The sequence below is a fragment of the Jingyaoa shaoxingensis genome (assembly GCF_014385005.1).
In the GTDB taxonomy this organism is placed as follows: domain Bacteria; phylum Bacillota; class Clostridia; order Lachnospirales; family Lachnospiraceae; genus Marvinbryantia; species Marvinbryantia shaoxingensis.
Map to the genome: position 1 here is coordinate 1 of NZ_JACRSZ010000006.1, position 115343 is coordinate 115343.

Sequence of the window (115343 nt, forward strand, 5' to 3'; positions counted from 1 at the left end):
CGTAAACTTTATGGAACAAAATCCGAGAAGACATCTACTCTCGAAATCGAGGGGCAGATGTCTCTTTTTAATGAAATCGAAACCTGTGCGGATCCTGATGCACACGAACCGGAGCTTGTTGAGATAGAGAAGCACCTACGTAAAAGGAAGTACACCGGTCAGCGGGAAGAACTGGTAAAAAATCTCCCTCACAGCAAAGTACTCCATACCATAGATGAAAGGGAACAGATATGCGATAACTGCGGGAGTACGATGGTGAAAGTAGGGGAAGAATTCGTCCGCACGGAAGTACAGTTTATCCCTGCAAAACTCAAGGTGATTGACCATTACCGGGAAACGTATGAATGCAGGTCATGCCGGAAAAACGGAACTCCTTATATGGAGAAGGCTCCGGTGCCATATCCTCCCGTCCTGCATTCTCTGGCATCTGCATCTACCATCACCTGGCTCATCCACCAGAAGTTTGAATTAAGCATCCCGCTGTACAGACAGGAAAAAGAATGGGAGGCTTTGGGATTACGTTTAAGCAGAGCGACTATGTCAAACTGGCTTCTGGTTGTCTATCGGGACTGGCTTGTACACATCGTCCACCGTCTGAAGCTGGAACTTCTGAAACAGAGATACCTTCATATCGATGAAACACATGTACAGGTGCTGAAAGAACCGGGACGGAAAAATACGTCCGATTCCTATATGTGGGTTTACTGCAACATCAGAGATGCCGTAAATCCCATCCGCTACTTCGAGTACCAGCCGGGACGAAGCGGGAAATATCCGGAAGCGTTTCTGAGGGAATATGAAGGTTATATCCATACAGACGCTTACTCCGGATACAATGCAGTTTCAGGAGTAAAAAGATGTCTTTGCTATACGCATCTGCGCCGGGCTTTCGTGGATGCGCTCCCAAAAGACATCCATAATTCGGAAGCATCAAAACCTGCGGAAGCAATCCTCCGTCTGAATCAACTCTTTAACATAGAGTCAGAGTTGGAGGCGCTCCCTCCTGATCAGAAGAAAAAAGAACGTCTTATCCGCGAGAAACCGCTTCTCGAGGCTTTTTGGTCATGGGCAGAAAAAAGTGCCATCGGAGAGCTGCCGAAATCCAAACTTTCAAAAGCTTTTCATTACGCCTTAAATAACCGTGAAGGTTTTTGGAATTATCTGGAAGACGGGAATTGTTCCATCAGTAATTCGCTTGCGGAAAACTGTATCCGTCCCTTTGTGATCGGCAGAAAGAACTGGCTGTTCTCCGGCAGTCCGAAAGGGGCGGAAGCCAGTGCAGGAATCTATACACTGGTAGAGACAGCGAAAGCGAATGGACTTGCCCCGATGAAATATATAAAATATATCCTGTCCGACATGCCGGGGAGTGCTTTTCTTGAACATCCTGAATATCTGGATGATTATCTGCCTTGGAATCCTCTTGTAAAAGAATTCTGTCGATAACCGTTGACCTTTTAGTATAAAAGGCTGACGGTTATTTTTCTATACACTGTTTTATTTGACGCTTACTTTATACCTTGGTGCAGTATCCGGATCCATTACTTTAATATAGCCTCCGTCAACAGCACTGGTAAGAAGTCGAGATGCTTTCGTTTTCTCTTTTTCTCCCAGTCCAAATATTTTTCGAATATCCAAATTAGAAATACCCTCAAAATTAACATATGCCAGAAATGAAATATCCGATACCATTTCCAGCCACAATAAAATGCCGGGCAGCCAATATTATACCAATAAGTATCAATGCAATTCCATATAATACTTTTATCCACTGTATATTTAATTTTATCCAAGCGCTCCTTTCATATCGAGGGTTTGGGACATTTCCCAACAAGCAATTTTACAGGGCAAAATACGGAAGTGGGTACTCGCTTCCTATGCTTGCTATGAAAGTTTTATCCCTTGTTATCTATTACAACGGGAAGCCCCTTTTTGCCAAAAGAGAGTAAAGAAAAACCCTGTAATTCCTCTCTATCTGTTTGTTTTCAGTATTATATTGACAATAATGTGCCTGTTGTTTATAATGTGTATGTAATTACATCACACTAAAAGAAAGGGGCGAGGGGATTTGTGAAAATACTAATTTCAAATACTTCTGACACTCCCTTATACCAACAGATAAAAGACCAGATTAAGGACGCCATATTAAAAGAAGAATTGGTTGAAGGGGACGCACTTCCCTCTATTCGGGCTTTTGCTAATGATTTGAAAGTGAGCGTCTTAACAATTCGACGGGTATATGAGGAGTTAGAACAGGAGGGATTTATTGTAAGTCAAGTAGGAATCGGGACATTTGTATCTACAAGCAATCTTGAATTACTCCGTGACTCCAAACGACGACTTGTAGAACAAAAAATGGCGGATATGATACAAACAGCAAAATCACTGAAAATCAGTAAGGAAGAACTTAATTCCATGATGGATATTCTTTACGAGGAGGATTGAAATGAACGATATTTTGACAGTCAGCGGTTTAAATAAGTCGTATGTCGATTTTTCTTTGAAAGATGTGACATTCTCTTTGCCAGAGGGGTGTATCACAGGTTTTATTGGTGTCAATGGAGCAGGTAAAACAACAACGTTGCGGACGCTTTTAGGTCTGACGAACAAGCTATCCGGCAAAATTCAGTTTTTCGGTCTTGACATGGATAAGAATGAAAGAGAAATCAAAGACCGTATTGGTATAGTTTTAGACGGCGGGGGATTTTACGAAGAACTTTCGCTAAGTGAAATGAAAGGAATTATTTCGTCTGCGTACACTTCATGGTCTGAACAGGATTTTAAGCGGTACATGGATATGTTTTCGCTTGACCCGAAGCAAAAAATCAATAGCCTTTCCAAAGGTATGAGAATGAAGTATGCTCTTGCTTTAGCTCTTTCTCATAATGCAGAACTTTTGATTATGGATGAGCCGACAAGCGGACTTGATCCTTTAGTTAGGGGGCAGCTTTTGAAAATCTTAACTGAGTACATGGAAAATGGCGGCAAAGGTGTTTTCTTTTCGACACATATCACCTCTGACCTTGATAAGATTGCCGATATGCTCATTATGATTGATAACGGGCGTATCGTCTTTCGAGAGGAAAAGGATACCTTGCTTGACACATATCGGATTGTCAAAGGTGATAGTGGAGCTTTAACACCTGATACTCGCAAGCTCTTTTTATCTATATCGGAAACTGATTTTGGATTTACAGGAATTACAAAGCAAATATCCGAAGTACGGTCTTATATTCCCAACATTATGGTTGAGCGTCCGACGATTGAGGATATTATGCTTGGAAATATCGGAGGTGAAAAGTGATGTTGTTCGCCCTACTAAAAAAGGATTTTCTGATTGTAAAAAAATATGTGCTGATTATGCTTGTAGTTATTGCACTTATCCCACCTGTCATGCGTTGGCGGACACCGGAGTTTACGGGAGTTTTTGGATTTATTCTTTCTGTCATTTTTGGCGTTTTCATGCTGTTGCAATATGTATCCCTAAAAGAGTATCAATTTCCAAAAGCTGCGACATTACTATGTGCCACACCATTTTCACGGAAAGCAATAGTTTCATCAAAATACATTTTTTGCATGGCTATATATGCAATCTGTTGTATCGTTTTTGAACTTGAAACCTTGTTTATGCCCGGATTAGGAACATCAGATACAAAGCTGTTTGCATTTATGTTTCTTATTGTATCTGTTTTTATTGGTATTTATTTGCCAATACAGTATAAGTTTGGATATGAAAAAACAAAGTTTGCCTTTGGGGTGATTATTATGGCTTCGCCATTTATTCTGCCACTGTTTATGAGAGCAGGAAGTCTAAACTTAAACTTCCTCTCTATGTTTTCCCCATACCTTGTTTATGGCGGTATTGTCCTTATTGGTTTTGCGATTTTAGCAATATCAGCATCTTTGTCTATAAAGATTTACGATAAAGCAGACTTGGCGTGATAAAGAAAGAAGGTGAGACTATGGATAGAGATACTATTTTTCTTTATGTCATTGCTGTGATAGCATCGTGTTTTGGATTGATAAACTGTATTCAATTTTTTTTTTAAAGGAAACAAAACGGCACAAACCGTCGGTACGATTATTTCTTTCAAAACAATAAATCCAGAAAACTCAAAATTTCGTAATTCAAAATGGGCGACCGTTTCGTATAAAGTGAATGGAAGAACGTATCAGTCCCAAAACTGCATACAAGTACCAATGGCGTCACAGATTGGAACAACCATTACCGTGCGTTATGACACGCAAAATCCAGAAAAATTGTATAGTTTTTCCATTTTACGAATTATTGTATCACTTATCGTTGCTGCTATCTGCATTGCAGCGGCTATATTCAATCTTGTATAAGATAAGGAGGATTGAGATTATGCCACATTTTCCAGATTGGTTTGTAGCTATATGTGTTTTACTTCCTGTTTCCAATGTTATATACAAAACATGGAAGAACAATAAGAAAAAATAGTTATCAAAGAGCCTGACACACAGTCACAGAGCCGATGAACTATGAGAAATTGTAGTCCATCCATTTACATTTGTATAAGTCAGTTTCATATTCATAAGACCTCTCTTTCGTTTAAACTTTTATCTGTAACAGAACCAGATGTTCATGTTACGTCATTGCTACAAATCTTTCTTTCCATATCATTTTAAATCAAACCCGGGCAGATTTTCTTCAAAATCATGGTGAAAGTGCTTCGTTTCTGTGTTGGGAAAATGAACGGAAACACTTGATTTTACTGACTTTCTTCAATGTAACCTTATTATAACGTCCTCCCCATACCCCACGATATTATTTGGCCATTGCCTATACCCTGGCAGTCTCTGTGCTCCTCTCTGCAGATACGCCCGCACTTTTTCACCATATAGATAGGGATCGTTTCTGTCTATGATCCCCCACTGCATCAGCATGGCTGCTGCACCGGATACGAAGGGCGTGGCAAAGGAAGTTCCTGTCACGGATGTGTAACCGCCTCCGACTGCCGCTGTCTGGATGTCAACGCCCGGTGCCACCAGATCCGGGCGTATCTGAGACAACGCCGGAAGGGGCGGACGCCCAGGCGGATTGCCTCTTCCTGAAAATGGCGCATAGATTCTGCTTCTGGAATCGTAAGCCCCTACTGCAATCACTTTTCCTGCGCTGGACGGTACTGTCAGGGTATTCTCTGCTGTCGGTCTGTAAAAACGGGTTGCAGGGTTCAATGTTCCTGCTGATGGCAGCCACAGATCGACATTGCCGTCTGTCAGGCGCCGTGGTTCCAGAATGATGCGCCATACGCCTGCCGTCACATAATCATTAACCGGTATAAAATCAAAAAAGATCTCCTGAGAGATCATAAATGGAGATGGCTTTCCATAGTAAATCAGCAGATTCGTCTGCCCTATGCGGTATCTCTGCGGTCCCATATTCTCATACAACGGTCCGATCTGTGTCCCATCCGGTGCACGCAGATATATGTCAAACTGATCCGTATAATTTTTCCAGAGCTGTACATTCAGCCCTGCCTCTCCTGCTGCCACTCCAAACTGAATTTCTGTCTGAACTCCTTCCTGCAGCGTCACTGCCGTATGCCCTGCCGCATTTCCCTCATTGCCTGTTCCTGCCACAATTACAGATTTCCAACGCCCCATCATCTCATCCAGATAAGTTTCCAGCAATCCTGTTCCATTGTGCGGACCGTATACTGTTCCGAAACTTAAATTAATCACCAATGGCATCTGTACTTCTAATGCTTTTCGATAAGCATACTCCACCGCCATCATCAGTTCTGTGGTCTTTGGAAAAGAATCCGGTGCCGGGTTTCCAAGTTTTACAATTAAAATCTGTGCCTGCGACGCCACGCCACTGTTTCCTGCAGCAATAGCAGCTACTGCTGTTCCATGTCCGCTGAGATCTCTGATCGAAAGTTGTGCCTCTGCATTGTCTATGTTCCTCAGCGCTTCATTCATTTCCTCACGACTGTATTCTGTCCCAAGTTCAAATCCTTCCGGTGGATTCCCGTTTCCGGTCTGATCCCAGACGGCCAGTATACGAGTACTGCCATCTGGGTTCCGAAATTCCGGATGCGTATAATCAATCCCTGAATCCAAGACTGCAATCAGGATTCCCTGACCAAATAAAGAAAAACTGAATCCGGACTGTAATGGTTCCATGCAGGAGGCAAGTTTCCCCTGTTCTGTGGCAAAATACAACCGTTTCGGTTTCTCAATATATTCTATAAATGGATTTTGGCTCAGTGCATCGATTGCTTCTTTCGTCCCCCGGACAATACCGTACCCACCGGATAACCAGGTTACAGATGCCTGTTCAAAACCTTCCGGCTCATCCCGGAGAGAAAGTGTATTTCCGATACCTCTCTCTGTGCGCCTCTTCTCTGTATCTCCGTTCTGTTCGGCTGTTCCTGCATACCGTACAATGGCCTCCCACTGTCTGGTTCGGCTGTCAAATCCAACATCCAGTTCCAGTGATTTTTCTAACTCCTCCGATGTGGCATTAAAAGCCAGATTCAACTGCGAATCCAATACCTGATTATTCATAATTCCCGATCTTAAAACATTTTTCGTAACTGTTCAGTACCTTCTCAGCTACAAAGCCAGCAGGTTCTGGACAGTTACCGTTTTTCTTATTATATGCTTCCTGTTCCAGAAAGCCAATGGGAACTCCGTCCCCACAGGATCACAGCAGTGCATCGATAATCATCGGTGAAAGCCACCATCCTTTTTCACTGATAGAATATGCCCCGTTAAAGATGCACCAGTCTGCTATCATGCCGGACAGAAAGGTCATGATAATTTCAGTACTGGCTTCTTTGTTTGTCTCAGGAGATAATTCTCCTTTTTCTACTGCTTCTGCCAGGATCTGCTGAATCAGTTTTCTGGTATGGATAGCAAATGTATTGCGGTTTTCCTGCTGGATATAGTGACCTCCTGTGGTCACAACGGTAAGCTGTCTTGTGACTTCTACACCGGATTTTTCTACTACATCAAGAATCGAACCCATAAGAATCAAAAGCTTTTCTTTAATAGATCCGTCGGATTCATGGATCTGTATATTTTCCAGCATGTCATTGATAAGGCTTTCTGATTCGGACATGATGTCCAGTTTGGATTTGAAATGATGATAGAAAGCTCCTTTGGATACACCACAGGCTGCACAGATGTCATCTACGCTTACCTTGTCAAATCCTTTTTCTTTGATAAGATTTAATGCAGTGTTGAAAATTTTCCTGCGTGTATCCAGAGCCTGTTGTTTACGTTGAGTTAGTTTTTCCTGTTCCATAATATCCTGCTTTCCAAGTATAATAATTTTATGCTACCAAGGAACAGCGGGATAGTCAACTTATCCGGTAAAAAAACTACTGTTATTTTACTTTCATGTCCGTTCCGGGAACCACAGATGCTGCCATATCTTCTGTTTTTTCTGCCAGTTCCTTCCTGAATTCTTCTACTGCCTGCTGATGCTCTTCATCCTTATGATAGAAGGTACGTCCATACATGAACGAGTGATCCAGAGCTTTCATGACATTCGGTGTGAGGGCAACTGCAAATGGAATATAGTATCCATCTGTAGAAAAGAGATCGATTTTTTCTTCTACTTCCTTCTGAATCTGCTCCTCTGTGACATCCTGTCGGTCGATGACATCCTGTGCGTTCAATCCGCCCATGAAGATTACTTTGTCTTTGAATTTTTCATGCCAGAGAACAAGATCATTTACTGGCTGTACCGGGTCAAGTACGTCCACACCCATTTCAATGATCTCATCTACGATGCGGTCAATCTTGCCACAACTGTGCATATCGAAGCAGACTCCTACTTCATGTGCCGCATCAATCACTCGTTTTACATGTGGCTTGATGAGTTCCCTCCAGATATCCGGTGAGAAGAAAAGATCCTTCTGGCTGCCCCAGTCATCCTGAAAATGAACCATATCAATATCATAATATTTTTTCAAATAACGGATCTGTTCAATCTTGAAATCACATAATTTCGAGAAAAATGCTTCACATTCTTCCGGATCTGTCAGAAGTGCACAGAGCGCACCTTCAAACCCCATAAGGTCATGGAGCCTTTCAAACGGACCAGAAACCATCATGGCACAGAGTATTCTGTTTGGATCCCTTACCGGAACATCTTTTTTATATCCTTCTTCCCAGTCTTCCTCACTGAGATCCGGCCACTGGATGTCATGCCAGTCTTCAATATCTTCCAGTACATGAGGCAGTCCTTCTGTCGGAAGCGGCATCATTGGCATATCCGGATCTTCTGTCCAGTGCACCCCAAACCAGTCTGTACCTGTACCAAATCCAGGTGCACGGTCATGTATCGGCGTCGGCAGAATCATCTGCAGAAGACCTGGCTGATGTGAAACATAGTCTAATGGTTTTTTGTCAAGCATTCGAAAAAAGTTTTCTCTTTCTGTGATCATTTATTTATCCTCCTTCTTTAAATTACAAACAGCATTGATAACAGCTATTACAATAATTCCAATACCCGGAACCACGTAGTAAGATGAAATATTTCCACCAGATATCTTCACCATGGCAGATACTACATAAGGAGTAGCAGACTGTCCGATACTGGAACCCGCCATGAAAAGTGCAATAGCAAAGGTTACTGCTCCCGGTGATGATTTTGCTCCCACTTTACCAATACAGGACGGCATTACCGTACACATGCCGATACCACAAACTGCTGCACCGATGATCATAACAGGTATGCTGGCTGCTGTCCCCATGATAATAAGTCCCAAACCGGAAAGTGCCAGTCCGAAGGCCAGAGTAAATCTCTGGAAAAGTCTGGCAACATAGGCAAAAACAAGACCGCCCAGAAATGCCAGCAATGAAAATGCACTTGTTACATATCCAGATTCAAGAGATGATCCGCCGGCATCCGTAACAAGATAAGATACATTTAATGAAAGTGTATTGAACATTGCCATGTACACAAAGATAAACAGTGTGTAAATGAGACCTGCTTTTTCAATGATGAATTTACCTGTATTTTCCTGCTTTATCGGTCCAAGATCAGGAAGAGCCATCGCTACAATAACGAAAAGTACAATCGGTGCAAGGTAAACCAGGTAGCACATTTTCCAGTCAGATACAGCAAGATAGCCACCAATCATGGTAAACAGTATGGCACTGCCACCACTGAAAGCAGACTGGATACCCAGCGCCTGATCTCTGTCTTTTCCCTCAGAGTAATGATCCATCGGAAGACTGGCTGCAACAGGATTCACAATACCTACACCGATGCCAAGAATTGCTCTGGTAATCAGTACTACTGTAAAGTCTGTGATAAAGTATGGTATTAGGCCACTGATGATCACAATCAGAATTCCAAGCAGTGCCAGCTTCTTTTTAGACAGATACTGGTTCAGTTTGGAAACAAAGAGTGATGCGATCATAACTGTGATAGTTGGTAATGTGAGCAAAAGTGCCATAGTATTCTGGCTGATGTCCGGGTATGCACCTGCGATTGAGGACAATGCCGGTGTAATACCAAGAGATGCCATGGCAAGCAGTGACATCGCTGCGATGGCAATTTTAGGTTTGTTGGAGACTTTTGTGTCCATAATGATCCTCCTTGTATTTTACATACTATTAGTCGGCGACTGTCGGTATGTATATAATAACAGAGGATTTTATTTGTGTAAATTGATAAAATAATGAATTATAAGATTAAGAATTGTTCAAAATGCACAATTTTTACGTTATTGCATTAAAAAAGTGCATGCCATGATAAACATGACACACACTTTTCAGGCAGGCGCCGCCCTGTTCTATGCAGATACCTTTATCCAATCCGTTTACGCTATTGAGGGCGTCAATTTTTCTTTCTTCATAACACTTTATTCTTTCTCACCTTCATTGGCTTCTTCCATCCAGATCTCTTCTTCCACCTGCGCCTCTTCATAGTGCAGCCGTATGACGGCCTGCGCCCAGTTTACCTGAAGAAGCGCCGTCTTATTTTTCTCTTTTCCGGCCTTTCGGATCAGTTCCAGCAATTCCTGGAAGACTTCTCTGGTAAAATATCCTCCACGCCAGTGAAAGGTCAGTATTTTTCCCTTTTTGGCAGCCTGAAGTGCCCGCTTATAGACATCTTCCTGTTTCGTAAAAGACAGCTTTTTCTCTTTATAATAGAAATGATCATGATCCGTACATGCAGGTGCCGGGGCAATCAGTGGTTCATGATCCCGGAAGATGTGCTGATCATCCAGATTAAAATAATCATACCGGATTTCTTTTCCATCTTTTCCCAGCGTATTATCAAACGTCGTATCCAGATGATAATACACTCCTCCTATCTTTACCACATTCCAGGTGTGACGGTACTTAATGCCTTTTTCCGGATTGTTGCCACAGATGGCAATGATACACCACACGCCCAGCGCATCCAGCAGCACTTTTACTGCTTTGGCAATTCCCTCACAGACACTTACCCCCTGCCCGAGAGGCCCAATGATCTCATGAGAATATGCTTTTTTCAGCTTATCATAACGCACATTTTCACAGATAAAATCATGCACGTATTTTTCCTTTTCAAAGTCAGACAGATTCACTGCCGGACGCACAAGTTTCTCCACTCTGGCCTTCATCGCCTTCTGGTGCTCCCGGACTTTTTCTTTCTCAAAAAGATATTCCGGCACAAAAATCAGATTGGGGGAATCCTTGTAATATTTGTACTTATATCCCGTCAGCCAGAACACCTCCGGGTGATCCAGCCGCATCCGGAAAAACACCTGGTACAGGCTTTCTCCGTCCATCTGCGGAAGCTGAATCTCTGTTTCCAGATCCTGCACTCCTTTTAACAGACTGTGATACGCCGCCTGCTGTGTCTTATTCATATGTTGGTAATAATATGCTTCCATATTCGCTGCTCTCTATTCTTTTTGCTGTTTATCCCGAATACTCTGAATTGCTTCCTTTACTGCCCGTTCTTCCTCTTCTTTTGCGATTTTACCTGCCAGCGAAATCGTACGGACCAGATTCGTAACCAGAATCACGGCAAGCGGAAGCAGGATCAGGGGAATAAATATCAGTGGATTGGCAGTCAGACGTGACAGTTTTCCAAAGGGAAGGGAGTCATATATCACCTTACCGATCAGATCACCGGATTTTACCTCATAGGGATCCGCCACATTATTGCCATCTCCTTTGGTCGTATAGATCCACTGGTTGTCTTCCTGTTTCACGTTGACGACACGATGTGTATTCACTGCACCATCCAGCGCCGGATCCGACGAATAAAAAGAGATCACATCTCCTTCCCGGATCTCTGCCGGATCTGTCTTCTTTACTACAATCAGGGTATCCACCGGATAGGTCGGTTCCATACTTCCGGTCATAACACGCAGGACGGAATATCCATATATCTCCGGTGCTTTTCCCGGCTTTGTCATTACAACCATACATAACACAAGCACCGCTGCCATTATAATCACAATGGAAACGGTGTTGATGATGCCATATATTACTTTTTTCAGCATATACTATTTATCCTCTTTTGCGTTCTTCTTCTCCTTACGTTCCTGAAGAACGTCCCGGATGTAATGGGAAAGGCTGTTCGCTTCTGCCTTTGCAAGTGCCTTTTCCTTTTCTTTTTCTGCCTTCTGACATCTGCTTTCTGCTTCTTCCCTTATGGCAGCAATTCTTTCTTCTGCAGCTTTGTCTGCTTCTGCCTGCTTCTGCCGTGCCGCTTTCCTTGCCTCAGACAGCTTCTGGTCTGCCGCTTTCTTTGTCTCTGCCAGCTTCTGATCGGCAGTACGCCTCGTCTCCGTCAGCTTCCGGTCAGCATTCTTCTGTACTTCAGCCAGCTTCTTCTCGGCTGCTTTCTTTTCTTCTTCCGCCGCCTTCTCAATCCGGATCCTTGCTTCTCTTTCTGCCTTCAGATCCCATTCAAGAGCTTCCAGCTGCTTCGCTGATTGCTTCTTCTCTTCTCTCAGCCGGTCTTCTGCCTGCTTCTTCTTTTCTGTCAGTTCTGTGACTTCCTTCTGCGCTGCATCTGCGATCTCTTTCGCCTCGCTTCTTGCAGTATCCACCAGCTTCTCTGCTTCCAGTCTCGCTGCTGCCATTGCACTTTCTGCCTCAGTCTTCGTCTTCTCAATAGTCTCTTCTGCCGTTATTCTTGCAGACTGCTCTGATTCAAACTGACTCTGCAGCTGCTCCATCTCTTCTTCCATCTGTGCTCTCATATCTTCCAGATACTGCATCTGCTGGTTCAGAGAATCCATCTGCCAGTTCAGATCGGAAATGGTCTGCTCCAGTTCCTCTCTTCTGGCTGTCTCTTCTTCCAGCTTTGCTTCCGCATCCAGCTGCGCCTGAGTGACTTCTTCGATAATCACCTTGCGCACCTCCACATCCGGAATATTATAATCATCAACGATCTCCTCTTTGATCTCCTTGATAAACTTCGGCTTTACCGGTTCCCGTTTCAGTTCCGCAATCTCATGCATCTTACGCGGATCCGATTCCAAAAGACTCTTAAATACGGTATAGTTGGTAATCAGGTTTGTATACATCTGGATCAGGTATTCTTCATCGAATTCCAGAGCCGTGTCACGTTCCTCAATCGTATATCCTGCTTCATCATAACTCTCAATAAACTGCCACAGCTGATAACACTTCCGGTAATCCGGATCCTTCATCATCAGGTTGGTTCTCTGAATCGGGCTTCGCACCATGGAACAGCCCGCCATCAGTTCACAGAAGGAGCTGGATCGCAGCGTACGTGCCATACGGCGCACACGATCGATTCTTTTGAAGACATCCATATTGTCACTGTCATTCTCAGCAAAACTCTGACGGTTCTTGATCGTCATCTCAATCTTATAGGAAATCTCTTCATAAGCATCATCTACTTTACTTTCCATGCTCATGGTATTGCAGATCTCATCTCCGGTGGACCAGAAGATTACATCCGTACGTTTATCTACGAAGGTAAACAGACGCTGAATCAGATGGTATACAAACCGATTCTCATACAGGTCGTAGCTCTCTTCTGTGGTCACATTCAGAATCCTTGTCGGCTGAATATCCCCATTTTCATCAGATGCTATAAACTGTGTATTCATGCTCAGATGCCGCACGCTGTCTGCGGTAATCTTCTTGGCCAGAGCCACCGGCACCACCTCTTCTGATGTGGTAACAAAACGGCGTGGTTTGTCTATAATATTAAAAATCGAATCCAGGCTGTCTTCCACCACTCCCAGCCAGCGCTCATCTACCACCTTATGGAGAATACGGTTCTTCTGCTGCAGGGTATTGTCTCCGGCCTGTACCATCTCATACAGATACTGAAAATACCTGTCTTCCTCCAGTGCCTGTCCTACCCCATCGGTATACTTCAGGTATAAATCATTAATCGTAGTCTCCATCGTTTCTTCCTCATTTCACTTCATTAATACAGATTCTGTATTCTGTGCAGATATGCCTTACTGTCCTCCATACCTGCTTTTCCAAATGTCTTTTCAATGTAATTAATCAGCCCTGTAATCTCATCACGCACAAAGCTGACATTCATACTTTCGAACTTCTTCAGTACTTTTCTTGCGATAATATAGTCCATGGCTCCCAGTTCCGTTCCACCGCATGCCACATAGACCGGAATAAAATCATACATCTGCTTCATGATACGGTTTCCGAAAGCCAGCTTGAAACGGGTCTGAAGATACTGATCCAGCTTCTGTAGATTATCCAGCATCTCATCACTGATCGGATGCTCCACTTTTGCCCTCTGGAACATATACTGAAGATGTTCCGCTGTCACATCACAGCCTGGCTGTGGATCACATTCAAAGGCATCCGCCCTTTCATTCAATTCAATCGGCATCGCACGGTCATATACCTTATCCGTGATGGTAAAGGTAGAGTCATCGTTATTTGCCGTTCCGATAAACCATGTGGAATCTGCCACATGAATTTTACCTGCATCCAGGAGCTTCGGATCACCGTCCCAGGCTGTAGGCACCAGATCCAGTACCCATTCATCCTTGCTCGGCATTTCCAGTACAGACAGCATCTCGGCGAAATAATACTCGATACGTGCCAGGTTCATCTCATCCAGTACAATCAGCGTCGGATCCGGACGGTAATTGGCCTCATATAACGCCCTTAAGAACTCAGTCTCATTGAATCTCTTTGAAAATTCATTAAAATAACCCAGAATCTCCGTACGGTCACGGTAAGACGGCTGTATCGACACAATGGTTGCCGGGTTGTTCAGATATCGGCTGAAAGAATATGGCAAACTGGTTTTACCGGTACCGGAGATACCTTCCAGAATCAAAAGCTTGCTGGATGCCATACCCGCCACGAATCTTCGTATAATCTCAGGAGTGTAATACAGTCCCAGCTGGCTTGCCGCATACAGGCGGTATCTGTTCACAAATTCTTCCAGTGTCACTTCATCATCGTATACCGGATACTGATAATCTGCATACTCCTGATCCACCAGTGTAAGTTTTGGAAAACGACTGGTAAGTACTTTGTCTTTCTGCTCTGTCACTACAGCCTTCACCACCGGTGCATGATCCAGAACTGCCTGTGAAACCGGTCCGGCTGACATTGCTTCACTTGATGCTCCTTCCACCGTAGCCGCCACACCTGATACTCCTGACGCTGCTCCTGCACCGCCGGTTACATTATCCAGCGTAGGAATCACATCATCTGTAAGGGCAGATGCTCCCACGTACGGAATCCGTTTCGTACCGCCCATAGCATTTACCTTCAGGGCAAGGATGCTGTTCTTTTCATCCATAAGAGACAGCACCTGCTTGTTCAGTCTGCCAATCTCTTTATAGAGAGCGGCATTATCCGTCTTGTCTGCCTTCAGCTGATGATGCATGATGGCCTTGCGCACCAGCAGTATGAGAATCGTAACCGGAATGGCAAACAGCAGAATCATCAACAGTATTGAGAGAATCTTCTGCGGTATACCAAAACTGAAAAAATACGTCTTAAAAATCAGAAAATACTGTACCCAGCCCGTGATAAACAGATTCAGGAACGCCACCAGCCAGGATACGATATTATATACAACCTGAGACAACAGCTCATAAGCAAATTTTAAAAAGCTACTCACTGTTTTTCATCCTCCCCGTTCTGCTTCTGCCCCTTCGCTTTTGCAAGTTCTGCTTCCGCCTGAGCACGAAGTGCCTCTGCCTCTTCCTTCATTCTACGGGCTTCTTCCAGTGCAGCCTGCGCTTCTTCTTTTTCCTTCTGAGCCTTCTCCTGCTCTGCCTGCTTCTCTTCTGCCTGTTTTTCCACCTGCTGTCTTGCCAGTTCCTGCTCCTGTGCAGTCTCTACGGCAATGGCCTTCTTCAGACGGATACTGATCATAATCAGATTATATACCTGATAGATAAAGAACAGCAGCATCGGCAGTACAATAACTACCAGGAATCCGGTGCTGCTGGACAGAAAGTCCATAACTTTGCCAGCTCCTGTCAGATGTCCCACATATTTACCGACAATATCCCCGTCAGAGATCACATGCTGATCGGCAATACCATCATTATTATCACCGATGGTAGTATAGCTTCTCGCATCTCCCACCGTCTCAATGCTCTGGATGCGGTGGGTATTCAGTGCATACTGGTTCTCGATGATTGTATGGAAACAGATAATGTCGCCCTCTTTCAGTTCTGCAGGATCACACTTACGAATAAAGATCAGATCGCCTGCTGAAAATGTAGGTGCCATAGAATCTGACTCTACTACCAGAGGGGTATACCCAAACAGGTTCGCCACATTGGTGTTATCCTTCGTTGCCATCGTCGTGAAGGCATAAAGTGCGGCAATCAATATGATGGCCCATAAGATTACACTGAGCACCACAGTTCCGATACGTTTTAAAGCTTTCATTTGTTTCTTTCTCCCTTGCTTTTTCTATCTTTTATTCTATCCTATTCTGTTCTTTCCGTAAACCTCTGCTGTCAAAATATATGTCATCCTTATCCGTTCTCCTGATCTGTACTGGTATCTTCTCCGGTAAATCGAAGCCGGATGGCATATTCTGCTTCTTTCAGTTCATCGGTACAGGCTTCATCTGTTCCTTCCAGCCATACATGTACCAGTACTGCCTTATCCACACCTTCTTTTAAAGAAAACATGACATTATTCTCTGTCAGCTTCATGGACGATGCCGCCGGCAGTCCAAATGTCTTCGTATCCCCCGACTGACTGACTGTATCTGTCATACCGGGATCATAGATCCAGGTCTGTCCGTCCGCCGTAAAACTGATCCGCATCGCCTGTGGAAGTGCGGTATTCTGTGAAACAATAGCCGTACCGTCATCTGCTCCGTCACTGCTGTCGGCGCTGGTCAGATGTACCAGCATATCTTTTTCTGCCATAAAATGCAATGTGAATTCCAGATAGGATCCACTGGTATCAGACGCTGTACTTCCATTTTCAAATGTAAATGTCTTTGCATCGGATGTGGTCACCGGATCCAGCGGCACTTCTTTCATGGAAAATCCTTTTTCCTGCTGAATTCTCGCTGCAATGTCTGTAAATGACAATGTCTTCTTATACTGGTCTATGGTGCTGTGCGCATCCAGATCCATCTTCAGATCCAGATCACCTATGATATCCAGGCTCATGGTCTTGACCTTCGCCTTATCTGCAATCGAGAACCAGGCCACTGTTGCTGCCGTAATGGCCACCAGTGCCAGCAAAACCAGCAGTATCGACGTCAACAGACGGCTGCGGACTACTTTTTCATTCTGCGGTATCTCACTCATCCTGTTACCTCCTCAACCATTCCATAAAAGGCCAGATGAAGGTCTGCCTGTTGAAAATCAATGGCATCTGAGCAGTCAGGATCGCAGCCTTCCAGATAAAAATACACGTCCACCGTATAGACCTTATTCAGTTCCATAGACAACAGTGCTTTTTCCGGAATCTGTATATCCTCACTGCCAAACGATACCGTATAGTCCGCTACTGATACACTGGGATCTGTCACAGCCTGCACCGTATGGTTTTTTGATGAAAGCACCTGATTCTTCCCCAGCGTCTTCCCATTGATCACGGTATTATACACCTGCTTACTGCCGAGTTCTTCTTCTGTCAGCCTGAGGATCGCAGCTGTTGATGCATCCCCGTCAAACATCAGTCCCAGACGTGCTGCGCTGAGCATCTTTCCGTCCGTGTTCCTTCCCAGAAATCCGTCTGTCTGGTCCAGATATAGGTTCATCCTGGTTCCCTGTGGCCAGCCCGTTCCCTGGGCACGCAGATATACACGTCCGTGATAATAATATTTTTCCTCTTTTACTTCCTCGAATGTGGACGCATTGCCGTTCACGGTCATTGGCACATAGACAAAATTCACCAGATCCGCTGTAGAGACTGGCATCAGGTACGTTGCGCTGGTCTGATTCACCTGCTGGATCGCCGCAGTATCCATACTCTGAAAACCGCTTCCTCCACGGCTGCTGATCTGAAGCTCCAGAGTCTCCTCACCGGATCTCGCAGTCGCCACACTGGTAGACACTGCACGGTTGGATGTAAACCAGGCATAGGTCGCCGCCAGTGCCAGTAACGCCGCAATGGACGTCACACTCAGGAACCAGGTCCTGAACATATGCTTCATGTTTTTCTCCTTCTCTATTCCCTGCCACTCACAGCCTGATTACTTTTTCTCTGCCTGCAGCACCTATTTTCCTGCCGTTTCAGCATATCCGGCAATTTTCTTACTGTTGCTTTTCCTCTGCATCCACCCCTGCAAATGCCAGCCGGATCTCAGTTGCTTTATTCTGTACCGGATTGGAACACTGCTCATCACAACCTTCCAAATACAGCCAATATTCCACCGTTGCCACCTCGTCTTTGTCTAATGCGCAAAGGCTTGTGCTTCCCGGATCATATTCATTCTCGTAGGCTCCTGCCTGAGCCATATACGCTCCGATCTTAAGGGCCGGATCATCCACATAACTGGCTTTGCCTGATGAAGCTATGGATGATACGACTGCTGAAGCTCGTGAAATCGTTCTCACTGACTGTGCATTCCCGGTTGCTCCCAAATCGTCTAACTGAAAAATAAGATTCTGTGTACCTGTATGAGATGTAATCTTCAGACCCAGCCGCATAGCCGCCAGAACTTGAACGTCATTTCCCAAATTCAATTCTTCTTTATTAAAGTATACCTCACATGGGGCATTGAGACACTGAAGATATACCGTTCCATGAAGCGCACTCTGGTCAACCTCGCTGTCTGCACTACGGTATAGCACCGTAATCCCCTGGTTGTCCTGTGCTTTTGCTGTAAAAAACTGATTCAAGTCCGCTGTAGAGAGCGGTTTTAAGGTATCCGGATTACCGGTTAACTGCAGTTCACAGGTCTTGTCAAAAGTCCCGCTCTGATGATTGGAAATCAGCAGGGAACTTTTTCCGCTGCCGATACTTCCCCCCATAGGGGTGACATTGGTAGAAGCTCTGCCCGCAAATGTAAACCACGCATAGGTGGATCCGGTGATGATCAGCAGGATCAGCAGAATCCACACCATGGACATTCCAAGAGAATGCTTTAATTTCTGAACTTCCTTACTCACAGGCAGTGCCTTCCTTTCTGTCTTACTTTATCCCTGGTCTTTGGTAACTCCGGCAAATGATACTGCCAGATTCTTTAATGTCTGGCTGCACAGATTGCTGGTGCAGTCCTCGTCGCACCCTTCCAGCCAGATATAGATCTCAATCTCTATCGGTGTTCCGGTTTTCCCGTCTCCTGAACCGGATATAGTGCAGAGTTTCTGAGACTTCTTTTTTAATGTAACCACTCCTGTATTCTGATTGTAGATACAGTAGGCATCCGAAGTGTACGGTGTAAAGTCGACCGTACTGCCGTCCTTCCTGACGGAATCAAGTACATAGCCTTCCTTACCGGTTGCTGTGTTGTACTCTGCCTCCGGATTCTTCTTGTCACTGATGGCAAAAATGTATTCTTCCTGAGGCACCTGATTCTCTCCTGGCTTATGTACCACCAGCCCCACTCGGATAGCAGATGAGATCGGACTGTTTTCGTTGCTATCTTCAAATCCAATATCCGACACATAAATATCGGTATCCGATCCGTTGGTCCGCAGAAAAAGACTGGTCCGATAATATTCGTTCTTCTCCACATCTCCGAAGATATTGGCCACCAGCTCCGGCTGATCCTGCGCACCGCCAGTGAATGCCAGGACCTTCTGAAAACCATTGATGATCCGGTTTGTCGATACCGGCTCCAGCTGACCGGAAAAATCTTTCAGGACGGCCGCTGATCCATAAGTTCCATTATAAGCATTGCTGATCTGCAGATTGGCACCTGCACCGGCTGCCATACGCACATTGGTGGTATGGCGTCCGGTATTGTACACATACCAGGCATAGGTAGCCGCAAGCATCGCCATAAAGGCAATCAGCAATGCGATCATAGCTGCCGTAAGCCTGCGCTTCAATTGTTTTGCATGATTCATATGTTCCGGCTACCCCTCCTTTCCTGAAACGTGTGTGGGGACGGGGTATGGCATAAGCCATAAAACTCCGTCCCCAATAGTTCATTTTAATTCAATTAAAAACTGATATGTTACGCCTTCCTGAAGCTGAAATGCATCTTCTGCATGAACAGCTTCACCTTCTTCTGAAATATAATAGATATTTTTGATCAGCTTATCACTATTCATCGCATAACGCCCGGTAACAGCCGGAGTGGACTGAACTACAATCCATTTTTTCTTTCCCTCCAGAATGACGGATGTCATTTCTTCTGTCTTGATCTCCACCGGTTCTTCTTTTCCCAATTCTGCGTACTGGGTATCTTCGAACTGCTTTCCTGTTGAATGTTCCTCGACTGCTGCGTAATAGATTCTATGAATCGTTCCTTCGTCTTCTTTCACATCCTCATAATGAACAGATAATATATAACGTTTGTCCGCCTTATCCAGTATACTCTCTGATCCATCAGAATAGACAAGAGTCACAGTGTAAGTATCCAGATTATCCAAATACTCTGAAAATACCGTCGGAACGGTCTTCAGATCCTGATCCAGATTGAGTCTCACAGATACCAGTGTTGCTTCCTGTGTTTCTGACTCGGATGTAGTCTCACTTTCTGTCTCTGGCTCTGACTCGGATGCAGTCTCACTTTCTGTCTCGGTTTCTGACTCAGATGCTGTCTCACTTTCCGCCTCTGTTTCTGGCTCAGATGTAACTTCACTTTCCGGCTCTGTTTCCGGCTCCGTCATATCTTCTGTCTCATCTGGCTGTACAGCCTCGTTCTTTAACGTATACGCAAGGTTCTCATAATTATTTCCATTGCTAATTACAAGCACATATTCTGATGCATCTTCCAGATTTAATGAAAGCACGCTTCCATCTTCCAACAGGCTTATGTCATTCTGCCCAGATACCCCATCTGTTGCTGTATTGTTTTCTGAATTAAAATGATATAAAACAATATCACTGTCATTCAGCGGCTGGTTAAAATAGAACGTATTTACTTTCCCCTGTTCGCTTTTTATATGAAGAAGATATACATCCTCATAAAGATTCAGTACAATGCCTGTCTCTTCTTCCTGAACAGGAAGAAAATCTGAGATCCGAACCTGCACACTTTTCTGAGGAAGCTGAATCTCCATCATATCTTCCAATGGAAGTTCTGTTTCTTCTTCCTGTGAAGTCTCGCTCTCCTCTTCGAAAAGAACTTCTGTCTCTTCTTCCTGTGAAGTCTCAGTCTCCTCTTCTAAATGAACTTCCGTCTCTTCGATCACCATGTCCGTTTCCGGTTCTTCAGCATCCTGGTTGTCTGACTCCTCACCCAGATTCTGAAGTTCTGTCACTTCCTGTTCTTCCAGATTCTCTGCCTCTGTATCAGTCAAATTCTCTTCATCTTCCAATATCGTTAATTCCTCAGCCAAAGCAATCCTGCCGGTACTTCCATTTACTGTGCTTATCACAATACCAGCTGATAATAAAGCTACGCTAATTCGAAGGGCTGTCTTTCTCTTCACTCTTCTTCATCTCCTAAACACTGAATACTCAGGATGATAATAACATTTTTTATATTTTTTTACAAGAACCATTCAATATTGTCCCTTTCCTACCGGTCTAATCCAAACTCTTTCAGCAATTTTTTCCGATATTCCTTGTCTTCAGCAGATCGTTGGAGATCGGCTACACGTTTTTCCTTTAACAGATTCGCAATCAAGGCGGAATTTCTCATTTCTTCTTGCTCTATTCCCTGTTCTATTCCTTGTTCTATTCCTTGTTCTATTCCTTTTTTTATTCCATCATCATAAATCATTTGTCCCAATCTTGTCACTGTCAGCACCTCCTTTATTTCCTCCAGTTCATCTGTATTCAGGAACTTATCAGCTAATGTATACAACATTGCCATGGTTTTCTCGGCCGTTGGCTGTTTTTCCTGACGAACGATCTGAATTGCTTCTTTTATAATATCTTTTCGACTCATGGTACTTGCCATTAATGGGGTAAGTGTCAGATTTGCAAAGTCTTCTTCATTTAATGTGAATCCCGATTCTATCTTACTTTTTACATTTTTTAGTATTTTATCCGCCTGAAGACCGGTGAGATAAATTGGATGCACACGGTATGTATTTATTACACAGTCCATATACAGATTTTCTATATCAATTTCTATCAGCTCTGTCGGTCTACTGTCCACAAACTGATAATGTATGTTCAACATTTTCAGAATAGTATCCCGAAAATAATCAAACCCCATCTTCATCACTGCGTCTTCATGTTTCACTGCTGTCATAAGATTTTCCTTTCTGTTTATTTTTCTGCCATCTTCTGTATTTCAGAAAGGTTCTCTTATGTATCTTCTCTTTTTATCCTTTGTACGTTTTGACGCATCCTCCCTTGTCTTTACAGTGTAACATATGTTTACACAAAATAGTATATCGAATGTCTGCTGAAAAGAAATTACCCGGTCACTACTGTGACCGGGTAGTTTCAAATGCCAACAGGGACAGGAAATAAGCCGGAAAACACCGTCCCTGCTGGTTACCCCGCCATAAGATATACCATATCTGTTTCTTTATTATTCTGAACCGTTTCATCCCATGAAATATGTAAAATATAATAATTTACATAATAACCTGTCGCATCTGTGGCTGTTGGAAGGCTTTCCTGACTGTCTGTAATCCAGTACAACGGTTCTGCAGATGCCTGAACCCCAGCATATGATCCATACGTCATCTGATGATACGCCTTAGTTGCATATTTGCTGACCTTATCTTGATTCAGATATTTACCAGCCAGCAATTCATCCTGTTGATACTGCCTGCCAAGATAATTTATCTTTCCTGCATCTGATATGGAAGCCTTATATATCGTATACTGAAATCCAATATTGGTCGTATGTGCCAGTTCCAGATGATATACTTTACTCTCCTCGCTATATACACAGAAAACGACATCTTTTGATTTCTGTTCTCCTGAAACATCAATATTGCTGAGTTCCAGCTGCTGAACTGGTTTCACATTTCCTGCTCCGATGCGCAGTGCATATGGCATATTGATCTGAGTCATGGTCTCCATGCTTCTCTGAATGAATAACCATGCCAGAACCGGTATGGCAATAAGCGCTGCTGCCGCAATTATTACTGCCTGCACTCCCCGCTTTTTCCGCTGAGATAATGATTTTGTATTATTTTCTTCCATCCTGTCCTGCTGTTCATCTGTTGGCCGGTTCATGTAGCCAATGCCTCCTTTTTCAAATAGCTGTTACTGCGCATCCAGTTTCAGTTTCAGAAACCGTACATTTTCTCCCAGAGTCTGGTCTGCCATATTATAATAGACCGACATATTTCCATAAATAGCTGGATTAAAATTCATTCTCATCTGCCGAAGTCTGTCCGCTGTAACTACAGTGCTAAATTCATTCGGATCTGTCACAAGAAAATACCGATTGCTCCCAGTTCTACACATTTTCTCATACAAATCATCTGGCAGATCTGATTCTGTTTTAAATAATATCGGCCTGTTTCCTGTATACTGCTGATCTGTTACCAGATAAGAACTCAGTATCTCAGGCCAGATCCAATAAAGTGTCACAGGATAAGCAGTATCCTTTGCAGCATTCTCTGCACTCCATATGATATTTCCTTGCTCATCTCTGGACAAAGAAATATTGTTATTTTCTGTTCCAAGATTCACATTCCACTTTCCTGCATCATCTGAGATCCAGTTTTGGTAAGAATTCGTTTTTGCATCATATCCCGCAAACAGAAGAATGTGTCCTTCCAGTAATTGCTGTATGTCTTTTTTCACCTCAGTTAAGTCTTCTGGCTTCTGGGCATTTTCAGTTCCACTATAACCAGTAAGTGTCAAATTCAGCGTTACACTCAGTTTCCCATCCTTATGAGAAATAATATAAAATGTCAGACTTCCACTGGAACCTGGATTAATTCCCGTTTTTGTCTTATTATTCACATTACTGTTCTCTGTAATTGCCCAGGTAATAGAAGTATGCTCGCCATCTGTGGATGCATAGTCTACCTCACTAAGTTTTATATCTGTTCCCGGCTGCGCATTCAGCAGACCATCATGAACACCCTTATTCTCACTTGTCCCAGCAGCAGCGAGATCAAACTCGCTGCCTACTGCCTGAATAGTTCCGGTAGATCCAGTCACTCTGTTGTTGCTGACGAACCATGCAATACAGGCAATGATAATAGCAACCAATGCTACAAGTACAAAGATCCCAGTTCGCAAAAAAACTTTCCACTGCTGCTTATAGTGTTCTATCTGATCCTGAACTTTCTTCCGATATTCCTCAGGAGTCAGTTCCTCCTTTTTCTTGTTCTCCATTGCCTGTACTCACCCCGCTTTTGTTTCGCTGTCCACATTATTCGCTGCCGCACCTTGAAGTACTGCTATCATCTCCTGATAAATACGTGCATTCGTATAGATAATATAATCTGATGTCTTCGTATCAGCAAGTTCCTCACCATTTGAATTAAGCAATACCGCTGTCAGCCTTACCTTATAATTGGCATAAGTATAACCGGCTTTTTCAAATGCATCACCAGTAAGTGGCACAAAACTAATATTCGTAAATACATGTTTCGTCTCGTTTGCGGTAAACTCTTCCGTCCATTGACAGGATTCTGTTTTTGAGTCTGTAACTTCATGATTCTGTATATAGAGATTCTGAAGGTAATCTTTCATGGACAATGAAGTAGTTTCATCATACACTCCATTGTCGTTTTTCCGGAATAATTCCAGTGAATAACGAATACTTTTCGCAGTTGTAAGCGTATCTGCATCTACATTAGAATAGTCATAATCTCCCCTTGTATAAATCATATCAGAGGAGTTTTCCTCATCACTTGGATTAATTCCCAGCTGCTGTGTCGTATCTCCCACTCCGGTTCTGTCTACTGCCGAATAGGTCAGACTTGCCTGGGATCGATTCGTAATATAATACCGTTTTTCGCCCTCTTGGGATCTCTTTGTGGAAGTGATCGGAAGCTGGCTCTCAGTATTGGCTATCCGTGATGCAGCAATTGCGGAAATACCACTGTTATCATTGCTGTTAGATGTATTTCTCTCCGGAAAATAATCTGCTGTCGCATAGGTAAGTGTAATCACCGCTGTAACCTTCACTGCAGTTTCATCATTTTCTGCTGATTCTAATGCCTTTTTCAGATCACTGCCTCCATAACGAATCGTTACCATCTCCTGGCCGGCGGCATCCTGAATTCTGCCGCTCAGTGTTTTTGTCCATTCCTGACCAGACAGTGTGTATGTATAGTCTACCATCTCTGTGCCAATCACACTATAGTCTCCGTTGATATCAGTCAGATATTTTTTCAGACTGATATCAAACTGATGGTACACTTCTGCAGGTCCAACCTTGCTAAACTGATCTTTTCCTGCTTCTGTCAGTTTCAATTTACTTTCCAGCGTTATTTTTATGCTGTCCCCATTTTCCATAACTGTATCGCTGCCCATATCACTTCCATTATGGATACGGCTGGTAGAAACTGTCAGAGTCTGTTCAACCCCTTGATATATCGGATAACCGGAACTCGAAGTACTTATACCATTCACTGTTTTTGTCTTAACAGAAGCCGGAAGTGTACCTTCTTTCCGTGATAACGGTGCATAATTCAAACGATTATTCACCATTGCTACACCAGCTGTTGCCGGAATCTGAACAGTCAGATAATATCCTTCGATTCGTGCTTCCCGGTTCTCGGCAGCCGTTATTCTGTATTTCGGTTCATTTGTATCCGCTTCCGTTGCCTTGCGGAAATACTCCGTTCCAACTCTGACTGTAGCATTCTCTTTATCTGTTTCTCTGACATAATAAGCTGCTCCTTCTGTCTCGTCTGTCACTGGACCAGAAACAGTCAGCCCTAACAGATCGCAGATATCAACCGGGGTAAATAATTTTCCATCTGGTGTCTGCATCTGTGAAAGATTAAAGTTATGCACATCTTCGTTTCCGCTCATTGTATACGTATAATACTGCTTCGTCTGTCTGTCCACCAGTGTCAGCTGGGTTCCCTTTGGAAGAGTACCGGTGCTGTTATATGCAAGATCCAGAATCTTATCATAAGACCACAGCAGATTCTCTCCATTGTCCAGCATAGACTGCCAGTCTGTATCCTGATCATAGGTATATTCTATGTAGGCAGTCAATGGCTCATCAAAGCCTGCTGTTGCATAATGGTTAGTCTTATCGTCGTCCATCGGATAATCCGATGCACAATAATCTGTCCCGGCAATGAACCTCGTCTTAAACCATATGTAGAGAACCTTTTTCACCAAAACCGGAATATACAGATGAAATGGTTCTGCTTCCCCATTTGTCGGATTGGCGTAAGTCACATCCAGTAAAGTAAACTGGCTACTCATGTTATCGTATGCATTTGGCACAATAGAGATCTTTTTTGTTGTGCTTACATTCAAACTTCCTGTCGTCTGAGCAGCAAAATTATTCGCTTTACTGTCCCACTTATAGGTAGTTGCTGTAATACTCTTTACTTGCGTTTTCGCTTTCGTACCGCTTTCAACATTTGTCATAGCTGCAATATAGTTCCACAGCATTGTGTCTACCTCTGCACTGTTGTTTACTACCAGGACAGGGAAATCAATATCTGCACTTATTTCTGTGGTTGACGATTCCTCTGTTCTGTAAGTCGTTATGTAGGCTTCATTGGAAGTATCCAAAAACTGTGAAAATCTTCTATACGTCACATCTGTTGCATTATCTGATTCTGTTAAATTCCAATACCGGTCAGCATCTGTACTGCTAAATCGCTGTAAGATACTTTTTGCAACCGGCACGTCCGTTGACATCCCGATACCGTTACCGGTCATAACAGTACCATCTGCAAATGGTACATCACCTTTTGGATTTACATCCACCCACGGAGCCTCAGATGGGGACGGCTTCGCTGTAGATTCTGTCGGCCGGTAAGTCTGATCCGCTGTTTTATCGGCGTAAATGATCGTGGCAACTCCACTTTGCGTACCGATATCCTTTTGTGGGAAGACATCACCGCCGGCTGACACAGCCGTAAGATTCGTCTTTGTTGTTTTGCCATTGTTTCCAAGCCACAGCCCGGTAGTATCCGATGACTGAATCGTTGCTGCTGCCAATTTGTTAAAATCACTTACGTTGCTATAGCCAGCCTTGCAATCTTTCGCTAAAATATTATATCCCAAAACTTTATTTGTAGATTTGCCATTATTCGCAGAGTTTCCGGTAAGCAAGCCGGCATAATAGGACGAAGCATTTCCATTGGTAATTACCATTACACGCTCAAGTGTCATGTTCGATGCTGTTATAGACCCATCAACGGCTCCGACAAGACCACCTGTATACCGACCAAGAATATTCACATTTTCTTCCAGACAATTTTGGAATGTAGCTGTTCTGTTCGGGTTGACATATCCAATAAATCCACCGATCCAGTTCATAGCTGTCTTAATATTGATATTTTCTTCTCTACAGTCACGAATTGTCACATCTACAGCTGAATAGCCTACGAAACCACCGGTAAATTGCTGACCATTGATGGTCGAATCCGACACAATCATTACTTCTGAAATTGTCAGTGGTCTTTCGTGAAATCCAATGATACCTCCCGCACAGGCACTTAAAGATCTCTGGCTAGAATTGATCTCTAACGTAATCTTCATAGAAGCAAGGGAACATTTCTTCACTTCGAGCATACCACCTTTTCTGCCTGCTGCCAGCAAACCACCAAGATCTCGCAGATTCTTGCCTGAAACACTCAAATTCTGTGCGTTTACATTCTCTACTTTTACAGAACTGTAATCATTCGCGCCCACAAGACCACCGGCGGCAGCTGTATTAAAGCTCTCTGCATGTGTAGTAACAGATAATTGATCTACATCTTTTACAGAACTATCTTCATTTCCGGTAATTGACAAAGTACCATAACCAATATTCCATCCAACTAATCCACCTGTACTTCCATCGTCATAAACCCATTTTGTTACCTTTTCGTTCTGGATCGTCCAGTTGGTAAAGGATACATTCCTTCCTGCTCCACTATATCCGTCGATATAACCAATGGCTCCACCTGTCATAGTGCCACCATACACGTTGATATCTTTCAAGTTAAAGTGATTAAAGGTTACCGTACCACTAGAATTGGCAGTTCTTGCAGCAAAACCTCCTACCCCTATATGCACTTCCGGATTCGTTCTTTTTGTCACATATGTTAACTTACTATATGCACCAAATAATCCAAGCTTAATGTTTCCGGATATCTGAAGATGATTCACCTCACACCCATTTGTAAAGTGAAAATCCACAAACAGTCCGGCTCCCTGATTGCGCCATACACCAGTGCTGTATTCTGTATGATAATCATTCTGATTCATATTTAAGGTAATCACCGTGTCTTCTGTCCTGTCGGTGTTGATGCTCTGAATCAACAGATTACGGCGATATACTTCAGGAATACTACAGACATTATTCCAAACATGCTTATTATTCCCATAGCTGGAACCGATTCCCCGGAAACCATTTCCGTAGCTGCTCATATCTATGCTGTCTGTTTCAAATGTGAGCATAACTGGAGTATTAGTATCAGTCGAAGTACTTTTCCCTGCCAGACGGGCAACCGCATTTCCTGTGGTATAATTCTTCACCAGATAAGACACGCGATTCTTTGCCGTATCACTGCCTGCAGTACTTGCCCATCCGCCCCAGTATGCTTCATCCACGAGATTCTTATCATCAGCTGACGCTGTTCCGATTCCTTCGTAGGATGCAGTACGTGGTTTGCCAGATTGGTAAGCATCCACGACTTGACCATCTACATCGGTGTAATTGCCATTAGCGTCCATCGCCCCTGCACCGCTGTTTACAATTGCGGAAAGCAGCCACAATCCCTGGGCAGAAGTTACGGTAACATTCAGGCTTCTACTTGCATCGCTTACCTGAAGGTCATTTGTTCCTGCTGTCAAATTCGGAATGGTATAGTTTTTATCCGTGTTATTTACGGTACAGTCTTCCGCACAAGCATAGCCATCAAGTACACGTCCAACATAAGGATTACGATAAAAATAGTCTCCGCCTGCGGATGTTGACTTGCCGGCTTTGTTGTTTGCATCTACATCCTTCATATTTACAGTCTTATTGGCAGCATTCGCATCTGAACATGTCGTAGAAAAACTGTTCGTCGTGCCATTCATATTCCGGAATACCACGCCACCGCCGGTCTTTTCGTAGTCCGTATTTTCTGTGATATGGGTTGCACCGCCGACCAGACCTACATAGCCGCCTGCTGCAATCATATATTCATATGCCCCACTAAAAGATACCGAATTTGATCCGTAACTTACTGACACATGATCAATGATTGTATCCCCACCCATGCAGTAACCAACCACGCCGCCAAAAAACGGATTTTTGCTGATTCCCGGAAGACTTTCCGCCTGCATTGCAATGGCTGCCTTTGAAAAATCCACCTTCAGATCTTTTACCACACTTCCGCGGCTATATGCAATCAGTCCGCCAAAGCTGTCTTTATTACTGTTTGTACCACTCACAGAGACTGTAACTTCCTGCGTATTTCCTACAATTACACCGCTAAACGGATTGGTTAACGTACCAAGCCCGGCAAAGCTCTCTGCGGAAACTGTAATATCTCGATTAATTTTATAGTATGCATTTAACAGATACTTCGTTGCTTTGTCCTTTTCTATGGTCGCTGCATCTTCGGCATCTCTTTTCCATGTACCGTTCTCCCATGTATAAAGGATATCTGTTCCTGCCATACTGTCTTCTGTGGCACTATCCTGTGTATGGTAGCTGTCCGCTGTCTGTTTCTGTTCCTCCAGCACTTTCGAATTAAAGACAGCCTGAAACTTTGTTGAACCACCATTAATATACGCAGCCAGTGAACTCAGCTGATATGCATCTTCAATAATATATGGATCCCCATAAGTGCCGCATCCTTTCAAAAGACCGGTCGTCTTCTGGTTGATATCCAGTTCATATCTGCTCTCTGTAATATTCTGCTGTACAGAAACATAACGAATAAAATTGCTGTCTGCATATCTTTCCTTTACATATGCTTCATTTGCACTTTTATTCTGTTCATCGGTTATGTAACTATCACAATCGTAATACTGATACTGTTTATCCGGATTGCGTCCGGTACTTCCCGTGTTTGTAAGTTCCACACCGTAAGTAACCAGGGTATCCGTGCTGTTAAAATTATAGGTACCGGAACCATTGGAAGAATACTGGAATGCTTCCAGAAGCGTTGCTCTGGTAAAAATCGTATGAGTCGTATGGTATTCTACCGAAACGCTGCCGTTATTATACACGGACGTGGTATTTCCCGTATCTGCATGCAATCGACCATCCAGTGCAATGTTGGCAAAGGAAAGGGTCAGCTTTGTAGCTGTATTACTACCTACATGACCGATCAGACTGGTTGCTGCATAAACTGTTGTCTTTTCCGCTCCGTCACCAGAACTATATCCCTCACCGGTCGTAAGCGTATCTACCGTCAGTTTTGCCGCCTGTTCGATCCGATTGATCAGAAGCGGCGCATAGGCAGGATTCTCTTTCTGCACACCAGTGACACGAATACCTGCCAATGTCACGTTATTCAGACTGATTTCTACAATATTATTCGCCGGATCTCCTTCCACGCTTCCAAAAATCAGCACACCAGAATTATAAACATTACTGTTCTCTGTATTATCTGCGCTGCTTTCTTTGCCCACTGTACCGGAAAAAGAAGTCTTCTTTACCGCAATATTATGAGATGTATTATAGAATAATCCATAGTACATCAGATAGTGCTGATGATCGGAATCCGATGGCTGTTTGTTCTGTGTTTCCGTTGTTTCAATCCCTTCGTAGTCAAAGGTCAGACCCGTATCTACAATACCGGTTCCAAGGTTCACTGCCCCGATCGGGGTAACCGGATAATAAGAATAGCCTGTCAGATCGATGTTACCAGAGATCGTAACATCCGCTTGGTCCCCTTTTCGGAAACATCCTCTGATATTTGGTGCCGCATACTGCGCAGCACTCCACAAAACCAGATTTTCTGCTGTTGAAACACTGTCTAAATTCAGATCTGAATTCTTTTTTCGGTAGCTGTCCAGATTGTAATAATATCTTGTCTGACCATTTTTATAATTCTGTATCTGTCCTTTATAAGTAGTGATTGTATTCGTATCAATACGCACTGCATCTCCATTACTGTCACGCACTGCCAGCGAGACCACTGCATTGGTATTTCCAAAATCACTGTCCTTTGTGATTCCAACCAGTTCATCAAAATATTCAGAATTGCTGATATTAAGTGTCACTGCCTTACTGTTAATCCGATACGCTGCATCGGATGCACTCCCCCAGGTTCCCATTTCCAGATACAGTGCAGAATCCACCACTTCTTTCTCCGCATTATTTTCTTTTACTGTATTTCTGATGAGACCTGTTCCCACCAGTAAACCACTTATTGCATTTTTCTCCGATTTTCCGTTAAAAACAGTTGCCTGATTATCTGTACCAGCTGAAAAGACAATGCTGTCTTTTTCCGTTGCATTCCAGTAGCCGGTTGCCTGGTATACCAGACCGCCAAACTGAGCCTTGACAGAAGTAAGGCTCGCCCCTGATATGGTTACTCCAGTACTGCTTCCGGTACTGTCAGCAGACGCAAACACCACATTGGTATTCTGCCACTGATAACCCAGTAAGCCACCGCTTGTAACATTTGCGTTTTCTGCACTAACTTTTTCACCATTCACCTTCAGATTTGCAATAGAGATCGTGCTTAAATTCCCGCCATTTTGGGTTTCCCCACGGCTGACTGCAATCAGCCCACCCACTCGGGCATTGTATAATGCATTTGATGTAATCGTTCCACTTAAAATACAGTCCTTTACTGTGACCTCTGCGCCGCTCATCACTTCAGCAGCCAGGCCGCCCATTCTTGCGTTATCTGTACTGCGTTCATCTGTAAGGCTGGCATCGGTTCCCCAGGTACAATTCTGATAGGTCAGCTGCGTACCTTCGAATCTTCCAAGAAATCCGCTCTGCCATGCATGAAGCTTTTTTGCCTCCGTTTCTTCTGTTACTGAAACTGCCGCATTTACCGTTATACTGGTAAATGTTGTTGTTCCACTTGCGTATCCGATCACGCCGGAAGCAAATGCCGGATATCTGACATCCGTTTCGTTTCCTTCCTGATTTACGGTTTTCGGGATTTTACAATGAACGTTTCCCTTAATTGTGAGGTTTTGAACCGTCACATTTTTTGCAAACGGAATCAGTGCCAGACTGTAATGAGTATCCTGCTGGTCACTGCGCTTTGCATAAAGCTGACCGGCTGCATTATCTGATCCAGAAATGCCTGCGCCATAAGTTGTTCCGATATCCAGCGTAACCGTGTAACTGCCACCATCAAAAGTTCCTGTAAATGTCTGTGCAGATACACCCTTCTCCGTATTATCCTTGCCGATGCCAATCACACCAGTACCTGTAAGATCTACATTGCCTGTAAGAATTACGCTCTGACTTGCGCTTGGATCCACTGTATTATTGAACCTTAAGGCAGCGTTTTTATCCTTATATGTATTTGAGAGATCAAATGCCAGTGCATATGCCACGAAATTATTGGTGCTGCTTATAGCTGCCCCTGTTCCGTTATTCACCGTAACAGTGTGCGCAGCAGTGTCAAAGGTAAATGCTCCATCCGTGCCTTCTGTCAGGTTCTCACCAAGACGCACGACTGCCCCCCAGTTACCGATATCAGATCCGCTCCTGTCAGCACCTGAATAACGTGTAAGACTCCATCCAGTTCCATCCTCAGCTAAACTGTTGCCATTACCAGTGGCATACACCAGTCCATCGCCATTGTTTCCAACGATCTGCCCCACATGATTATAGGCAGTGGTGATTTTCTGTCCGCTCAAATCTGTCTTACCATGCAGACGCAGGACACCCTTTACCAGATAACCCACAAGACCGCCCCGTCCATCTACACTATTCACTGCGATGTCGCTGCCATTCGTTGTAAGTGTTACACTGCCCACATTCAGCAGACCGTCATTTACCGTGCCCACCAGACCTCCAAATCTGGTATTTGCACTGCTGTTCATATCTGCGGTCGACACGGATACATTTTCTATTTCCACATAGCTCTTTTCAGATACTTCACCAATCACTCCGCCATAAGAAGAACCTGCCTTACTGCCGCCGGCAGATACCACATGAATGAATGGATCACCCTCGCCTTTTATTGCCAGGGAACCTGCCAGATTCTCTGCCTGATAACTGCCGATCAATCCGCCAAAATTGATAACTGCCTCAGATACCTTTACATTGATGCCATTTGTTGGATTCTTTGAAAGTGTGACTGATGCATTCTTGCCCGTATTTTGAAGCAGCCCAAATACACCTCCGACATTCTTGCCGCCGGATATCGTTATTTCTTTGTCATCTGCTGGAAACTGGTATCTGGAAAGATCATACTCCGCTGCTGATTTTCCTGTTTGTGTTTCACTGTCCACAACCTTATATTCCCCGATCAGCCCGCCAGCTGCCTTGTCGCTTCCTGCTTTCAGTGCAAACGAATCAGCAAATATAAAGGATGTATTTGTATTTTCTTCCTCCTTTATCTGAATTGCTCCTCCATTGGCACTTCCCACAAGACCGCCTGCATTTCCGTAAGCAGAATTGACCTGCGCCACCGATTTTCCTGCAATCGTTAATGTTCCATCTTCCATATGGCCGACAAAACCGCCGGCATCTGCGTCGTTAGCAGCTGCTTCAACAGTGATTTTACCATTATTTGTATTCGTAAATGTCGCTGTCAACGATGCGCCGGACTCCATTGTATTACAGAACAGACCCGTGTGCGATTCTCCCTTCACTGTCAGGGCACTGTTTACTGTATTTTCAAACGATATATCTGCATTCGTATCCGTTTCCATTGTACCAATCAGTCCGCCAATTTTTGCATCTGAAACACCTTCATTTGGTTCTCTGAGTACAATCTTACACGTTAACTTATTATCACTACTGCCTTTTTTCAGTTTTTCAGCCAGAAGTGGTTTCTCAGAAGATGATTCCGAAGAAATAATGAACGGAATGGTATTGCTTAAAGCTGCATCTGTAGAAAGACTGTTAAATAATGCCCTTGATGTTGTTATAGAATATTGTGATGCAGACGTATTTTTATCTAATGTAAATGTTCCACTATATGGATTCGTTTCGTCCCCCAGCCCCAGGAACTCATACATCTTACCTGCAATTTCTACTGATTTTGTAACATTCCAGCCTACTGTTGTGATTAAGTTAATGGTATAACCACTACAATAGTCTGATGGTCTGACATTAGAAAGTAAGATTAAGCCTGTCCCATCTGTAACGTTAATAATCTTACTATTCTTTTCGTCAAGAGCCAGGTTATTTGATAATCCGATTGCCTCAGTAAGTGACAGGCCTGATGCCCGGCTGTCATCATCGGTTTCTTCTGAAAGAAGTTCCAGTGCTAACTGAATCTCCTGCCCCTGTACTTCCTCATCCTCAGTACTTTCCGGATGATTTTCTGTATCTGCCGATACCGAATCATCTGGTTGTAACTCTGTTTCTGTAGATTCATCCTCATATGACTGTGCTTCTGTTTCTTCCGGTTCCACCTCGTCGGACTGTGAATCTGATTCTGCCGGTTCTAAATTACCAGATGTTATTTCGGCTTCCTGGTCTTCTGATACTACATTACTATTTACGAAATTGTCTTCTAACATTTCCTGATCACTATATACTTCTGTCACTTCCTCCGCCCAGGCCGGAGCCATTGTTGACAATACCAGACTGACTGTCATTCCCGCCGCAATAATACGTTTTATCCAACTGTTTCTTCTAGTCATTATTCCCATCAACCTTTTCTGTAAAACTTACTTTGACTAACGCTTCCAGATCCTTCCAGGCTTTTCCATCTAAATCCGATACTTTCTCTGGATTTCTGTAAAACTGGAACTGAACCGCAGTTGTTGATCCATCTACTGTAAAAATATAAGAATTGTTTACCTGTTTACCACCTGTAGCCCATTTACTCAGCTGTAAACTATCTTCCCAGACTACTGTCACACTTCCAGATCCATTACCAGATATTTCATAATTAAACGCATCATATTGATCTGGATTCTTATCTTTAGAATCCAGGAAATGTCCTGTCCAGTTTTTGACAGCTTCATAACCGGAAAAAGAAAGAATTGCCGCCAGTTTCTGGTTATTTACTGCTTCTTTCGATGAAGCATCAGGCTCTGCAACTATTTGAATCTTTATTTTATCTTTCAAGCTGCCCGGCATCTCAAATTTGTACTCATTTGTCACTGCTTTTCCTGTTGGTAATTTTTGATTTTCCTTTGTTAATTCTCCTGCATCACCAAAAGGTGTTTCATTCATTTTAATTGAACTGTAATCAGCCGGCAAATCTCCTCCGTCCATTGACAGCAGCTTTGCCGTTACTGTATAGGTAATATCTTTAGGATTATAAAGTGACTCATCTCCCCAGACATAATTGCCAACCAACACTGTAAATGTACAATTCGTATCGTCTGAAAGCGAAATACGCTTAACCGGATAATTTGTATCACTTAAATTCAGTGGTGAAAGGTAGTTTGAACCAAACATTGTATCACTTTGCGTTCCTGTAGATACAACTCGTTTCACACTGTTAAAACTGGTATATGCTGCAAAACTTCCATATATTATAAGTGTCAGTACTCCAAGTCCTAACAACACTGCCGCTCCTCTATATTGTTTTATCCATTTCTGTATTTTTTTCATATAGTACCCTTTCACCTATGAAACAACACTTTTTATTATTCCAGGTCGAAGCTTCCTGTTTTTTACATGACAAAAAATAGGAACCCCCAGACTCCCATTTTTCTGCACTGCATTTATCTTTGTTTTGCACAGATATTTGGTTAATCGTAACATAAAGAGGCTTGTTTTTCAATAAATTCATAGCTGGTTCTGCGATTTTTCAACACATATTCATTGTAAAATTCCTCGAAATGTGTGTTCACCTTAACACAGGATTGTTGCTTTTATAAATAAAATCGTCCGACAAATTCTAACAAAGCTTTCATTGTCAGGGATTAAGTTTGATTTGTCTGTTTTTCCAAATAGAAAAGACACATACTCTTTCATGAGCTGTGCCTTGTGTATTCGTGTATTTTTATTGTTTCTTGTTCAGACGGTCAAATAGAATCGTAGTTGTATTGGTTGCGATATGTACCCGCTCTTTTTTCAAAATACTTCGTGGGCGCTGGTTTTCACGGTAGTCTCGCTTCGTCTGCATAAAAGCAGAGCAACATACGAAATCGCAAATCGAAATCTCTCCTGATGAACTGGATTTAATGATAAATATAAAATCCACTGGTGCTGTCGTACTGGAAATCAGATAATCTGCTTTAATTTGCGTGGTAAAAGAATAAAACCGGGGCATATAAGAATGCAACTGAAAATCCTGTTCCAGTGTTTCCTTTAATCGGATTAATGCTTCCAGACGCAGTTTTACAAATTCTTCATATTGTGAACCTTTTTCAATTTGACTTTGGCTAATTTTCCCTGAAAGAATCATATTCATTGTTTTAGACGGATTGAATCGTGGCAAATAGATGTCCTTCAAATATTGAAAGCCTGCAAGATGTGGAAACTTCTCAGATGGAAATGATAGATGAATTGTGTATAGTTGCTGTTTGTAGCTAAATGTAAAAACATAATAATATTCTGTTAGTTCTTTCCACGCAACTGCTGCATCATACAGTAATCCATAATCATTATTTTTCATACACACCATCTCCTTTTCCACAAAATAAGAGCCTTGCCGAAGCAAGGCTCTCACTAAGCGTTTTTCTTCGATTCAAAGAATCTATTCGGCTTGTGGTTACCGCATAACCCACGGTCTGGCTCCACAATTGGCTGAAACCGAACCAGTCAATTGCTTCATCACCGCGATAGCTGGTCATCGCCGCTATCCTCTAAAATCATTATATCACAAAATTGCCAGAGTTCAATAGCTCTGGAAAACTTTGTGGAGCTGGAATTTCCATGCTCATCTATATTATATGCAGAATTTCAGAAATAGAAACAGTTTTTGATTGTTTTTTCAGTGCCAAGAGAATGTCATTATCTGTCCAGCAAGATAATAGTATTCATATTCGAATATTGTCATCTCATCCTTTGTTTCGAAGTATTTATGTAAGGCTTTGTGATCTTCCGGTGTTAACACTATACCTTCCATACTATTTATCAATATACGCAGTGCTGGATTTTCTTCCACAATTCTCATTGCTTTCATCTGGAGTTCACGATATTCTGAGTGACTCTTTTTCAAATACTTAGTCACCCATTTCTCCACCGATTCCCATAGTGTACTTTGTTCCCACATGATGTCCTGTTTTTTCTCATATTGCATTTCTCCCTTCTGAGTGTTCTCTTTTCAGTTACATGACTATACCAGAAACTGGGGAAATAGCAATTCATCAGATGTACTGAAAAAGAGTGGTGGGGATTGGGGATAATAAATATAAGAAAAAATGGGTAAAAAAATTTCCCAGACGCCACAACCGTCTGGGAAATTTTAGAAAATATTACTGAGCGCTTCCAGCACAGAACCCGAGAGTTGCCGTAATCTTGTTTGTAGTACCTGTAATTTCATTTACAGTACTGTTATTACAATCATAATCACAGCCTTCCATCCAGATATATGCTTTAATTTTAACAACTTCATTATTTTTAGTGAAGTTATAGAGTTCATCAGCCTGACCAACTGTAGCAGAAAGTCCATTTGCCGGATCTGGAGTTGCTAAAGCCTTATTATCACCAGTAAGTGCTTTACTTGCAGCTGATACAATGCTGTCTGCGGTTGGGGTTCCAAAAGTATCTGTAGTTTCTGCTTTGGTCATACCAGAAACTGCTTTATTAATACCATCCGCACTTAAAGCTGTAAGAGTAGTATTGTATGATCCTGTAGTATTAGTTACTGGATCAATTTGATAAAATACTGTTTTCTTCCATACTCCTTCACTGTTTGAAACAACAAGAGCAAGACGCAGAACTTTGTTCATAGTATTGTTAGTGCCAGTTACATTAAAAGCAGTTTCTGTGTCAAGATACAGTTTACAAGCCTGAGAAGCCTTAATTTCAAAATCTTTTGTCCAATATTCATCTCCAGTTGCGGCAGATACTTTATTTACTGTGATTTTATCATCTGTATCTTTTGCCCAATCATTTTGAACGAAGAAATCAAATGCATCTGTTGATTTTTTTCCGATTGTAGAGACTGGTACAAAGTTTTTATTTTCGTCCGTAAATGTATAGGTCGTTGCCCACTCACTATCTTCATTTTTAATAAGCAGGGTGTTAGCAGTTGTAGCAGATACCTCTGCGGTACCAGCCGTAACTTTAGTATTCGTTACAAACCAAGCATATGTACTTGATCCCAGCGCTACAGCGGCAACGCATACCATGGCAATTGCTGCAGCCAGCTGTTTTTTCAGCGCTTTTACACTTTTTGATTCGATCATTTTTTTCCTTTCCTTTTGTGGATTATTTTCAGAAGATTTTCTCCACTCGTCTCGCTCTTTTGTTTCTTTTATGATAAGATCATGCTCCCACCGGGCCCGGTTGAAAGAGTATCTCTTCTCACCGTTGTCGGTGAGAAACTCATCTTATCATAAAATCCATTTCACAATCGATTTTCTCTCATGTCATTTTTCTTCTGAATTCTATATAATCAGCGGTTGTGGCGCTGTTTATACCTCTTTATTTGTTTCTTCTGTTTTCCCAGGTGATCTCTCTGTCTGGATAATAGCTGCCGTTTGGAGCTGTATTTCCTGCTGCATCAATCGGCTTGTCACCTGTGATGGTATCTTTGATGTCTTTTACAAACTTCCACAGCAGACTGGTGTCATCATCGTAGTCTGCATCGATATTCATGCTGAATTCCACGCTTCCCCCGATAATCGAGTCTACGCATTCTGGGTCGTCGCCTTCCATCCAGATAACGATCGTGTAACGATCCACATTACCAACCAGAAAATCTTTTTCTTCATACTGGCAGACCACATCGTCTGAAACGAAATTGGTGCATCCCGGTTCCTCATTTCCATCTGCTGCCGGTTCTGCATAAACAACCCGTTCCCCATTTCTCCAGACCGCCACTCTCACAGCTTCCTCGGCACCTTTCGCACAGGAATCCAGGGTAATCTTAGCGATATAACCCAGATCTTCTTTTCCTGCATTTCGAAGATAATAGGTATATGCCATATAATTCTTTCCGTTGTGGTCACCATCTATTCCATCCAGATCATCCGGAAGATCTTCAATGGACATATTCGTGGCATCCTGTACTGTGTTGGCAGTAAGCCTTGCGGTAGCATCTTCAAACGTCCCTGTCTCAGAAATGCTGATTCCCTTACGGTATAATTCCAGACGATTCAGGTTGATGGTAAAGTTGCCCATCTTTTCCTGCATAAATGCTGCTATGAAAAGCACCGCAATTGCCAGAAGCATTCCAAGAAGTGCGACCTGCAGCTTATCCAGACGAAGCAGGGCTGCTGCAATTCTCTGTTTCTTCCGATGAGGCATATACATACTGACGATGGTCTCCGGATCTACATCATCCCCGTACTTCGCCATCAGTTCCTGCAGTTCCTGGATCCGGATAATCTGATCCGTTTTATTCTTTTTTCCAAAACGGTGTTTCTTCTTTGGAGCAGCTTCTCCATTCATCTTTGACTGGATCTGACCGTGTGTCTTTTTGCCAGATTTTTTCTTCCACAAACTCATAGTCTGTACCTTTTCTTCACACCGGCAACATAGTCCTGCATCTTCCTGCGTTCATCCATATCTGCAAAACGAAGCTGAATACCTGCAACATACCGGAAAGCGCTGCCCTTCGGTACCTCTCTCATCCAGCATACCACACCCACCACGTCTATGGATGCAATTCCGTCGGAAACGGTACCGATTCTTGGCAGAGTAAAGACACAGGTCTCTCCCACTTCAAACCAGCGGTTCATGCATACTGCAAGACCACCATTAGAAATGTCCATGGTCTCGCCATTCTCTTTATCAATCTCTCCATCCAGGTTCAATGCCCAGGTCTCCTGCATATACTGAACCGGAAGTGCTACCTTCATACGAATATCCGCACGCTTGATAAACTGTCTCTGCTCCGTCACACGGCGGATCTTCCAGTAACGACGGATTCCCATCTTTACTTCAGCATCCGCATATCCGGCAAATACCTGTATATCATCTCCTTCTCCACACTGGAATAAGAACTTCTGATTCTCATCCAGCAGAAGTGCCTTGCCGCCAACCATCGGAACCGAAACTAAAAATGCCGATTCATCTACTGCTTTATGAAATGTACATATCATATTAAACTTTGGATCCTGCCCTGCCGGCACATCAAATGCCATGCGCAGCTTAGTCCCGGTTTTTATCATTAACGCCCCAGCCATTTACTTCTACACCACCCTGTCTTTTGCATCAGCTGTTCTCTTTTTGATTCTTTTATACAAAAAGATCCAGATATACATAACTATTATACGTTTCTCCCTCTCATTTGTCTACAAAATTCCATTAGGGACGGTGTTTTCTGGTTTTTTTACTGTCCCCTCTGGTCAAATTCCATTTTCCTCTTGCATTATATATCAGATTTTCTATAACGGCTCTTAACAATTCGCTTATTTCTGAATTCATTTCTCAACAGTTCATGAAAGGATAGTACAATCAGAAATATCAGCGCATGGGGTATCTGTTTCAGAACCGATTTAAAAGCGAACCAGTAAATGATAATTCTTCTTTTATTGATATCGACAAAATTCCTGTTTTGTTTCCGAATCATGAAGAATGTCTTCAGTATTTACACACTACTTCTGATCTAAGATGCATGGAATACTATTCCAGTTCACGTCTTCCAGACGCAGAGGCACTTAAAATCATCCGTCAAAAAACACCCTGCAATTCTCCTTCTGATTTTCAATGTCTTGAACTTCCTATAAGAAATCACTATCTGCACTTGTTGTATCATTCCGGTATTTCCATACGACAGCTCAGCCGACTTACCGGCATATCTCGAACAGTAATAAGCAATGCTGTAAAATATAATGTTACATAAACGGACGGAGTTTTTCAACTCTTTAGAGCAAAAAAACTCCGTCCCCAATGGATTACTAATACTTAAAGACCGGTCTTCCATCCTCTCCCCATGTGAGTTTCATCAGCATTGCATGACGATTTGGATTATATAATGGATTACCCTCAATCTTTTCTTCTGTTCTGGCATGATATACCATAATCGGATTTCCCTGCTCATCTTCTGTAAAGGAATTGTGTCCCGGTCCATAGATGCCTTTTTCTGCATTGGTCTCTAATACCGGGTAACGTTCCTTTTTCCACATAGCAGGATCCAACAGATCAGCATCTTCCGATATACTTAACATACCCATACAATATGCTGCTCCTGTTTCCGAAGCAGAATATGTCATATAAATCTTTCCGTCGTGATGTATGACAGCCGGTCCTTCATTTACCCAAAAACCAATTCTTTCCCAGTCATAATCCGGTGTTGTTAACAGCACCTGCACCGTTTTCAACTTACAGGGATTTTCCATTTCAGCAATATACAGATTTGAAATCTGTTTTCCAACTCCTACTTTTTCTGCCCATATATAATAGTGTTTTCCACGATTTTCAAATACCGTGCCATCCAGTGAGAATGCCTCAAATGAAAATTCATCTTCTTCTGCCCGGATCATTTTACCTTTTTCCACCCAGTTCCCTGTCATAGGATCCTGATCTGCACATTCCAGAATATAAGGTCTGATCGCCCAAACATCATCTATATCGCCACCGGCATAATAGATGTACCACTTACCATTCAGATAATGCAGCTCCGGTGCCCAGATATGTTCACTCATAATCCCTTTGTCATGTTTTTGCCACACCCTGACTTCTTCTGCGTCTTTTAAGCCTGCCAGTGTATCACTATGTCTGAGTACAATCCTATCATAAGCCGGAATGGATGCTGTAAAATAATACGTGCCATCTATATGCTTGTACACATAAGGATCTGCTCTCTGCAAAATCCATGGTTTGTTATATTCTAATTCCTGACTCATTTTTACCTCCAGGATACTTTATTTTTTTAATCGAATCACATTCCAGGATGCTTTGGTCAGCATGGATGTCATTTTTTTATCTTCCATGGTACTTCTCTGTACAGTTTTTGGCATTACCAGTTCTTCTCCTGCACTGTTGCAGATTTTCATATCATTGCTTTCCAATACAATATGTTCTTCCAGATGATATCCCTCAAGACTGCGCAGATCTGTGATCAGTTCCATATCTTCTTTCGTGTTTCTGTTTACTGCAAAAATAGTCAGCTCTTCTTTTTCCTGATTCCATACCGCTACGCTGGAAAGATCTGTTACATTTTCATGTTCTTTTGTATCATGTACCGGTGTTTCAATTACTGGCTGAAGAACCATGCCCCGTCCATATCTGGATGCATGCATAAACGGATAGAAAATGGTCTGTCTCCAGGCCTTTCCTCCATCTTTCTCCGTCATAATCGGAGCAATTACATTTACCAGCTGTGCCATACAAGCCATCTTCACACGATCTGCATGTTTCATTAATGTAATCAGCATCAGACCAACCAGAAGAGCATCTTCAAAGTTATACTGATCTTCCAGAAGCGGCGGTGCAATATGCCACGGATCTTTTTCCATAAATTCATCATCTGCTTCTCTTGTATGGAACCACACATTCCATTCATCAAAACTCAGATTAATATCTTTTTTACCACGTTTCTTTGCTTTTACAAAATCGCAGGTAGCAATAACAGAACGGATAAACTGATCCATATCATCTGATAATGCCAGGAAGTCTTCCGTATCATTGTTCAAATTTCCATAATACTGATGCATAGATACATAATCCACATGATCATATGTATAACCAAGTGTGGTTGCTTCCCATTCTGGGAACGTCGGCATATCCAGATTAGAACTTCCGCAGGAAACCAATTCAATGGAAGGATCTATCAATTTCATGGCTTTTGCCGTTTCCTGTGCCAGACGACCATATTCATGCATGTTTTTATGACCAATCTGCCAGTCACCATCCATCTCATTTCCCAAACACCATACTTTTACATTATGTGGATCTTTTACACCATGGCGAATTCTCATATCACTGTATTTCGTTCCACCTGGATGATTGCAATATTCGAGCAAATTGCAGGCATCCGCCACACCTCTGGTTCCCAGATTCACTGCCATCATCATTTCCGAATTTGCTTTTTCCAGCCATTTGGAAAATTCATTTAAACCGATCTTGTTCGTTTCCAGACTTCTCCATGCCAGTTCCAGGCGAGTCGGACGTTCTTCCACCGGACCCACACTGTCTTCCCAGAAAAAATTAGATACAAAATTTCCACCTGGATATCTGACGATCGGCACATTCAATTCTCTGACCATTTCCAGCACATCTTTACGGAAACCATCTTCGTCTGAAAGTGGATTGCCCGGCTGATAAATACCATCATATACAGCTCTTCCCAAATGTTCGATAAAAGATCCATAGATTCTTTTATCAACTTCTGAAATTTTAAATGCTTTATCTATCATCATTTTTGCCTGTTTCATATTCTTCATTCCTCCTACATCTGTCATATAATTTCTCGATGTCTCCTTTCTAGCCCTTTACACCTCCGGCTGTCATACCTTCGATAAAGTATCTCTGGAAACAGATAAATAAAATCAAAATCGGTATAATCGCAAAACAGGATCCCGCAATCAGGATGTCGTAATTATTTCCATATGGTGATAACAAACTCTGTAATCCGACAGGAAGTGTAATCTTGTCAATCGAATTTGTCACAACCATTGGCCACAGGAAGTTATTCCAACTCTGCATTCCCTGATAAATACCCATTGCCGCAAAAGATGGTTTCATCAAAGGAATCATAATTTTGAAAAAGATCCCATACTCGGTACAGCCATCCACACGGGCTGCATCCAGGAAATCCTTCGGAATACCTGACAAATATTGTCGGAAGAAAAATACCAGCATCGGTACAACCAGATACGGAAGGATAATTCCCCACATATTATTGATCAATTTCATCTTTACAATCAGACGATACAATGGAAGTAATATCACTTCTGTCGGAACCATCATAACAAGCAATACACAAAGGAATAAGATATTTTTTCCTTTAAAATCATACATAGCAAACCCATATCCTACACAGGCACTGAGAAATAATGCCAATCCCACCTGTACAACAGTGATGATCAAGCTATTCTTATACCAGGTGAAATATGCATTCTGTCCACTGAATAACATCTTATATTCGTTCAGATTTGCATTTGCCCAATCAATGGAGAAATTCAATCCATAACGCATCAGGTCAGAACCCGGACGCAGGGATGATACTGCCAAAAGTGCCAGTGGTAACAGCGTAATCGCTGCAATCAAAATGAAGAAGATAAATAAACATATTGTAAAGATTCTCGATTTTTTTGTCATTGACATTGTTTATTCCCCCTTCTTACTTCCAATTGTACCGTTAATACGAAGCTGAATCATATTGACTGCCAGAACAATCAAAAGGAAAATTACACCTATTGCACTGGCAATACCAAGCTGATTTTGTTCAAATCCCATTCTGTACAACATACCAACCAATGTGGTTGCCACATTATTCGGGGATTTGTTTCCATTAAATAACATATAACTTTCTGAAAACATCGCCATACCACCAAAAATGGAAATGGTCAATACATAGATTGTCGTCGGTTTCAGCAGTGGAATCGTGATATAACGAAGCTGCTGCATTCCTGTTGCCCCATCAATAGAAGCTGATTCATAAAGATCTGCCGGTATCTGCTGTAAACCAGACAGATAATACATCATGTTTACACCTGTCCATCTCCACAGGCAAAGGAAAAATAATGTAATCCATACTGTAACCGGCTTTCTCAACCAGATAATCGGTTCTACTCCAAACAGATTCATAACCTGGTTCATAAAAGATCCTTCCAGTTCTCCGAACATCAAACGGAAAACCACACCTGCTACTACTACAGAAGTGAGTGCCGGTATAAATAAAATACTTCGAAATGTTCCTTTTGCTCTCATATGCTTACTGTTCAGCATAGCTGCCAGTATCATAGGAATCGGAATCATCATAATACAGGTTACTATGGTGTAAAAGACACTGTTTTTCAAGCTTTTAAGAAATACTGCATTGGTCAGTATCTTGTAATTTTCTAATCCGATAAATGTTGTATTTGCACCTGCTACTTTCTGAAAACTCATAAGAATCATACTTACAATGGAATATGCAAAAAAGATTGCAAACGTAAGTATAAATGGCATTACAAATACATATGGTGCTACTTTCTGTGAATATAAAAATTTCTTTACCACACTTTGTTTTTTCATATTTTCTCCTTTCATCACATAGGAGAGTGCCCCGTATGATTCAAAAATGCCGCGGGTTATCCTCCCGCGGCACCCTAATGGTTTTATGCCTGTAAATCAGACGTTTGATTTAGTAAATAATGGAATCCTGTTCACCCTGAAGCAGTTCCATAGCATCCTGATCTACTGAAATTTCAAATGCATTTGAATATGTTGTAGATACCAATGTACTGTATGTTGCTGAGTAAGCGCCAGAGATATTTGGTGCTGTAATGTCTGTTCCGTTTGCTTTCAGAACATCAAATGGATTGGTTGTGAAGTAAGCAAGGAACTTATTGTCTTTGTTGTCTGTGATTTCCGGATCATCCCAAAGTTCTGTACGGATAGGGTCAAATCCTAATTCATTCCATTCATATGTACATCCTTCTTTGGATAATTTTGCAAATGCAAGGAAATCTTTTGCAAGCTGTTCATTTTCTGTACCTTTGATTACGGATGTACCTGTACCACCCTGAAGAACTTCACGAACATCGCCTTCGTTCCAAACCGGGATTGGGTAAATAGCCATCTTGCCATTAAGATCTGCACAGTAATCTGTAAATCTTCCCATGTACCACAGTGGCATGATTACGGAAGCAACACCGCCATCATTCAGATGACCATACCATTCTTCTGTATGGAATCCACCGCCTGGAGCGATTTCACAAACACCAAGGTTAATCATTTCTCTGATGTAATCGATAACTTCTGCATGCTCTTCTGTTACAAGATTTGGATTTCCTTCATCATCTACGTACTGAGCGTTCTTTTCCAGCATCATGCACTGTGGGAAGAACAGGTCAGATGTCTCTACTGCACACATTGGTTTTCCTGTCTTTTCCAGAACTGTCTTACCTGCTTCTACATAATCATCCCAGGTAACGATATCTGCAGGATCTACACCAGCTTCATTCATGATGTCCATGTTGTAATATGCTACTGTTGCACCAAGATGGAAGTCTACACCATAATAGTTGCCTTCATTATCGCCATACATGCTTACACGGGACATAACCACATCATCTTTATATGGTTCTACTGCATCATTGATTGGAAGCAGATATCCGTCTTTCAGGAAAGATCCATAGTAACCAATTTCAATATCTGCCATATCCGGTGCACCTTCTCCTGACTGGCAGGCAATCAGCAGTTTGCTGTGAGTAGAATGAGATTCTCCTGTGGTAACTGTCAGGTTAATCGGTCTGTCTGGATTCTGCTCATTCCATACATCTGCCATGGATGTCCAGAAGCCTACGTGCAATTCTTGGAATGTCCAAAAGCTAAGTTCTGTACCGCCATCTACGAATGTATTCGTTCCCTGTGTAGATCCATCATCCGTTGCTCCTACACCAAAAGACATCCCAAGTGCCATTGCTGTTGCTAATGCGCCTGCAAGCAATTTCTTTTTCATGTTTTTTTCCTCCCTTAATTTGGTATCACGTTTTTTGTAATTACAGATTAACGTTAATCCTATAATTTGTCAATCATATTTTTGCTTATTTACGTCATTTTGTCAAAAGCATACAGTTTTTAAATCGCTTTTTTGTACATTTTCGCATGTATAGAAGCTCTCTAGCTTTCTGATACTTGTTGATTTTTGTCTCTTTCTGTTATAGAATAATACTTGATTTTTTAAGAACGGGAGGAGTCGCAATTTGAGCCAGACAAACAGACGCGTTACATTAAAAGATATTTCGAATGCATGCGGTTACTCTGTGAATACCGTTTCCCGTGCACTGCGTAATGATAACAGACTTTCTCAGGAAACAATTGCAAAGATTCAGCAGATCGCTGATGATTTAGGCTATATGCGCAACATTATGGCCTCATCTTTGCGTTCCGGTCATACGAATCTGATCGCAGTTATCATCGAAGATATCCAAAATCCACACTACTCCGAGATGATCTCTCAGATATCTATAAAGCTGCGGGCATATGATTATCACTTATTTATTCTTTGCTCTCAGTTTGAAGAAGATTATGTGGAAAATGCTTTAAGCCTGGCACTTTCTTATAATGTCAGCGGTATTTTTTTGTTTCCGAAAATTGACAGTACCAGAGACGTCGACATCATTAACCAGAATCACATTCCTCTTGTCCTGATCGACCGTGAGACAGAAAAGAATTCGAATGATGTTGTGCGCTGTGATGACTATCAGGGAGGATATCTGGCGGGTCAAAGATTAGCCAGCGAAGGGCATCGCCGTTTTCTATTCCTGGCAGGACCTCAGACAAACCAGTCACAGATTTTGCGTTATAATGGTTTTCTTCAGGCTATTTCCGATGCAGGAATTGATACTAACCAGGTACGTATGCTTTCTCATACTCTGGTGGCAGATGCGATTTACTATGGCAATTTGGAATCTGTTCTTTTTCCTGTTGATTACACGGCTATTGTTAGTTTTAATGATACCAGAACTTATTCTGTTATGAATTTTCTTTTAAAAAACGGATATCGTGTGCCGGAAGATATTTCTATCATCAGCTTCGACTACCTGCGACAGATGCAGCCTTATCTTCTTCCACTAACCAGCATTTCCGCACCACCGGATAAAAATATGGCTGATACGGCAGTGGAACTTTTGCTTAGACGTATGACGAACCCAGAAGCCCCGGCAGAATCAGTTATCCTTCCAGTTATGATATATGACGAAGGTACCACTGGTACAGTACCGACTTTAGATGCAAAAAAGACAGTGATTTCATAATTTACATGAAATCACTGCCTTTCCATTGGGTTCCAACGGACTAAATCAGATCTTCCGGACCAAATCCCAGCGGAAGCAGCTCTTTCAGCGTGTAGATCCGATATTCTGTCTCGGATTTTGCCAGAATAATCTGGAATGTCTCCGGGTTGCAGAATTCTCTCATTACCTGTCTGCACACACCGCATGGCGGACAATAATCCCCTTCTCCCTTTGGCACAAACTTCTTATTTCCTACAATGGCAATGGCATCAAATTCTGTGATACCCTCAGATACTGCTTTGAAAAATGCAGTACGTTCTGCACAATTGGTCGGGGTGTAGGATGCATTCTCAATATTACATCCCTGATAGATCCTTCCACCTCTGGCGAGGAGCGCTGCCCCAACTGCAAACTGAGAATATGGCACATAAGCTTTTGCCTGCGCTTCAAATGCCTGATGAATCAGATCCTCGATTACATTTTTTTCTAATTTCTTTTCTTCCATCTCTGTCCCTATATCCTTTCCTGTTAGAGTGTACCCATAGCACGCGAACTAAAAACAGACTGGCACACTTCTGCACCAATCTGTCTTTCCTGCTTTTATTTAAATCTTACTTCAATATATTTCTCGATAGCCTCTACGCAGCCATCAAATCCCAGTTTGCTGCTGTCCAGGCACAGGTCATAGTTCCTTGCATCGTTCCACTCATGTCCGGTGTGGTAACGGTAATAATCTCCGCGGAACTTATCGGTTCTGGCAACAAATTTCGTCAGATCTCCTACATTCTTAGCTGTACGCTCTCTTGCCTGTTCCATGCAGTAATCATGTGGCGCATGTATGAATACACTGACTACATTGGGCTTATCTGCCAGCACGAAATCTGCACAGCGTCCGATGAATACACACGGTCCCTGCTCTGCCAGATCGCGAATCACCTTTGCCTGATAATTAAACAGGTTCTGTGTAGATGTAAAATCCGGGCTGGATGGTGGAATCAGATCTCCTATCGTATAGATCTTCTTGGAGATACCGAACAGATTGCCACTTTTTAACCGTTCATCTACTTCTCCAAATAACGCTTCATTGATACCACTGTCATCTGCTGCCAGTCTTAAAATATCTCTTTCATGACACGGGATGCCATGCTTCTGTGCATACATCTGAGCGATCGTTTTACCGCCGCTTCCATACTGTCTTGCAATCGTAACAACTACATTTTTCATAGGATCCCCTCCCTGCTTAATTCTTGTTTTGTGCTTATATTTTATCACAGGACAGGGTTAAAAAAAAGAAAAACTCATATTTTCTTTTCACTCTATTATTTTCTTTAATCGCTCATAAGACGTCTTCATCGCATATTCCGGATCTGATGTATAAAGAGGATTCAGAATTTCCAGACTTATCGCATATTCATATTTTATCTGATCTAATGCACTCATCATTTCTTTTAAGTTCAGATTTCCTTCACCAATTATAAAATGTCCGTTAGGTTTTCCATCTCCCACATGTACATGTCGAAGAATTCTACCATTCTCCAGACCTGCTATCGCATCCTGTATTGTTTCATGACTATATCCAAGTACAGCTGTATCAATCATGCCATGCAGTGCAGAAGATCCCACTTCATTCACCATATCTGCTATTTTTATACTGTCGGTCAGGCAGGTATATTCTTTCGGCGAAGTTTCCAGAGCAATATGAATACCATATGTTTCAGCTAAATCAGCCAGATATCCCAACGATTCTACACTTCTTTTCCATATATCTTCATCTGCCTCATCCAGACATCCGAATCCTGCCAGAAACTGACATAACTGACAATCCATTTCTACTGCTGTTTCCATAGCTTTCACATAAACAGCTATACTTCTTTTTCTTGCTGCTATATTTGCCGAAGCAATATTAACCGGATAGTTACATTGTTCCGGTGTTACACAAATTGTTTTCAGCCCATTTTCACGAACTTTTCGCGCAGCAGTCTTTATATCTGAAACAGATGCATCATCCATATGTAAATGTGGATCACAGGCATAAAACTCCAGATTTTTTCCTCCCATACGAGCTAATGAATCCAATGCATAATCCAATGAATACTTGTAATATGGAAAATTCGATACAGCTATCTGATCCGTTTTCAAATTCTTCATTTTCTTACTATCCTTTCACACTTCCGGCTGCAATTCCGCGAACAAACTGTTTCTGAAATATAATAAATACGATAATAATCGGTAAAGCAGATATCGCCAGACCTGCAATTAATGTTCCCCATTCCGTTCTGAGTGTTCCGGTCAGGTTCATCAGACCTGTTGGAATGGTTCTGATTTTATCATTTGATGTAAATATCATTGCCATCATAAATTCATTCCAACAATACATTGCTGACATCAATGCTGAAGATGCTAATATTGGTTTACATAAAGGCATAATAATTTTGCTGAATACTCCAAATGAGGTACATCCATCGATATATGCAGCCTCGTCTAATGATGCTGGAAGACCCAGAAAATACGCTCTCATCAACATAACAGTAAAAGCTATTCTGAATGCTGTATACGGAAGAATCATTGCCCAATAAGTATTGTATAAATGCATTCTGTTCAACATCTTATACAATGGAACTACACTAACTTGCGGTGCTAACATTAAACCTGCTAAAATGAATATAAATACCGCATTTCTGCCCTTAAAGTATAATCTGTTGTTCGTAAGGGCAAATGCTGCCAGAGCACTGATAATAACCGTCAATGCTACTGATACAAAAGTAACAAACACACTGTTTAAAAGGTATCTTCCAATTCCTACCTTCCACGCTAATATATAATTAGAAAATAACCACTCTTTCGGTAAGCCAAAACTGTTTGTGAATAAATCACCATTGGATTTGAAACCGGATATCATCATCCATACCAGAGGAATGATGATAAACAATGTTAACAATATCAGCAATATATATGTAATCCCTTTTATCGCAATTGTTTTTTTGTTCTTCTTTCTCATGTTTCTCCTCCTGCTACTCTTCACCACTGCGTGAGATTTTCATCTGGAAAATAGATAGTGCAAAAGTTATCACAAACAGAACTACCGCCATTGCACTGGCTGATCCCATCATATCTGCACGAAATGCTGTTCTGTAGAGATATGTAGATATAACTTCTGAAGCATATCCCGGACCGCCATTTGTCATAATAAACACTTCATCAAACAATTTGAAGGAACCCACTACAATAATAATACAGTCTACCAAAATCATTTCTTTAATATTTGGTATTGTTATATGCAAAAATCTCTGCAGTGCATTTGCACCATCTATTTCAGCCGCTTCATATAATTCATCAGGGACTTTCTGAATACCGATAATAAGAAGCATTGCCATATACCCAAAATACATCCACTGTGATGCAAAAATTACGCCAAAAATAGCGGTACCTGGATTCCCAAGAATATTAAGATTAGCCGTATTCATTCCCATTGCTTTTAAAATGCCATTAAACGGTCCTACATTTGGATTGAAAAACAACTGCCATAAAAGACCTACAACCATAAATGACATTACAGAAGGTATAAAAAATACGGTACGGAAAAATCCAGAATGTTTTCTCATAAACTTTGCTTCAAGTATAGCTGCTACCACAAGACCTACTCCAAGCTGTCCCACTAAAGATATTAATGCGTATAATGTATTATTTCTTAAGCATGTCCAAAATACCTTATCCTGAAATAATTCTATAAAATATTTCAGTCCTACAAATGTTTTTCCCGGTTTATAAATAGACCAGTTAAACAGACTATAATAAAAGTTCTGGACAATTGGGATATACATAAAGATTAACATAACAATTATAGCAGGTGCGAGAAACAAACATGCTGTAATATGTCTTTTTTTCATTTTAATACCTCCCGTATTTCACAGGAAGCAGTCCTTTTGTTGACTGCTTCCCATGATTATAACTCTCAAATCTTACTCTGCATTCTGTTCACGAACTACTTTTGCTGTTTCCTGCAGTCCTGCTACATAATCTTCTGCTGTAATAGACTGAGCTGCAAAATCCTGTCCCAATTTACACATGGTATCTACAATGCTTGCCTCAAATCCGCAATCTGTCCAGTTGCTCATCCCGTTGAAATTCTGAACATATGCCATACCGTCAATCAGCTGAGGAATCGTATTTTCTTCTGTATGTGCTCCAATTACACAGCTTGTATGCCCTGCTTCTGATACAATCTTCTGCTGACTTTCTACTGATGTAAGGAATTTCAAAAAGTCTACTGCAACATCTACATTTTCTGAATTTGGATTTACAATCATACCTTCCGGTGCTCCAAACAGTTTTTCCTGGTTTCCTTTTGCCGCATCATCTTCGATGGTTGGCATTGCAAAAAATCCGAAGTCTCCGTCAAGACCTTTATTGATATCATTAAACTCTAACATTTCTACATACGCCATAGCACCTTCTCCTGCATAAAATACTTCCAGTGCCATGTTGTGTTCCATAGAATTGATGTTGTCATTAAAATATCCTTTGTCAAGCAAATCTGTAAAATAATTCAGACCGTTTACATATCCAGGATCATCGATTGTAACTGTTTTTACATTAAAATCCTGTCCCTCTAATACATCTTCCGGAACAAATTTCTGCCATAAAGCGCCATACCAGTGTGGAGCATCCCAGGATAATCCGTCTCCAAGAATAAATGGTGTCACGCCATCGGCTTTCAGTGTTTCACAGATTTTCATCAGCTCGTCCCATGTTTTTGGTTCTTCAAATCCATATTTTTCAAATACCGATTTTTTGTAAACAAACACTTCTGCATCAAAACGTGTCGGAACTGCATATTGTCCATCATCATATGTAAATGCACTGTATGCTGCCGGGAGGAAAGAGTCTTTCCACTCTGGATCTTCTTCCATATATGGAGTGAGATCAAGTGCATATCCTGCTCGAATAAATTTCTCACAGTATTCACCAGTCCAGGTCTGATATACATCCGGCATATCTCCACTTCCTAATGCCAGTTTTAGCTTTGATTTAATTTCATTATCTGTGGTAGTTTCGATTTCAACGTGAACACCAGGATGTTCTTCTTCATACTGCTTTACGATCTCTTCAAATACAGGTGCCTGCTCAGGCTGGCAGTATTTATGCAGAAACTTTATTGTAACATCTTCTGCACTTGCTGCTGTAGAAAGTGATGTTGCCATAGCCATAGTAAGTAATAATGCTGCTGTCCTTTTTTTCATCCTTTTTTCCTCTTTTCTTTTTATTTTATTTTGGACTATTCATCTTCCTGAATAGTTATTCCCGTTTAAAATTTCTTTCCGTATCCAAAAGATCCATCTTTCTGACATTGCTGTGATGCAAAAATTGCTGCCTGATATAAACTGCTTCTCACACAAAGATCTTTGTATTCTGATATGGTTGTAATGCCATTCTTGCCTGAATCTGCAGGAAATTCTCTAACATCTTTCATTCCGGCAAGATAATGAATCAGGAAACTTGCTATGAAGGAATCTCCTGCGGCCATAGTATCAACTGCCTTTATCAGACACGGGGACTGTTCATATATTTTTCCGTCTACATACACTACTGCACCTTTCGATCCACGTGTCGCAATTACTATATGTCTGCATCCATAAGATACTATTTTTTTAATTTCCTCCTCTACCTTCTCTTTTGAGGCATTTCCACAAGATATTGCCGCACAGTCAATATATGGGCAATTCGCCTTCAGGTACTCATCGTCATATCGATTGGAAAAATCCATGCTCAAAAATGTTGTCATCTGGCTGAGTCTTTCCAAATATGGTTCTGTATAACTGAAAATGCTGGTATGGCACAAATCATACTGCGCAATGTATGCATAATCTATTTCCGTAAGATCTAAAGGATACTCTTTTGATACTCCACCCTGGTTACTTCCTATAAAGGTTCTGTCGCCATCCACAAGTTTTACTTCTGCATATCCATTTTCGCCTTTTTTGAATCTGCAGTGTAAAGTATCTATTCCCATTTTTCTTATGGTATCATATACATGCATTCCGGCATCATCATCTCCGAACATTCCCAGATAAGCGGCCTGCTCTCCCATAATCTGAGCAGTTGCCGCAATATTTAATGCATTCCCGCCAGGATACATGGTACGAATATGCATATATTTATCTACAACATTATCTCCAAGTCCTAATACTTTTATCATGTCTTTTCCTCGCTTGTTATGTTCTTCTGTGTATCATCATATAACATTATATGCTATATGGCAAGTCTTTTTTAACAAAAATCACAGTTTTGTCATTAATCGACAGATTTTTTTTGTTTTTTTGTGTATTACTTACATTTTTACTCCATTTTTCATTTTAGCATTGACTGTTTTCCCAAGTTGTTATATGATGTATTATACAAACAAATAGACGTAAGGAGGCCTATGATGCAACCAAAAGAAATTATTGAGAATATCAAAAAAACACATCCGAATATCCAGACACTTTATTTTGTAGGATGCGGAGCTTCTTCTTCTGAATTATATCCGGCTGAATATTTTATGAGAGCTAACGCCCACAAACTTCGTACCGGATATTTTACCGCCAATGAATTTAACTATGCACCACCTGCAGCCTGCGATGATACTGCCATCGTAATTGCCTGCTCCTTAGGAGGAAACACTCCTGAAACAGTTGCTGCTGCAAAACTGGCCCGTGAAAAGGGTGCTGTTGTTATTTCTATTACACATGATGCAGCTTCCCCTCTTGCTGCCAATGGTGATTATGTGATTGTGCATGGTTTTGAAAAAAGCTATGCAGCTAAATTGGAAAAGATGAATAACGTTTTGATGCTGGCTGTAGAAGTTCTGAATCAGTATGAGGGCTGTGAATTATATGAAGATATGGTAAACGGTTACTTACATATTTACGATGCCATTGAAAACGCTGTTTCTTATGTTCTTCCATCTGCAAAACAATTTGCGGAAGATTATAAAGACGAGTCTATCATTTACGTTATGAGTTCCGGTGCAACAGAACGTGTTGCTTATTCCACATCTATCTGCCTTCTTCTGGAGATGCAGTGGGTAAATTCTGGATTCTGCAATGATGGTGAATTCTTCCATGGTCCTTTTGAAATTGTGGACAAAAATGTTCCATATCTTTTATTAATGAATGATGGACGAACACGTGCCATGGATTCCAGGGCATTGGATTTCCTGAACAGATTTGATGCAAAAACTACCGTTATTGATGCCAAAGATTTTGGTCTTTCCAATTACGTACCAGCTTCTGTAGCAGAATATTTCAGTCCTATGTTAATTACCGGCGTTGTCAGAGTTTATTTTGAACAGCTTGCGATTGCCCGTAATCATCCGTTAAGTCAAAGACGTTACATGTGGAAACTGGAATATTAGTCATACTCTCCCACCTTTAAAAGGAGGCATCCATTTTGGATAGCCTCCTTTTATTTTACTCTGTCATTTCTGCAAGGCTGATTTGTTTTGGGACTCTTTTTTCATAAACTGTGATCTGCGTAAATCCTGCTTTTAATAACTTTTTTCTTACCTGCTCAAAACCATAACCGATTCTGTCTGGGGTATGAGCATCTGACCCCACTGTAATGATAGATCCTCCAAGTTCCCGATACAGTTCCAGTATTGGTAAATCTGGCATGGTTTCCTCTATCAGCACACCCATACATGCCGTGTTTACCTCAATTCCTTTTCCTCTTTCTATTATATGCATCAGAATATTTTTGATAATCGGGCGGTAATGTTCAAACCGATCACTCAATCCTGCTCTGGCACAATGTTTTTTATAATAATCCAGATGACCGATGCAGTCATATTCTCCATTCTTTGCCAGTTCTTCCAGACAGCGATAGTAGGTATCACCAATATATCCGGCATTGCTTTCCGTAAACTGTATCCATCCAAGGTCGATATTTCCCAGCTTATGAAGTGACCCAATTACATAATCGAATGGATGATTTAAAACATTTTTTGCTTCGCCGGAATTTAAATATGATTGTCCAAGTTCCACACCACTTTTCACATTCAAAATTCCCTGATATTTTTTTTGTATTTTTTCGATATGTTCAAAATATGTTCTGACATATTCTGAATGAAAGTTCCTGCTTCTCACTCCATATGCATAGCATTCATAATGATCCGTAAAAACAATCTCCTGGATTTTCTTTTCTATGGCACTTTGGCACATATGTTCCATATCTGATTTCCCATCTGGCGAAATCTCACTGTGGGTATGATAGTCAATTCTAATAGACATAGGCTTCTCACTTTCTTAAAATAGAAAAGACGCATGTATCATGCGCCTTTTCTGTTTTATCCTTTATTTGGCATTGTATTAATGATAATCTCGTACCTTCTCGGATTGATAATGCTCTTGCATGAATGAATCGGCGTACCATTCGCATCCACACAAATATCTTTCATATACAACATCACTTCATTTTCTTCCACTTCCAGTAACTCTGCTTCTTCTTTTGTTGTATTACAGATATTGATCGTACGTTTTCCACCGGACATAACAATTCCATTATGTGCAAGGATTTCATACAATGAACCTTCCAAATTCTCACCAAACAAAAAAGCATATTTCTGCGAAAATCTCGTTTCCTCGATAACTACCGGATCACCATCTGATATACGTAATCTGTTTATTCTGATTACTTTTTCTCCGGGTTTCAAATCAAGATTTTTTACATCTACCGTTGTAGCTTTTACCAATTCTGCAGCAAGCAATTTCGTTGAAGGTGTCTTACCATCTTGAATGCAGTTACTGGTAAATCCCATAAAAACTCCCACATTTCTTGTCAGTTTTTTTTCTGCTACAAATGTTCCGATTCCTTGCTTTTTTATCAGAATATTCTCTTCTACCAAAACCTCTATTGCTTTTCGTACAGTAATACGGCTTACATTATATTCCTGGCTCAGTTCAAATTCAGTCATTAAGCGATCACCTGTTGTCAATTTCCCCGATGCTATCTGATCCTTTATTTCATCAATTAACTGTTGATACAGTGCCACACTTGACTCTTTGTTGAGTTTGCTCATTGAATTCTCCCTTGCTATGTTATAATAATATAATATGATTTATATTACATCATATCTCTTCTTGTAAATTATAACATCCGCATTTTTTTCATGCAAGCGACTTTTGAATTTTAATAATCCAGTCTGCGATAATATCTTCTGATTCCAAGTGGATGTCTTCTATTGTGTTCCAGATGTGCGGATACTCTCTGGAAAGAACTCCTTGCAACAAGCGGTGACAGCATCCATCTGAATTCTTCACTGATACCCTTTAATTCGTATTCCCTGGTATCAAATACCGTAACATGCGCACTGATTGTATTCACAAATTTCTCTACACGATCCATTAGTACTCTTGTTTTATCTTCACCCTTAATGAGCATCACCGGTATATCTCTTTCTATTACTTCCAGCGTACCATGGAAAAAATTGGCTGCTGAGACCGGTCTTGTTGGCATCCACTGCATTTCTTCCATAATACACATACCATAACAAGTCGCCCAATCTTCCAGATTACCGGAACCAATTAAATAAATTAAATCAGAGTCACAATATTTATCAGCGAATTCTTTCGCCTTATTATCTGATTCTTTATAAATATTTACAATGTTTTCCGGCATACATTTTAACTCTTCCATAAACTGATCGTATTTCTGAAAATCACCAGCATTTGCGAGAAAACGCAATGTTACTGTATACCAGAAGTAATACTCTCCTCCAACTGTTGTGACAACATAATCACATGCCTTCTCAAGTGGACTGTCTTTTTTTTCTACATAACCCAGTACTTTTGCCCCCACAGCATGTACGTGATCCATCAGTTCGACAATTTCTTTGGTATCACCGGAAATAGATGCAATTATGACAATCGAATCTTTGCAGAAATGTGGGTTTCCAACAACATTAAAATCTGCAGCATTTTCCAAATAAATCGGGATGGTAGATCCTATTTGTTTCACTATGTGCATAAATTGACTGGCATAAAGATAAGTTCCGCCAATTCCGATATAAAAAATATTTTTATATCCCTGTGAGCATATAGCATCTACTATTTTCTGTGTTGGTTCAATAATAGATATTCCGTTTTCGTGTTCTCTCTTGATTGCCGCTTCATCGATCTGCATTTTTGCGTTCTCCTTTTCTTAGTTTATTTTCTATTGCATATTTGTTATATGCTTGTATTGTATTGTATCATAACATATTCTTTTTATCAATCATATTTTTCTTTACTTTTTTCAGTATTGTATTATAATGTTATATATAACACTGAGGAGGGCATTTTATGAATCAGAAAATGAAAAAAAATCTATTAGAAATTATCCCGGCTATTCTGGGCGTCTTTCTATATGCAGCTTCCTATCGAATAATTATTGTTCCACTTCACTTATTTGGAGGGGGATTCACTGGCATTGCTCAAACAATACTTACTATTCTGAATGATTTTACCGGTACTACATTTTCTTCCAATTTTGATTTTACCGGTTTACTTCTGTTGTTTTTAAATATTCCTCTGTTTTATATTGCCAAAAATATTCTCAGCCAGGCTTTTTTGATTAAAAGCATCATCTGCATTCTGTTTCAGTCTCTTTTTATGACGATCATACCAGTCCCTTCCAGTCCAATTATTAACGATATCTTAACCTGCATCCTTGTTGGTGGATCTCTGGCCGGTTTGGGGGTAGGTCTTACTCTGCACTATGGAAGCTGCGGAGGTGGAACCGATATTCTTGGACTTTATCTGACCAGTGTTCATCCTGGTTTCAGTGTCGGAAAACTTTCTCTTGCCCTTAATTCCTGCATTTACTTATTTTGTGCAGTTCACGATAATTACCAGCTCGCTATTTATTCTATTATTTTTTCTTTTATTGCATCTTTGGTTATGGATAAAATTCATTATCAGAATATTATGACCTGTACCTTCATTGTAACGAAAAATCTTCTTGTAAAAGATTACATTTTTGAAACCATCAACAGGGGGTGCACTATTTGGAAAGGATTTGGTGGATATCGGAACGAACCGCTTTACATTATCATGACAGTTGTATCCAAAGAAGAAAGTAATCTGCTGAAAAAAACTGTTTTGCACATTGATCCACAGGCTTTTGTCACTTTTCAGGATCATTCTACCATTCAGGGTAATTTTTCAAAAAGATTTGACCGATCTGCATAATTGTCTTGAATATAACGTCATGTAATGTTATAATAGAATCATAAATAACAAATGCACAAGGAGGACACTATGGCACTATTAGACAGAACACAGGTTTGCGGTATGAACATCCATTATATGAAATACTCTCTGGATTATTTTTTAGACGCACAGCAACGTGCCGGCTTTAAAAGTATTGAACTCTGGGGTGGTATTCCACACATTTTTATGGATGCGGTCAGTTATGAAGATACAAAACAAATTGCATCTAAAATCCATTCTCGAGGCTTAGAAGTTAAAGTATTTACTCCTGAAAACTGTATGTATCAATATCAGTTTGCAGCAAGCAAGCCTATGGCATTTCAAAAAAGCATGGATTATTTTAAAAATGGTATTCGCATTGCCTCTGAGTTAGGCTGCAAAATTATGCAATGTAACTCAGGATGGGGATATTTGGATGAAACAAGAGAAGATGCATGGAAACGATGTGTAGAAATGCTGCAAAATCTTTGCGATTTTGCAAAATCTTATCAAATTGAACTTGCAATGGAAAGTCTCCGGCCTGAAGAGTCAAATCTTGTTTTTCGTCTGAGTGATACAAAGCAAATGATGGATGATGTAGCCCAGGACAATCTGAAAATTCTTATCGATACAACTGCGATGGGTGTTGCAGGTGAGACTCTGGAACAGTGGTTCCAGACTTTTGGCGACAAGATCATTCATACTCATTTTGTCGATGGCAATCCTTATGGTCATCTGATTTGGGGAGATGGCTGCCGAAATCTTGAAGATGATCTGACCATTTGCCAGAAATATGGTTATACCGGAGGATTTGGACAGGAGATCACAGATCAGAAATATTTTAAAGATCCTCTCTCTCATGATTGCCGAAATATGAGCATGTTTGAAAAATATATGTAAAAAAGAGCAAGGGAGCTGTATCATAACAGCTTCCTTACTCTTTTTTGTTTCTCATCTTATTATTCGCCCAGATATGCCTTCTTGATGGAATCGTCATTCAGCAGATCTTTGGCATTGCCATCCAGTGAGATTTTTCCAGTTTCCAGTACATAGGCACGGTCTGCGATTGCCAGGGCTTTTTTCGCATTCTGTTCTACCAGAAGTACGGTGGTACCGCTGGCGCTGACGCTCTGGATAATATCAAAAATCTCATTTACCAGAATCGGAGAAAGTCCCATGGATGGTTCATCCATCAGGATGATTCTCGGCTTGCTCATCAGTGCACGTCCCATGGCCAGCATCTGTTGCTCGCCACCGGACAGGGTACCTGCCATCTGATTTTTACGTTCCTCCAGACGTGGAAAACGCTTATATACCATCTCCAAAGATTCTTCGATTTCATTCTTATCTGATCTGGTATAGGCTCCCATCTTCAGATTCTGGTACACAGAAAGCTGTGCAAATACTCGTCTGCCTTCCGGTACATGAGCCATCCCCAGTTCTACGATCTTATGTGCCGGTGTTTTTGTAATATCTTTTCCTTCAAAGACAACCTGACCACCTTTCGGTGCAATCAGACCGGTGATGGTATGAAGAATGGTTGTCTTTCCGGCTCCATTCGCACCGATCAGTGCGATGATCTCGCCTTCATTGACATGGAAAGAAACTCCCTTGATCGCATGGATCATTCCGTAATATACCTGTAAGTCATTTACTTCCAGCATTGACATTGTCTCATTCCTCCTATTCCCCAAGATATGCTGTGATAACCTGTGGGTTATTCAGTACCTCTGATGTGGCACCTTCTGCCAGAACCTCACCAAAATTCAGCATAGTCAGTTTCTCACAGATACCGGAAACCAGCTTCATATCGTGTTCAATCAGAAGAATGGTCATATCGAAATGATCCCGTACAAAACGGATCATATCCATCAGTTCTCCTGTTTCCTTCGGGTTCATGCCGGCTGCCGGTTCATCCAGAAGCAGAAGCTTTGGATCGGTGGCAAGCGCACGGGCAATCTCTAGTCTTCTCTGCTTACCATAAGGAAGATTAGAAGCATTGGTCTCTGCCATATCAGCCAGGTCAAATACTTTCAGAAGCTCCATGGCTTTTTCATCCATCAAGGCTTCTTCTTTTTTATACTTCGGGGTGTGGAAAATGCCTGCCAGGACAGAATACTCATGATGGTTATGCATTCCGACTTTTACATTATCCAGAACACTCATCTGTGAAAACAGTCGGATATTCTGGAAGGTGCGGGCGATTCCAGCCTTACTGATCTCGATGTCCTTTTCCCCTGTGATATCTTTGCCATCCAGAAGAATACTTCCTGCATCTGGCTTGTATACACCGGTAAGCAGGTTAAATACCGTGGTCTTTCCGGCACCGTTCGGGCCAATCAGACCGTATAACTGATTTTTCTCAATCGTAATGTGAAATCCGTTTACGGCACGCAGACCGCCAAAGGAGATTCCCAGATTTTTTACTTCCAGCATTGCCATAACTTTACGCCTCCTCCTTTGCTTTCTTATGGAATACACGTTCACGCCATTCGATCATCTTCGGGCTCCAACTAAAGAGCATGATCACGATCAGCACGATTGCGTATACCAGCATACGGTTGTCACTTAAGAACTGCAGTACCACGTTGTTACCCAGCATCTGCATCTTTCGCAGGAAATAGTCCAGTACCAGATTCAGCACGATTGGTGCAATGACAGATCCACGGATATTTCCGATACCGCCAAGTACCACATATACCAGAATCATGATAGACATGTTGTAACCAAAGTTCTTTGGTGTGGCACTTAAAGTAGACAGGTTATGTGCATACAGGGCACCACCGATACCTGCCAGACCTGCTGATACGGAAAATGCCATCAGTTTGTATTTTGTAACGTTGATACCAATGGATTCTGCTGCAATGCGGTTGTCACGGATAGACTGGATCGCACGTCCGTCTCTGGAATCCACAAGACGCAGTACAATAAATAAAGTAATCAGAACCAGAATCACACCTATCGCAAAAGTAGCATCCTTCGGGATGCCTGTGATACCCTGCGGTCCATTGACAATGACCTGTCCGTCCGGCTCCATACCAAGGGAAAGTGAATCCTTCATAGAGAAATGAAAACCATTGCCATCTCTTCCAATATATAATACATTTACCAGGTTTTTGATAATCTCGCCAAAAGCCAGTGTCACGATAGCAAGGTAGTCACCTTTCAGACGCAGTACCGGGATACCGATGAGTACACCGAAAATAGCCGCTATAACTGCACCGATAATCAGTGCAATGATAAAACGGATTACACTGTTGGTAATCACATTTTCCATACATTTGGTGAAAAATACACTACTGAAAGCGCCCACACACATGAAGCCTGCGTGTCCCAGACTCAGTTCACCCAGAACGCCTACCACCAGATTCAGAGATACTGCCAGAATTACATAGTAACAAAACGGAATCAGAAGTCCGGATAAGGAACTGGACATGTGACCGGTCGCAGACAGGAGCTGCATTGCCAGAAAGCCAATGATTACAATACCATAGGTAATCGCATTCTGTTTTGCTTTTTTTGTCATCATCTTTTTCATGCCTCTATCCTCCTTATACTTTTTCCTGAATCTGCTTGCCCAGAAGACCTGTCGGTTTTACCAGAAGCACGACAATCAGTACTGCAAATACAATGGCATCTGCCATCTGGGAAGAAATATAGGCTTTTCCAAAGATCTCGATAATACCCAGAAGAATACCGCCGATCATGGCACCCGGAATGGATCCGATTCCTCCGAATACGGCTGCCACGAATGCCTTGATACCAGGCATAGATCCTGTATATGGTGTCAGGGACGGGTATGCGGAGCAAAGCAGTACACCTGCGATAGCTGCCAGCCCAGAACCAATCGCGAATGTCAATGCGATGGTTGCATTCACATTGATACCCATCAGCTGTGCTGCGCCTTTATCCTCAGATACTGCCAGCATAGCCTGACCTGGTTTTGTCTTGTTAATAAATAACGTCAGTCCCACTACAATCAGAATACATGCAGCGATAGTCACAATCGTCTCACCACTGATGTTCAGTCCTGCTACTTTCAGTGCAGGAATCTTTACAACAGAAGTAAAAGACTTGGTATTGGAACTCCAGAATAACAGTGCCAGGTTCTGTAACAGATAGCTGACACCGATGGCTGTAATCAATACTGCCAGAGGGGATGCTGCACTACGAAGCGGACGGTAAGCCACTGCTTCGATTGCCATTCCCAGTACGGTACAGATTACTACGGATAACAGAACTGCCGGAATCGCCGGCATGCCTGCAGCTGTCGAATAGAATACCACATATGCACCCACCATGATAACATCACCGTGGGCAAAGTTCAGCATCTTGGCAATACCGTATACCATGGTATATCCAAGTGCTATGATCGCATATACACTTCCGAGACTGATTCCACTGATCAGATAATTCAGAAAACTCATAATACACCTCTCCATCCTTGTTCTGTCATAAGAAAAAGTACTTTTTCCATGATAAGAAAAGAAGGGGTTGCCACCTGAACGGCAACCCCTGTGTTATCCTATATATTTACTGTGCTGTGTAAGCACCGTCTTTGATGACTACTGCCTTAGGTGCTTTGTCTGGTTCACCATCTGCACTCCAAGTCATGCCTGATCCTGTAAGGCCATCATATGTGATCTCTGTCATAGCTGTCTTCATTGCATCACAGATTGCAGAAGCATCCATATCCGGTGTCAGTCCTGCTTTTTCTGCTGCTGCCTTGATAATGTACATTCCATCATAAGCATCTGCTGCGAACTGGATCGGTGTATCGCCAAATTTTTCTTTGTAAGAAGAAACAAATGCCTGTGTCTGTTCATCTTTTGCATCTGCTGCAAATGGTGTCAGAAGCATAACTCCTTCTGCGAGGCTTGTATCAAATCCTTCTACTGCAAGAATACCATCCAGGCCATCACATCCGAAGAATGTCGGTGCATAGTCCATAGATGCAGCCTGTGTCAGAATCAGAGATGCTTCTGTGTAGTAGATTGGAAGGAATACCATATCTGCTCCTGCATCTTTTGCTTTCTGAAGCTGTACAGAGAAGTCTGTCTTGCTGTCTTCTGTGAATGCCTCAGCTGAAACAATCTCAAATGGCTGATTTGCTGCTTCTGTTGCAAATGTGTTATAAATACCTGATGAATATACATCAGAACTATTGTAGATAACTGCTACTTTCTCAGCCAGTCCGTTCTCTCCAATATACTGAGCGGAAGCAGTACCCTGGTTCGGGTCAGAGAAGCATACACGGAATGCATTGTCTCCGGAAATACTCTCTACTGCGGATCCCGAAGGTGTCAGCAGGAACATATTGTCGTTAGCTGCTTCCCCTTCTACTGCGGTACAAGGTGTAGATGTTACAGTACCAAGCAGCATCTGCATACCCCAGTCTTTTAATGTATTGTAGGCATTGACGGATTTTTCTGCGTCATGCTCATCATCCTGGAAGTTGAACTCGATCTGATATCCGTTGATACCACCTGCTGCATTGATCTCATCTGCTGCCATCTGGGATGCATTCATAACTGCCTGTCCGTAAACAGCAGCACCGCCTGTGATCGGTCCGATTCCACCAATCTTAAATGTGTCATCCGCAAATGCTGTAGTTGAAAAACAGGTTGCTGTCATAGCAACCGCTGCTGCCACGCTGACTGCTTTTGTTAATTTTCTCATAATACCTCTCCTCCTGTCATATCGACTTCTACGAAAAGTCTGCGTATTTATTGAACTTATAATACCCTTGTCGTTTTCCCTTTGTCAATATTTTTTTCCTGCTATTTGAATGATATATTGCATTACTTTTATGTATTTCATGCATTACTCTGTGTGCTTATCGCAATGTCATGCACAATTTACTGGATCAGATATTCGTTGATGGTTCTCTGCAGAATCTTCAGATTACTGTCCACATCTTTATCTTCTTCCAGAATTTTGTTGATCTCACTGTCCGTCAGAGACATTGCCTGTTCATATTTCTTAAACTGAGGTTCTACATGCCCTTCCTCAATAACCCGGCCCAGCAGTTTTCCGTTGATAACCGTATCTCCCTCTTCCATATCTTCCTGTACAACCTGTTCCATCTGTTGAGACTCTGTCACTGTCTTCAATACAGATGCTCCCTGGGAGTCATAAAAAATATTCATCTGGCTTTCTTCGTCATACGTCAGGAGCTTTAAAAACTCCCATGCCAGTTTTTCTTCTTTTGTATTGGCACTGATTCCCATCAGCAGGGAATCTACCTGCGAAATATTTCCGCCCTGTTCTCCTGCCGGCATTGTAACACAGTCCCACTGGAAATTGGCGTATTTTCGAATCTTATATGGGTAGGTCTTGTAAGTACGGTATTCCGCAAAGGTCAGCGGCATGAATGCCACCCGCCCGCCATTAAAGTCCTCCTGAGTCAGTTTTTCTCCGCCATACAGATCATTGATGCTGCGTACATATTTTACTGCTTCCACTACCCTGGAATCTGTCAGTGCAGCCTCTGTTCCCTTCTTATTAAACACACCGCCGCCATTGGAGCACAGCGCATCCATCCAGTCATAATTGTAGCTGCCAAACTGATCCGGTACTCCGTCACCGTCTGTATCTCTGGTTACTTTTTTGCAGATCTCATAAAAATCCTCCCAGGTCCAGTTCTCTTCCGGCATATCAATGCCTTCCTGGGTCAGCAGGGTTTTATTCACAAACATCAGTGTGGGCACGGTTTCATAAGGAAGTGCATACTGTACGGACTCATACTGTCCGCTGACAAATGCACTGGTAAAATATTTTTCCGGCTCAAAATCCGTATCTTCTTCTATAAATGTCTCCAGATTCTTCATCACGCCCATGGAAGCGAACTGATTAAAATCGGTACCCAGCACCATGAAAATATCCGGTTCTTCTCCTGCCAGGAGCTTTCTGGAAAACCACTCTGAATAGTCATCTTTGCGTATTCCACTGTAATAATGCACCGTCACGCCCGGATGCGCATGTTCAAATTTGGCAATTGCCTTATCGATAATAGTAAAACTGTTGGCCTGTGCCACATCCCAGTTGCTTCCGGTAAACATTCCGAACTCCAGAGTAATGTTTTTCCGCAAATGTACATGACAGATACCGTATGCTGACAGTCCCGCAACCAGAATTCCAGCCACAGCCATCATGATACTTTGTTTTCGTTTCATCTGTATTTCCGCCTTTTTATTTTTCATCTGCTGCCAGATGCTTGGCTGCATTAGTCTGCACTGCCCAGATCGCAAGCTGAGTACGGTCACGCAGATCCAGCTTATTCAATATCGTGCTCAAATAGTTGCGCACCGTTCCATCCGACAGATTCAGTGCATCTGCAATCTCTTTATTCGCCGCACCGGTTCCCACCTGTGCGATAATCTTCCACTCTGTCCTGGTCAGTTCTTCCACACCTTTTCTTCCCACCGGTATGGTGTAATCCGTCTGCGCCATTTGCGAAAACAGGCGTAATACCTTGGTGGCAATATCCGGATTGATCATGGCCTTGCCACTATACACAGTTTTGATAGCATTCTCCAGTTCATCCATAGAAACACCCTTCAGCAGGTATCCGCTGGCTCCGAACTTCAATGCATTGTATACATACTCATCGTCGTCAAATGTGGTCAGAATAATAATCTTGATCTCTGGATAGTTTTCTTTGATGATCTTGGTGCACTGTACCCCATCCATTTTCGGCATACGCACATCCATCAGAATAATGTCCGGTTTTTCCTTACGTACACTGCGGATTACTGCCTGCCCGTCCTCAGCCACATCACATACGGTGATATCCGGCTTGCTGTTTAACACAATCTGAAGACTCTGTCGGATCAGTTCCTGATCATCCGCTATTAATACTTTAATCATAGTTTTCCCCCCATCGTATCGGTATCTCTGCTGTCACTGTAAATCCATCACTTCCGTCAAAAGATACCGTTCCATGCAGCATCTCAATCCGTTCTTTGATATGTTTGGTTCCGAATCCACTCTTAATCTCTTTTGCTCCGATTCCGTTGTCTTTAATGGACAGCAGAATCATATCATTCTGTCTCTTTAATGTAATCCAGATCTTACCGGCCTTACCATGGCGCACTGCATTGGTGATGCTTTCCTGAATCACACGGTAAATAGCATTTTCCTCATCTTCATCAAACTTCAGATGTTTTTCTTCTGTGGAAAAATAAATCTTCACGTCAGATGCCTGGCTCATGTCGATAATCATCTTACGGATGGCCGCATCCAGACTCAGACGTTCCAGGGCATCGGGTCGCAGTTCGTTCACGGAACGACGAACATCTTTGATCCCCTCCCTGCTGACATCTGACAATAATTTTAACTGTTTCTTCGTCTGCTCCGGACTGATATCAATCAGCGCCAGGCAGGCATCCAGACCTGTTGCAATCCCTGTCAGGGTATGTCCCAGTGTATCGTGAATCTCCCGCGCCAGACGGTTTCTTTCTTTTGTCTGTGTCATCTTCTCTGTCATACTGGCGTATTCCTGAAGCTGTTCATTGGCTGTCTGAATCTCATGATACAATTCATTGATCTGCTCAATCGTGCCCCTCTGTGCGTTAATCACATAAACACAGTAGATAATAAATAACACCACATTCAGCGAAATCAGAATATTGAACACGCCATAAAATATCTGCTGTGTAGACGCCGGGTAATACTGTATGTAAGAGTTCAGATGATACAGTGGCATATAGATGGACAGCAGCTCGTAATCTGCCAGAACATAGCCTCCAATTGCCAGCGCAACCAGTGCCACTTTTACTTTTCCACCTTTGACCAGTGAAATCATAGTTGCAAACAGGAACAACAGTAATCCGTTATAATTAAAATTCAGTGTGTAAATTACCATAAAACATAACACCAGATCAAACAACATAGAACAGATCATTAGTTGATACTTTTTTACTATCTGCCTGAAAAGGAAGGATACTATCAGAAAAACGGCTGCTATGATGCAAGTATGCATCACATTTTCCGGATTCTTGGGAATTGCTGTCACTCCATCCAGGAAGCTCCTGGCATCGTAGCGGTAAATTATTTTCTCCGTCGTATAGTAGATAAAAGTAGAAATCAGGATCACGGCTGCTACATTCAGTGCCAGCATGGAGCCCTGCAGCAGGATCACGGTTTTATCTTTTTCTTCGTTCATTCGGTCCACCTCTCCTCTATCTGCCCCATCCGGTGATTTCATAGTCATCCAGATTTTCCTGTGTAATCATGTATGGTGTGATACTGATGTATTTTTTTACTTCTTTTCCATCCAGACAGTCATAGGCAGTCTGGGCTGCCACTTCCCCGATCTGACGCGGATCCTGTCCGCTGGTTCCTGTCACCAGTCCCAGATTCAGCATAGACTTGAAGTCCGGTGAACCATCAATCCCATAAATCAATACTCCGTTGTCTTCATGATACTGCTGCAGCGCAGCAAGCGCTCCCAGTGCTGACGGGTCATTTCCTCCCAGTACTACCTCACACTCTATTCCACGGTTTAATATGGAGGCCATGGCGTCCGCACTGTCCTCAAATTCTCCCTGTCCGCATTTTCTGGCTACAACTTTGTAATTATCTCCTTCTGCCGAAGCCTCCACCGTTTCAATAAATCCCTGTACACGATTGGATATGGAAGTCTGAGTCGGATTATCCAGTACCACAATTCTGGCTTTATCCAGACGCTTCATCATATCTTCTGCGCATTGCACTCCTGCTTCGTAATTGTCCGTTTCGATAATGGATGACACATACTCCTGATCCTTTACAACCGTATCCATGTTGATAACAATGACGCCCTTTTCCTGACATGCTTTTAATGCCGGTTCTACCGTTTCCCAATCCACCGGATTCAGAAAAAGGACCTCAATCCCCTCATCCAGCATCTCCAGGATCTGGTCATTCTGCTTCTCCTGATCCTGACACGGGTTACGGGAAATCACAATATCTCCGTTTCCTTCCACTACATTTTCAATAGCTTCATGCAGCACATCAAAATATGGATTATTCCTCGTCATATAGGTCGCACCGAATATCTTCGGCTCATGCTCCTCTTCTGTCACTTCTGCCACACGGCATCCAGTCAGAGCAGCTGATGCCGCCAGAATTGCTGATGTTAAAATTACTTTTCTGTTCATATATTCTCCCAACTCTATTGATTCACGCACACAAACATTCTGTTTAAATTTTATGTCTGAAAAAGATGTGGGTCAAGAGTTTTTGTGACAGTATCTCTAAAGTATATTAAAAATGAACGAATTTGGAATTTATAGACGAACGAAAACAAACTGCTCTCATCTGTTCAGACACGTCGATTTTGGGCATCTACTGCGTCATTTATTATTCTTCATATTTTTGCGAACAAACATTGCAAAAATATGAAGAACACTATACTCGCAGATGCTCCTAAAATCTTCCTATCGTCTTACACAAATTGAGAGCAGTTTGTTTTCTGTTTATCTATATCTTCCCAAAAACGTATGCTTTTTATCTAATTTTTTTATAAACAAGATCTGACAGTTTTCAGATCCTGTGATTCATGACATATATGTACAACAAAATCCCCATGCCATATAACACGGGGATCTGTTTTCTTATTATGCGGGAAGGATATTTTATCTTCCTGCTTTTTTGTTTCTTACCCAGTCTACGTATACTGCCAGCAGAATTACGAGACCTTTTACAATATACTGCCAGTTGGAGTCTACACCCATCAGGTTCAGTCCGTTGTTCAGAATACCGATGATTAATACACCGATCAGTGTTCCGCCAAGTGTACCGGAACCACCACTCATGGAAGTACCACCTACGACTACGGCTGCGATAGCATCCATTTCAGCGCCATCACCGGCTGTCGGCTGTCCGGAATACAAACGGGATGCAATGATAACACCTGCAATACCTGCCATAATTCCTGTGTATGTATACACGATGAATTTTACTTTTTCTACGTTGATACCTGAGAATTTTGCTGCCTGTGCGTTACCACCTACTGCGTAAATGTGACGTCCAAGCTGTGTTCTGTTTACCATGAATACCGCAATGATGAAGATAATAATCATCAGTACTGCAGGTACCGGAAATGGTCCGATATATCCGGCGCCTGGCCATTTAAACAGTGGTTCCATACAACGAATCGGAGCACCACCGGTAATAACCAGAGCAATACCTTTTGCAATGTTCATAGATGCCAGTGTTACGATGAAAGGTGGGATATCTGTTTTACAGATAACAAAACCATTAAATACACCAACCAGTGCTCCAACTAAAATAGCCAGAATAAATCCAACTACGATTGGAAGATGGAAGTATACTACAGATCCTGCAGCCACACATCCGGAAAGAGCGATAACAGAACCAACTGAAAGTTCGATTCCACCCAGGATGATAACCATTGTCATACCGGTTGCCAGGAACATATTCGATGCATTCTGACGAAGAATGTTGAATAAGTTCTTAGGTGTCATAAATGTAGTTCTTGTCTTTGGGTAAATCAGCATAAATACACACATTGCAATCAATGCAATGATAATACCGATATTGTCTTTAAAATATTTGACGATTCCATTTTTTACTCTGGATGCCATAACGTTTCCTCCTTAAAATACGATATGATTTGATCTTTTTATTTTGCTGCAAGCTGCATGATTGCTTCCTGTTCTGCTTCCTCATGATTCAGACATCCTGTGACACGTCCCTCATTCATGACATAGACACGGTCACTCATGTTGATGATTTCAGGAAGTTCGGAGGAAATCATGATAATGGACATTCCCTCTTTTACCAGATCGTTCATGATAGAATAGATCTCTGCCTTTGCACCAACATCCACACCACGGGTCGGTTCGTCCAGAATCAGAATCTCCGGGTGGGTTGCCAGCCAGCGTCCAATCATTACTTTCTGCTGGTTTCCACCGGACAGATTACCAATTACCTGCTCCTGACTCGGTGTCTTAGTTGCCATCATATCGATATATTTCTGAGTAATTTCTTCTTCTTTTTTGCCATCTACATGAAGATTTTTGATGAATTGTCCCAGTACCTCAATCGTGGAGTTAAATCTCACACTCTGTACTTTATAAAGACCTTCTTCTTTTCGGCTTTCCGGAACCAGTGCGATTCCATACTTTAATGCATCAACTGGGGACTTGATATTTACTTTCTTTCCCTTTACATATACATCTCCGGTCATATGATCTGCCAGTCCGAAGATAGCTTTCATGGTTTCACTTCGACCTGCTCCAACCAGTCCTGCAAAACCAATGATTTCCCCCTTATGAAGCTCGAAGCTGGCATCCTTTGCCATTTTTCCATCGGAAATATGGTCACACTTCAGGATCACTTCTCCCGGCTCAAGGAAATCTCTTGTATAATAATTTGTTAACTCACGTCCTACCATCAAGGCAATCAGAGCATCTTTATTTGTCTCTTTTACCACTCTGGTACCTACTGTCTGACCATCTCGCATGACAGTAACGCGGTCACAGATTTCTTCCAATTCACTCATCTTATGAGAAATATAGATGATACCTACCCCTTTCTTGGTCAGGGTACGCATAGTTTCAAATAAGAAACCGACTTCTTTATCAGATATGGATGACGTCGGTTCATCCATAACCAGAATTTTGGAATTAAATGAAATTGCTTTTACGATTTCAACCATCTGCTGCTGGGCGATTGTCAGTTTTTCAACCAGTGTATCAGCATTGATATTCATCTCATAAGCATCCAACAGTTCCTGTGCATCCCTGGACATCTTTACACGATCCACGTTCATCTTTGTTCCCGGTTCCCGTCCAAGGAATATATTTTCTGCAACAGTCATATATGGCACCAGCACCAGTTCCTGATGCACGATCGAAACACCTGCATGACGGGCTGCCACTACATCATTAATCTCAGTTTTCTGACCATCAATGAAGATTTCGCCCTCTTCTGCATGATAAATACCACCCAATACTTTTATCAGCGTTGATTTTCCTGCTCCGTTTTCTCCAAGAAGTGCATGTACTTCTCCTGCTTTCAGCTGAAGGTTTACGTTCTGCAGAGCCTTAACTCCAGGGAAGGATTTGCTAATGCCCTTCATTTCAAGTAAGTATTTTTCACTCACTAATCGCCACCACCTGTCTTTTTTCATACTTTCCATGACACAGAAAAAATATTTTCTGTGTCATGGAAAAGGCTCTGCCCGCTTAAGGAGCAAAGCCCTTTGTCACCTCGTTATCAGATTTTATATTTTGCCTGTCGGCTTACTGCCATCCATCTGTACCGTAATCATCTACGTTATCAGCTGTTACAAGGAATGTTTCGATTGGGATGAATTCTTCTACTTCTTCGCCATCTAACCATTTGTAAGCTGTTTCAGCAATTGTCTTACCAATTGTGATTGGGGACTGTGCTCCGGTACCTTCAATCATAGTATCTTTCAGAAGTGCTTTTACGTCTGGAGATCCGTCAACACCATAGATCAGTGGGGATACACCTGCTGCATCGGCTGCTGCATATGCGCCAAGAGCTGTTGGGTCATTTCCGCCAAAGATAGCTACTACATCTGGGTTAGCTGTCAGAAGGTCAGTAGCTTTTTCATTAGCAACCTGCTGGTTACCCTGAGCATCCTGCTGTCCTACTACGTTAAATTCTACACCAGATTCTTTGATTGCATCCAGGAATCCGTTTGTTCTGTCTGTTACAGACTGCATAGTTGGGGAATCCAGTACCAGGATATCTCCACCTTCCGGAACTTTCTTAGCAAGGTCTTCACCACAAACATAACCAGCATTGTAGTTATCAGATCCGGCATAAGATACTAAGTAGCTCATGTCACCAACCTGTGTATCGAAACCAAACATTGGAATCTCTGCATCTTTTAACATATCCAGTCCAGGAATGATACCGTCAGCATCTACAGGGTTTACAAACATCATTTCGATTCCTCTGGAGATCAGGTCTTCGATCTGGTCAATCTGTTTGTTGGAATCGTTTGCCGGGTCCATAGCTACCAGCTCGTCACCATTTGCTTCTACTACTTCTTCAATAGCACCCTGAAGAGCAACGAAGAATGGGTTTGTTCCATCCATACATGTGTAACCAACCAGTTTTCCTTCTGCGCTTGCGCTCATAGCCATCATGCTTCCAAGAGCTGCTGTGCACATTAACGCTGTAACCACTTTTCTTTTCATTTTTCAATTACCTCCCAAGTAATTATTTGTTATTAATACTATAAAATTTTTCCAAGCTTTTTTCACCTGTACTTTGTAACATTTTTCATATGACATTTGTCATATTTTTATATGCAAATAGTCAAAAAGCACACAACTGCCAGCCTTGCATTCGGCATTGTTGTGTGCTTTCTATCATTTTTCACATATTTTCGGCTTACTTTTTGTATAATACAACACTTATACCTCTGACACATGTACACATTGCTGTATTATAACTTCAGCTTAAAACATTCTTTATTCGTATCTGTTCAGTATCTTCACTCTTAGTATGCTTTGCCCCAGTATACCATAGCCTTGGCCGGCTTCTTGCAGTAGATACATTCACAGGTAATCTCTTCCTGCTGGAATGGAATACAACGGGATGTAACACCGGCTTCTTCCTTTAATGCATCTTCACATGCCTGATCACCGCACCACATTGCCTTGATGAATCCAGGCTTGTTCTCTGCGATATCCTTGAACTCATCCAGAGTCTTGGCAGTGTAAGTATGGGATTCTCTGTGTGTTCTTGCTCTCTCCAGCATATCCTTCTGCATAATCTCCAGAGTCTCAGTAACCTTGCCGGTCAGTTCTTCCAGAGATACAGTAATCTTTTCTCTGGTGTCACGGCGAACGATCACTGCCTGTCCTGCTTCGATGTCCTTCGGTCCCAGCTCGATACGTACCGGAATACCACGCATCTCGCTCTCTGAGAACTTCCATCCCGGACTCTTGTCAGAATCATCCATTCTTGTACGGATACCAGATTTTACCAGTGCTTCCTTCACTTCGGCAGCCTTATCCAGAACCCCTTCCTTCTTCTGCTGAATCGGGATCACCATTGCCTGTACCGGTGCGATACGTGGTGGCAGTACCAGTCCACTGTTATCACCATGTACCATGATAATTGCTCCGATCATACGGGTGGTCATACCCCAGGAAGTCTGATGTACATATTTTAAGGTGTTATCTTTATCTGTATATTGAATACCAAATGCCTTCGCAAATCCATCACCGAAGTTGTGGCTGGTTCCGGACTGCAGTGCTTTACCATCATGCATCAGTGATTCAATGGTATAAGTAGCTTCTGCACCTGCGAATTTTTCCTTGTCTGTCTTGCGGCCCTTAACAACCGGGATAGCCAGTACTTCTTCACAGAAATCAGCATATACATTCAGCATCTGAATGGTACGTGCCTCAGCCTCTTCTGCTGTAGCATGTGCCGTATGACCTTCCTGCCACAGGAATTCTCTGGAACGAAGGAAAGGTCTTGTGGTCTTCTCCCATCTCATAACGGAACACCACTGGTTATATACCTTCGGCAGATCACGGTAAGAATGAATATCATTCGCATAAAAATCACAGAATAATGTCTCAGATGTCGGACGTACACACATTCTCTCCTGAAGCGGTTCCAGTCCTCCATGGGTTACCCATGCTACTTCCGGTGCGAATCCTTCTACATGATCCTTTTCCTTCTGAAGAAGGCTCTCCGGGATCAGCATTGGAAGATATACATTCTCCACGCCTGTTTCTTTGAATCTGCGGTCCAGTTCGTGCTGGATATTTTCCCAGATTGCATATCCGGCAGGTTTGATGACCATACATCCTTTCACACTTGTATAGTCTGTCAGCTCTGCTTTTTTAACAACATCTGTATACCATTGTGCAAAATCCTCTTCCATAGAAGTAATGGATTCCACAAGTTTCTTTTCCTTTGCCATTGTCTATCTCCTCATTTTATTATTCTCAATCGTATCTGCCTGATACAGGCATTCTTCGGACACTGTAATCCCATTTTATTGCAAACCCCCGTTTTCGTCAAGAATCTCCTAGATTTTTCTGGTATTTTCCACTGCATTATGCTAAATTATAGAAAAAGGAAATCTTATATAGCGGTGTCGCGGAAAGGGGCTTTTATGAACTCGCCTGTTCTTTATCGAAAACGTCTGATCCCTGCTGAATGTGTTCTTCTGGATAAGGATAAGGTCATTCGATGTACGGATGATTATCTGATCACCACCTGGGACACCATACGCCCCAAAAAAGACCTGAGCCATGGCATTTCCGTTTTTTTCTGGAAGCAGGGCGTCAAAGTAAGTAAGTTCTACGATCACCAGAACCGGCTGATCTGCTGGTACTGTGATATTATCACACATGAATACCAGCCCGAAACCAATACCTATATTACGATCGATCTGCTCGCCGATGTTCTGGTCTATCCGGATGGTCAGATAAAAGTCGTAGATCTGGATGAACTCGCCGATGCAGTAGAGCAGCATCTGATCTCTCAGAAAATGCTCCTGACTGCCCTGCGCCAGTTGAATACTCTGTTGGATCATATCTACAGTGGCAAGTTTGCCGAATATCAGTCATATATCGAAGAAATTGAAAAAACAGCCAAGAATGAGCTGTAAAATTAGTTTCCAGCTATAAGAAACGCCAGTTCCGGCAAATGCCGGTTCTGGCGCTCTTTTTATGCTTTTTGAAACCCTGATTTTTCTACACATTCAGGGTTATCGTTCTGCCTGACGGCTGATATGAGATCAGTTCTACTCCGGCTGTTTTAAGCATCCGCTTAGATGCCAGTACGTTGACCGCCGTCGCATACTTATCTGAAGCATATACCAGTTTCTTGATACCTGATTGGATAATTGCCTTGGCACATTCGTTGCATGGAAATAATGTCACATAGATGGTTGCCCCCTCCAGACTTCCTCCACGGTAGTTCAGAATAGCATTTAATTCAGAATGGGTAGTATACAAATACTTACTGTCCAGACCTTCTGCTTCTCTGCTCCATGGAAATTCATCATCTGAGCAGCCGATCGGGAACCCGTTGTAACCCATGGACAGGATCTTATTATCCTGGCTGACAATGCAGGCTCCCACCTGAGTATTCGGGTCCTTGGAACGCATACTTGCAAGAATCGCTACTCCCATAAAATATTCATCCCATGAAATATAATCTTTGCGCTTATCTGACATGATTTTCACCTGTACCTTTTAATCCTGTTCAATCAACTCAATTCTTCTCTTATGACGCTCTGCGTTGGAAAACGGTGTATCCAGGAATGTATCCACAATCTTCAGTGCCAGTCCCGGTCCAACAACTCTTCCACCCAGTGCAAGAATATTTGCATCATTGTGCTGTCTGGTTGCTTCTGCTGTGAAACAGTCCGTACACAGTGCCGCACGAATTCCTTTTACCTTGTTGGCTGCGATGGAAATGCCGATCCCTGTTCCACAGATCAGAATACCTCTTTCACATTCCCCTGAAGTAATGGCAGATGTTACTTTTCTTGCATAGATCGGATAATCTACTGCCTCTTCACTGTCACATCCGAAGTCTTTATATTCCAGACCTCTTTCTTCAAGATGCTTTAAGATCTCTTTTTTTAATACGTAACCGCCGTGATCACATGCTACCGCTATCATGTTCTTCATCCTCCTGTAATAATACTTCTGTTAATTTTGAAATAATCAGTTCCAATACATCAAAACAATGACCATACTCTTCCAGTGCCTTGCCATGAGGATCGTAGATATCCCCCTCTTCCGTCTGGCTGTACTCCGAAATGGTATACAGATTCTTCACTCTGTCCTCATACTCTTCCTGTATCTTCTGCTTCTGTGCCTGTTCCATTGTCAGAATCAGAGTACGTTCATCAAAATCATCTGCCGAAAAAGCTACTGCCTCGTGATCCGGAAGCTCCAGCTTATGCTGTGACAGTATCTCTTTCGCCTTGGGATTCACAGGTTCCGGAAATAATACAATCATTCCCTTTGAATCCACCAGGATATCCTCCAACAGCATTTTGTTCTGTAAGATTGCTTCTGCCATCGGTCCTCTGGAGGTATCACTGTGACTTACAAACAACACTTTATCATACTTCTTCATATATTCTTCCTCTAAACCTGGATAATCTGATGCCCCGCAGCCTTGACCATCCGGTTCATAATCGCCTGTCCCAGATTCGGTGTCTCAAAAGCTTCTGAGAAAATACAGCTTACCTGCTGCTCATCAAATTCCCGTAACACTGCATACAGATGTCTGGAAATGCTCAGTTCATCACGACGGCTTCCCATAGACTTTACTGTGCCTCCACAGTAGCGGTGCACTGTCTCATCTGACGCAATCACGCCCGGTCGGTTTCCCTTCTTTAATTCCTCACAGATACGGTCGTTAATATAGGCAATTACCTTTTCTTCTTCCCCTTCCACGATGACCATATCTGCCTTTGGGGCATAATGCTTATAGCGCATACCAGGTGCCTTCGGGCGCTGCTTGCAGTCTGCAGACAAAAGTGTAGGATCTACTTCCACCTTCCCGATGACTTTCTCCAGCATTGCCTTATTAATATAGCCTGGACGTAAGATTGTCGGCACACCGGTACTCAGATCCACGATGGTGGATTCCACTCCGATTCCAACGCTTCCTCCATCCAGTATCATCTCAATCTTGCCATCCAGATCATCTGCCACATGCTGTGCGGTGGTCGGGCTTGGCCTGCCGGATGTATTGGCACTCGGTGCTGCAATATAACCACCTCCGGCTTCGATCATCTTCAGCGCAACTGGATGGTTCGGCATACGTACCGCTACAGTATCCAGCCCTCCTGTCGTTCCATATGGTACGATCTCTTTTTTCTGAAAAATCATAGTCAGTGGCCCAGGCCAGAACTTCTCAGCCAGCTTCTTCGCTTCTTCCGGTACTTCTTCTACAATCCGATACAGGTCTTCTGTCTTCGCTATATGGACAATCAGCGGATTGTCAGAAGGTCTGCCCTTTGCCGCATAGATCTTGAACGCTGCCTGTTCATCCAGTGCATTGGCTCCCAATCCGTATACTGTCTCCGTCGGAAATGCCACAAGACCGCCATTCTTCAGGATCTCGCCCGCTTCTCTCATCTCTTTTTCATCTATCTGATTCGTCATATCTGATATGATCGTCTGCATGTATGTTCGCTTCCTTTTTCTGTCTGTTCGCATCTGTCCAGTACCTTCACAGCAGGTTCTGAACAGTTCTCTTTTTCTTAGTAAGTATAACATTTACCGATACTGAACGCAATAGAGGTTTTCGTCAGAGAACGGACGCCCGTTCTCTGAGGTATTTTCTTATTCCTTCGCATATTGCTTCTGCGACCTGCTCCTGATACTTCTCACTGATCAGTTTTTCTGCTTCTTCTGTATTGCTCAGAAACCCACATTCTGCAATCACCGTCGGAATCTGGGTTTTTTTCAATATGTAATAAGTATTATTTGCCTTGATTTCCCGCGGTCTGGCAATATCCAGCTTCTGGTTTAGTGCTTCCTGCAAGGTCTGTGCCAGTTCTTTTCCTTTCTGAGATGTCTCATAATAGAACACTTGCGGGCCACATACGTATTCCTCCGTATAACTGTTCTGATGTATACTCACTGCCAGATCCGCACCGGATTCATTGATGACCGTACATCGTTTTTTCATATCCTGCTGTTTCTTGTTCTCCTCATTTTCATCATACAGCCCCCGGTCACTTTCCCGCGTCATAATGGTCTCGATCCCTGCCGCCTCCAGATTTTGCTGTACTTTCCCTGCAATTGCCAGATTGATCTCCTTCTCCAGAATGTTTCCTATACCGACTTTGCCGGAATCGAAGCCTCCGTGTCCGGCATCTATCACAACCCGGTACTCTTTTACTTCTCCGGATACCGCCTGGGTGATCCGATTGTGCATCTCCATCATCTGTGCTCCCAGTCTTCCGACATAAAATGCCCCTGCCAGAATCAATGCCGTCATGATCCGTTCCAGTTGTCTTTTGCCCATGAAAAATCCCCGCTGCATACTTTTTACCAGTGTATGCAACGGGGACTCTGTTTACTTATGAACTTATATACTTGGCAATCAGATCCCATACGGAATCATCTTCCAGCCCAAGCTTCCATTCTGCAACGCCGGCCAGATTGTAATTCTTGATCAGCTCCAGTTTCTTGGTTAACGACTTGGTGTCTTCCAGCCAGATCTGATACAATGCACCATCCTCGCCTTCAAACTGTGCATAATTCTGCTGTGTAGTCTCATCCCAGGTACTCTCTGCCTGATTGTTCTCCAGCACCTGCTGTGCATCGTTCATACCCAGTGCATCACTGGTCACAGTAGTGGTGCCATCTGCATTGGTGGTCGTACACCAAAGTCTGGTATAAAACGGAATACCGCTGATGATCTTCGCCGCCGGCACATCAGTCAATGTGTTCTGAATGCCTTCTTCTTCAAAAGACAGACTTGCTACCGATCCTGCTTCCTCTGACCCGGCATAGTGTTCATCGTAACCCATGATAATCACATAATCACACACTTCTCCCAGTGCCTTGCGGTTATAATGTGCGGTAAAGTCCATCGGAACCGGTACATCTACTGATAAAGCAATACCATTCTTCCGGCACATGACTGATAACTCACGCACAAATTGCACATATCCGTCTGCTGCGTCTTCTGAGATATTCTCAAAATCCACATTAATTCCATCAAAACTGTACTCGATGGCCGCTGCGATCAACTGATTCTCGATCTTGTTTCTCGCTGAAGTTGTGTTCATAACCTGAGCGAAATCAATATTCTCACTGAAGTTGTCTACCAGTGGCCATACTTCCATATCATTGTCATGCGCAGTATCCACATAATCCGCCAGCGCCAGGGAATCCAGCGTTCCGTCATTGGATGCAATACTGAACCAGGTAGGTGAAATGGTGTTGACCTTCTTCACACTGGCAATATCATAAATGATATTGTAATTGGCATCCATACTGGTCGTCTGGTGCCATACCAGATTGATCTTGTAATCCTTCACAATGCTGGTATATTCCGGTGCAGTAAAGTCCGTCGTTAAGGTCTCCGTATGTTCCTTTACCAGACGATCGTTCTTAATATAGCCAATATATCCATCCTGTGTCAGAATCTTGGTCCAGTCTTCCATAGGCTCCAAAATGCGAACCACTTCGTTCTTCTCTACTTCCCTCAGAATCGGACTCTTGATGCCTCCCAGCGTACGAACCTTACCCTTCTTGCGGATGCTGGCTACGGTCACATCTCCCCATTCATTGTTAATCACAATGCGGTTCGGCTCCTGAAATACCTCATAAGAAATCGCCGTGTACTGCTTTACAAAGTCCAGTGCAATATAAGTCTTGCTGCCATCAATCAGTACGATATTATAAGTCAGATCCTGTGTCTTGCCATCTGTGGTATAACTGCTGGCACCTGCCGGGATCTGTACCACATCTGTCGGCATAGTGTATAACATAGTGTTATTATCCGAATCCCAGTAAAAATAATCATTCAGTGTTTCTTTGACTGCCTGATAATCCACATATGCCACATCGCCAATCAGCTTTCCTTTATAAGAAATGATCTCGCTGCCTACTACGATTGCCGCTTCATCATCACTGTCCAGTCCGAAATATTCCTGACTGTCCATTACTTCAGATGAAGGCGTATATTTTTGAATCAGCCTGGTCAGAAAACCGATCCCAACTACCACCACAATTAACAGAATCACTGCCAGAGCCGGTGCCACCTTTTTCTTCATTCTCATTCCTCCGTGCCTGTGCCAATGATATGGCATACTTGCTGTTCTGAGTATAGCATACTTTGTGACACACATCTAACAGTTTTCGACTTTTTCAGAAAAACTTCATACAATTTTAAGTTTTCTGTTCAGGGAAACCCGGATTGCTATTCTCTTGGTTTTATTCGTTTTTTTCTGATCCTGTCGAAACCGATTCCACAGATCTCATTATTCCCGTCAAAACGGTAATCCCTCATGTAATCTGACTCTTCCCGTACATAATTGGCAATTCCATAGCTGGTACTGGGTCTGCCGTTCAGCCACAGGGACATTCCTGCATTCTGATACCCCTGCAGTTCCTTATACAGGCTGCTCTCCAGTACTTTCTCTTTACGTTTTTCAAACATCTCTTTTGTATCATGTGATCTTGTACCGTATGTTCTCATACCGTACGGTTTTCTGTATTCGATGTTTCTCACTTCTTTCTGTTCTCTCTACGGAACCCACGAAGGTGCTGCCTGTGATATATTTCTGCCGTGGTACTCTTATGCAGTCAGTCCTGTATATCCTGCTGCAGATCCGTAAACTCTTTTTCAGAGAAGACAATGCCAATATTCTGTTGTTCCGTATCTTCACCGATACGATGTTATCAATATTATTAAATAAGATGAAATGCATGCGAAGAATATCGCATGTAAGAAATAATTCGCAGAAGAATCTGCTGACGCTGTAAAATAGTCCTCCTTTCTTCATTTTTAATATGTGTCTTCTCTTATTATTTATTATACAGCACATATTCTTGTATTTCAAGTATTTTATAATAATTTTACAGATCACTGCCAGTATTCCACTTTACATTTTTGACTAAAGTAGGATATACTGTAAGCAGAAAGGTTGCTGATATCAGTAACCTTTCAAGATATCAGGCAAGGAAGTGATTTCATGAAAATTGAAAGACTGAATGAAAATCAGATACGCTGTACATTGACTCGTGAAGATCTCGCTGAACGCAAATTAAAACTCAGCGAACTGGCATATGGTACCGAAAAAGCGAAGTCCCTTTTCCGGGAGATGATGCAGCAGGCTGCCTATGAATGTGGTTTTGAAGCAAATGATATTCCTCTTATGATTGAGGCAATTCCAATGTCTGCTGATTCGATTATCCTGATCATTACCAAGGTTGAGGATCCTGAGGAACTGGATACTCGTTTTGCCAAGTTCTCTCAGGGTAATTCCGCAGATGATAACAGTGATCTTCTCAGCGCGCTCTCTTCTGTCAAACCGGAAGGAGCCGATGATATCCTGAATCTGTTCCAGAAGATCCGTGATACACATAAGGCTCTGTCCTCCAGGGCTGAGAATTCTGACACGAATCAATCTGCTGATTCAGAATCAGAAGAAGATCTGTATGTGGAACTGAAAAAGATTTATGGTTTCCACAGACTTGACGATGTCATCCATGCCGCTCATATTCTTCAGGGCAGCTACAATGGGGTGAACTCTCTTTATAAAGATACTTCAGACGATTCCTATCATCTTATTCTGAGCAAGTCCTCCCATACGCCGGAGGAATTCAACCGTATCTGCAATATGCTCTCTGAATATGGCACGGGTCTGAAGTATACGGCGGGTAATGAAGCTTATCTGGTAGAACACGGCGAAGCCATTGTGCGCAATGAAGCATTGCAGAAGCTGTCAGCACTGTAAGCAGACACGTTGTGAACCCGCCGCGCGTACGAAAAAAGGGATTGACGTTAAAACGCCAATCCCTTTTTCATTTTATCTTATTTGCTAACGCTTTCCAGATATGCATTCAGTCTTGCAACTACAAGATCTACTGGAAGTCCATGAACCATAGCTGCTTCTTCCAGAGATTCTGCCTGTGAAGAAGGGCATCCTACACAGTGCATTCCGCTTGCCATTAATACGCCTGCCATGTTTGGATCTAACTGAAGGATTTCACCAATCAGCATGTCTTTATTTACTTTTGCCATTTTAACTACCTCCTGGTATGATATTCTACTTTTGTGTGTTGCTTTAATAGTTACAGCAAGACACTCCCATGACCGATTATAATGCTATTTTTCCTGCACGTCAAGGGGATCAGAATCCACTTTGGCCGTTCTGATAAACGTCCTCATTTTCTTCAGATTGGCAATTCCGTCCTTTCTTCCGAGCTGATAGACCTCTTCCAGTTTTTCCGGATCGTTCTCAGTTCTGGATATGGTGATAGGTTCACTTGGACGAATCACCAGTGCCTTTCCTGCCTTTTCCTGTTCTTCTACCAGACGCAGTTCTTCATTATACATGATATGACGTTGTTTCATGGCTTTTGCCACTTCCGGATATTTATGCAGCAGTGTTTTAAAAAGAGGAATCATCTTGTTTTTCTTCTTATGATATGTCTTATCTCTGGTCAGAATGATGATATTTCTCCTGTACCCGATGCTGCGAAACCACTCCAGCGGAATAGAATCTGCGATGCCTCCGTCCAGAAGCTTATAGCCATCCACCTCTACAATGTTGGACAGCAACGGCATGGACGCTGATGCACGGAACCATTCCAGATCCTTGTCTGTTCCGGTGGTGCATTTATGATATACGGCTTTTCCCGTGGTCACATCTGTCCCTACTACATAGAATTCTGCCGGATTCTTCTGAAACGTCTCACTGTCAAATGGATCCAGCTTTTCAGGAATCTCATGATAACAGAATTCTGTTCCAAAGTAGTCTCCTGTCTTCAACAAAGAATGGAATCCCGCATAACGAGGATCCCTTCCGTATTTTTTATTATATCGAATGGTTCTGCCAATCTGTTTTGATTTATAATTACAGCCAAATACCGCTCCGGCAGAAACTCCTACTGCTCCGTCTACCCAAATGTTGTTCTCCATCATGACATCCAGCACCCCTGCTGTATACATGCCACGCATGGCGCCGCCTTCCAGTATCAAACCTGTCTTCATAGCTATTTACTTCCTTTTCCATATCCTTTAAAGAAATCTGACAATGCATCCAGTGTCTTCACCAATACCGGAACTTCTTCATCTGTCAGCTTTTCCATAACTGCGCTGGTCATCTGACGGTGATAATCTGCATGGTGCTCATAGGCCGCCACGCCTTTTTCCGTCAGCTTTATAAATACCACACGCCGGTCTTCCTCGCTTCTGTGGCGTTCTACGTAGTTTTTCTTTACCAGATGATTGATGGCAGTGGTAAGGGAACCTACTGTAATGTTCAGCTTTCTGGCTACGGAAGACATATTGCTTCCATCGCCGAGACCGATTGCTTCTATGACATGCATATCATTGTTGGTAATGTCCTTGAATTCATCGGTAATAATGGCTTTTTCTTCCAGAACCCAGACCTCATTAATCAGGTTCACCAGTATATAATTGATTTTTTCTGCTGCGTTATCCATTCTCTCTCCCATGTATCGCCACCATATCTTTCTGAAATTCCGTTTGTGATTATTATATCCTCTTTTCGCATTTGCAGGCAACTGTTTTTTCATGCGGGTGAAATGTCCAAAGAAGTTCAATATACTAAAATATGCGCCTGACGGTCAAAGAAGATCAATATATGATATCCATTAAGATACGTTGATTTTCGGCATCTGCTGCGTCATCTAGCGACACCTGTGACGCTGCAAACGGTTCTATCGCAGGGAGCAGGTGTCCATAAGCGATGCTAAAAAATGCGAGAAATTAACGTATCTTAGCAGACAATACATTTTCAGTCGTTCGTCTTTCACAATAAATCACAGATCATCCATCCGCATTCGTCCGTCTTTCACAAATTACAGCTCATCTCCCAGCATTTCTTCCATGACTTCTCTCACAGTCTGTATTTTCTTTGCCTTCCATGCGTTTGCCCCGCAGAACAGCAGTGCCTGGTCTGTCTCTCCTTTAGCTGCATGGATCAGGGCATCGGTGATGCAGTATGGTATTTCTGATGGTTTGCAGTTTTTGAGGCAGCCGTGGCATTTGCTGTGTGGAATCTGTTCGCCGTTTTGTACTTTTTTCAGGAAGGGGTTTAAAATGGCGCGTCCCGGCATTCCAACCGGACTTTTTGTAATAACAATATCTGTCTCTTTTGCCTGAATGTATGCCTGTTTATAGCGAATATCTGCGTCGCATTCTTCGGTTGTTACAAAACGTGTTGCCACCTGAATGGCATCTGCCCCCAGTGCAAAGGCATGACAGGCTGCTTCTCTGCTGTCGATCCCGCCTGCCAGAGCTACCGGAATGGACATTTTTGCTTTTTGTGCAAATTCTTTTACGGTAGTGATAATTCTTGTAACTTCTTCGTCGAAGTTTTTCTTTTTTTCCTGTACATATTCTGCCAGTTGTTCTGGTGAAAATCCCAGATGTCCGCCAGCCTGCGGGCCTTCAATCACCACCAGATCAGGCAGCCGCTGATATTTTTTCTCCCAGTATTTCAGTATCAGTCTGGCAGATCGCTCCGAAGATACAATCGGTGCCAGTGCCGTCTTCGCCTTTCCTGCGATTGCAGGAAGATCCATTGGAAGTCCGGCACCGGACACGATCAGATCCGCACCTGCCTGCACTGCTTCTTTTACATAGTGCTCATAATGGCGCATTGCCACCATAATATTAAAACCAATCACACCTTCCGGAGCAAGCTTTCTGGCTTTCGCATATTCACTGTGCATTGCCCGCACATTGGCTTCTTCTGTATTGGTATCAAAATCCGGCTCACGGAATCCAATCTGGGCTGCGGAGATGATTCCCACACCTCCGTTCGCTGCCACAGAACCAGCCAGATTACCAAGACTGATTCCGACACCCATGCCGCCCTGTAAAACAGGTTTCTCCACACGCCGTTTTCCGATCCATAATTCTTTTTCCATATCTTTCTCCATCTTTGCCGCTCCTTCCAGTTCCTGCCAGCACCGCATTTTCTTTCAAGAATGCCTCGACATTCACTGCATATTACATCTTGCGGAATCTCTGATAGCGATGTTCCGCCAGTTCCTCTTCTGACATCTGTTGATAATGCTCCAGAAATACTTCCATCTCTGTTTCCAGGGGATACGTCACCCTATACAGATTTTCTCTGGTCAGATGTTCCGGCTCAAAAATCACTTTATCCACAATTCCCTGCTCTTTTAAACAGTCTGATGTGAGTTTCATAACTTTGGCTGCTTCCTTTGCCTTGCTGCTGTCTTTCCACAGAATGCTTGCAAAACCTTCCGGTGACAGAATCGAATACACCGCATTTTCCAGTATCCACACCTCATCGGATGTGGCAAGGGCAAGGGCGCCTCCACTGCCACCTTCTCCTATAATGACTGTCAGAACCGGCACTTTCAGAGAAGACATTTCGTAAATATTTCGTGCAATGGCTTCTCCCTGCCCCCGCTCTTCTGCTTCAATTCCGCAAAATGCTCCCGGTGTGTCCACAAAACAGATCACCGGTCTGTGGAATTTTTCTGCCTGCTTCATCAGACGCAGCGCCTTACGATACCCTTCTGGTTTTGGCATGGCAAAATTGCGTTCTATGTTCTCTCTGGTGCTGCTGCCCTTTTCCTGGACAATGACCGTCACACTTTGTCCGCCAAATCTGGCGATTCCGCCAATCACAGCCGGGTCATCTCCGTATAACCGGTCTCCGTGAAGTTCCTGAAAATCTGTAAACATTGCACGGATATAGTCACTTCCAACAGGTCGGTTCTTACTTCGGGATGTCAGTACACGATCCCAGGCATCTCTCCGATGTCCTGGCACGCTTTGTCCCTGCCTTATCTTCCCTGCCGTCCTCTGTTCCGACATTCTTTCTCCCGGCATGGACTTTTTTGTTCCTGCATTTTCGTGCAGTTCCAAGAGACTGCCCAGTACTTCCCGCATCTGCGATCTCTCCACAATCGCATCCAGTAATCCATGCTCCAGAAGAAATTCTGATCTCTGGAATCCTTTTGGCAGCTTCTGGTGGATGGTCTGCTCTATAACTCTCGGTCCGGCAAAACCGATCAATGCTCCCGGTTCTGCCAGAATGATATCTCCCAGCATAGCGAAGCTGGCTGTCACACCGCCTGTAGTCGGATCGGTCAGCACACTGATATACAAAAGTCCTGCATCACTGTGACGTTTCACAGCTGCAGATGTCTTCGCCATCTGCATGAGGGATACAATTCCCTCCTGCATTCTGGCTCCACCGGAACAGCAGAACATAATCACCGGCAATTTCTCACTGGTAGCGCGCTCCACGGCGCGGGTGATCTTTTCTCCCACATTTTCTCCCATGCTTGCCATAAGAAAACGGCCGTCGCAGACTCCGATGACCGTTTTCATACCGTTTATACTTCCTTTTCCGGTCACGACAGCTTCATTCAAACCTGTCTTTGCCTTGGCGGATGCCAGTTTTTCCGGATAGCCCCGGTATTCCATAGGATTCTGAAGAGGCATTTCACTGTCCCACTCCTCAAAACTGCCTTCATCCAGAATCATCTCCAGACGATTCCACGCCGGGACATGAAAATATCCACCACATTTCGGACAGATATAGTATCCGTTTTCTGCTTCTTCTGCTATGATCGCTTTTCCACACTGATTGCACTTGCGCATCAGCCCCTCCGGCACTTCCGGTTTCGTCAGTCTGCTCTCCGCCCTTTTCAGGGAAGTGCTTCGGTTTTTCTTAAACATATTGTCCAGTTTCATTATGATATCCTTCTGATAAAGTCTGTGTCTGTAGTTCCATTGACAAAATCCGGATGATTGACAATTCCATACTGATAATCCACATTAGTATCAACACCTTCAATGATCACCTCACCCAGTGCACTTCGCAGTTTATCAATGGCTTCTTTTCTGCTGTGTGCCCAGACAATCAGCTTGGCAATCATAGAATCATAATAGGGCGGAATGGTATATCCGCTGTAGATTGCTGTATCGATTCTCACGCCTTTTCCTCCCGGAAGATACATATCTGTGATGGTTCCCGGAGACGGCCGGAAGTTCTTCTCAGGATTTTCTGCATTGATCCGGCACTCAATGGCATGTCCGTTAATATGGATATCTTCTTGTGTAAACATCAGCTTCTCTCCGGATGCGATACGGATCTGAGCCTTAATCAGATCAATTCCCGTGACGCATTCTGTCACCGGATGTTCCACCTGAATTCTGGTATTCATCTCCATAAAATAAAAACTGCCATCTTTTTCCAGCAGAAATTCAATGGTTCCCGCATTGGTATAGCCGGCTGCTTTCGCCGCCTTCACTGCAGCCTGCCCCATTTTGCTGCGCAGTTCTTCGGAAAGTGCCGGGGATGGAGATTCCTCTATCAGCTTCTGGTGATTTCTCTGGATCGAACAGTCACGCTCTCCCAGATGTACTACATTCCCGTAATGATCTGCCAGGATCTGAAATTCAATATGACGGGGATGAAGCACCAGATGTTCCAGATACATGGTATTGTCATGAAAGGCATTTTCTGTCTCTTTCTGTGCTGTCTGAAAAGCCGTCTCGAATTCCTCCGGTGTATACACTTCCCGCATACCTTTTCCACCGCCGCCAAGAGCTGCCTTAATCATAATCGGATAACCGATCTCTTCTGCCAGTTTTTTGCCTTCTTCTGCAGTATAGACTGCTTCCTGACTTCCCGGAATCACCGGAACGCCCGCTTCCATCATGGTATTTCTGGCTTCCTGCTTATTGCCCAGTCGGGCAATGGTAGCAGAATCCGGTCCGATAAAAGTAATATGACACTGCTCACACAGCTCCGCAAACTTGCTGTTTTCCGACAGAAATCCAAATCCCGGATGAATGGCATCTGCACCGGAAACCACCGTTGCACTGATGATCCGTTCCATGCTCAGATAACTTTCCGCCGATGCCGCCGGGCCAATGCAGATAGCTTCATCTGCCAGCTTGGTATGCAGGGCATCTTTGTCTGCCTCGGAATAAACCGCAACTGTTTCGATTCCCATTTCCCGGCATGCACGTATAATCCGCACCGCAATCTCACCACGATTGGCAATGAGTATTTTTTTCATCGCTGTTTCCTTCCTATCCCACCATAAAAGTCAGTTCTGCGCTGACTACCACTTTTCCGTCTACGGAAGCGACTGCTTCTCCTACACCTACCGGTCCCTTGGACTTAATAATCCGAGTCTCCAGGCGAAGCTTGTCTCCAGGCACAACCTTGCCACGGAATTTGCACTTCTGAATCCCGCCAAAATATGCGGTTTTTCCTTTATTCTCTTCCAGGCTCAGGATGGCTACCGCCCCTGCCTGTGCCAGTGCCTCCACAGTGAGTACTCCCGGCATTACCGGCTCCTGTGGAAAATGCCCTGCAAAAAATTCTTCCCTGTAGGACACACATTTATAAGCGACCGCATACTGCCCCGGTTCATAGTCTTCTACATAATCCAGAAGCAGAAACGGATGCCTGTGTGGGATAATCTCCTGAATTCCTTTTATATCTAAATGTTTCATACTTATCTTCTCATCTTATGTATCTGATCTGCAGATACATAACCTCCTGTGTCTTACTGTAACTTAAATAATGGCTGACCATATTCCACCGCCTGGCCGTTTTCCACCAGAATCTCCGCGATGGTTCCGTCGTAATCACTTTCAATCTCGTTCATCAGTTTCATGGCTTCTACGATCGCCAGCACCTGACCTTTTTTCACCGTATCTCCAACCTGTACAAATGCCTCTGCATCTTCTGCCGGAGCTGCGTAAAAGACACCCACCAGAGGAGATGTGATCACTTTGCCTTCTGCTCCTTTCTTCTCTGCCTGCGGCTGAGTGCTTTCTTCTGCCATACCAGCCTTTGGTACAGATTCTTTTGCAGATGCAGTTGAAATGCCAGGAGCTGCTGCTTCCATTGGTGCCATATTCTGATAAATGACTGTCTTGCCCTGCTTCTTTTCCAGTCTGACAGTCATGCCACTCTCCTCATAGGAAAACTCTGTCAGATTGGATGCAGAGACTGTATTCACCAGCCGAATCATCTGTTCGATATCCATGTCTGTTTCCTTCCTGTCACCGGATCATCCGTGTGACGATACTATCCTTTCAAGAATGCCTCGGCATTCTTGCTGCGAGATGCGCGTCATGCAATGCATGACATACATCAGATATACTTTTTCAACAACAACGATGCATTATGCCCGCCAAATCCAAGCGAATTGGTCATAACATAGTTCAGTTCTTTTTCCACCGGTGCGCCAAGCGTATAATTCAGATCACATTCCGGATCTGTCTCGGCAGTGCCGACCGTCTGATGGATGTATCCTTCTTCCATGGATTTTACACAGGTAACAAATTCCACACCGCCTGCTGCACCAAGAAGGTGACCAATCATGGATTTGGTGGAATTGATGTACAGATCTTTTGCAGCATTCCCAAATGCCAGTTTGATGGCTCTTGTCTCAAAAAGATCATTATGATGGGTACTGGTTCCGTGGGCGTTGATGTAATCCACCTGTTCCGGTGTTACCTCTGCCTCTTTCATAGCATATTCCATGGCTTTTGCTGCGCCGCTGCCATCCTCGCATGGCGATGTGATATGATAGGCGTCTCCTGTTGCGCCGTATCCCACCAGTTCTGCATAGATATGGGCATTTCTGGAAAGTGCATGCTCCAATTCTTCCAGAACCACTACTCCGGCGCCTTCTCCCAGTACAAATCCACTGCGGTCCTTATCAAATGGTATGGACGCACGAAGAGGATCTGTGGATGTGGTCAGTGCAGTCAGATTGGTAAATCCGGCTATGGCTGTCGGCGTAATACTGCTCTCTGTACCTCCCGCCAGCATAATTTCCGCGTCTCCGTACTGAATCGCCCGAAGAGCATCTCCGATACAGTTGGTTCCGGATGCACAGGCAGTTACTACATTTGTACATTTCCCTTTCAAACCAAGCTGGATGGACACATTTCCTGCTGCCATATTCGAGATCATCAATGGTACCATAAGAGGATTCACCCTTCCCGGTCCTTTGGTAAGAATCTTTTCGTATTCTTTTTCAATAATATTCAGAGAGCCGATTCCGGAGCCGATGGTTACGCCTGCACGGAACGGATCTTCCTGTTCCATATCCAGTCCTGCATCTTCAAAGGCTTCTCTGGCGGCAGCTACCGCAAACTGGGAAAATGCTTCCATTCTGCGGGCTGCCCTTGCATCCATGCGCTCTTTTGCATCAAAATTCTTCACTTCCGCTGCCAGCTTTACCTTATAATTCGTTGTATCAAATTTCGTAATTTCCCCAATTCCAACAGTTCCCGCTTTGATGGAATTCCAGAATTCCTCCACGGTATTTCCAATGGGTGTAACCGCTCCGAGACCGGTCACCACAACTCTTCTTTTCATGCTTGTTTCCTTTCTTTTACTATAATACCCACGAATTGCTCCGCAGTGAGCTGCCTCCCGCAATTCTGCAAACATTCGGAATCCGCTGATTTGCTGTGCAAATCGCTGCTTCCTCATGTTTGGCGGGTCCCAAGGTCAAAATCCTTATCATGCAAGCATGAACGGATTTCTGACCTTTTGTCCCTGGTATTAACACATTCCACCGTCTACATGAATCACCTGTCCTGTAATGTATCCGGCATCTTCTGATACCAGAAATGCTACGGCACCAGCCACGTCTTCCGGCTTACCAAATGTTCCAAGAGGGATCTGTTTTCTGCTGTTTTCTTTTACGGCATCACTTAATACGGCGGTCATCTCTGTATCAATGAATCCAGGAGCAATGGCATTCACTGTGATCCCACGGGATGCCAGTTCCTTTGCCGCTGTTTTGGTCAGGCCGATAACGCCTGCCTTAGATGCTGCATAATTTGCCTGCCCCGCATTACCGGATACCCCGACTACAGATGCCATATTGACGATGCGTCCTTTTTTCTGCTTTAACATATAACGGGACACAAAACGGATCATATGAAAAGTTCCCTTCAGATTCGTATCCAGTACCCGGTCAAAATCTTCTTCGGACATGCGCATCAGCAGTCCGTCTCTGGTGATCCCTGCATTGTTCACCAATACATCGATCTGACCATTTTCTTCTATCACTTTTTCCACAAACTTCTGGCAGCTTGCAAAATCTGCCACGTTGCACTGTGCCGTGTCTGCCTGACCGCCCATCTGTTCAATCTGGTTCTTTACTTCCAGAGCTGCTGCTTCTGAGCCGTTATAATTAATGATTACTTTGTAGCCATCCTTTGCCAGACGGAGGGCTACTGCCCTGCCGATTCCTCTGGAAGCTCCGGTTACTACTGCTATTTTCTGATCTGACATATCTCTTCCAAATCCTTCCAGCAGGATACATGAAGTACCTGCACGTTTCTGTCTATCTTCTTTAAAAATCCTTCCAGTGTTTTTCCCGGTCCGATCTCTACAAAAGTATCCACTCCGTCTGCCAGCATGGTTTCCATGCTCTGCATCCAGCGCACCGGTGAATACATCTGCCGTACCAGCAGATCAATGATCTCTGTTGAATCTGTCACTTTCTGTGCATTTACATTGGTCACATAGGGTATCTTTAACGGACTGAATGTTATCTGCTCCAGTTCCTTTTGAAGGGATTCCCCCGCAGATTTCAGCATCGGAGAATGGAAAGGTCCGCTGACATTCAGCATCACTGTCCGTCTGGCTCCGGCTTCTTTTAATTTCTCTGCCGCCAGATGTACCGCTGCTGTCTTTCCGGTAATGACAATCTGCCCCGGACAGTTATAATTGGCAATGGTTACATCCGGAATCTCTTCCAGGACTTCCTCTATCTTCTTCTCATCCAGTGCCAGCACTGCACACATGGCGCCCTCACCTGACGGTACAGTATGCTGCATCAGCATGCCTCTTTTTCGCACCAGACGAATGGCATCCAGGTCACTCATGCCCCCAGCCACTGCAATGGCCGCATATTCGCCAAGGCTTAACCCAGCTGTAATATCTGCATGCATGCCATGCTGTTCCAGTTCCCGGCACATGGCAAGGTACGTGGTCACCAGTGCTGCCTGTGTATATTCCGTCTGATCCAGGAGATCATTTTCTTCAAAGCAAAGTGCCTTCATATCCAGTCCCAGTGCTTCGCCGGCTTCCTCAAAAAGCCTTGCTGCCTTCTGACTGTTCTCATAAAAATCTTTTCCCATGCCGCACTTCTGTACACCCTGTCCCGGGAAAAGAAAGGCTGTCTTACTCATACATTCCTGTTCCTTTCAGTAACGCATCTGTCTCTGTTACCAGCTTCTGAATCAGTTCCTGACATGACATTTTTTCTTTTACCAGACCGGCAATCTGTCCGGACATGACACTTCCGTTCTTCACATCCCCTTCTACTACGGCTTTTCGAAGACCGCCAAGGGTCAAAAGTTCCAGTTCTTCGAATCCTGCACCGCTGTTTTCCAGTGCAAGGTATTTTTTCGTCATATCATTTCTCAGTGCACGAACCGGATGTCCTGTAGTTCTGCCTGTCACACGGGTATCAATATCTTTGGCATGGATAATCATGTCTTTGTAATTTTCATGTACCTGGGATTCTGTGGTTACCACAAAATGAGTTCCCATCTGAACGCCTCTTGCTCCCAGCATAAATGCTGCCGCAATGCCTCTTCCATCTGCAATACCACCTGCGGCGATCACCGGAATCTCCACTGCATCTACCACCTGCGGAACCAGAGCCATGGTGGTACTCTCTCCCACATGACCACCGGATTCACAGCCTTCTGCCACTACCGCATCTGCGCCTGCACGCTGCATTCTCTTTGCCATGGCTACGGATGCGACTACCGGAATGACCTTCACTCCTGCTTCTTTCCACATCTTCATATATTTTTCCGGGCTTCCGGCTCCGGTGGTAACCACCTTCACGCCTTCTTCCACAATCACCTTTGCCACATCATCCGCATATGGACTCATGAGCATGATGTTCACGCCAAATGGCTTCTGTGTCAGTTCTTTTGCTTTGCGGATCTGTTCTCTGACCCAGTCTGCCGGTGCACTTGCTGCGCCGATCAGCCCCAGACCTCCGGCTTCTGACACAGCCGCTGCCAGATGATACTCTGCAACCCATGCCATACCGCCCTGGATAATCGGGTATTCGATTCCAAGTAATTCTGTAATCTCCGTCTTCATATCCCAACTCCTGTTATTCCTGATGGCTTTCCACATATTTCACAACAGCACCGACTGTTGTCAGTTCCTCCAGATCCTCTGTCGGGATCTCCACACCGAACTCCTCTTCCAGCGCCATTACCAGTTCAAACAGATCCAGGGAATCTACTCCCAGATCTTCCTTAAAAGAAGCACCTTCTGTAATGGTATTCATATCAATATTTAAGTTTTCTGCGATCATTTCTCTGATTTTTTCAAACATGTTTTTAATCTCCTTTTTGCTCTTTTTTATTATAATTTCTGATCTGAGCGCAGGCATTCTTGCATATTCAAGAATGCCTGTCGGGCAATTCTATCTGTTGTAATAACGATAGCCAGGTTTACACTACCACTCAAGAATGCTTGCCCCCCAGGTAAGTCCTGCTCCAAATCCTGCCAGTATGATCTTCTGTCCTTTTTTCAGTCTCCCGTCCCGGTTCATCTCATCCAGCAATATCGGGATGCTGGCTGATGAAGTATTGCCGTATTCCTGCATATTCATGGGAAATTTTGCCAGAGGTACCTTCAGATGTCTGCTGACTGCCTCTACGATCCTGCTGTTTGCCTGATGTAAAATCATCCAATCGATGTCGTCCAACGCAAGCGTATTTTTCTCCAGGACTTCCATAATTACTGCCGGTACCTGCCGAACTGCAAATTTAAATACTTCCTGTCCGTCCATCTGCATTTTGTATTCTTCCTGGCGGAAACGTTGATTTTCCATATCTCCGTCAAAAAAACTTTTGCACTTCAGTGCTACACCTTTTTTCCCATCTGAATGTGCTGCCGGAAGATAGCCGTTCCCTGATTCTGCTCTTAGTACTGCTGCACCGGCACCGTCTCCGAACAAGATACAGGTCCCACGATCCTGCCAGTTGACCAGATTGGAAAGGCATTCGCTTCCAATGATCAAAACTGTCCTGTAGAATCCTGCCTGAAGAAAGCTCTGTGCACTCTGATATGCCAGCACGAATCCGGTACAGGCTGCATTCAGGTCATAGGAAGCCGCATGGACTGCTCCGATCTCTTTTTGCACTTCACACGCTGTACATGGCAGCACCACATTAGATGAAATCGTTGACACAATCAGAAGGTCGATATCTTCCGCCGGGATCGCTGCCTGTTCCAATGCAGACTTTGCAGCTTTCACAGCCAGTGATACACAGGTATCTTTTTTTGCGATGTGCCTTCGGGCAATACCTGTGCGTTCCCGGATCCACTCATCGTTTGTATCCACCATCTGGGACAGTTCCTCATTATCCAAAACCTTGTCCGGTACCGCCGAACCAGTCCCACATATTACTGCTCTCATGTAATCTCCTCCATATATTTGAGTCTCATATATTTTTATAGCAAATATATTTGACTATCAAAGTATATGTGCAAATATTTTGTTTGTCAAGTAGTTTTATTATCAAAATAATATTTTCTTAAGAAAAAGCTGCCCCGCCTGTGCTTTCATACAAACGGAACAGCTTCACATATCCAAATACTTAGGAGGTTGGATTTACAAATATAGTTATGATTTTTTTACTATTCTACATCTTCCAGTGCTTCGAAATCTTCTTCACCGGTACGGATCTTTACGACTCTGTCAACATTGTATACAAAGATCTTGCCATCTCCGATATGACCTGTATACAGAGTCTTCTTTGCCGCTTCGATCACATCGTCTACCGGGATGGATGCTACAATCACTTCGACTTTTACCTTTGGAAGCAGGGTTGCATCGACCTCAGCACCACGATACATTTCGCCGGCACCTTTCTGGATACCACAGCCCATAACCTGTGTCACGGTCATACCTGTAACACCAAGATCGTTCATGGCTTTTCTCAGAGCATCGTAACGGGACAGTCTTGCAATAATAACCACTTTGTGAATACCGGTATCGGCCACCGGGGCGGTGTTGATCACTTTGACAGCAGCATCTTTCTGTGCTTTTGTTGCGGTTGCATAATCATCCGAACCGATCTGTGTACGGTCATTGACTTCCATGATCATGGTGTTCGAAACATCCATGATGGAGAAGCCTGCATATGCGCTGGTCAGACCGTGTTCCATAGCATCCAGTCCGACGATTTCTTCTTCTTCGGTAACACGAAGTCCAAAGATGGCTTTGATAATCAGATAAGCAATGGTAATGGTCACTGCTGTCCATGCTGCAGTTGCCAGCATACCTTCAAACTGTAATCCTAACTGATGGAAACCGCCGCCATAGAAAAGTCCTTTTCCTGCGATCTGGTTTGCACCAAAGTTCACACCGTCACCATAACCTCTTGCAAATGCAGGAGCTGTATCGGTTGCAAATAAACCAACTGCAATGGTTCCCCAGATACCATTTAAGCAATGAACTGCTACGGCACCTACCGGGTCATCAATACGAAGTACATAATCCAGGAACCAGACACCAAATACTACCAGAACGCCTGCCACAGCGCCGATGATAATTGCACCAAAGGCATCACATACATCACAAGGTGCGGTAATGGCTACCAGACCTGCCAGAGATGCATTCAGACACATGGATACATCTGGTTTGCCATATTTGATCCAGGTAAAAATCATACAAACAACAGTTGCAATTGCCGGAGCAATAGTGGTTGTTACGAAGATAGATCCAAGTTCTTCTACGGATGTGGCTGCTGCACCATTGAATCCGTACCAGCCCAGCCAGAGGATAAACACACCCAGACATCCAAGTGGAAGGTTGTGACCAGGAAAAGCATTGACTTTTGTGATTTTTCCTGCCTTATCTCTTGTAAATTTACCAATACGAGGACCAAGCATTGCTGCACCGATCAGTGCGGAAATACCACCTACCATATGAATACAGTTGGAACCTGCAAAATCGTGGAATCCAATCTGTGCCAGCCAGCCGCCGCCCCATGTCCAGTGAGCTTCAATCGGATAAATCACTGCGGAGATAATAGCGGAATATACACAGTAGGAAATAAATTTTGTTCTCTCAGCCATTGCACCGGATACAATAGTTGCTGTGGTTGCACAGAAGACCAGGTTAAATACGAAGTTGGACCAGTCAAATTCTGCGTAATTTGTGAAAATATCAAATCCTGGTTTTCCGACAATTCCCAGCCAGTCTTCGCCGAGGAATAATCCAAAACCAATCAGAATGAATACGACAGTACCGATACAAAAGTCCATCAGGTTCTTCATCAGGATATTTCCTGTATTCTTTGCTCTGGTAAAGCCAGCCTCTACCATGGCAAATCCTGCCTGCATCCAGAATACCAGTGCGGCACCGATCAGGAACCAGACACCATACACTTCACCGGAAATTGCACTTAAAATTTCTTGTGTCATAATTTTCTCCTCCTCTTTCCCTATAGAAACAAAAGAGCAAAGCACCGAAGTTTTACAAGATTTTTCTTCTATCACAAAACTTCGTTGTTTCGCTCTTTTTTCTACAGAATTAGCGGCCATTCAATACATCTGCGTCGCCTGATGCACCTTTTTGTACCACTGCAAAAGGCGCCATGGATATCTTCCATAGCGCCTTTGCTTTTATGTACTGCATAATACCACCGGAAAAATGAAATGTCAATGCAGATTTTATACTTTTTTTAGATTTGTCTGGTTTGGAGAATTTCTTACATATTTTTACAGAACAAATCGTTAAAATCACAATAATCGATTTTATGAATTATACTTCAAACAGCAGATCTCCATAGGATGGCATTGGCCACATCTCTTTGTCTACGATCATTTCCAGTTCATCCACCGGAACACGCAGAGCTTCCATTGCTGTGAATACTTCTTCATAATAGTATACTGCCTGGTCTCTTCCTGCCTCCATGACGGTTGCATGATCGGTTACCTCAACCAGCTTCTGCAGTCTCTTCTTCGTCTCAGTCAGAAGATGCGCAGATTCACGCAGCATATCCATCGGTACATCAGTCTCTACCCCCGTCTGATTCATGATATTCACGGTCTCAGAAAGACTTCTGTTAAAGCGCAGCACTGCCGGAATAATATGCTTGCTGGCAATATCGATCATAGCTCTCGCCTCGATATTGATAGCCTTGGAATAACCCTCATACTGAATCTCGGCACGGGACTCCAGTTCTGTTCTGGTAAATACATGGAATTTTTCAAACAGATTTACTGCTTTTTCTGTTACCAGGGCAGGAATGGCATCTATCATGGACTTAATGTTCGGAAGTCCGCGGCGCTCTGCTTCTGCTACCCATTCATCAGAATAACCATTGCCATTAAAGACAATTCTCTGATGTTCACTGGCGTATTTCTTTATCAGGTCATGAACTGCCACCTGTACATCCTCTGCCTTTTCCAGTACATCGCAGGCATCGGAAAATGCTTCTGCCACGATGGTATTAATGACAACGTTACATTCTGCTACGGAATCTCTGGAACCAACCATACGGAACTCAAACTTATTACCGGTAAAGGCAAACGGTGAAGTACGGTTACGATCCGTTGCGTCTTTGGCAAAATCAGGCAAGGTCTTAACACCGGTATGCAAGGTACCTCCCTTTAAGCTGTGGGTAGCTTCTCCGGTGTCAATCAGCTGTGTCAGCACATCCTGAAGCTGATCACCCAAAAATACTGAAATAATAGCCGGCGGTGCTTCGTTAGCTCCCAGACGGTGGTCATTTCCCACATCTGATGCTGATTCGCGGAGCAGATCTGCATGAAGATCTACCGCACGTAAGATACATGTCAATATCAGCAGGAACTGAATGTTCTCGTGAGGCGTCTTGCCAGGATCCAGCAGATTAATGCCATCATCTGTGGTCAGGGACCAGTTATTATGCTTACCGGAACCGTTCACACCCGCAAATGGCTTCTCGTGAAGCAGACACTGCAGACCATGTTCTTCTGCTACGCGCTTCAGTGTCTCCATAATGATTTGGTTGTGGTCAGCTGCCACATTACACTCCGCATAGATCGGTGCCAGCTCATGCTGTGCCGGTGCCACTTCATTATGCTGTGTCTTGGCAGATACACCCAGCTTCCACAGTTCTTTATTCACATCTTTCATAAATGCTGCGATTCGCGGACGGATAACGCCAAAATAGTGATCATCCAGTTCCTGTCCCTTTGGCGGCATGGCACCAAATAAGGTACGGCCGGTAAAGATCAGATCCTTTCTTTTCAGATACTTGGCACGGTCTACGATAAAATACTCCTGTTCCACACCTACGGATGGTTTTACCTTGCGGGATGTGGTATTGCCCAGAAGTCTTAATAAACGAAGGGTCTGAGTCTGAATTGCCTCCATGGAACGAAGCAGTGGAGTCTTCTGATCCAATGCTTCTCCGGTATAGGAGCAAAATGCTGTCGGGATACAGAGAATGGCTCCTGCTGCATCCTGTCTTACAAACGCAGGAGAAGTACAATCCCATGCTGTATATCCTCTTGCCTCAAAGGTAGCACGCAGACCACCTGACGGGAATGAAGATGCATCCGGTTCGCCTTTGATCAGCTCTTTACCGGAAAACTCAAGCTGAACAGAGCCATCTGCCTTCGGCGCTGTAATAAATGCATCATGCTTTTCTGCAGTAAATCCAGTCAGCGGCTGAAACCAGTGTGTATAATGTGTCGCCCCCTTTTCGATTGCCCATTCTTTCATTGCTCCTGCAACTACTTCTGCAATCATAGGATCCAGTTCTTTTCCGTCATCAATGGTTTTATGAAGTTCCTTGTACACTTTTTTCGGGAGTTTTTCCAGCATTACTTTGTCATTGAAGACATTTTCACCAAATAACTCCTGTACATTTATAATCTCGCCCATACATCCTCCTTCGCAGTACTAATATTTTTTGCTATGAAAAATCATACTCGATTTATTCCGAAAATGCAAGAGGACACTGCATTGGATTTGCAGTGCCCTCTCTTTATGTATTTATTGATTATCTGATTGTCTGTTTTAGTCTCCGATATAATCAGAAGCTGATACCGGGGTTCTGTAGTCTACGTCAGATACGATGATACCTGTGGATGAACTGCTGGCATGTACAACCTTACCGTCACCAATGTACATGGTTACATGCCCGATTCCATAATCTCCGCTTCCTTCATAGTATAACAGATCTCCAGGCTCCAGATTGTTCAAATCAACAGATGTTCCACCCTGAGACTGCTGTCCGGCTGTTCTGCTGATATCGATTCCAAAGTTAGCCAGTACAGACTGTGTGAATCCGGAACAGTCTGTTCCGTTGGTCAGTGAAGTTCCACCATATACGTATGGATTACCAACAAACTGAAGTGCATAATCTACAATCTGCTGTCTTAAAGAAGAATTTGAACTGCTGTCATCTGTAGTATTCGTAACCTCGGATGTATCAATTCCTGCATCAGATACGGTATCATATACTGTCTGGTCAGCAGCTGCTGCCTCATCCTGCGCTGTCTGTGCCTGATCTGCCGCTGCCTGTGCATCATAAGCACTCTGCTGTGCCTGATCTGCGGTTGCCTGTGCATCAGCTGCTGTCTGCTGTGCATATGCTTCTGCATTGGCAATAGTCTCTTCATCACCTGTATTATATGCTTCATCCAGTGCTGCCTGTGCATCGGCTGCTACCTGCTCTGCATAAGCCTGATCTGCCGCTGCCTGATCTGCTGTCGCTTGTGCCTGGTCGGCTGCTGCCTGAGCTTCATCGGCTGTCGCCTGTGCCTGGTCTGCATAATCGCTCTGGCTCTGGAGATATTCGATCCAAGCCTGATTCTGTGCTTCCCATTCAGCCTGTTCTGCTGCTAACTGTTCCTGATACTGTCTTTCCTGTTCATCAAGCCATGCCTGGTATGCAGCTTCTTCTTCTGCAATTCTTGCTTCTGCTTCTTCCTGGCTCTCACCCTGTGGAAGATAGGTAGCATAACTGACATAATCTGCACTGACATATCCTTCGGTAGTTCCTGTGGAGATCTTTGCCCATCCACCCAGATCCTCTTCCAGATATACAATCTGATCTGCTGTAACCGTATCTACTACATCCGCGTCTTCCGAAGGCTCTGAACGAACCATCAGTGCTTCCGCATTGACCTGTGCCACCGGAGTAGCCACCTGTTCAACAACGGATGCTGCAGCTTCTCCTGTAGTCAGAAGATACTTTGCCACATATCCGGTACATCCGCCGGACTGTACATAATACCAGTCTCCTTCTTCTCCCAGGATCGTTGCACAGTTACCGTCATATAAGTATCCGACTACATCAGAGTTCACATCTGCGTTCGCTCTGATGTAGAAAAATGTCTCATCACCAGGCTGTGCTACTGCAATCGTTCCTACCATACTGCTCTGTGCAGCTTCTGTCTCTTCTGCTGCTTCCTCTGCCGCAGTATCCTCTGTTGCTGTATCTTCTGCTGTAGTTTCTTCTACTGTAGTATCCTCTGTTGCTGTATCCTCTGTTGCTGCATCTGTCTCTTCTGTTGTATTATCCACAGATGCTTCCTTCACGGTCGCACTTCCAACACCTACCAGACTGGTACCTGCCGCAAATGCTGCCATGGAGCTGCTTCCCACCAGCATGCTTCCTGTTACAAAACATGCCGCAGCTCTCATTACATGCTTTTTCATTCCCTTGTTCATCAGAATCAAACCTCCAAATAATCAATCAATAAATACGAAATCAATACAATCAAATACATAGTTGTTACATAAATGTTACATTTGTTACGTTCACATCTTAACATATGGAGGTATGTTTGTCAATAAATTTTACGTTTTTTTTAAATCCTCGACTTTTTTGACATCTTTTGTAATATTTCAGTCACATTCACCAGTCAAGCAGCTTTTGCAGATACTGTCCTACCACATTGGAAAAATTACGAATATCCCTGATATATGCAAAATCTTTTCCGAAAATCCGTTTTTCGGCCTGAAGATCCTGCTCTTTCCCTGCAAATACACCCAGCACAAAAATACCTTTGTTTCTGGCTTTGCGCACTTCCTGCGCCGTATCCTTTATGGCATAATCTCCGCAGTAAGCTTTGGGATTACGGCTGTTCGGGCGGTTGACAACCACGTCATTCGGTCTTCCGTCACTTAATACAATCAGAATCTTATTCTCTTCCTCCCTTTGCAGCAGAGAATCGGAAGCTGCACGGATTGCCAGTCCGTCCCGGTTATTCGAAGACGTAGTATACTGAAAAATCTTCCGGTTTTCGCTCTTGGGCGCATCATACTCCCTGAATCTCTGCATTACCGTATAATCCCAGAAAGTGCAGAAACTCATCACACGATGAGGAATATGCACGTTGCTTAAAGCCTCACTGATGATAAATGCCTGTATCGCCACCTGGCTCTGTCGGTCTCTCTGGGAACCACTGGCATCCATGAGAATCTCCACCACGAAATCAGTCTGATTCTGTCGGATAATCCGCTGAAACAGCCTGGTATCTTCTGTCCGTCCCAGCTTCCAGAGACGTACCGGCAAGATCTGACCATAATCTGCCAGCAGCTCTTCCTGCTGTGTCCTGGTCACCAGAGAACGCTTCAGATTATCTGTCATAATATCCACATTTTTCTTTACCATATTTTTACTGTTACGTAGCAGAAGCAGATTCCGGTCTGCCTGTTTCTTCGCATTGACATACTGTGCATTAACCAGCACGGGATTCTCTAGGATTCCGTCTGTATAATAAAGACTGCAGTCAGCATGGGCACCATTACACAATCTCCGGTCTGTCTTCTTCTGTTCTGTTTCTGACAGATAAGACTTGCCAAAATTCAGCTGCATATAACTGTTCATTTTTGCCAGTGCCTTTTCATCCAACACTACAATACTTTTTTTCTTCGGTCCATCCGACTGTTTTTCTTCCTTCTGATCTTTCTCATCCAGACTGATAACCTTCTGATTCACCTGATCCACCAGCTGTTCCAGCACGGATTCATACATTTCCTCATCCAGGAAATCCTGCCAGGTTGCTTCTGCCAGTTCTTCTACAGAAGTTCGCAGCACAAAATCCAGATCCCCGTGTTTTCTCTCAAAAGAACGGTCAATCGCGGAATTATAGATCCAGTCTATGGTTCTGATAATCTCCATGGTGCTGTCTGTCTCTTCCAGCCGGTACAATACATCCAGCACATCCTGAATTCTTTTTTCTGCCCGTCCCCTTCCGTTCAGGAACTGTCGGATAACTTCCAGTTTCACCCTTCCCATAAAGGAATCATTCATTTTGCGAAAATCCAGATCCAGCATAGCTTCAAAAGCCTTCTTTCGGATATTCGCCACTCCCGGACGCTCTGCCGCGATCTTCTGATAAACTGCCATATCCACACAAAGCTGGGCAATATTCATCAGAACCGGTTCTTCCACTCCATAAAACAGCTTTTTTACTATATACATGGAGAGTTCACTGCTATCAAAATATTTGGCAAAAGCTCCCTGCTTAATGGCATCATACAGGGATATATATTTATTTCTGGAAAAAGATGCCACATCCAGCCTGGTGTTCAGGGCATAGTCTCCGCTGACCGTCCACATCAGATTGCGGATCCGGTTCTCAATCTCCATCTCATGTTCTTCAAAATCATATGAAAAATCCTGCATTTCTTTATACCTTTCTCCCATTAGTATGATGTACCAGTATCATTATTATAATAGAAAGATTGCTTTTGTATATACTTTTATGTTAAATTAATTGTATCTTACATTCATCAGGAGCTGCTATGAAAACAAGAAAAAGATTTTTGTTTCTTCCACTTTTGCTTTTACTGATGACGTTGGCTGTTATGCCGGTTTCCGCAGGCAGTCCAGCCAAAGTTCCCCACAATAAACTGGTCACACAAAATGGCGGGACCTACTATTATAATAAAAAGGGTAACATCGTCAGGAACTGTATGGTGACTTATAAAAAGAAAACCTACTATTTTGACAAGAATGGACAGATGTACCGGAACCGGGCTTTTTATCATAAAGGACATGTCTATTATGCCAGGGCGAATGGCAAGATTGCCAAAAATACATGGATCGGTCAATTTTATTACAACCATAACGGATACCGCACCGGAAAGATGCTGGTTACCGAAGCTGCCAGCAGCACTTCTTCCGGAAAATACAAGAATCAGAAGAAGGTCATTTCCATGCAGAATGTCCGGCAGCGCCCTCAGCTTCCAACCGGATGTGAATCCGTTGCCCTTACTATGGTGCTGAAGTATTACGGTTTTTCTTTATCCAAAACTACCATTGCCTCCCGCTATCTTTCCAGAAGCGGCTCGAACTTTGTTACTAAGTTCTGGGGCAGCCCTTTTAGCAGTTCCGGCGGAGGTATCTATTCTCCCGGGCTTACTACCACTGCCAACAAATATCTGAAGGCACAAAAATCTGCACTGAAAGCCTATGATCTGACCGGCATCCGATTCTCAGATCTATACCGTTATGTTGACGCCAACATTCCGGTTATCGTATGGAATTCCATGTACATGTACAATCCTGTAGGCGTCTATTCTTACCGCGCCAACGGAAAAAGATGGACCTTCTACCGCTACGAACACTGCGTGGTTTTCTGTGGCTATGATAAGAAAAAAGGGAAAGTACTGATTAATGACCCATTAAGTGGTCTCGTATGGCGCAAGGCAAGTTCCTTTGAACGCATCTATAACAAAATGGGAAAGATGGCAGTTGTCATCCAGTAGATCACAAAGAATGCCCCGGTTCATGTCATCTCGTACATGAACCGGGGCATTATCGTTACATATCTTTTTACATCTCTGTATGATCTGTATGATCCTTTTCACCCTGTTCGGACTGATCCTCTGCAGCTGCTTCTGGCTCAGTCTTCTCTTCTTCAGCCTCACTCGCCTGCTGCTCCGGCTGTACTTCTGTCTGTGCTTCTGTCTGTGCCTCAGCAGTCTTATCCGGTACTGTATCTTCGACAGGCTCTGCCTTCGCTTCTGCCTGTGCCTCAGCAGCTTCTTCCGCTTCCTGTTCTTCCCGTCTCTCGACCTCATGGAAGATGTCCATGAATTCTTTTCCGGTGATAGTCTCTTTCTCAATCAGGAAAGCTGCAATCTCATCCAGTGCCTTTCTGTGCTCACGCAGAAGTCTTAAAGCTTCTGCATACGCATCTTTGATGATCTTCACTACCTCACGGTCGATCTCAGTTGCCGTCTCATCACTGCAGTTCAGCACATTCCTTCCACTTAAGTACTGGTTCTCCGGTGACTCCAGACCAACCATACCGAACTTCTCAGACATACCGTACTGAGTAATCATAGCCCTTGCCATCTTGGTTGCCTGCTCAATATCATTGGCCGCACCTGTAGTGATGCTGTTAAACACTATCTCTTCTGCTGCACGTCCGCCGACACATTCCACGATCCGTGCCTGAATCTCTGCCTTAGTATTCAGGTACTTTTCTTCTTCCGGAACATTCATAACATAACCAAGGGCACCCATGGTTCGAGGTACAATAGTGATCTTCTGAACCGGCTCGGAATCCTTCTGAAGTGCACTGACCAGTGCATGACCAACTTCATGGTAAGAAACAATCCGTCTCTCTTCCTTACTGAGGATCTTGTTCTTCTTCTCCTTACCAACCAGTACCACTTCTACTGACTCAAACAGATCCTGCTGGCTGACTGCATTTCTTCCCTTCTTAACAGCAAGGATCGCAGCTTCATTAATCATGTTCGCCAGATCCGATCCTACTGCACCGGATGTTGCCAGCGCAATGGCTTCCAGATCTACCGTCTCGTCCATCATGACGTTCTTGGAATGAACCTTCAATACATCAATACGTCCCTGAAGATCAGGCTTATCTACAACCACACGACGGTCAAAACGTCCCGGTCTGAGAAGTGCCTGATCCAGAACCTCCGGACGGTTGGTGGCTGCCAGAATCAGAAGTCCTGATCCGCTGTCAAATCCATCCATCTCTGCAAGAAGCTGATTCAGCGTCTGTTCCCGTTCATCATTACCGCCGCCAAATCTGCTGTCACGGCTCTTACCGATGGCATCAATCTCATCAATAAAGATGATACACGGTGCATTCTTCTTGGCTTCCTCGAACAGTTCACGGACACGGGATGCACCCACACCGACAAACATCTCTACAAATTCAGAACCTGACAGGGAGAAAAACGGTGCATGTGCCTCACCTGCCACTGCCTTTGCCAGAAGCGTCTTACCGGTTCCGGGAGGTCCCACTAACAGGGCTCCCTTCGGCAGCTTCGCACCAATCTTCGTATATTTTCCCGGATTCTCCAGGAAGTCTACCACTTCCTGCAGAGATTCCTTCGCTTCATCCTGTCCTGCTACATCCTTAAAGGTAACACCGGTCTCCTTCTGGGCATACACTCTGGCCTTGTTCTTGCCGATGCCCATGACACCGCCGCCTCCGCCGCCCATTCTTTTCATGGCGAATCCCATAATTACCCAGATCAGAATCAGTGGCAATACAAAGGATAATACACTGTAAAGCAGCTCGGATGACATATCCGGGATCTCTTTCTTAAAGTCCACACCTGCATCCAGAAGCTTTTCTGACAGCTTCGGATCATTTACCACACCTGTATAGTAAGTAAACTTCATGCCTTTCAGGGATGAGAATCCGTAAGGCTGTTCCTTTGGTGTAATTACATACTGATTGGATTCGATCACTACACTGTCCACTTCTCCATTGTCCAGCATCTCCATGAACTTATTGTACGTAATCTCCTGATTCGTCGTACCGTTCATCATGCTGTTAAACAATGCCATTACAATCAGTGTAATCACCGTAACAATCAGAAATATAATAATCGTCTGACCATTTTTCGGGCCTTTTCGATTGCCTGGTCCATTATTAGAACCATTTTGGTTATTGTCCATTTCATTCCTCCTATGTGTAAAAAACACTCATTATTAAGTATAAGGATTATCCGTTCAGAAATCAATATACACTTTCGAAAAAGATTTCTTTATTTCATAAAAAAACTATAAAATAAGGCACTGTCAGACGTTGTTACAGCGCCTGCAGTGCCTTTCGATTTTGCCTTTCTTTTATTCTACGTTTTTCAGTGCTTCATCCATTGGAACTTTTTTGATTTTCCGGAATTCCAGCAGGGCAACTGCTACGTAGGTGAGCAGACCTGCTGCAAACATCTGTACATAGATCATTGGGTCCACCCACATGGTAATCCACCCGGATATGCTGGCAAGCATCATTTCACGGAACAATACTTCCATCACAGCCCGTTCTATCGGAAGACTTACCAACAGGCAAATCACCACCACAATCGAGGTTGACATAATATACAATCTGCTGATCTCTCCATTGGTATATCCCAGAATCTTTACCATGGAAATGGACTGTGCATTTTTCTCAATGATAATCTTCGACAGCAGATAAATCAGTACCATGTAAATTAAAATAGCAAAACCATTCACCAGTCCCATCATGCTTCCCATAGACACATCCAGCTGACGGGAAATCTTGGTCAGTGCATCCAGATCCACTACGGATCCAATATATTTTTTCCGGATATCCGTGATTTCAGTATCTGAGAAATATCCACTGTAATAATCATCCTCCAGATCAAAAGTCTCATTCAGCTTGTCTCTCTCCATGAATACACAAAGACCTGCTGTATAATCGTAGATACCGTCCACCTGAAAGGAATACTCATCCTTCTCATATTTTTCTTTCAGGGTAATAGTATCTCCCACCTGTATCTGAAATTTATCTGCATAGGCACTGGAAATGTATGCCCCGTCTTCCAGATCTGCCTTCACATATTTGCTGTCCGGTTCCACACCATAGAGCAGCACCTCTTCTGACTTATATTTGCCCGGCAGTGTATTCAGCGAATAAGCTGAAAACTTCTCTGCATCGTCATTATCGGTCCGCACATCCATATAAAACATTGCCAGATTCAGCAGTTCCTCTAACTTGCTTCCACTGATGGCACTAACCGGGACCTGAAGCATATACTGGTATTTTGCCAGCATATTGTTCTGTATCTCCAGCTGATAGTGCGACAACACTGATGGCAAAAGCAGTCCGAACATCAGCAGCAGATTGGCAAACACAATCCCGATAAAAAGTACCACATAATTGCTCATATTCTGAAAAATAACTCTGAGACGAAATCTGGAAAAGATCTTGATTCTCGGACTTAAAGCAATGGCACGCTTCTGTTTCTTTCCGGACAGATCCCTGCGCAGGAATTTCAGTGGAGAGAGACGCAGTTTGTGCCGCAGTACACTGTAATTTACCACCAGCATAATCAGCACCGGAACTATAGTTGTCAGCAAAAATGCCTCTGCATTCCACACCGTTTTATAAGTGGGCAGACTGTAGCTTCCATAATACATGCCTGCACACACATTTTTCAGCACGGTATAGCCCAGAATATTTCCAATCAGGGCACCTGCCAGAGTTACCAGCACCGGCAGTTCCATATAATGAAGCACCAGTTCTCTTCTGGTATAGCCGGATGCCCGTAACGTGCCAATCACACCGGCTTCTTTCCGGATGGTATTGCTGATGGTGATACCGAATACAAATGCCATAATGACCATGATGATATACAGCAGCATGATGATCATTGCCCTGTCTCCACCCATATCCTCTCCGGTAAAGGTAATTGCCTGATTGGTATATCTTGGGACGAAGGTCTCAAGGGTAACAATTGCCCCTATATCTTCCATGAGATCTTCTGAGATCTCTTTTTCTTCCTTTTCATCCGATGGTTCCTGATTGTATTTCCAGGAATAATTGTACTGCAGTTTATCCTGATTCAGGGAATCAAATTCGTCCGCTGTGACCACGGATACACCGAATTTTACCGAGTCAAACATGGAGTCATTATTATTCTGGAACAGACAGCTATAATCCGATAACGCAACCAGTCCCGTGATTTTCCATGATTTGTCTTTGCTGGTCAGTGTATCTCCCACAGAGAGCTGATTATTGTCTGCATACATACGATCAATGGCAATCTCGCCTGTATGTTCCGGGAATACTCCTTCCATCAGGCAGACTTTATTAACCTCCTCCCGGTTCTTGAAGAAGCGCATGGTGTTTCCGTTATCCAGTTCTTCTTCTATATAATAGTTCTCATACAGTCTGATCCCCAGTTTCTCAATATCTTCCCGCTGGCTCCGGTAGATCCGGTCTGCGGTGCGGAAATTGCCATCTTCAATGTTATATTTTTCAAAGCTTTCATTGTAGGCAATCAGCATACTGTTATCTGCCACCAGAAATCCGGACACAAAACCAATAGTGGCTACCATAAGAAAAAATACCACTGCATATTTTCCAAATTCGCTTTTCAGTTCCCGCGGCAATCGTTTGTGTAAAGGATTCTTCATCACATTTCCTCCTTACCAGTCCAGCTCAGCGGCAGGAATTTTGTGTTCATTGATATAATTTTTCCGGATCATGCCGTCTCGCAGTTTTACCACACGATCTGCCATATCTTTGATCGCATCATTGTGGGTTACCATCACAATCGTATTCCCGTACTTTTGGTTCACGGTTTCAATGAGCTTCAGAATTTCCTTTGACGTATTATAATCCAGTGCGCCCGTCGGTTCATCGCAAAGCAGAATATCCGGATTCTTCACAATAGCACGTCCTATGGCACACCGCTGCTGCTGTCCACCGGAGAGTTGATTCGGCAGTTTCTTCTGATGCTCATAAATGCCAAGAATATGAAGCAATTCGTCCACATCCAGAGGCTGATCACTTAAATAAGCTCCCACCTCTATATTTTCCCTTACGGTCAGATTGGGAATCAAATTATACATCTGGAATATATATCCAAGATGCTTTCTACGGTACACTGACAGCTTTTTCTCCGACATATCTGCCAGACATTCTCCGTCAATGATCAGTTTTCCCTCATCAGCACTGTCAATTCCACCGATAATATTCAGCAACGTGGACTTTCCGGAACCGGACGGTCCAAGCAGTACACAAAATTCCCCTTTTTCAATCTCCAGATCCAGCCCTTTTAGTACATTGACTCTGCTGTCTCCGGATCCAAATGACTTTTTGATACCCTGTATCTGTAAAAACATAATCTCCTCCTCACATCCCCCTTTTCACAGATATGATATGTCATAACTATAGAAAGTTTTATTTATCTAACCTAATGTTAGTCTTGTCTTACTCTATTGTCAATGACTTTTCGCAGTTTCGTACATTTCCTGTAAAAAATGTCTGGTAAAAATGAGCCGGTTAGTATATGATAATTACAGCATCGAAATTTGAAACCACAATGTGCATGCACATGAGTGGTTTTCTGTATTTAAAACGAACAAAGGATAGGTGAACATGAAAACAGGATTTGATAATGATAAGTATCTGACCATGCAGTCAGAACATATTAAAGAACGTATCAGTCAGTTTGGCAACAAGCTGTATCTGGAATTTGGCGGCAAACTTTTTGACGATTATCATGCATCCAGAGTACTCCCTGGTTTTGCCCCGGACAGCAAGCTTCGTATGCTGATGCAGCTTTCTGATCAGGCCGAGATCGTCATCGTCATCAGTGCCGGTGACATTGAAAAGAACAAGATCCGTGGGGACCTTGGTATTACTTATGATTCCGATGTTCTTCGTCTGATCGACGTCTTCAAAGAGCGTGGATTGTATGTGGGAAGTGTTGTCATTACCCGGTATGCCGGCCAGAACAGTGCAGATGTCTTCCGCAGCCGTCTTCAGAAACTGGGTATTAAGGTATATACCCACTATGTAATCCCTGGTTACCCAAGTAACATTCCACTGATTGTCAGCGACGAAGGTTACGGAAAGAACGATTATATTGAGACTTCCCGTCCACTGGTTGTTATCACAGCACCCGGACCTGGAAGCGGAAAAATGGCTACCTGCCTTTCCCAGCTGTACCATGAACATAAGCGGGGCATTCATGCCGGATATGCCAAGTTCGAGACCTTCCCGATCTGGAATATTCCGCTGAAGCATCCGGTAAATCTTGCCTATGAAGCAGCTACCGCTGACTTAAATGATGTCAACATGATCGACCCGTTCCATCTGGAAGCTTATGGCGAGACTGCTGTTAATTATAACCGTGACGTAGAAATCTTCCCGGTATTAGATGCCATGTTTGAAAAGATCTCCGGAGAAAGTCCATACAAGTCCCCGACAGACATGGGTGTGAATATGGCAGGCAACTGTATCTGTGATGATGAAGCCTGCAAAGAAGCTTCCCGTCAGGAGATCATCCGCCGTTACTATAAGTCCCTGAATGGCCTGGTTTACGGCACTTCCACAGAAGAAGAAGTGATGAAGATCGAACTCATTATGAAACAGGCAGGCATCACCAAGACCGATCGTAAAGTGGTAACTGCCGCTCTGCAGCGCAGCGAAGAAACAGACGGCCCGGCTGCAGCTATGGAACTGAATGACGGAACCATTGTTACCGGAAAGACCACTGATCTTCTGGGTGCTTCTGCAGCTCTTCTGCTGAATGCACTGAAGCTTCTTGCCGGTATTGATCATACGAAAAAGGTCATTTCCCCTGCAGCCATCCATCCGATCCAGAAGTTAAAGACCGAGTATCTGGGAAGCCGAAACCCGCGTCTTCATACCGATGAAGTCCTGATTGCCCTGTCCACCAGTGCCGAAAACAATCCGGATGCACAGGCGGCTCTTGACCAGCTTCCAAAACTTGCCGGATGCCAGGTACACACCAGCGTTCTGCTCTCTTCCGTGGATATTAAGACCTTCCAGCGTCTGTCCATTCAGTTTACTTCTGAGCCGGTATACGAAAGCAAGCGCAACTTCCATAAGAAATAAGATGAGCAATCAAAAAAATGAATTGTTTTTATCAGAACTACTCATAAATAAATTTAAATTTTTCATTTCTTTTTAAATGGAAATCCGCTATAATCATGTGCATGGTATGTAATTACTATGTTGCACAAAGGGGTGTAATCTTCCGTGGGAGATTACACCACTTTTTCAGATTTAAGGAGGAACTTTTATGCCAGTAAAATACGTATTTGTAACAGGAGGTGTAGTATCCGGTCTTGGTAAGGGTATTACCGCAGCATCTCTTGGCCGTCTTTTGAAAGCCCGTGGATACAAAGTAACCATGCAGAAATTTGATCCATACATTAACATTGACCCGGGTACCATGAACCCGATCCAGCACGGTGAAGTTTTTGTAACAGATGACGGTGCTGAGACAGACCTGGATCTGGGTCACTATGAACGATTCATTGATGAGAGCCTGACTAAGAATTCCAATGTTACAACCGGTAAGATTTACTGGTCTGTTCTTCACAAAGAACGACGCGGAGACTTTGGCGGAGGCACCGTTCAGGTAATTCCTCATATCACCAATGAGATCAAAAGCCGTTTTTACCGTAATTATAATGAAAATGAAACCCATATTGCTATTATTGAAGTGGGTGGCACCGTAGGTGATATTGAAAGCCAGCCGTTTCTGGAGGCAATCCGTCAGTTCCAACATGATGTTGGACGGGAAAATGCCATCCTGATCCATGTATCCCTGATTCCGTATCTGAAAGCATCCGGGGAAATGAAGACGAAGCCAACCCAGACCAGTGTAAAGCAGTTACAGGGAATGGGAATCTGGCCGGATATTCTGGTATGCCGCTCCGAACATCCGTTGGAAGATGGACTGAAAGAGAAAATTGCCCTTTTCTGCAATGTTCCTGTCAGCCATGTACTTCAGAATCTGGATGTAGAATATCTGTATGAAGCACCGCTTGCCATGGAAGAAGAACATCTGGCTCAGGTAGCCTGTGAATGTCTGAACCTTCCTTGTCCGGAACCGGATCTGACTGACTGGAAGGCTATGGTGGACGCACTCCGTCATCCAACCAAAGACGTTACTGTTGCTCTGGTTGGAAAATACATTCAGCTTCACGATGCTTATATCAGCGTAGTAGAAGCACTGAAGCACGGCGGTATTGCAGAACATGCCACTGTTCATATCAAATGGATTGATTCAGAACAGTTAAATGAGGAAAATGCCGACGAAATGCTTGGTGATGTCAGTGGTATTCTGGTCCCTGGCGGCTTCGGCGGACGCGGTATTGATGGCAAAATCATAGCTATCCATTATGCGCGTACTAACAAGATTCCATTCCTCGGTCTGTGCCTTGGCATGCAGCTCGCCATTGTGGAATACGCCCGCAACGTAGCCGGTCTGAAAGATGCCCACAGCATCGAACTGGATCCTGCCACCACTCATCCGGTTATCGCACTGATGCCAGACCAGGAAGACATCGAAGACATTGGTGGAACCCTTCGTCTTGGATCCTATCCTTGTGTACTGGATAAGACCACAAAAGCATATGAACTCTACGGAACAGATCAGATTGCGGAACGCCACAGACACCGTTATGAAGTCAACAACGATTACCGCAAGATCCTGACCGAAAATGGTCTTACCCTCTCCGGACTGTCACCGGATGGCAGAATCGTAGAGATGATCGAGATCAAAGATCATCCATTCTTTATTGCCACCCAGGCACACCCGGAACTGAAGTCCCGTCCAAACCGCCCACATCCTCTGTTCAAAGGATTTGTGCAGGCAGCTATTGAGAAAAGCAAAGCATAATAAGAAAGAGGGCATTACAGAATATCTTTTCTTCTGATATCCTGTGATGTCCTTTCTTTTTCCCCCTTCTTTCATCATCCTACACCGTTTCAGACAGAAAGCCATTACATACTTTACTTCTATAAATAACGCTATTTTCTCCATCCCCTGTTTCTTTGTTTGATGATTTTCTTTTTTCTCCTTGACGTAAGTCTGAAATCGGACTATACTATATTTAGTCCGATTTCAGACTTCAGGAGGAACTTTTTATGCACACCCATATCAAAATCAGTGCCGATCTGGCCCGGTATAATCATATTAATAAAAAACTAATTGATATGTATCATGATGCTTCGCAGAGAGCCGGCATGTCTTCCAGCATGTTTGATATTTTGTATTCCATCGTGGAAATGGGCGATGGCTGCCGTCAGAAGGATATCTGTCAGGCCTGTTATATTCCCAAACAGACCGTTCATTCTTCCATTCGAAAAATGGCTGAAGATGGCTATCTGACCCTTGAATCCGGAAGGGGACGTGAAAAACTGATTTATCTGACTGAAAAAGGGAAAATTATTACAGAAGAGAATATTTTGCCAATTATTGAAGCAGAAAATAAGGTATTTCTTCAGATGGGAGAACAGCAATCCCTGATTTTTCTGAATCTTCTGGAAGAATACATGACCCGGCTGGATAAAACCATGAAGGATCTTCCATCGAACAGAAAGGAGCATGTATAGCGTGATACAATTATCAGATCATTTTACCTACCCGCGATTATTAAAATTTGTTTTTCCATCCATTGTGATGATGATATTTACTTCTATTTACAGTGTTGTAGATGGCCTGTTCGTTTCCAACTTTGTTGGTAAGTCTGCATTTGCCGCTGTGAATCTGGCAATGCCGTTTCTTATGGCTTTTTCTGCACTGGGCTTTATGATGGGTACCGGAGGCAGTGCCATCGTCGCAAAGACTCTTGGAGAAAGGAAAAAAGAAAAAGCCAATGAATACTTTTCCATGCTGATCTATGTGACTATTGCAGGCGGCATTTTCTTCAGCTGCGTACAGGCAGTCCTGATTAAGCCTGTTGCCATTATGATGGGTGCCGAAGGAGAACTTTTAAAGAATTGTATTTTATATGGCCGACTGAGCAGTATTTCCCTGACTGCCTTTATGCTGCAGAATGTATTTCAAAGCTTTTTTGTCACAGCTGAAAAGCCAAAACTGGGACTTGCCGTGATCATCTCCGCCGGTGTTACGAATATGGTTCTGGACCTGCTCTTTGTGGGAATCTTCCGCTGGGGACTGGCAGGTGCCGCAATTGCTACGATCTGCGGTGAATGTATTGGCGGTATTACTCCATTACTTTATTTTTCCAGGAAAAATTCCAGCAAGCTTCGTCTTGGTAAAACCAGATTTTACGGCAGTATTTTGTGTAAAACCTGTACCAATGGTTCCTCCGAACTGATGACAAATCTGTCTAGCTCCATCGTGAATTCCATGTATAACCTTCAGTTGATGAAATTCAGCGGAGAAAACGGAGTAGCCGCTTACGGAACCATCATGTACGTCAACTTTATTTTTGCTGCCATCTTTATCGGATACTCCATCGGAAGTGCTCCAATCGTCAGCTACCATTACGGTGCCGAAAATCATTCTGAGCTGAAGAATATGCTGAATAAGAGCCTGCGGCTGATTGCCATAACCAGCATGGTACAGGTGGTTATGGCCCAGCTCATTGCCGCCCCTCTGGCTCAGATCTTTGTGGGATATGATGCAGAACTATTCCGGCTTACCCGCCACGGCTTCCGTATTTTCAGTCTGACCTTCCTGATCTGCGGATTCAACATCTTCGGATCTTCCTTCTTTACCGCACTGAACAATGGTCCGTTATCCGCATTGATTTCCTTCCTGCGAACTCTGGTCTTCCAGCTCAGTGTGGTATGGATTCTGCCGATGTTCCTCGGCATCGACGGTATCTGGGGATCCGTGGCGATTGCCGAATTACTGACCATCTGCGTGACTGTACTCTGCCTGATCAGCCAGCGCAGGAAGTATCACTACGCCTGAT

General features: G+C 43.2%; 98 protein-coding genes. 16 read left to right on the forward strand and 82 right to left on the reverse strand.

The genetic code is table 11. The features are described from left to right. The coding region (locus tag H8716_RS06880) for an IS66-like element ISRob1 family transposase (protein WP_249307831.1) at positions 1 to 1446 on the forward strand (1446 nt) is incomplete at its 5' end. Positions 1447 to 1497: 51 nt separating this feature from the next. Here the strand turns inward: H8716_RS06880 and H8716_RS06885 are convergent. Then, positions 1498 to 1638, reverse strand: a complete 141-nt coding sequence (locus H8716_RS06885; protein ID WP_249307832.1) for a hypothetical protein — start codon at positions 1636 to 1638, stop codon at positions 1498 to 1500. Positions 1639 to 2070: 432 nt separating this feature from the next. Between H8716_RS06885 and H8716_RS06890 the strand changes: the two genes are divergently transcribed. The 4 genes from H8716_RS06890 to H8716_RS17855 all read left to right on the forward strand — a co-directional run bounded on the left by H8716_RS06890 (position 2071) and on the right by H8716_RS17855 (position 4347). Beyond that, complete coding sequence (locus tag H8716_RS06890) at positions 2071 to 2445, forward strand: GntR family transcriptional regulator (RefSeq protein ID WP_021908000.1); 375 nt, start codon at positions 2071 to 2073, stop codon at positions 2443 to 2445. Between the two features lies 1 nt (position 2446). Beyond that, complete coding sequence (locus H8716_RS06895) at positions 2447 to 3304, forward strand: ABC transporter ATP-binding protein (protein ID WP_249307833.1); 858 nt, start codon at positions 2447 to 2449, stop codon at positions 3302 to 3304. Further along, the gene (locus H8716_RS06900; protein ID WP_249308026.1) at positions 3304 to 3942 is read left to right on the forward strand and encodes an ABC-2 transporter permease; all 639 of its coding nucleotides are present in this window, start codon (positions 3304 to 3306) and stop codon (positions 3940 to 3942) included. Before H8716_RS06895 ends, H8716_RS06900 begins: the two co-directional genes overlap by 1 nt. 156 nt (positions 3943 to 4098) lie before the next feature. Beyond that, the gene (locus tag H8716_RS17855; protein WP_334299707.1) at positions 4099 to 4347 is read left to right on the forward strand and encodes a DUF3592 domain-containing protein; all 249 of its coding nucleotides are present in this window, start codon (positions 4099 to 4101) and stop codon (positions 4345 to 4347) included. Positions 4348 to 4746: 399 nt separating this feature from the next. Here the strand turns inward: H8716_RS17855 and H8716_RS06905 are convergent, their stop codons facing one another. From H8716_RS06905 to H8716_RS07050, 30 genes are all read right to left on the reverse strand, one after another. After that, on the reverse strand, positions 4747 to 6534 hold the full coding sequence (locus tag H8716_RS06905) for a S8 family peptidase (protein WP_249307834.1): 1788 nt from the start codon (positions 6532 to 6534) through the stop codon (positions 4747 to 4749). Between the two features lie 139 nt (positions 6535 to 6673). Beyond that, positions 6674 to 7276: a TetR/AcrR family transcriptional regulator gene (locus H8716_RS06910; RefSeq protein WP_249307835.1), complete on the reverse strand. Its 603-nt coding sequence runs from the start codon at positions 7274 to 7276 to the stop codon at positions 6674 to 6676. A gap of 82 nt (positions 7277 to 7358) precedes the next feature. Next, complete coding sequence (locus H8716_RS06915; protein WP_249307836.1) at positions 7359 to 8423, reverse strand: uroporphyrinogen decarboxylase family protein; 1065 nt, start codon at positions 8421 to 8423, stop codon at positions 7359 to 7361. Continuing rightward, positions 8424 to 9572: an MFS transporter gene (locus H8716_RS06920; RefSeq protein ID WP_249307837.1), complete on the reverse strand. Its 1149-nt coding sequence runs from the start codon at positions 9570 to 9572 to the stop codon at positions 8424 to 8426. A gap of 276 nt (positions 9573 to 9848) precedes the next feature. Then, entirely contained in the window at positions 9849 to 10868 is a 1020-nt protein-coding gene (locus tag H8716_RS06925) for a transglutaminase domain-containing protein (protein WP_249307838.1), read from the reverse strand. A gap of 12 nt (positions 10869 to 10880) precedes the next feature. Beyond that, a complete protein-coding gene (locus tag H8716_RS06930) occupies positions 10881 to 11486 on the reverse strand; it encodes a signal peptidase I (RefSeq protein WP_249307839.1) in 606 nt (201 codons plus the stop codon). 3 nt (positions 11487 to 11489) lie between these two features. Continuing rightward, on the reverse strand, positions 11490 to 13373 hold the full coding sequence (locus tag H8716_RS06935; RefSeq protein ID WP_249307840.1) for a DUF2357 domain-containing protein: 1884 nt from the start codon (positions 13371 to 13373) through the stop codon (positions 11490 to 11492). A gap of 23 nt (positions 13374 to 13396) precedes the next feature. Next, positions 13397 to 15079: a hypothetical protein gene (locus H8716_RS06940; protein WP_249307841.1), complete on the reverse strand. Its 1683-nt coding sequence runs from the start codon at positions 15077 to 15079 to the stop codon at positions 13397 to 13399. Next, positions 15076 to 15861 carry a signal peptidase I gene (locus H8716_RS06945; protein ID WP_249307842.1) on the reverse strand — a complete coding sequence of 262 codons (786 nt, stop codon included), beginning with the start codon at positions 15859 to 15861 and terminating at the stop codon, positions 15076 to 15078. Before H8716_RS06945 ends, H8716_RS06940 begins: the two co-directional genes overlap by 4 nt. Before the next feature lie 89 nt (positions 15862 to 15950). Continuing rightward, on the reverse strand, positions 15951 to 16742 hold the full coding sequence (locus H8716_RS06950) for a hypothetical protein (protein WP_249307843.1): 792 nt from the start codon (positions 16740 to 16742) through the stop codon (positions 15951 to 15953). Beyond that, positions 16739 to 17593, reverse strand: coding sequence for a hypothetical protein (locus tag H8716_RS06955; RefSeq protein ID WP_249307844.1), 855 nt, complete (start codon positions 17591 to 17593; stop codon positions 16739 to 16741). The genes H8716_RS06950 and H8716_RS06955 overlap by 4 nt, the downstream gene beginning before the upstream one ends. 100 nt (positions 17594 to 17693) lie before the next feature. Next, on the reverse strand, positions 17694 to 18551 hold the full coding sequence (locus H8716_RS06960) for a hypothetical protein (RefSeq protein ID WP_249307845.1): 858 nt from the start codon (positions 18549 to 18551) through the stop codon (positions 17694 to 17696). A 27-nt stretch (positions 18552 to 18578) separates the two neighbouring features. Continuing rightward, positions 18579 to 19454: a hypothetical protein gene (locus tag H8716_RS06965; RefSeq protein ID WP_249307846.1), complete on the reverse strand. Its 876-nt coding sequence runs from the start codon at positions 19452 to 19454 to the stop codon at positions 18579 to 18581. A gap of 81 nt (positions 19455 to 19535) precedes the next feature. Continuing rightward, positions 19536 to 20987, reverse strand: coding sequence for a hypothetical protein (locus H8716_RS06970; protein WP_249307847.1), 1452 nt, complete (start codon positions 20985 to 20987; stop codon positions 19536 to 19538). A gap of 89 nt (positions 20988 to 21076) precedes the next feature. After that, complete coding sequence (locus tag H8716_RS06975) at positions 21077 to 21757, reverse strand: RpnC/YadD family protein (RefSeq protein WP_249307848.1); 681 nt, start codon at positions 21755 to 21757, stop codon at positions 21077 to 21079. Positions 21758 to 22005: 248 nt separating this feature from the next. Then, positions 22006 to 22698: a hypothetical protein gene (locus tag H8716_RS06980; protein WP_249307849.1), complete on the reverse strand. Its 693-nt coding sequence runs from the start codon at positions 22696 to 22698 to the stop codon at positions 22006 to 22008. Positions 22699 to 22728: 30 nt separating this feature from the next. Beyond that, positions 22729 to 23814 (reverse strand): hypothetical protein, encoded by a 1086-nt coding sequence (locus H8716_RS06985; protein WP_249307850.1) that lies wholly within the window; start codon positions 23812 to 23814, stop codon positions 22729 to 22731. A gap of 9 nt (positions 23815 to 23823) precedes the next feature. Next, positions 23824 to 34389 carry a hypothetical protein gene (locus H8716_RS06990; protein WP_249307851.1) on the reverse strand — a complete coding sequence of 3522 codons (10566 nt, stop codon included), beginning with the start codon at positions 34387 to 34389 and terminating at the stop codon, positions 23824 to 23826. Further along, positions 34382 to 35311: a hypothetical protein gene (locus H8716_RS06995; protein ID WP_249307852.1), complete on the reverse strand. Its 930-nt coding sequence runs from the start codon at positions 35309 to 35311 to the stop codon at positions 34382 to 34384. Before H8716_RS06995 ends, H8716_RS06990 begins: the two co-directional genes overlap by 8 nt. A 394-nt stretch (positions 35312 to 35705) precedes the next feature. Then, on the reverse strand, positions 35706 to 36320 hold the full coding sequence (locus H8716_RS07000) for a PBECR4 domain-containing protein (RefSeq protein WP_249307853.1): 615 nt from the start codon (positions 36318 to 36320) through the stop codon (positions 35706 to 35708). Further along, complete coding sequence (locus tag H8716_RS07005; protein ID WP_249307854.1) at positions 36310 to 36498, reverse strand: hypothetical protein; 189 nt, start codon at positions 36496 to 36498, stop codon at positions 36310 to 36312. The genes H8716_RS07000 and H8716_RS07005 overlap by 11 nt, the downstream gene beginning before the upstream one ends. A 140-nt stretch (positions 36499 to 36638) precedes the next feature. Then, positions 36639 to 36947, reverse strand: a complete 309-nt coding sequence (locus H8716_RS07010; RefSeq protein ID WP_249307855.1) for a hypothetical protein — start codon at positions 36945 to 36947, stop codon at positions 36639 to 36641. A 175-nt stretch (positions 36948 to 37122) separates the two neighbouring features. Beyond that, complete coding sequence (locus H8716_RS07015) at positions 37123 to 38058, reverse strand: hypothetical protein (protein ID WP_249307856.1); 936 nt, start codon at positions 38056 to 38058, stop codon at positions 37123 to 37125. 238 nt (positions 38059 to 38296) lie between these two features. Next, the gene (locus H8716_RS07020) at positions 38297 to 39322 is read right to left on the reverse strand and encodes a hypothetical protein (RefSeq protein ID WP_249307857.1); all 1026 of its coding nucleotides are present in this window, start codon (positions 39320 to 39322) and stop codon (positions 38297 to 38299) included. Further along, entirely contained in the window at positions 39319 to 40002 is a 684-nt protein-coding gene (locus tag H8716_RS07025) for a PilZ domain-containing protein (RefSeq protein WP_249307858.1), read from the reverse strand. The genes H8716_RS07020 and H8716_RS07025 overlap by 4 nt, the downstream gene beginning before the upstream one ends. Before the next feature lie 714 nt (positions 40003 to 40716). Further along, positions 40717 to 41664 carry a glycoside hydrolase family 43 protein gene (locus H8716_RS07030; protein ID WP_249307859.1) on the reverse strand — a complete coding sequence of 316 codons (948 nt, stop codon included), beginning with the start codon at positions 41662 to 41664 and terminating at the stop codon, positions 40717 to 40719. 18 nt (positions 41665 to 41682) lie between these two features. Continuing rightward, the gene (arfA, locus tag H8716_RS07035) at positions 41683 to 43194 is read right to left on the reverse strand and encodes an arabinosylfuranosidase ArfA (protein ID WP_249307860.1); all 1512 of its coding nucleotides are present in this window, start codon (positions 43192 to 43194) and stop codon (positions 41683 to 41685) included. Between the two features lie 49 nt (positions 43195 to 43243). Beyond that, entirely contained in the window at positions 43244 to 44086 is an 843-nt protein-coding gene (locus tag H8716_RS07040) for a carbohydrate ABC transporter permease (RefSeq protein WP_249307861.1), read from the reverse strand. A gap of 3 nt (positions 44087 to 44089) precedes the next feature. After that, complete coding sequence (locus H8716_RS07045; RefSeq protein ID WP_249307862.1) at positions 44090 to 44998, reverse strand: carbohydrate ABC transporter permease; 909 nt, start codon at positions 44996 to 44998, stop codon at positions 44090 to 44092. A gap of 109 nt (positions 44999 to 45107) precedes the next feature. Further along, a complete protein-coding gene (locus H8716_RS07050) occupies positions 45108 to 46427 on the reverse strand; it encodes an ABC transporter substrate-binding protein (RefSeq protein ID WP_249307863.1) in 1320 nt (439 codons plus the stop codon). A gap of 244 nt (positions 46428 to 46671) precedes the next feature. Here H8716_RS07050 and H8716_RS07055 point away from each other — a divergent pair, with 244 nt between their 5' ends. Then, the gene (locus H8716_RS07055; RefSeq protein WP_249307864.1) at positions 46672 to 47724 is read left to right on the forward strand and encodes a LacI family DNA-binding transcriptional regulator; all 1053 of its coding nucleotides are present in this window, start codon (positions 46672 to 46674) and stop codon (positions 47722 to 47724) included. A gap of 40 nt (positions 47725 to 47764) precedes the next feature. On the opposite strand, the gene H8716_RS07060 is transcribed toward H8716_RS07055, so the two are convergent. From H8716_RS07060 to H8716_RS07090, 7 genes are all read right to left on the reverse strand, one after another. Continuing rightward, positions 47765 to 48208: a cytidine deaminase gene (locus H8716_RS07060; RefSeq protein WP_249307865.1), complete on the reverse strand. Its 444-nt coding sequence runs from the start codon at positions 48206 to 48208 to the stop codon at positions 47765 to 47767. A 95-nt stretch (positions 48209 to 48303) separates the two neighbouring features. Next, positions 48304 to 48927, reverse strand: coding sequence for a cytidylate kinase-like family protein (locus H8716_RS07065; RefSeq protein WP_249307866.1), 624 nt, complete (start codon positions 48925 to 48927; stop codon positions 48304 to 48306). Between the two features lie 87 nt (positions 48928 to 49014). After that, positions 49015 to 49851 carry a sugar phosphate isomerase/epimerase family protein gene (locus H8716_RS07070; RefSeq protein ID WP_249307867.1) on the reverse strand — a complete coding sequence of 279 codons (837 nt, stop codon included), beginning with the start codon at positions 49849 to 49851 and terminating at the stop codon, positions 49015 to 49017. 7 nt (positions 49852 to 49858) lie between these two features. After that, entirely contained in the window at positions 49859 to 50701 is an 843-nt protein-coding gene (locus H8716_RS07075) for a carbohydrate ABC transporter permease (protein ID WP_249307868.1), read from the reverse strand. Between the two features lie 13 nt (positions 50702 to 50714). Further along, positions 50715 to 51590 carry a carbohydrate ABC transporter permease gene (locus H8716_RS07080; protein ID WP_249307869.1) on the reverse strand — a complete coding sequence of 292 codons (876 nt, stop codon included), beginning with the start codon at positions 51588 to 51590 and terminating at the stop codon, positions 50715 to 50717. Positions 51591 to 51662: 72 nt separating this feature from the next. Continuing rightward, on the reverse strand, positions 51663 to 52943 hold the full coding sequence (locus tag H8716_RS07085) for an ABC transporter substrate-binding protein (protein WP_249307870.1): 1281 nt from the start codon (positions 52941 to 52943) through the stop codon (positions 51663 to 51665). A 65-nt stretch (positions 52944 to 53008) separates the two neighbouring features. Continuing rightward, complete coding sequence (locus H8716_RS07090) at positions 53009 to 53899, reverse strand: PfkB family carbohydrate kinase (RefSeq protein ID WP_249307871.1); 891 nt, start codon at positions 53897 to 53899, stop codon at positions 53009 to 53011. A 225-nt stretch (positions 53900 to 54124) separates the two neighbouring features. Here H8716_RS07090 and H8716_RS07095 point away from each other — a divergent pair, with 225 nt between their 5' ends. Further along, complete coding sequence (locus tag H8716_RS07095) at positions 54125 to 55096, forward strand: SIS domain-containing protein (RefSeq protein WP_249307872.1); 972 nt, start codon at positions 54125 to 54127, stop codon at positions 55094 to 55096. A 55-nt stretch (positions 55097 to 55151) separates the two neighbouring features. Here H8716_RS07095 and H8716_RS07100 read toward each other — a convergent pair whose 3' ends face one another. The 3 genes from H8716_RS07100 to H8716_RS07110 all read right to left on the reverse strand — a co-directional run bounded on the left by H8716_RS07100 (position 55152) and on the right by H8716_RS07110 (position 57861). Continuing rightward, the gene (locus H8716_RS07100; RefSeq protein ID WP_249307873.1) at positions 55152 to 55970 is read right to left on the reverse strand and encodes a histidinol-phosphatase HisJ family protein; all 819 of its coding nucleotides are present in this window, start codon (positions 55968 to 55970) and stop codon (positions 55152 to 55154) included. A gap of 56 nt (positions 55971 to 56026) precedes the next feature. Continuing rightward, complete coding sequence (locus H8716_RS07105; protein WP_249307874.1) at positions 56027 to 56758, reverse strand: GntR family transcriptional regulator; 732 nt, start codon at positions 56756 to 56758, stop codon at positions 56027 to 56029. 110 nt (positions 56759 to 56868) lie between these two features. Continuing rightward, positions 56869 to 57861 carry an SIS domain-containing protein gene (locus H8716_RS07110; protein ID WP_249307875.1) on the reverse strand — a complete coding sequence of 331 codons (993 nt, stop codon included), beginning with the start codon at positions 57859 to 57861 and terminating at the stop codon, positions 56869 to 56871. Between the two features lie 158 nt (positions 57862 to 58019). On the opposite strand from H8716_RS07110, the gene H8716_RS07115 reads away from it, so the two are divergent. Beyond that, a complete protein-coding gene (locus H8716_RS07115) occupies positions 58020 to 58907 on the forward strand; it encodes a YitT family protein (RefSeq protein ID WP_249307876.1) in 888 nt (295 codons plus the stop codon). A 69-nt stretch (positions 58908 to 58976) separates the two neighbouring features. Continuing rightward, positions 58977 to 59807 carry a sugar phosphate isomerase/epimerase family protein gene (locus tag H8716_RS07120; RefSeq protein WP_249307877.1) on the forward strand — a complete coding sequence of 277 codons (831 nt, stop codon included), beginning with the start codon at positions 58977 to 58979 and terminating at the stop codon, positions 59805 to 59807. 59 nt (positions 59808 to 59866) lie between these two features. On the opposite strand, the gene H8716_RS07125 is transcribed toward H8716_RS07120, so the two are convergent. From H8716_RS07125 to proS, 13 genes are all read right to left on the reverse strand, one after another. Further along, the gene (locus H8716_RS07125; protein ID WP_249307878.1) at positions 59867 to 60577 is read right to left on the reverse strand and encodes an ABC transporter ATP-binding protein; all 711 of its coding nucleotides are present in this window, start codon (positions 60575 to 60577) and stop codon (positions 59867 to 59869) included. A gap of 13 nt (positions 60578 to 60590) precedes the next feature. Further along, positions 60591 to 61349 carry an ABC transporter ATP-binding protein gene (locus H8716_RS07130; protein WP_249307879.1) on the reverse strand — a complete coding sequence of 253 codons (759 nt, stop codon included), beginning with the start codon at positions 61347 to 61349 and terminating at the stop codon, positions 60591 to 60593. 4 nt (positions 61350 to 61353) lie between these two features. Beyond that, positions 61354 to 62445 (reverse strand): branched-chain amino acid ABC transporter permease, encoded by a 1092-nt coding sequence (locus H8716_RS07135; RefSeq protein ID WP_249307880.1) that lies wholly within the window; start codon positions 62443 to 62445, stop codon positions 61354 to 61356. A 13-nt stretch (positions 62446 to 62458) separates the two neighbouring features. Next, on the reverse strand, positions 62459 to 63334 hold the full coding sequence (locus tag H8716_RS07140) for a branched-chain amino acid ABC transporter permease (protein ID WP_249307881.1): 876 nt from the start codon (positions 63332 to 63334) through the stop codon (positions 62459 to 62461). Between the two features lie 106 nt (positions 63335 to 63440). Next, entirely contained in the window at positions 63441 to 64586 is a 1146-nt protein-coding gene (locus tag H8716_RS07145; protein ID WP_249307882.1) for an ABC transporter substrate-binding protein, read from the reverse strand. Between the two features lie 179 nt (positions 64587 to 64765). Next, positions 64766 to 66082: an ABC transporter substrate-binding protein gene (locus H8716_RS07150; RefSeq protein ID WP_249307883.1), complete on the reverse strand. Its 1317-nt coding sequence runs from the start codon at positions 66080 to 66082 to the stop codon at positions 64766 to 64768. A 16-nt stretch (positions 66083 to 66098) separates the two neighbouring features. Further along, positions 66099 to 66776, reverse strand: a complete 678-nt coding sequence (locus H8716_RS07155) for a response regulator transcription factor (RefSeq protein ID WP_249307884.1) — start codon at positions 66774 to 66776, stop codon at positions 66099 to 66101. Next, on the reverse strand, positions 66769 to 68121 hold the full coding sequence (locus H8716_RS07160) for a sensor histidine kinase (RefSeq protein WP_249307885.1): 1353 nt from the start codon (positions 68119 to 68121) through the stop codon (positions 66769 to 66771). Before H8716_RS07160 ends, H8716_RS07155 begins: the two co-directional genes overlap by 8 nt. Further along, the gene (locus H8716_RS07165; protein ID WP_249307886.1) at positions 68090 to 69049 is read right to left on the reverse strand and encodes a sugar ABC transporter substrate-binding protein; all 960 of its coding nucleotides are present in this window, start codon (positions 69047 to 69049) and stop codon (positions 68090 to 68092) included. Before H8716_RS07165 ends, H8716_RS07160 begins: the two co-directional genes overlap by 32 nt. A gap of 477 nt (positions 69050 to 69526) precedes the next feature. Beyond that, the gene (locus tag H8716_RS07170) at positions 69527 to 70498 is read right to left on the reverse strand and encodes an ABC transporter permease (protein ID WP_249307887.1); all 972 of its coding nucleotides are present in this window, start codon (positions 70496 to 70498) and stop codon (positions 69527 to 69529) included. A gap of 38 nt (positions 70499 to 70536) precedes the next feature. After that, positions 70537 to 72021, reverse strand: a complete 1485-nt coding sequence (locus H8716_RS07175) for a sugar ABC transporter ATP-binding protein (RefSeq protein ID WP_249307888.1) — start codon at positions 72019 to 72021, stop codon at positions 70537 to 70539. A gap of 139 nt (positions 72022 to 72160) precedes the next feature. Beyond that, positions 72161 to 73039, reverse strand: coding sequence for a sugar ABC transporter substrate-binding protein (locus H8716_RS07180; RefSeq protein WP_249308027.1), 879 nt, complete (start codon positions 73037 to 73039; stop codon positions 72161 to 72163). A gap of 356 nt (positions 73040 to 73395) precedes the next feature. After that, positions 73396 to 74835, reverse strand: a complete 1440-nt coding sequence (gene proS, locus H8716_RS07185; protein WP_249307889.1) for a proline--tRNA ligase — start codon at positions 74833 to 74835, stop codon at positions 73396 to 73398. A gap of 195 nt (positions 74836 to 75030) precedes the next feature. On the opposite strand from proS, the gene H8716_RS07190 reads away from it, so the two are divergent. Continuing rightward, positions 75031 to 75528, forward strand: a complete 498-nt coding sequence (locus H8716_RS07190) for a DUF402 domain-containing protein (RefSeq protein ID WP_249307890.1) — start codon at positions 75031 to 75033, stop codon at positions 75526 to 75528. An 85-nt stretch (positions 75529 to 75613) separates the two neighbouring features. Here the strand turns inward: H8716_RS07190 and H8716_RS07195 are convergent, their stop codons facing one another. From H8716_RS07195 to H8716_RS07225, 7 genes are all read right to left on the reverse strand, one after another. Next, a complete protein-coding gene (locus tag H8716_RS07195; RefSeq protein WP_249307891.1) occupies positions 75614 to 76099 on the reverse strand; it encodes a deoxycytidylate deaminase in 486 nt (161 codons plus the stop codon). Between the two features lie 18 nt (positions 76100 to 76117). Then, the gene (rpiB, locus tag H8716_RS07200) at positions 76118 to 76549 is read right to left on the reverse strand and encodes a ribose 5-phosphate isomerase B (protein ID WP_283243019.1); all 432 of its coding nucleotides are present in this window, start codon (positions 76547 to 76549) and stop codon (positions 76118 to 76120) included. Continuing rightward, complete coding sequence (locus H8716_RS07205; protein ID WP_249307893.1) at positions 76530 to 77012, reverse strand: arsenate reductase/protein-tyrosine-phosphatase family protein; 483 nt, start codon at positions 77010 to 77012, stop codon at positions 76530 to 76532. The genes rpiB and H8716_RS07205 overlap by 20 nt, the downstream gene beginning before the upstream one ends. Before the next feature lie 11 nt (positions 77013 to 77023). Further along, positions 77024 to 78070, reverse strand: a complete 1047-nt coding sequence (locus H8716_RS07210; RefSeq protein WP_249307894.1) for an L-threonylcarbamoyladenylate synthase — start codon at positions 78068 to 78070, stop codon at positions 77024 to 77026. A 124-nt stretch (positions 78071 to 78194) separates the two neighbouring features. Continuing rightward, positions 78195 to 78917 (reverse strand): N-acetylmuramoyl-L-alanine amidase family protein, encoded by a 723-nt coding sequence (locus H8716_RS07215; RefSeq protein ID WP_249307895.1) that lies wholly within the window; start codon positions 78915 to 78917, stop codon positions 78195 to 78197. Positions 78918 to 78972: 55 nt separating this feature from the next. After that, a complete protein-coding gene (locus H8716_RS07220; RefSeq protein WP_249307896.1) occupies positions 78973 to 80676 on the reverse strand; it encodes a glycosyl hydrolase family 18 protein in 1704 nt (567 codons plus the stop codon). 146 nt (positions 80677 to 80822) lie between these two features. Continuing rightward, entirely contained in the window at positions 80823 to 81134 is a 312-nt protein-coding gene (locus H8716_RS07225) for a hypothetical protein (RefSeq protein ID WP_249307897.1), read from the reverse strand. A 463-nt stretch (positions 81135 to 81597) separates the two neighbouring features. Here H8716_RS07225 and H8716_RS07230 point away from each other — a divergent pair, with 463 nt between their 5' ends. Continuing rightward, a complete protein-coding gene (locus H8716_RS07230) occupies positions 81598 to 82362 on the forward strand; it encodes an adaptor protein MecA (RefSeq protein WP_249307898.1) in 765 nt (254 codons plus the stop codon). A 77-nt stretch (positions 82363 to 82439) separates the two neighbouring features. Here H8716_RS07230 and H8716_RS07235 read toward each other — a convergent pair whose 3' ends face one another. The 18 genes from H8716_RS07235 to H8716_RS07320 all read right to left on the reverse strand — a co-directional run bounded on the left by H8716_RS07235 (position 82440) and on the right by H8716_RS07320 (position 103304). After that, positions 82440 to 82649: a DUF1858 domain-containing protein gene (locus H8716_RS07235; protein ID WP_249307899.1), complete on the reverse strand. Its 210-nt coding sequence runs from the start codon at positions 82647 to 82649 to the stop codon at positions 82440 to 82442. An 84-nt stretch (positions 82650 to 82733) separates the two neighbouring features. Continuing rightward, the gene (locus tag H8716_RS07240) at positions 82734 to 83621 is read right to left on the reverse strand and encodes a patatin-like phospholipase family protein (protein WP_249307900.1); all 888 of its coding nucleotides are present in this window, start codon (positions 83619 to 83621) and stop codon (positions 82734 to 82736) included. Positions 83622 to 83623: 2 nt separating this feature from the next. Then, positions 83624 to 84076 (reverse strand): MarR family winged helix-turn-helix transcriptional regulator, encoded by a 453-nt coding sequence (locus tag H8716_RS07245; protein WP_334299708.1) that lies wholly within the window; start codon positions 84074 to 84076, stop codon positions 83624 to 83626. Between the two features lie 378 nt (positions 84077 to 84454). Next, positions 84455 to 85540 (reverse strand): NAD(P)H-dependent flavin oxidoreductase, encoded by a 1086-nt coding sequence (locus H8716_RS07250; RefSeq protein WP_249307902.1) that lies wholly within the window; start codon positions 85538 to 85540, stop codon positions 84455 to 84457. A 70-nt stretch (positions 85541 to 85610) separates the two neighbouring features. Further along, positions 85611 to 87335: an acetyl-CoA carboxylase carboxyltransferase subunit alpha gene (locus H8716_RS07255; RefSeq protein ID WP_249307903.1), complete on the reverse strand. Its 1725-nt coding sequence runs from the start codon at positions 87333 to 87335 to the stop codon at positions 85611 to 85613. Continuing rightward, on the reverse strand, positions 87335 to 88669 hold the full coding sequence (locus H8716_RS07260; protein WP_249307904.1) for an acetyl-CoA carboxylase biotin carboxylase subunit: 1335 nt from the start codon (positions 88667 to 88669) through the stop codon (positions 87335 to 87337). Before H8716_RS07260 ends, H8716_RS07255 begins: the two co-directional genes overlap by 1 nt. Before the next feature lie 13 nt (positions 88670 to 88682). Then, entirely contained in the window at positions 88683 to 89111 is a 429-nt protein-coding gene (gene fabZ / locus H8716_RS07265; protein ID WP_249307905.1) for a 3-hydroxyacyl-ACP dehydratase FabZ, read from the reverse strand. Positions 89112 to 89164: 53 nt separating this feature from the next. Continuing rightward, positions 89165 to 89650 carry an acetyl-CoA carboxylase biotin carboxyl carrier protein gene (accB, locus tag H8716_RS07270; protein WP_249307906.1) on the reverse strand — a complete coding sequence of 162 codons (486 nt, stop codon included), beginning with the start codon at positions 89648 to 89650 and terminating at the stop codon, positions 89165 to 89167. Between the two features lie 107 nt (positions 89651 to 89757). Beyond that, positions 89758 to 90993: a beta-ketoacyl-ACP synthase II gene (gene fabF, locus H8716_RS07275; protein ID WP_249307907.1), complete on the reverse strand. Its 1236-nt coding sequence runs from the start codon at positions 90991 to 90993 to the stop codon at positions 89758 to 89760. 189 nt (positions 90994 to 91182) lie between these two features. Next, entirely contained in the window at positions 91183 to 91920 is a 738-nt protein-coding gene (gene fabG / locus H8716_RS07280) for a 3-oxoacyl-[acyl-carrier-protein] reductase (RefSeq protein ID WP_249307908.1), read from the reverse strand. Continuing rightward, positions 91902 to 92822, reverse strand: coding sequence for an ACP S-malonyltransferase (fabD, locus tag H8716_RS07285; protein WP_249307909.1), 921 nt, complete (start codon positions 92820 to 92822; stop codon positions 91902 to 91904). Before fabD ends, fabG begins: the two co-directional genes overlap by 19 nt. Further along, positions 92815 to 93753 (reverse strand): enoyl-[acyl-carrier-protein] reductase FabK, encoded by a 939-nt coding sequence (fabK, locus tag H8716_RS07290; protein WP_249307910.1) that lies wholly within the window; start codon positions 93751 to 93753, stop codon positions 92815 to 92817. The genes fabD and fabK overlap by 8 nt, the downstream gene beginning before the upstream one ends. A 13-nt stretch (positions 93754 to 93766) precedes the next feature. Continuing rightward, positions 93767 to 93994, reverse strand: a complete 228-nt coding sequence (gene acpP / locus H8716_RS07295; protein WP_249307911.1) for an acyl carrier protein — start codon at positions 93992 to 93994, stop codon at positions 93767 to 93769. Between the two features lie 123 nt (positions 93995 to 94117). Next, entirely contained in the window at positions 94118 to 95083 is a 966-nt protein-coding gene (locus H8716_RS07300) for a beta-ketoacyl-ACP synthase III (RefSeq protein ID WP_249307912.1), read from the reverse strand. A gap of 221 nt (positions 95084 to 95304) precedes the next feature. Further along, on the reverse strand, positions 95305 to 97095 hold the full coding sequence (locus tag H8716_RS07305; protein WP_249307913.1) for an ammonium transporter: 1791 nt from the start codon (positions 97093 to 97095) through the stop codon (positions 95305 to 95307). Between the two features lie 340 nt (positions 97096 to 97435). Continuing rightward, positions 97436 to 99547 (reverse strand): glutamine synthetase III family protein, encoded by a 2112-nt coding sequence (locus H8716_RS07310; protein WP_249307914.1) that lies wholly within the window; start codon positions 99545 to 99547, stop codon positions 97436 to 97438. Positions 99548 to 99682: 135 nt separating this feature from the next. Continuing rightward, positions 99683 to 101341, reverse strand: coding sequence for a C40 family peptidase (locus H8716_RS07315; protein ID WP_249307915.1), 1659 nt, complete (start codon positions 101339 to 101341; stop codon positions 99683 to 99685). Between the two features lie 187 nt (positions 101342 to 101528). Next, entirely contained in the window at positions 101529 to 103304 is a 1776-nt protein-coding gene (locus H8716_RS07320) for a cobaltochelatase CobT-related protein (RefSeq protein WP_249307916.1), read from the reverse strand. Positions 103305 to 103423: 119 nt separating this feature from the next. Between H8716_RS07320 and H8716_RS07325 the strand changes: the two genes are divergently transcribed. Beyond that, a complete protein-coding gene (locus H8716_RS07325; RefSeq protein WP_249307917.1) occupies positions 103424 to 104389 on the forward strand; it encodes a C39 family peptidase in 966 nt (321 codons plus the stop codon). Positions 104390 to 104456: 67 nt separating this feature from the next. Here the strand turns inward: H8716_RS07325 and ftsH are convergent, their stop codons facing one another. The 3 genes from ftsH to H8716_RS07340 form a co-directional block, all read right to left on the reverse strand. Beyond that, entirely contained in the window at positions 104457 to 106565 is a 2109-nt protein-coding gene (gene ftsH, locus H8716_RS07330) for an ATP-dependent zinc metalloprotease FtsH (protein ID WP_249307918.1), read from the reverse strand. Positions 106566 to 106736: 171 nt separating this feature from the next. Then, on the reverse strand, positions 106737 to 109049 hold the full coding sequence (locus H8716_RS07335; protein WP_249307919.1) for an ABC transporter permease: 2313 nt from the start codon (positions 109047 to 109049) through the stop codon (positions 106737 to 106739). 12 nt (positions 109050 to 109061) lie between these two features. Next, positions 109062 to 109760 carry an ABC transporter ATP-binding protein gene (locus H8716_RS07340; RefSeq protein WP_249307920.1) on the reverse strand — a complete coding sequence of 233 codons (699 nt, stop codon included), beginning with the start codon at positions 109758 to 109760 and terminating at the stop codon, positions 109062 to 109064. A 256-nt stretch (positions 109761 to 110016) separates the two neighbouring features. Here H8716_RS07340 and H8716_RS07345 point away from each other — a divergent pair, with 256 nt between their 5' ends. From H8716_RS07345 to H8716_RS07360, 4 genes are all read left to right on the forward strand, one after another. Then, positions 110017 to 111501 carry a DUF1846 domain-containing protein gene (locus H8716_RS07345; RefSeq protein ID WP_249307921.1) on the forward strand — a complete coding sequence of 495 codons (1485 nt, stop codon included), beginning with the start codon at positions 110017 to 110019 and terminating at the stop codon, positions 111499 to 111501. A gap of 187 nt (positions 111502 to 111688) precedes the next feature. Then, complete coding sequence (locus tag H8716_RS07350; protein ID WP_249307922.1) at positions 111689 to 113296, forward strand: CTP synthase; 1608 nt, start codon at positions 111689 to 111691, stop codon at positions 113294 to 113296. Positions 113297 to 113544: 248 nt separating this feature from the next. After that, entirely contained in the window at positions 113545 to 114012 is a 468-nt protein-coding gene (locus H8716_RS07355) for a MarR family winged helix-turn-helix transcriptional regulator (RefSeq protein WP_249307923.1), read from the forward strand. A 1-nt stretch (position 114013) separates the two neighbouring features. Beyond that, positions 114014 to 115342 (forward strand): MATE family efflux transporter, encoded by a 1329-nt coding sequence (locus tag H8716_RS07360; RefSeq protein ID WP_330606510.1) that lies wholly within the window; start codon positions 114014 to 114016, stop codon positions 115340 to 115342. Position 115343: the final 1 nt, after the last annotated feature.

Coding starts and splice junctions, on each gene's coding strand:
- H8716_RS06895 (WP_249307833.1), top strand. CDS start 2,447: ATGAACGATATTTTGACAGTCAGCGGTTTAAATAAGTCGTATGTCGAT.
- H8716_RS06900 (WP_249308026.1), top strand. CDS start 3,304: ATGTTGTTCGCCCTACTAAAAAAGGATTTTCTGATTGTAAAAAAATAT.
- H8716_RS06905 (WP_249307834.1), bottom strand. CDS start 6,534: ATGAATAATCAGGTATTGGATTCGCAGTTGAATCTGGCTTTTAATGCC.
- H8716_RS06910 (WP_249307835.1), bottom strand. CDS start 7,276: ATGGAACAGGAAAAACTAACTCAACGTAAACAACAGGCTCTGGATACA.
- H8716_RS06915 (WP_249307836.1), bottom strand. CDS start 8,423: ATGATCACAGAAAGAGAAAACTTTTTTCGAATGCTTGACAAAAAACCA.
- H8716_RS06920 (WP_249307837.1), bottom strand. CDS start 9,572: ATGGACACAAAAGTCTCCAACAAACCTAAAATTGCCATCGCAGCGATG.
- H8716_RS06925 (WP_249307838.1), bottom strand. CDS start 10,868: ATGGAAGCATATTATTACCAACATATGAATAAGACACAGCAGGCGGCG.
- H8716_RS06930 (WP_249307839.1), bottom strand. CDS start 11,486: ATGCTGAAAAAAGTAATATATGGCATCATCAACACCGTTTCCATTGTG.
- H8716_RS06935 (WP_249307840.1), bottom strand. CDS start 13,373: ATGGAGACTACGATTAATGATTTATACCTGAAGTATACCGATGGGGTA.
- H8716_RS06945 (WP_249307842.1), bottom strand. CDS start 15,861: ATGAAAGCTTTAAAACGTATCGGAACTGTGGTGCTCAGTGTAATCTTA.
- H8716_RS06950 (WP_249307843.1), bottom strand. CDS start 16,742: ATGAGTGAGATACCGCAGAATGAAAAAGTAGTCCGCAGCCGTCTGTTG.
- H8716_RS06955 (WP_249307844.1), bottom strand. CDS start 17,593: ATGAAGCATATGTTCAGGACCTGGTTCCTGAGTGTGACGTCCATTGCG.
- H8716_RS06965 (WP_249307846.1), bottom strand. CDS start 19,454: ATGAATCATGCAAAACAATTGAAGCGCAGGCTTACGGCAGCTATGATC.
- H8716_RS06975 (WP_249307848.1), bottom strand. CDS start 21,757: ATGACAGCAGTGAAACATGAAGACGCAGTGATGAAGATGGGGTTTGAT.
- H8716_RS06980 (WP_249307849.1), bottom strand. CDS start 22,698: ATGAACCGGCCAACAGATGAACAGCAGGACAGGATGGAAGAAAATAAT.
- H8716_RS06985 (WP_249307850.1), bottom strand. CDS start 23,814: ATGGAGAACAAGAAAAAGGAGGAACTGACTCCTGAGGAATATCGGAAG.
- H8716_RS06990 (WP_249307851.1), bottom strand. CDS start 34,389: ATGACTAGAAGAAACAGTTGGATAAAACGTATTATTGCGGCGGGAATG.
- H8716_RS06995 (WP_249307852.1), bottom strand. CDS start 35,311: ATGAAAAAAATACAGAAATGGATAAAACAATATAGAGGAGCGGCAGTG.
- H8716_RS07000 (WP_249307853.1), bottom strand. CDS start 36,320: ATGAAAAATAATGATTATGGATTACTGTATGATGCAGCAGTTGCGTGG.
- H8716_RS07005 (WP_249307854.1), bottom strand. CDS start 36,498: ATGACCAGCTATCGCGGTGATGAAGCAATTGACTGGTTCGGTTTCAGC.
- H8716_RS07010 (WP_249307855.1), bottom strand. CDS start 36,947: ATGCAATATGAGAAAAAACAGGACATCATGTGGGAACAAAGTACACTA.
- H8716_RS07015 (WP_249307856.1), bottom strand. CDS start 38,058: ATGATCGAATCAAAAAGTGTAAAAGCGCTGAAAAAACAGCTGGCTGCA.
- H8716_RS07020 (WP_249307857.1), bottom strand. CDS start 39,322: ATGAGTTTGTGGAAGAAAAAATCTGGCAAAAAGACACACGGTCAGATC.
- H8716_RS07025 (WP_249307858.1), bottom strand. CDS start 40,002: ATGGCTGGGGCGTTAATGATAAAAACCGGGACTAAGCTGCGCATGGCA.
- H8716_RS07030 (WP_249307859.1), bottom strand. CDS start 41,664: ATGAGTCAGGAATTAGAATATAACAAACCATGGATTTTGCAGAGAGCA.
- arfA (WP_249307860.1), bottom strand. CDS start 43,194: ATGAAACAGGCAAAAATGATGATAGATAAAGCATTTAAAATTTCAGAA.
- H8716_RS07040 (WP_249307861.1), bottom strand. CDS start 44,086: ATGTCAATGACAAAAAAATCGAGAATCTTTACAATATGTTTATTTATC.
- H8716_RS07045 (WP_249307862.1), bottom strand. CDS start 44,998: ATGAAAAAACAAAGTGTGGTAAAGAAATTTTTATATTCACAGAAAGTA.
- H8716_RS07050 (WP_249307863.1), bottom strand. CDS start 46,427: ATGAAAAAGAAATTGCTTGCAGGCGCATTAGCAACAGCAATGGCACTT.
- H8716_RS07060 (WP_249307865.1), bottom strand. CDS start 48,208: ATGGAAGAAAAGAAATTAGAAAAAAATGTAATCGAGGATCTGATTCAT.
- H8716_RS07065 (WP_249307866.1), bottom strand. CDS start 48,927: ATGAAAAATGTAGTTGTTACGATTGCAAGACAGTATGGAAGCGGCGGT.
- H8716_RS07070 (WP_249307867.1), bottom strand. CDS start 49,851: ATGAAGAATTTGAAAACGGATCAGATAGCTGTATCGAATTTTCCATAT.
- H8716_RS07075 (WP_249307868.1), bottom strand. CDS start 50,701: ATGAGAAAGAAGAACAAAAAAACAATTGCGATAAAAGGGATTACATAT.
- H8716_RS07080 (WP_249307869.1), bottom strand. CDS start 51,590: ATGAAAAAAAGACATATTACAGCATGTTTGTTTCTCGCACCTGCTATA.
- H8716_RS07085 (WP_249307870.1), bottom strand. CDS start 52,943: ATGAAAAAAAGGACAGCAGCATTATTACTTACTATGGCTATGGCAACA.
- H8716_RS07090 (WP_249307871.1), bottom strand. CDS start 53,899: ATGATAAAAGTATTAGGACTTGGAGATAATGTTGTAGATAAATATATG.
- H8716_RS07095 (WP_249307872.1), top strand. CDS start 54,125: ATGATGCAACCAAAAGAAATTATTGAGAATATCAAAAAAACACATCCG.
- H8716_RS07100 (WP_249307873.1), bottom strand. CDS start 55,970: ATGTCTATTAGAATTGACTATCATACCCACAGTGAGATTTCGCCAGAT.
- H8716_RS07105 (WP_249307874.1), bottom strand. CDS start 56,758: ATGAGCAAACTCAACAAAGAGTCAAGTGTGGCACTGTATCAACAGTTA.
- H8716_RS07110 (WP_249307875.1), bottom strand. CDS start 57,861: ATGCAGATCGATGAAGCGGCAATCAAGAGAGAACACGAAAACGGAATA.
- H8716_RS07115 (WP_249307876.1), top strand. CDS start 58,020: ATGAATCAGAAAATGAAAAAAAATCTATTAGAAATTATCCCGGCTATT.
- H8716_RS07120 (WP_249307877.1), top strand. CDS start 58,977: ATGGCACTATTAGACAGAACACAGGTTTGCGGTATGAACATCCATTAT.
- H8716_RS07125 (WP_249307878.1), bottom strand. CDS start 60,577: ATGTCAATGCTGGAAGTAAATGACTTACAGGTATATTACGGAATGATC.
- H8716_RS07130 (WP_249307879.1), bottom strand. CDS start 61,349: ATGGCAATGCTGGAAGTAAAAAATCTGGGAATCTCCTTTGGCGGTCTG.
- H8716_RS07135 (WP_249307880.1), bottom strand. CDS start 62,445: ATGAAAAAGATGATGACAAAAAAAGCAAAACAGAATGCGATTACCTAT.
- H8716_RS07140 (WP_249307881.1), bottom strand. CDS start 63,334: ATGAGTTTTCTGAATTATCTGATCAGTGGAATCAGTCTCGGAAGTGTA.
- H8716_RS07145 (WP_249307882.1), bottom strand. CDS start 64,586: ATGAGAAAATTAACAAAAGCAGTCAGCGTGGCAGCAGCGGTTGCTATG.
- H8716_RS07150 (WP_249307883.1), bottom strand. CDS start 66,082: ATGAAACGAAAACAAAGTATCATGATGGCTGTGGCTGGAATTCTGGTT.
- H8716_RS07155 (WP_249307884.1), bottom strand. CDS start 66,776: ATGATTAAAGTATTAATAGCGGATGATCAGGAACTGATCCGACAGAGT.
- H8716_RS07160 (WP_249307885.1), bottom strand. CDS start 68,121: ATGACTATGAAATCACCGGATGGGGCAGATAGAGGAGAGGTGGACCGA.
- H8716_RS07165 (WP_249307886.1), bottom strand. CDS start 69,049: ATGAACAGAAAAGTAATTTTAACATCAGCAATTCTGGCGGCATCAGCT.
- H8716_RS07170 (WP_249307887.1), bottom strand. CDS start 70,498: ATGGCATCCAGAGTAAAAAATGGAATCGTCAAATATTTTAAAGACAAT.
- H8716_RS07180 (WP_249308027.1), bottom strand. CDS start 73,039: ATGATGGCTATGAGCGCAAGCGCAGAAGGAAAACTGGTTGGTTACACA.
- proS (WP_249307889.1), bottom strand. CDS start 74,835: ATGGCAAAGGAAAAGAAACTTGTGGAATCCATTACTTCTATGGAAGAG.
- H8716_RS07190 (WP_249307890.1), top strand. CDS start 75,031: ATGAACTCGCCTGTTCTTTATCGAAAACGTCTGATCCCTGCTGAATGT.
- H8716_RS07195 (WP_249307891.1), bottom strand. CDS start 76,099: ATGTCAGATAAGCGCAAAGATTATATTTCATGGGATGAATATTTTATG.
- rpiB (WP_283243019.1), bottom strand. CDS start 76,549: ATGATAGCGGTAGCATGTGATCACGGCGGTTACGTATTAAAAAAAGAG.
- H8716_RS07205 (WP_249307893.1), bottom strand. CDS start 77,012: ATGAAGAAGTATGATAAAGTGTTGTTTGTAAGTCACAGTGATACCTCC.
- H8716_RS07210 (WP_249307894.1), bottom strand. CDS start 78,070: ATGCAGACGATCATATCAGATATGACGAATCAGATAGATGAAAAAGAG.
- H8716_RS07215 (WP_249307895.1), bottom strand. CDS start 78,917: ATGGGCAAAAGACAACTGGAACGGATCATGACGGCATTGATTCTGGCA.
- H8716_RS07220 (WP_249307896.1), bottom strand. CDS start 80,676: ATGAAGAAAAAGGTGGCACCGGCTCTGGCAGTGATTCTGTTAATTGTG.
- H8716_RS07230 (WP_249307898.1), top strand. CDS start 81,598: ATGAAAATTGAAAGACTGAATGAAAATCAGATACGCTGTACATTGACT.
- H8716_RS07235 (WP_249307899.1), bottom strand. CDS start 82,649: ATGGCAAAAGTAAATAAAGACATGCTGATTGGTGAAATCCTTCAGTTA.
- H8716_RS07240 (WP_249307900.1), bottom strand. CDS start 83,621: ATGAAGACAGGTTTGATACTGGAAGGCGGCGCCATGCGTGGCATGTAT.
- H8716_RS07245 (WP_334299708.1), bottom strand. CDS start 84,076: ATGGATAACGCAGCAGAAAAAATCAATTATATACTGGTGAACCTGATT.
- H8716_RS07250 (WP_249307902.1), bottom strand. CDS start 85,540: ATGGAGAAAGATATGGAAAAAGAATTATGGATCGGAAAACGGCGTGTG.
- H8716_RS07255 (WP_249307903.1), bottom strand. CDS start 87,335: ATGAAACTGGACAATATGTTTAAGAAAAACCGAAGCACTTCCCTGAAA.
- H8716_RS07260 (WP_249307904.1), bottom strand. CDS start 88,669: ATGAAAAAAATACTCATTGCCAATCGTGGTGAGATTGCGGTGCGGATT.
- fabZ (WP_249307905.1), bottom strand. CDS start 89,111: ATGAAACATTTAGATATAAAAGGAATTCAGGAGATTATCCCACACAGG.
- accB (WP_249307906.1), bottom strand. CDS start 89,650: ATGGATATCGAACAGATGATTCGGCTGGTGAATACAGTCTCTGCATCC.
- fabF (WP_249307907.1), bottom strand. CDS start 90,993: ATGAAAAGAAGAGTTGTGGTGACCGGTCTCGGAGCGGTTACACCCATT.
- fabG (WP_249307908.1), bottom strand. CDS start 91,920: ATGTCAGATCAGAAAATAGCAGTAGTAACCGGAGCTTCCAGAGGAATC.
- fabD (WP_249307909.1), bottom strand. CDS start 92,822: ATGAGTAAGACAGCCTTTCTTTTCCCGGGACAGGGTGTACAGAAGTGC.
- fabK (WP_249307910.1), bottom strand. CDS start 93,753: ATGAAGACGGAGATTACAGAATTACTTGGAATCGAATACCCGATTATC.
- acpP (WP_249307911.1), bottom strand. CDS start 93,994: ATGTTTGAAAAAATCAGAGAAATGATCGCAGAAAACTTAAATATTGAT.
- H8716_RS07300 (WP_249307912.1), bottom strand. CDS start 95,083: ATGAGAGCAGTAATATGTGGGACTGGTTCGGCGGTACCGGACAAGGTT.
- H8716_RS07305 (WP_249307913.1), bottom strand. CDS start 97,095: ATGACACAAGAAATTTTAAGTGCAATTTCCGGTGAAGTGTATGGTGTC.
- H8716_RS07310 (WP_249307914.1), bottom strand. CDS start 99,547: ATGGGCGAGATTATAAATGTACAGGAGTTATTTGGTGAAAATGTCTTC.
- H8716_RS07315 (WP_249307915.1), bottom strand. CDS start 101,341: ATGAACAAGGGAATGAAAAAGCATGTAATGAGAGCTGCGGCATGTTTT.
- H8716_RS07320 (WP_249307916.1), bottom strand. CDS start 103,304: ATGCAGGATTTTTCATATGATTTTGAAGAACATGAGATGGAGATTGAG.
- H8716_RS07325 (WP_249307917.1), top strand. CDS start 103,424: ATGAAAACAAGAAAAAGATTTTTGTTTCTTCCACTTTTGCTTTTACTG.
- ftsH (WP_249307918.1), bottom strand. CDS start 106,565: ATGGACAATAACCAAAATGGTTCTAATAATGGACCAGGCAATCGAAAA.
- H8716_RS07335 (WP_249307919.1), bottom strand. CDS start 109,049: ATGAAGAATCCTTTACACAAACGATTGCCGCGGGAACTGAAAAGCGAA.
- H8716_RS07340 (WP_249307920.1), bottom strand. CDS start 109,760: ATGTTTTTACAGATACAGGGTATCAAAAAGTCATTTGGATCCGGAGAC.
- H8716_RS07345 (WP_249307921.1), top strand. CDS start 110,017: ATGAAAACAGGATTTGATAATGATAAGTATCTGACCATGCAGTCAGAA.
- H8716_RS07350 (WP_249307922.1), top strand. CDS start 111,689: ATGCCAGTAAAATACGTATTTGTAACAGGAGGTGTAGTATCCGGTCTT.
- H8716_RS07355 (WP_249307923.1), top strand. CDS start 113,545: ATGCACACCCATATCAAAATCAGTGCCGATCTGGCCCGGTATAATCAT.